Genomic DNA, 110,212 nt, shown 5'->3' on the forward strand with positions numbered 1-110,212 from the left:
ATGTGGAAGCCCAGTAATGGGTGGAGCTGACCGGTACTAATAGGCCGAGGGCTTGTCCTCAGTTGCTCGCGTCCACTGTGTTAGTTCTGAAGCAATGAACTCCCTTTGCCGGTCGAGTTCAACTTCATAGAGTTTCGGTGGTCATAGCGTTAGGGAAACGCCCGGTTACATTCCGAACCCGGAAGCTAAGCCTTTCAGCGCCGATGGTACTGCAGGGGGGACCCTGTGGGAGAGTAGGACGCCGCCGAACAATCTTTAGCCTCAACCCCCGGACCATGTCCGGGGGTTGAGGCATTTTTGCGTTCTAGGCTGTGGTCATGCGATACGACTTGGTCATCTTCGACAACGACGGTGTGCTCGTGGACAGCGAGCCGATTTCCAACACGCTGCTGGCCGGCTATCTGACGGAACTCGGGCACCCCACGACGTACGAGGAGTCGGTGCGGGACTACATGGGGTCGGCGATGCACCGGATCCATGAGCTGGTGGAGGAGCGGACCGGGCAGCGGCTGCCGGCGGAGTTCGACGAGACGTTCCACGGGCGGGTCTTCGCTGCCTTCCAGGCGGAGCTGGAAGCCGTGGCCGGAGCCGGGGACGTGCTGAAGGGACTCGCCGAGGCCGGGGTTCCTTACTGTGTGGCCTCCTCGGGGAGCCATGAGCGGATCCGCGTCGGACACCGGAAGACCGGGCTCGACGCGTGGTTCCGGGACGAGATCGTCTTCAGCGCGGAGGACGTCGGCCGGGGGAAGCCGGCGCCGGACCTGTTCCTGTACGCCGCGGAGCGGATGGGGGTGGCGCCCGAGCGGTGCGTGGTGATCGAGGACAGCGGGCTCGGGGTGCAGGCGGCCCTGGCGGCCGGGATGGACGTGTACGGGTACACCGCGATGACGCCGGAGGCGAAGCTCGCGGGGGCCAAGGGGTTCTTCGGGAGGATGGACGAGTTGCCCGCGATTTTGGGGACGTGATCCATCTACCCAGCGGTAGGTTCCGGCCATAGGCTGTGCCGCTATGACGGATGCGCGGTTGCGGCGTGGGCGGGGATCCCTGGCGGTCAGTTTCTTCGTGCAGGGGGTCACCTTCGCCCTGCTCGTGACACGGATACCGGCGATCCAGGACCAGTACGGGATATCGGACGGGCTGCTGCCCGCCTTCCTGGCCGCTGTGCCGATCCTGGCCGGGGTGTCGAGCGTGGCCACGGAGAAGCTCGTCGCCCGGCTGGGGCCGGCGGTGGTGCTGCGCTGGGCGCAGCCGTTCGTGCTGCTGGCGCTCCTGGCGGTGGGGGTCGGGTCGGAGCTGTGGCAGGCGGCGGTCGCCCTCGGGCTGTTCGGTCTCGCGGTGGGCGCCCTGGACGCCTCCATGAACATGCTGGGGGTGAGCCTCCAGCGGGCGTACGGGCGGAGCATCATGCTCGGCTTCCATGCCTCGTACAGCCTCGGGGGGATCGCGGGGGCGTCGCTGGCCTGGGTGGGGGCGCACTGGCACCTGTCGCTGTTCGTGTCGTACCTGCCGGTCGTCGTCGTGCTGCTGCCCGCCGCGTTCGTCGGCAGCCGGTGGTACGTGGCGGGTGGGCCCGGGCCGGTGGAGGAGGGGGAGAGCAAGGGGAGCGGGATCGCGTTCAAGCTGCTGCTGCCGCTGTGCCTGGTGATGACCTTCGCCTACATCGGGGACTCGACGGTCTCCAACTGGAGTGCCAAGTATCTCCAGGACGTGCTCGGCAGCTCGGAGGAGCTGGCGACCGTGCCGTACAACGCGTACATGGTGACGACGCTGCTCGGGCGGGCCGTGGGGGACCTGGGGGTGCGGAAGCTCGGGGCCGTGGCGGTCGTGCGGGGCGGGGCGGTGCTCGCGGCGCTCGGTTTCGCGGTGGTGGCGGTGGCGCCGGGGGCCTGGGCGGGGATCGCCGGGTTCACGGTGCTGGGGTTCGGGCTGAGCGTGATCGTGCCGCAGACGTTCGCCGCGGCCGGCAGGTTGTTCCCGGGGGCGAGCGACGCGGCCGTGGCGCGGCTGAACGTCTTCAACTACGTGGGGTTCCTGATCGGGTCGCCGCTGGTGGGGGCGCTGGGGGACGCGTGGAGCTATCGGGGGGCGATGCTCGTGCCGATGGTGCTGGTCCTGGTGACGGTGGTGTACGCCACGTCGTTCGGTTCGCGGGAGGCCCGATACGGTGGCGGGCATGAGCGGCCGCGCACTGTTGATGTGGGATGAAGCTGTCACGCAGTACGACTTCGGGTCCGAGCATCCGATGGATCCGGTACGGCTCGCGCTGACGATGTCGCTGGTGCGGGCGTTCGGGCTCGACCGGGCCGTGGACGTGGTGTCGGCGAAGCCGGCCGGTGATTCCACGCTGCGGCTCGTGCACCGTGAGGACTATGTGGCGGCGGTGCGGGCGGCGTCGGCGGATCCGCGTCACGCGGACCAGGCGTACGGGCTGGGCACCGTCGACGATCCGGCGTTCGCCGGGATGCACGAGGTGTCGGCGCTGATCGCCGGGCAGTCGGTGGGGGCGGCGGAGGCGGTGTGGCGCGGGGAGGCCGCGCACGCGGTGAACTTCGCGGGCGGTCTGCATCACGCGATGCCGGGGGCCGCGTCGGGATTCTGTATCTACAACGACGCCTCGCTGGCGATCGCCCGGCTGCTGGAGCTGGGGGCCGAGCGGGTCGCGTACGTGGATGTGGACGTCCATCACGGGGACGGCGTGCAGGCGGCGTTCTGGGACGACCCGCGGGTGCTGACGGTGTCGCTGCACGAGCATCCCCGGACGCTGTTCCCGCAGACGGGGTGGCCCGAGGAGACGGGCGCGGCGGGGGCCGGTGAGGGCGGGGCCGTGAACGTGGCGCTGCCGGCGGGGACGGGGGACGCGGGGTGGCTGCGGGCCTTCCACGCGGTGGTGCCGGAGCTGATCGCGGACTTCCGGCCGCAGGTCCTGGTGACGCAGCACGGGGCGGACACGCACTTCGAGGACCCGCTCGCGCATCTGGCGGTGTCGCTGGACGCGCAGCGGGCGGTGCAGGTGGCCTGTCACGAGCTGGCCCACGAGTACGCCGACGGGCGCTGGCTGGCGCTGGGCGGGGGCGGGTACGCGGTGGTGGACGTCGTTCCGCGGTCGTGGACGCATCTGGTGGGCATCGCGGCGCACGCCCCGGTGGATCCGGAGTCGGTGGTCCCGTCGTCGTGGCGGGACGAGGTGTACGCGCGGACCCGGCAGCTGGGGCCGGCGCGGATGACGGACGGGCGGTGGCCGGTGGGCTTCCGTGACTGGGCCGAGGGGTACGACCCGGCGGACCGGCTGGACCAGGCGGTCCTGGCGACCCGGAAGGCGGCCTTTCCGCTGCGGGGGCTGCTCGCCTAGATCACGCGTCCCCTCCCCGCGGGACGCTTCCGTCGCACACCCCCTGGAACGCACCGGTCGTGGTTACGCCGACCGTGCGGTGTCCGGGGGGTTTCGACTCGGCGGCGAGGGTGTTCCGGCAGCATCGGAGGGGTGTTGAGTACCGGGGCGCTGCGGGCGCATCTGTTGGCGGCGGGGTTGGCGGGGACGGTGGCGACGTCGCGGGAGGAGAACCTGCGGAGCTATCGCCTGTTCGCCGCGCGGGATCCGCGGGTGCTGCTGGGGCTGGATCCCGCGGGTGGGTGGGACGAGGCCGATCTGCTGCGGCTGATGGCCGACAAGTGCGGGGTGTCGGGGGATCCGGCGCACCGCTCGGGGGCCGACGTCATCGATCCGGAGCGGACGCTGAGGGGGCTCGACGCCTTCGCCGCGCGGTTGGCGGCGGCGGCGGTGCGGAGGGTTCCGGTGCTGTTCGGGACGGGGCATCCACACCGTCTGCTCGGTTTCTACGTCGCTCTCGCAGACGCTTTGTCGGCGGCGGGATGTCTTGTCCTCACACCGGCGCAGGGGAGATGTGTCGACATAACGACCCGGTTCGGCGTACGTACGTACCTCCTCGACTACGTACGGGGGGTCGCGCTGGTACGCGAGCCCGGGCCGCCGGGGGGAGGGCGTGAACCCGGGGCGCACTCCCACTCGCCGTTGCCGGTCAGGGCCGCGCTCGAGAGCGCGGCCGAGGGCGGCGGGCCGCTGCCGGAGCTCGTGGTCGGGGATCACGGATGGGTCTGCGGTGCTGGTCAGCTGGGTATCGAGGCCATCGGTCTTGCCGATACGGATGATCCGGCGCTGTTCGTCGGTGAGGCGGAGGGGCAGGTGTCGGTGGCCGTTCCGCTTGATGACGGCGTGCGCTCCGACTACTACCGTCCCCTTACACGCTATGTACTCAATCGAGCGTGTCTGTCACGGTAAACGGCCGATGGCAGCTCCTCTTCCCCACTCGTACCACCCGCCCCTAGTCTGGAGAGTGAGCGCTCGGCGACGAAGAGTCACCGGAGGGGAAGCCGGTGGGCGTCGCGGCGGAAGGTACAGGTGGGTCATGGCTGCTGGCGATCGACCTCTCAACGAGGTCAAGTTTCTGACCGTGGCGGAAGTCGCCTCGGTGATGCGCGTCTCGAAGATGACCGTGTACCGCTTGGTGCACAGCGGTCATCTGCCGGCGATTCGGGTGGGAAGGTCCTTCCGGGTGCCGGAACAGGCGGTTCACGAGTACCTGAGGGAGTCCTTCGTGGGGGTGGGGACCGCGTAGCGAGCGCGCGGCCGTCACACCGGAAGACCTCCGCACGGCCCTCGGATTACAAGCGAGGTGCTCGGGGCGGTAGGCTAGGCCGACGTAGGTCGTGTGGGCCCAGACGCCCCGCACCGATCCCCGCCGGGAGGCGGGGATGTTCCGAGAAGTGAGCGAGGGTAGTCGTGGGCTCTGTTATCAAGAAGCGGCGCAAGCGGATGGCGAAGAAGAAGCACCGCAAGCTGCTTAAGCGCACGCGCGTTCAGCGTCGCAACAAGAAGTAAGGCGACAGCTGCACCGCAGCATTTCGTGCGTCAGGCGTGGCCCTTCACCGTTCGCGGTGGAGGGCCACGTTTTTTATCGCGCGGAAATCCGGAGGCGCTACGGTGGCGACCAACGGAAGACGGACGGAAGGCGCTGATCTTGGGCAAGGTCGTGCTCGTCACCGGTGCCGCCCGGCATCTCGGCGGCCGCTTCGTGCGGCGGATCCAGCGGGACCCCGAGGTGGAACGGGTGATCGCCGTGGACGCGGTCGACCCGGCGCACCAGCTCGGCGCCGCCGAGTTCGTCCGGGCCGACATCCGCCGGCCGGAGATCGCGAAGGTCCTCGCCGAACACGACGTCGACACGGTGGTCCATCTCGACGTCACCGGAACCGCGCTCGGCGCCGGCGGCCGGACGTCGGTCAAGGAGACCAACGTCATCGGCACCATGCAGCTGCTCGGCGCCTGCCAGAAGGCGCCGCGGATCAGACGGCTGGTGATCAAGTCCAGTACGAGCGTCTACGGCTCCGCGCCCCGCGACCCGGCCGTCTTCACCGAGACGACCCCCGCCAAGTCGCTGCCGAGCGGGGGCTTCGCCAAGGACGCGGTCGAGGTCGAGGGGTACGTGCGGGGCTTCGCCCGGCGCCGGCCGGACGTGGCCGTGTGCGTGCTGCGGTTCGCGAACATCCTCGGCCCCCGGATCGACTCCCCGCTCGCCGAGTACCTGGCGCTGCCGGTCCTGCCCACCGTCCTCGGCTACGACCCCAGGCTCCAGTTCGTCCACGAGGACGACGTGGTCGACGTGCTGCGCCTGGTGGCCCACGAGCCGCGCAGGGGGACCCTGAACAGCGGCACGTTCAACGTGGCCGGGGACGGGGTGCTGCTGCTGTCCCAGTGCGCCCGGCGCCTCGGCCGGCCGACGGTGCCGGTGCTGCTGCCTGCGGTCACCTGGGTGGGCACGGCGCTGCGCACGGTCGGCATCACCGACTTCGCGCCCGAGCAGATCCGGCTGCTGACACACGGCCGGGTCGTCTCGACGGTCCAGACGCGCGAGGTCCTCGGCTTCTCGCCGCGGCACACGACGGCGGATGCCTTCGCGGACTTCGCGCGCAGCCGCGGGCCGGGGCTGCTGCCGCCGGAACTGCTGGCGGGGGCGGTGGACCGGCTCGCCGGCCGCCTGAGCCGGCCGGCGGGCGCTGGTCCGTCCGCGCCCCCCGTATCCCCCGTATCCCCCGTTCACGACGGCGCCTGAGGAGACCGGACAAGCGATGGCGGACGCCAAGGTCATTCCGTTCGACGACGACCGCTCGCGAGCCCGCCGTCGGCCCGGCCGGGCCGACGGCGAGGCCGCGCCCGTACGGGCCCTGCCGGGGCCTCAGCAGGACGCCGGGGAGCCGGAGGCGGCCGCGGCCCTGACGGGCCCGCACAGCGGCGAGGACGGGGCCGGAGAGGGTGCCGGGGCCGGCGCCGGGGCCGGCGGCTGGGAGCGGCGGCTCGCGGGCGGGCTCGCGTTCCTGCGGCGCCGGATCACCGGCGAGTACGAGGTCGACGAGTTCGGCTACGACGAGGAGCTCACCGACCAGGTCCTGATGTCGCTGCTGCGCCCGCTGTACGACAAGTACTTCCGGGTGGAGGTGAAGGGCGTCGAGAACATCCCGGCCGACGGCGGGGCGCTGATCGTCGCCAACCACTCGGGGACCCTGCCGCTGGACGGGCTGATGATGCAGGTCGCCGTCCACGACCACCACCCGGCCGGCCGGCACCTGCGGCTGCTCGCCGCGGACCTGGTCTTCATGCTGCCGGTCGTCAACGAGCTGGCCCGCAAGGCGGGGCACACGCTCGCCTGCTCGGAGGACGCGGAGCGGCTGCTGCGGGCCGGCGAGATCGTCGGCGTGATGCCGGAGGGCTTCAAGGGGATCGGGAAGCCGTTCGGGGAGCGGTACAAGCTCCAGCGGTTCGGGCGCGGCGGCTTCGTGTCGACGGCGCTGCGGGCCGGGGTGCCGATCGTGCCCTGCTCGATCGTGGGGGCGGAGGAGATATACCCGATGATCGGGAACGCCAAGACCCTGGCGCGGGTGCTCGGTTTCCCGTACTTCCCGCTGACCCCGACCTTCCCGTGGCTGGGGCCGCTCGGGGCGCTGCCGCTGCCGACGAAGTGGACGATCCAGTTCGGTGAGCCGATTCCGACGGACTCGTACGCGCCGGAGGCCGCGGAGGACCCGATGCTGATGTTCAACCTGACGGATCAGGTCCGGGAGCAGATCCAGCACACGCTGTACAAGCTGCTGGTGCAGCGGCGTTCGGTGTTCTTCTGATCGGTGTTCTTCCGGCCGGTGGGCGATGGCCGATGGCCGGTGGCCAGGTCTCACGGCAGGAAGAAGGGGCGCCCCCCGTCCGTGGGGGCGCCCCTTCTCCTTGCTAGCGAGCGTCCTCGCTGTCGATGCCGAGGCCCGGAAGCAGGCCCGGCAGGAGTGGCGGAAGGGTGACGTCCGGCACGTCGGGTGTGGCCTGGCCGCCCGTGGGGACGGTCGGTGTGCCGGTCGGGGAGGGCTTGAGCAGTCCGCCGGCGCTGCCGCCGAGCAGGCCGTCGTCCTCCGGCGAGGCCGTTCCGCCGCCCGCGCTCGGGCTGGTGCCCGTGCTCGGGCCGGACGGCCGCGGCGGTGCGGAGTGGCTGCCCGGGGAAGAGGCGTCGGCGGACGGCGGACGCTGGGCGTCCGTGCCCTGACTGCCGCTCGGGGTGCCGGGCCTGCCGCTCGGGCCCTCGGAGCCGATCGCGCCCCTCTCGGGGGTGCGGGGAAGCACCGACTGGAGCGGCTCGACGTCTTCGTCTATGGCGTCGAAGACATGCGTCACCTCGCTGCCGACGTCCGCCAGTTGGACGGGGAGCCGGTCGCGGAGGCCGTTCCAGGTGTCCCGGTGGGCCTGGGCGAAGGAGTTGAGCCGGGCCATCGGGGCGATCTCGCCGTCCCGCTGGTACGCCTGGCGGAGCAGGCGGTGGCCTTCGCTGGCATCGTGCTTCATACCGCCCAGAACGCGGCGGATCTCGGTCAGGGACTCGTGGTCGAGGTCGCCGGCGCGGCCGCGCTCCATGAGTCTGCGGGCCTCGCTGAGGCGGGTGGAAGCCTGGTCGAGGTAGATGCCGCCGCGGTCCGCGTCGTCGTCCGCCATGCCCAGCTTGATGTCCTCCATGCCCCGCTTGAGCCCGTAGAGCGAGTCACCCGGCAGGGCGTCGGAGCTGGCAGCGGCCACTCCGCCGAAGGCTCCCGCCGCCACACCGACGGTGAGACCGCCGGCGGCGAGGCCCTTGGTCCACCGGGAGCGCGGGCGCAGTTTCCTGAGCGGGGACGCCCGGTGGGTGCCCTTGCCGCTGGACGTCCGCTGCTCCGGCACCATGGGGCCCTCGGCCGCGCTGCCCTCCATGAGCATCGCTTCCATGGCTGCGACGAGCTGGGCTCGTTGCACCACTTTGACCTCGGGGTCGAACTGTGGTTTCGGTAGTTCGCCGAGACCGTTCGCCAAGGCCAAAAGCCGCCCCCGCTCGGCCGGTTCGGCCGGGGCTTCGGACTGCTCGGCCGCCGCGCCCTCGGACGCCCGGTCCTCCAGGGTCTGGGCGAAGGCGTTCGCCCGCCGGTGCGCCGATACGTTCGCGATCACTGGCGGCACCTCCTCTCGTCATGACGGTCGACTCCCCGGGGTGTCCGGAAGGTTGCACACCTTGAGCGCATCCACACGAAAGAGTGAGTGGCTGCGGACGTGGCGTGTCCACAGGGAGCCTGCATCCGGCACAACGAGCGGCGCGGCACTTGGGTTACGCGCGAAAGATGATCGGACCAGTGCGTCATCGAGCCGTCACCGAATGTGAGTGGGGCGGGAGTCGTGGGGGTGTGGGGGGACGTGTGGACAGGGGTGTGGGGGTGGTGCCGGACGGGGACCGCTGCCGCGTGTGGGGGGCGCGGAGCGGTCAGCGGGCGTCGTCCGGCAGGAGGCGGGCCAGGGTGCGGACGGCCCGGTACTGGAGGGTCTTGATCGCGCCCTCGTTCTTCCCCATGACCCGGGCCGTCTCGGCGACCGAGAGGCCCTGGAGGAAGCGCAGGGTCACGCACTCCTGCTGCTGGGGGTTGAGGCGGCGCACCGCGTCGAGGAGGGCGGCGTTGGAGAGTGACTCGAGGACCGAGTCCTCGGGGCTGCGCTCGACCTCGTTGGCGTCGAGCATCTCGCCGGTGGTGACCTCGAGGCGGAAGCGGCTGGACTTGAAGTGGTCCGCGACCAGGTTCCTGGCGATGGTGACGAGCCAGGCGCCGAAGTCGCGGCCCTGCCAGGTGAAGGTGGAGATCCGGCGCAGGGCGCGCAGGAAGGTCTCGCTGGTGAGGTCCTCCGCGGTCGCCTTCCCGCCGACGCGGTAGTAGATGTAGCGGTAGACCGTGTCGCTGTACTGGTCGTACAGGCGGCCGAACGCATCGGCCTCGCCGGCCTGGGCCCGCTCGACCAGGTCCATCATGCGGGCGCTGTCGCTGTCGGCGGAGGGTCGGCGGTGGGGGGTCGAGGTCGTTGAACGCGCGCCACGTCTGCCCACGGCGGCCCCGCCGTCGGCCAGGGCGTAGCAAGGGCCGGCGGGTGCCGGTGCGGCGAAGGCGAAGGCGGGGACAGGGCCGGCGTACGCGGTGGGGACGAAGCCGCGCAAGTGGTCGAGGACCGTTGCGCGCAGCGTAGCCAGGCCCGAGGTGTCAACCCCGACGTGTGGGTACACGGGACTCCCAGAGGCAGAGCTTCCATCACGTGCAGTGCGGGACCGTTCACCCGTCGTAGCGACGTGAGGGGTCCTTTGTGCGTCTGAGGAGAATAACGCTTCGTACAGGCAGCGCTACACCCAGTTGCTCAAATCACCGATTACGTCGTTTCGGTTACCGCTTGCAGTCGGAACAAGGCACAGTTCGTGACTAGTTGTTGATCACTTTGCTTCCGAGTGTGACTGCGTGCACGTTGCGTTGTGCTCAAGTGCGGGACGGGTGAGTGATCGTGGCCGCTGCTGGGTAAGGAGCCCGGAATGCCCGGGGGTCGACCTGTGCGGTGGTGTTCGACCACGGACGGGTGAGGGCGGCTGGTCCGGGGTTGTCGCAGATGATCGCAGCCGAAACGTATCGGCAGGTGGGCGGCGCGCCGGGAGGTGTGACCCCGGGGAGGGGTGCGCGGCCCGTCGCGGCGGCGGCCGCCGGTGTCAGTGGCGGCGGCGGTGCAGCGCGACCGCGGCGGCCGTGCCGCCGGCGAGGGCGCCCAGGCCCGCGGCCGCGGGGATGCCGACCTTGGCGGCCTTGCGGCCGGTCCGGTAGTCGCGCAGCCGCCACTCGCGGTCCCTGGCGTGCTTGCGGAGCTGGGTGTCGGGGTTGATCGCGTACGGGTGGCCGACGAGCGACAGCATCGGGATGTCGTTGTGCGAGTCGCTGTACGCGGCGCAGCGGCTCAGGTCGAGGCCCTCGGCGGCGGCCAGGGCCCGTACCGCCTCGGCCTTGGCCGGTCCGTGCAGGGGCTCGCCGACCAGCTTGCCGGTGTAGACGCCGTCGACGGACTCGGCGACCGTGCCCAGCGCGCCGGTCAGGCCGAGCCGCCGGGCGATGATCGTGGCCGTCTCCACCGGGGCCGCGGTGACCAGCCACACCTTCTGGCCCGCGTCCAGGTGCGCCTGGGCCAGGCCGCGGGTGCCGGGCCAGATGCGGTCGGCCATGTACTCGTCGTAGATCTCCTCGCCGATCGACATCAGTTCGGAGACGCGGTGGCCCTTGACGATGGACAGGGCGCTGTCGCGGGCGTCCTGCATGTGCTCGGGGTCCTCGACCCCGGCGAGCCGGAACCACGCCTGCTGCCAGGCGAAGCGGGCGAGCTCGCGGCGCTGGAAGAACTTCCGCTTGTACAGGCCGCGGCCGAAGTGGAAGATCGCGGCGCCCTGCATCACGGTGTTGTCGAGGTCGAAGAAGGCGGCCGCGCGTACGTCGCCGACGACGGGGAACTCGGGCTCGGCCGGCGCTTCGGCCTCGGCCGCGGCGGCCTCCTCCCGTTCCCGTTCCAGCTGGAGCGAGGACTTGCGCGCCGCCTCGGCAGCGGCCTCGCCTGCGAGGACGCTGCGCGCGGTGGCGGAGCGCCTACGGGGGGTGAGCCATCCCAGAGAGGCCATGTCGTGAGCATAGCCAGTCTGTTCGGTACTTCCCGACTTGTGACGATGCCAGGGCGTGAACAGTGTGGGACTCCCCTGTTAATCGGGTGCCGGTCGGTCGAGGCGGGGTCGCGCACGGTCGTCGTGGCGGGGTTCCGCACGGTCGTCGTGGCGAGGGTCCGCACGGCCGAGGGGACAGAATGGACGCCATGTTCGGACGGACGAAGAAGAAGGCCGACCCCGCGTCGCGCACCGTGACGCTGATCGGCAAGCCGGGGTGCCATCTCTGCGACGACGCACGCGCGGTGGTCGAGGCCGTGTGCGCGGAGACGGGTGCACGCTGGGAGGAGAAGGACATCTCCCGTGACGAGGAGCTCCACCGGGCCTACTGGGAGCAGATCCCGGTGGTCCTGGTCGACGGCGAGCAGCACACCTTCTGGCGCGTCGACGCGGAGCGGCTCCGGCGCGAACTGGGTGCGTGACCGAAAGACGGTTACCATCATGGACGTTTTGTTGGGTTTCGGGGGCGGGGTCGTGAGAGGTGTGAGCGGTTTTGCCCCCTTCGGGTTCTCAACGCGCTGACCTGCTCCGCGGTTCCGTGGCGATACGAACCGGCCGCGTGACCCCGGTCACTTTGGCCGGACAAAACGGACACCATCTTTGTGCACGCGTTCACAAAGACATAGCCTGCATTCGACGGGGCGGTCTTGGGACATATGGCCGCCTGCAGCCCCGCTCATCCCGCAGGAGCACCGTGGCAACTGGCCGAACTCACCGACCGGCGACCCGAAGCCGAGGAATTCCCGAGGCCACCGTCGCCCGCCTTCCGCTGTATCTGCGCGCACTGACCGCGCTCTCGGAACGCTCCGTACCCACGGTCTCCTCCGAGGAGCTCGCGGCCGCCGCGGGCGTCAACTCCGCGAAGCTGCGCAAGGACTTCAGCTACCTCGGCTCGTACGGCACCCGCGGGGTCGGCTACGACGTCGAGTACCTCGTCTACCAGATCTCCCGTGAGCTGGGCCTCACCCAGGACTGGCCCGTCGTCATCGTCGGCATCGGAAACCTCGGCGCCGCGCTCGCCGGCTACGGCGGCTTCGCCTCCCGCGGCTTCCGCGTCGCCGCGCTGATCGACGCCGACCCCGCGATGGCCGGCAAGCCGGTCGCCGGGATCCCCGTCCAGCACAGCGACGACCTCGAGAAGATCATCAACGAGGACGGCGTCTCCATCGGCGTCATCGCGACCCCGGCCGGCGTCGCCCAGCAGGTCTGCGACCGGCTCGTGGCCGCCGGAGTCACCTCCATCCTGAACTTCGCCCCGACCGTGCTCTCCGTGCCCGACGGCGTGGACGTGCGCAAGGTCGACCTCTCCATCGAGCTGCAGATCCTCGCCTTCCACGAGCAGCGCAAGGCCGGCGAGGAAGCGGGCAACGAGAACGCCCCGGAGACCGACGAGACCGCCGCCGTCGCCCCGCCCGCCCCGCGCGGCGCGGGCAGCGGCCGCAAGGGACCCGACGGGGACCTCCCCGCGGTGATGCCGGCATGAGTCTTCTCGTCGTCGGGCTGAGCCACCGCAGCGCCCCCGTCTCCATCCTGGAACGGGCCTCGCTGTCGGCGGACACCCAGGCCAAGCTGCTCCAGGACACCCTCGCCGCCGAACCGGCCGCCGAGGGCACCGTCCTGGCCACCTGCAACCGCATCGAGCTCTACGCCGACGTGGACAAGTTCCACGCCGGTGTCGCCGAGCTGTCCACGCTCCTCGCGCAGCACAGCGGCGTCGGTCTGGACGAGCTCACTCCTTATCTCTACGTGCACTACGAGGACCGCGCCGTCCACCACCTCTTCTCGGTGGCCTGCGGACTCGACTCCATGGTCGTCGGCGAGGGCCAGATCCTCGGCCAGATCAAGGACGCCCTCGCCCTCGGCCAGGACCTGCACACCGCCGGACGCCTCCTCAACGACCTGTTCCAGCAGGCCCTGAGGGTCGGCAAGCGCGCCCACAGCGAGACCGGCATCGACCGGGCCGGGCAGTCGCTCGTCACCTTCGGCCTGGAGCAGCTCGCCGACGGCACCGACACCGAGACCTGGGCCAAGGGCAAGAAGGCGCTCGTCATCGGCGCCGGCTCCATGTCCTCACTGGCCGCCGCCACGCTCGCGCGCTCCGGCGTCTCCGAGATCGTCGTCGCCAACCGCACCCTCGCCCGCGCCGAGCGGCTCGCGCAGATCCTGAGCGAGCCCGGTGGCACGGGGGTGGCCGCACACGCGGTCGAGATGGTTGCCGTCGGCGACGAACTGACACGTGCCGACGTCGTCGTCTCCTGCACCGGAGCCACCGGACTCGTCCTCACCGGCGAAGGCATCGAGACCGCCGTACGCGACCGCCGCGCCCCGCTCGCCCTGCTCGACCTCGCCATGCCCCGCGACATCGACGCCGCCGCGCACCGCATCCCCGGTGTCCGGCTCGTCGACATCGAATCGCTCGCCGAGGCATCCGCCGACGCGCCCATGGCCGCCGACGTCGACCAGGTGCGGGGCATCGTCTCCGACGAGGTGGCCGCCTTCGGCGCCGCCCAGCGCGCCGCCCACATCACCCCCACCGTCGTCGCCCTGCGCACCATGGCCGCCGACGTGGTGGCCAACGAGGTCGCCCGGCTCGAAGGCCGGCTCCCCGGCCTCGACGACAAGCAGCGCGCCGAGATCACCCAGACCGTGCGCCGGGTGGTCGACAAGCTCCTGCACGCGCCGACCGTGCGGGTCAAGCAGCTGGCCAGCGAGCCCGGCGGCGCCGGGTACGCGGACGCGCTGCGGACACTCTTCGACCTCGACCCGGAGACGGTGGCTTCTGTCAGCCGGGCCGACCTGAATGACGCCGACGTCAAGAACCGAGGGCGAGTATGACCGAGAGGGCACTGAGGCTCGGGACCAGGCGCAGCAAGCTCGCCATGGCCCAGTCCGGGCATGTGGCCGATGCCGTCCGGCAGCTGACCGGCCGGCCCGTGGAGCTCGTGGAGATCACGACGTACGGGGACACCTCCCGGGAGCACCTCGCGCAGATCGGCGGCACCGGCGTCTTCGTCGCCGCCCTGCGCGACGCGCTCCTCGCCGGTGAGGTGGACTTCGCCGTCCACTCCCTGAAGGACCTGCCGACCGCACAGCACCCCGAGCTCACGCTGGCCGCGATCCCGCGGCGCGAGGACCCGCGCGACGTGCTGATCGCGCGGGAAGGCATCACGCTGGACCGGCTGCCCAAGGGCGCGCGGGTCGGGACCGGTTCGCCGCGGCGGATGGCCCAGCTCCACGCCTACGCGCGCAACCACGGTCTGGAGTTCACCTGCGTCCCGATCCGGGGGAACATCGACACCCGGGTCGGCTATGTGCACAGCGGAGAGCTGGACGCGGTGGTTCTCGCCGCGGCCGGTCTCAACCGCATCGGCGGGACGGCGGAGCTCACCGGCTCCCTGTCGCTCGACCACCTGTCGGTCGACTCCGTCCTGCCCGCCCCCGGCCAGGGGGCACTGGCGATCGAGTGTCCGGCGTCCGACGCCGACCTCGTCGCCACGCTCGCCGCGCTCGACGACCCGCACACCCGGGCCGCCGTGACCGCCGAGCGATCCCTGCTCGCCGCCCTGGAGGCCGGCTGCTCCGCACCCGTGGGTGCGCTGGCCGACCTGCAGGCCGACGACCCCGGTCACGGGCAGGTTGTCACCGAAATGCGCCTGCGCGGCGTCGTCGGCACCACCGACGGCTCGACGCTGGTGCAGCTGTCCACCACCGGACCCGTACCCACCTCGCACGACGAGGCCATGGCGCTCGGACGCGAACTCGCGGACGAAATGCTCGCCAAGGGCGCGGCCGGTCTTATGGGGGAGCGAGCACTTTGAACCCCACCAGCCCGACCACCAGCCCGCTGTCCCCGGCCTTCACCGGCCATGGACACGTGACGTTCCTCGGCGCAGGCCCGGGTGACCCCGGACTGCTGACCCTCAGGGCCGTGGAAGCCCTGGCGGGAGCGGACGTCCTGATCGCCGAGCCCGAAGTGCTCGAGGTCGTCCGCGGCCACGCGCGCGCGGGGGTGAGCACGCCGGAGCTGACGGTTGTTGACGAGGCGTCAACAGCCGCCGGTGTCCCCGTGTTGAGGGATGCGGCCAATCTTGTCATGGAGGCCGCGAGGGGCGGCAGGCGGGTCGTCCGTGCGGTGACCGGCGACCCCGGCCTCGACGCGTACGCGGGCACGGAGATGCTCGCCTGCGCCGCCGAGGGCATCCCCTTCGAGGTCGTCCCCGGAGTCGCCACGGCCGTCGGCGTGCCCGCGTACGCCGGTGTGCCGCTGCGCGACGCGCAAGGCACGGACGTGCGCTTCGTTGACGCCCGCACCGCCGACGAGCGGTGCTGGGCCGAGGTCGGCGCCTCCGACGGCACCGTCGTCGTCTCCACCTCACTGGACTCGGTCGCCGCGGCCGCCGGCGAGCTGGTGTCCGCGGGCCGTAAGCCGGACACCCCGCTCACCGTGACGATCGCCGGCACCACGACCCGGCAGCGCACCTGGAACGCGACGCTCGGCACCATCGCCCAGGTCTTCAAGCAGGGCAAGGTCCTCCCCTCGCCCGAGGGCCACCGGCCGGTCATAGCCGTGGTCGGCGAGCGCAGCGCCGCGGCGCAGCGGGACCAGCTGTCGTGGTTCGAGTCGAAGCCGCTCTTCGGATGGCGGGTACTCGTGCCGCGCACCAAGGAGCAGGCCGCCTCGCTCTCCGACCAGCTGCGCTCCTACGGCGCGGTGCCCCACGAGGTGCCGACCATCGCCGTCGAGCCGCCGCGCACCCCGCAGCAGATGGAGCGGGCGGTCAAGGGGCTCGTCACCGGACGCTACGAATGGATCGCCTTCACCTCGGTGAACGCCGTCAAGGCGGTCCGCGAGAAGTTCGAGGAGTACGGGCTCGACGCCCGCGCCTTCGCCGGGATCAAGGTCGCCGCGGTGGGCGAGCAGACCGCCGCCGCGCTCGTCGACTTCGGCGTGAAGCCGGACCTGGTGCCCAGCGGGGAGCAGTCCGCCGCGGGTCTCCTGGAGGACTGGCCGCCGTACGACCCCGTCTTCGACCCGATCGACCGCGTCTTCCTGCCGCGGGCCGACATCGCCACCGAGACGCTCGTCGCGGGTCTCATCGAACTCGGGTGGGAGGTCGACGACGTCACCGCCTACCGGACCGTACGGGCGTCGCCGCCGCCGGCGGACACGCGCGAGGCGATCAAGGGCGGCGGGTTCGACGCGGTGCTCTTCACGTCCTCGTCGACCGTGCGGAACCTTGTCGGCATCGCCGGGAAGCCGCACAACGTGACCGTCATCGCCTGCATCGGGCCCGCGACCGCGAAGACCGCGGAGGAACACGGGCTGCGGGTCGACGTGCTCTCGCCCGAACCGTCCGTCCACAAGCTCGCCGAAGCGCTCGCCGACTTCGGGGTGCGGCGGCGGGAGGCGGCGCGGGAGGCGGGGGATCCGGTGACGCGGCCGAGTGAGCGGAGGCCGGGGGCTCGGCGTCGGCGGACGACGTAGCGGTTTCCCTGGGTGCGGGTCCCTTTTTTGGGGCCCGCACCCTTTGCGTTTTCCGGGGCGGGGTTGGGGGGTGCGGTGGGGCGGTGTCCTCTCGTTGTGGGCGACTGTTCCGCTGGGGCGGGACGGGTGGGCACAACGGGCGGTGCCCCTGCCGGGCCAAGGCTTCCGCGCCTAACCCGCACCGGGTGCGCGGTGTCCTCTGGGTGCGGGTCCAGGCGCAGGGGGCGGAGGCGCCCGCCAAGGGCGCCGTCCCGTGTGCCCACCCGTCCCGCCCCAGCGGGACGATTGCCCACACGGGGGGTGGCCCGGCCGGTTGGTGTGGGGTCGCACGGGGGCGGGGGCGGCGCGGGGGGCGCACCGAGGGGCCGGTTGGCGTGTGGGGACGCACGGGGGGTGGGCGGCCGGTTGGGGTGCGGGCGAGTCCGGAGGGGGTGCCGGTTGGTGTGGGGGCACGCGCTGGGGTGGGGGCGGCCCGAAGGGGTCGGTTGGTTTGTGGGGGGCGTAGGGGGGTGGGGCAGGTGGGGGCGTATGCCCACAAGGTGTTGGTAAGGGGAGGGGGGTGGCGGGCGTAGCCTCGGGGGATGAACTCGTACGGATCGTTTCCCGGGGCGCGGCCGCGGCGGCTGCGGACGACGCCTGCTATGCGGCGGATGGTGGCGGAGACGCGGCTGGATCCCGCTGACTTGATCCTGCCCGCGTTCGTGCGGGAGGGGATCGCGGAGCCGGTGCCGATCCAGGCGATGCCGGGGGTCGTGCAGCACACGCGGGAGACGCTGCGGAGGGCCGCGGTGGAGGCGGTCGAGGCCGGGGTCTCGGGGATCATGCTCTTCGGCGTCCCGGAGGACGCGAAGAAGGACGCGGCGGGGACGGCGGGAACGGACCCGGACGGCATCCTCCAGGTCGCCATCCGCGACGTGCGGGCCGAGGTCGGCGACGAGCTGGTCATCATGTCGGACCTGTGTCTCGACGAGTACACGGACCACGGGCACTGCGGCGTCCTGGACGCCGACGGCCGGGTCGACAACGACGCCACGCTGGAACGTTACGCCGAGATGGCCCAGGTCCAGGCGGACGCGGGCGTCCACGTGGTGGGCCCCTCCGGGATGATGGACGGCCAGGTCGGCGTGATCCGTGACGCGCTGGACACCATCGGCAAGGAGGACGTGTCGATCCTCGCGTACACCGCGAAGTACTCCTCCGCCTTCTACGGTCCCTTCCGCGAGGCCGTCGGCTCCTCCCTCAAGGGCGACCGCAAGACCTACCAGCAGGACCCGGCCAACCTCCGCGAGTCCCTGCGGGAGCTCGCCCTGGACCTGGAGGAGGGCGCCGACATGGTGATGGTGAAGCCGGCCGGTCCCTACCTCGACGTCCTCGCCAAGGTCGCCGAGTCGGTGGACGTGCCGGTCGCCGCGTACCAGATCAGCGGTGAGTACGCGATGGTCGAGGCCGCCGCGGAGAAGGGCTGGATCGACCGGGACAGGGCGATCCTGGAGACCCTGACCGGCATCCGGCGCGCCGGAGCGCAGATGATCCTCACCTACTGGGCGACCGAGGTCGCGCAGAACCTGTCCGCCGGACGGCGATAGCCGGTCCGCCGGACGGCGATAGCCGGGTCGGTCGGCGCACTCCCTGCCCGGTAGGGGGCCCGACGGCCCGACGGCCCGGGACCTCAGCCGCCGGGGGCTAGTCCCACCAGAAGGTCCAGATGGGGCTGTCGAGGAGTGCGGTGCGGGCGTAGGCGCGCAGGGAGTCGTGGTGGCCCTGGGTGATGTTGTCCGGGCAGAACGCGAAGTGCTCGGCCGCCACCGCCTCGGCCTCCTGCACCGTGCGGGGCGGGGCTGCCACCGAGACCACCAGCTGGTCGAAGGTGAGCGCGACGACGCGGGCGCCGAAACGGTCCTCCCAGGAGCGCAGCACGGCGCACAGGCGGGCCACGTCGTTCTCGTGGTTCAGGGGCCCGGACCAGCCGATGACCGCCGGTATGTCGGCGCTGCGCCGGGCCGGGACGAGGGCCGGGCGGGCTTCCGCGAGCCAGGCGTCCGGCTCGGTCAGCAGCTCGGCGACGGCCGCCGCGGCCCGGTCGGGATCCGTACGGAGGCCCGGGGCCGGCGCCAGGCCCGGCCAGCCGGCGCCGAACGGGGCGACGACCTCCTCGTATCCCGGCTGCTCGCCGAACAGGTCCTCGACGGCGGCCCTCACCCGCGGGTCACAGGCTTCGTCGGGCACCTCGGAGGCCGCGTAGCAGGCCCAGAGGTCGGCGAGGACCTCGTCGGCGTCGTGGCCGGCCGGGTCGCTCATCCGCTCCGGCATCAGCTCCCACCGGTCCAGGCCCCACTCGCCGCCCAGCAGGACCGGCAGCAGCCCCGCCGTACGGGCCGCCGGGCGCAGCGCCGCCCAGGCGGCGGGCCCCGCCGGACCGCGGCCGGACCAGAGGTACGGGTCGTCCGCCGGGCCCGTGAGGGCGCCGGGCGGCAGGTCGAGGCCGAGGGAACGGCCGGTCGGATCGGACGCGAGTCCGGGCAGCTGGTTCGGGATCATCGCCATGACGGGAGAACGTACGGGGAGCCACTGACAGCGGACCCCCGACCACCTCCGGCGGCGACGGCGAGGCGACGGCGAGGGGACGGCGAGTGGTGGGGCGGCACGGGGCGGCGCACCCTGGAGAGGTAGCCGACAGGTACCTCGGTGGAGGTGGTCCTCATGATGCACACGCTTGTCGGATGGCATGTGGAGATGGAGTTCAAGGAGGAGGGCGACCGGACGCAGGCCGCGGCGATGGTCCGGCTCACGGACGGGACGGAGTTCCGCGCCCATGGCACGGCCAACCGGCACCCCTCCGACCCGGACCAGCTCCGGGTGGGCGAGGAGATCGCCGGGGCGCGGGCGCTGATGGATCTCGCCTCGCAGCTGCTCCAGAAGGCCCATACGGAGATCGACGAGGTGTCGGGCCGGACCTCGCGCAGCATTCGCTGACGACGAAGCCCCCGGCGCGGTCGTCCGCACCGGGGGCCGCGCCTCGGGACCTCAGAGACGCTCGGGCGTCCGGATGCCCAGCAGGGCCATGCCCTGGTGCAGCGTGCGGGCGGTCAGGTCGCAGAGGAAGAGGCGGTTCTCCGCGACCTCCCGCGCCGGCTCGGGCTTGATGACCGGGCACTGGTCGTAGAACGTCGTGTACAGCGAGGCGAGCTGGTACAGGTACGCCGTCAGCTTGTGCGGGGCGTACTCCGTCGCCGCCTCGGCCACCGTCTCGGCGAACCGGTCCAGGTGAAGGCCGAGCGCGCGCTCCGCCGGCGCCAGCTCCAGCTCCCGGTGAGCGGCGGGCGTCCGGTCCCCGGCCTTGCCGAAGATGGACTTGATCCGCGCGTACGCGTACTGGAGGTACACCGACGTGTCGCCGTTCAGCGACACCATCTGGTCCAGGTCGAACTTGTAGTCCCGCGCCGCCGACGTCGACAGGTCGGCGTACTTCACGGCGCCGATGCCGACGTACTGGCCGTTCTCGACGATCTCCGTCTCGGTCAGGCCCACCTTCTCGGCCTTCTCGCGGACGACCGTCGTCGCCCGGTCGACCGCCTCGTCGAGCAGGTCGACCAGCCGGACGGTCTCGCCCTCACGGGTCTTGAACGGCTTGCCGTCCTTGCCGAGGACCGTGCCGAAGGCCAGCTGGACGGCCTTGACCTCGTCGTTCAGCCAGCCGGCCCGGCGGGCCGTCTCGAAGACCATCTTGAAGTGCAGCGACTGGCGGGCGTCCACCACGTACAGCAGGGACGTCGCCTTGAGGTTCTGCACCCGGTCGCGGATCGCGGACAGGTCCGTCGCCGCGTAGCCGAAGCCGCCGTCGGACTTCTGGACGATCAGCGGGGTCGGGTTGCCGTCCGGACCCTTCACGTCGTCGAAGAAGACGCACAGCGCACCCTCGGAGCGGACCGCGACGCCCGACTCCTCGAGGATGCGGCAGGTCTCCACCAGCATGTCGTTGTAGCCGGACTCGCCGACGACGTCGCCGTCCCGGATGTCCATGTCGAGCTTGTCGAAGACCGAGTAGAAGTAGATCTTCGACTCGTCGACGAACCGCTGCCACAGCGCGAGCGTCTGCTCGTCGCCGGCCTGGAGGTCCACGACGCGCGCACGGGCCCGCGTCTTGAAGTCCTCGTCGGAGTCGAAGAGGGCGCGCGATGCCTTGTACAGCCGGTTCAGGTTCGACATGGCCTCCTCACCGGAGACCTCGCCACCGCCCTCGGCCTTGTGGTCGAGCTCGTGCGGGTGCTCGATGAGGAACTGGATGAGCATGCCGAACTGGGTGCCCCAGTCGCCGATGTGGTGGCGCCGGACCACCGTCTCGCCGGTGAACTCCAGGATCTCGACCATCGCCGCGCCGATCACGGCGGAGCGCAGGTGGCCGACGTGCATCTCCTTGGCCACGTTCGGCTGGGCGTAGTCGATCACCGTCGTGCCGGCCGACTCGTTGAACGGCACGCCCAGGCGCGCGTCGGCGGCCCGGGCCGCGAGGGTGTCGACGATCGCCGCGTCCGTCACCGTGATGTTCAGGAAGCCGGGGCCGGAGACCTCGATCTCCTTCAGCACGTCGTTCGCCGGGATCGCCTCGACGACCTTCGTCGCCAGCTCACGCGGATTGCCCTTGAGCTGCTTGGCCAGCGCCAGGATGCCGTTGGCCTGGAAGTCGGCCCGGTCGCTTCGTCGCAGCAGCGGGTCGGCGGACGCGGCGTCCGGCAGGGCTGCCGAGAGGCCGTCCGCGAGGCGCTGCTGCACGGTCGAAGCGAGGGAAGGGACCGAGGCCATGAGCTTCCGTTCCTGTTGAGTCCGTCAGGTCTAATTCGCTTGTCAAGTGTCCCATGGGAGCGCAACGTGATTTCCCCGCCTGTGGACGACGGCGGGCCGCACGAGATCCCGGCTGTGGACAACCACGGAGTGCGCTCTTCCGTCTGGGAGAATGGCTCGCGTAGGGCTGTCAGGCAGCACCCCTCAGGAAGAAGGACGTACCGACCGTGGCTCAGAGCAGCACCGAGACCGACTGGGTCTCCCGTTTCGCGGACGAGGTCATCGCCGAGTCGGAGCGACGTGCGCCTGGCAAACCGGTCGTCGTCGCCTCCGGCCTCTCCCCGTCCGGCCCGATCCACCTGGGCAACCTCCGCGAGGTCATGACCCCGCACCTGGTCGCCGACGAGATCCGCCGCCGCGGGCACGAGGTCAGGCACCTCATCTCCTGGGACGACTACGACCGCTACCGCAAGGTGCCGAACGGCATCGAGGGCATCGACGCGTCCTGGGCCGAGCACATCGGCAAGCCGCTGACCTCCGTCCCGGCCCCCGCCGGCTCGCCCCACCCCAACTGGGCCGAGCACTTCAAGGCCGCGATGGTCGAGGCGCTGGCCGAGCTGGGCGTCGAGTACGACCCCATCAGCCAGACCGAGCAGTACACCGCGGGCATCTACCGCGAGCAGATCCTGCACGCGATGAAGCACCGCGGCGACATCGACGCCATCCTCGACCAGTACCGGACGAAGAAGGCGCCGAAGAAGCAGTCGCAGAAGCCGGTCGACGAGGCCGAGCTGGAGGCCGAGGAGGGCTCCGGCGCGGCGAGCGAGGACGACGGCTCCGGCGGCTCCTCCGGCTACTTCCCGTACAAGCCTTACTGCGGCCGGTGCGAGAAGGACCTGACCACGGTCACCTCGTACGACGACGAGACGACCGAGCTGGCCTACACCTGCGCGAACTGCGGCTTCTCCGAGACCGTGAAGCTGAGCGAGTTCAACCGCGGCAAGCTGGTCTGGAAGGTCGACTGGCCGATGCGCTGGGCGTACGAGGGCGTCATCTTCGAGCCCTCCGGCGTCGACCACTCCTCGCCCGGCTCGTCCTTCGTCGTCGGCGGCCAGATCGTCCGCGAGATCTTCGACGGCGTCCAGCCGATCGGCCCGATGTACGCCTTCGTCGGCATCAGCGGCATGGCCAAGATGTCCTCCTCGCGCGGCGGCGTGCCCACGGCGGCCGACGCGCTGAAGATCATGGAGGCTCCGCTGCTGCGCTGGCTGTACGCCCGCCGGAAGCCGAACCAGTCCTTCAAGATCGCCTTCGACCAGGAGATCCAGCGGCTCTACGACGAGTGGGACAAGCTGGAGGCCAAGGTCGCCGACGGCACTGTGCTGCCCGCCGACGCCGCCGCGTACTCCCGCGCCGCCCGCACGGCCGCCGGCGAGCTCCCGCGCACCCCGCGCCCGCTCCCGTACCGGACGCTCGCCTCGGTCATGGACATCACCGCCGGCCACGACGAGCAGACCCTGCGGATCCTGACCGAGCTCGACCCGGAGAACCCGGTCACCTCGCTGGTCGAGGTCCGGCCGCGCCTCGACCGCGCCGAGAACTGGATCACCAGCCAGGTCCCGGCCGACCAGCGCACCATCGTCCGCGACGAGCCCGACGCCGAGCTCCTCGGCTCCCTCGACGACGAGGGCCGCGAGTCGCTCCGGCTGCTCCTGGCCGGCCTCGACACCCACTGGTCGCTCGACGGGCTCACCACGCTCGTCTACGGCGTCCCGAAGGTCATGGCCGGGCTCGACCCCGAGGCCAAGCCGACGCCCGAGCTGAAGCTCGCCCAGCGCGCCTTCTTCGCCCTGCTCTACAAGCTCCTCGTGAGCCGGGAGACGGGACCGCGTCTGCCCACGCTGCTCCTGGCCGTGGGCGCGGACCGGGTGAGGAAGCTCCTCGCCGCGTGAGCGCCTGACCGGCACGCGTGAAGGGCCGCCACCCGATGCGGGTGGCGGCCCTTTCACGTGCGGCGCGGCGCGGGGCCGGCGGGCGTCAGGCGGTGTCGAGCTCGGCCATGGCGTCCGAGACCCGCTGCTGGGTCGCGGGGATGATCCGGTAGAGCAGGTCCGTGTCCGCGGCCGGGAACTCCTGGAGGCCGTAGTGGGCGGCCACCAGCTGCGCCAGCTCGGCGTCCGCCGGGAAGCGGTCGTTGTCCTGCACGTACGACCACATGATCTTGAAGACGTCCTCGTCGAACTCGTTCACCGGAGGCTGTGGCTCCTCGACGTACTCGGGGTACTCGACGAACTCCTCGGGACCCGGCGGAGGCACGTCCTCCGGCCCCTGCGGGACCGGAACCGGCATGGGCTCCAGGCCATCGACGATCTGCGGGTTGTACGTGCCCTCGTACGACTGCGGGGAGACCGTCTGGGCCGCGAACCACTGGCTCTCGTGATTCACCGGCATCCCGGGGACCTGGCCCTCGACGGGGAACTGGCCCTGCACGGGCATCTGACCCTGGCCCGGGATCTGCATCTGACCCTGGCCCGGAATCTGCGGCCGGCCCTGCCCGGGGAGCTGCGGCTGGCCCTGGGCCGGGAGCTGCGGCTGCGCGGGGACCTGGCCCGGGACCTGGACCTGGCCCGGGACCTGCGCGATCGGGACCTGGCCGGGCACGGGGGCCTGCCCCGGGACCGGGATCGGGGCCGGGCCCTGGAGCGCCGCCGGCTCGCCCTGCACCAGTGCCGCCGGCTGGGGCTGCTGCGGAGGCAGCACCGCCGGTTCGATGCCGGCCGCCGCCAGACCCGCCGCGGCCGTCTCGGCCAAGGGGACGCCGTAACGGGCCAGCCGCAGCGGCATCAGCGCCTCCACGGGGGCCTTGCGCCGCCACGCACGGCCGTACCGGGCCTGGAGGCGGGCCTGGTAGATCAGCCGCTCCTGCTCCAGCTTGATGACCTGCTCGTACGAGCGGAGCTCCCAGAGCTTCATCCGGCGCCACAGCCGGAACGTGGGGACCGGGGAGAGCAGCCAACGGGTGATCCGCACACCCTCCATGTGCTTGTCGGCCGTGATGTCCGCGATCCGGCCGACGGCGTGCCGCGCGGCCTCGACGGCCACCACGAACAGGACCGGGATCACCGCGTGCATCCCGACACCCAGCGGATCCGGCCAGGCGGCCGCGCCGTTGAACGCGATCGTCGCCGCCGTCAGCACCCAGGCGGTCTGGCGCAGCAGCGGGAACGGGATCCGCAGCCACGTCAGCAGCAGGTCGAGGGCGAGCAGGACACAGATGCCCGCGTCGATGCCGATGGGGAAGAAGTACGAGAAGGTGCCGAAGCCCTTCTGCAGGGCAAGCTCACGCACGGCGGCGTACGAGCCCGCGAAACCGATTCCCGCGATGACCAGCGCACCGGCGATGACGAGGCCGATGAGTATTCGGTGTGTGCGTGTCAGCTGCATCGCGGCCACCCGCGATCCCCTCCCGTCAAACGACATCCGGCGCGCACAGAGTGGCACATGCGCGAGGAGCCCGGCCCTCGGGGGAGGGACGGGCTCCGCATGAATGTGCCACCCTGTGCTGGTTTGTGACTACTTGTTCGCCGCGGCGACCGCTGCCACGGCTTCCTTCGCCGCCCTCACGGCGCCGTCCACGATGGTCTTGTCCGTGGGAGCGGCGGCACCCGAGTAACCGGTGCCGTTGTACGAGAGCAGCACCAGCACGTTGCCCGTCCGCGCCACGATCGACGCGTACACGAAGTCCGCATCCGTCTTGCGCACCTTGTAGGCGACGGCCTGCGCCTCGTCGCCGACACCCGGCGCCGCCAGCGTACGGATGTTCTTGGCGCCCGGCGTCTCCTGGACCTTGGCGAGCTCCTTCGCCAGGTTCTCCTGCGCGCGCTCCTGGCCGCTGCCGAGGGCGGCGTCCGACTCGTACCGGTAGAAGGACACGTCCAGCCAGCGGTAGTGCGAACCCTTCACGCCCTTGTCTTCCAGACCGTTCCACGAGCAGCCGCCACGGCTGGCCAGGTCGCTCGACACGGCGGGCGTGCCGTTCTTCGTCTTCGCCTTCGGCACCAGGGCGGCCGTCGTCTTCGCCGTGACCGACTTGCAGACGTCCGGCAGCTTCGCGAACCTCGCGGGCTCGACCGCCTTCGTCGACTGCGAGGGCGAGGGGGTCGCCGCGGAGGCGGACGCCTTGTCCTGCCCCTGCGTCTTGCCGGAGTCGCCGGAGCCACCCGAATCCGAGGAGCAGCCGGCGGCGACGAGCATCACCGGGACGGCTGCGCAGGCGAGTATGCGGGTGAGTCGCGAGGCAGATCGCTGCATGGTTCCTTCAGTCGCTTGTCGTACGGTCCGGCCGGCCGTCCGGGGGTGCCGGCCGTGGCCGTGGCCACGGGGCGGTCACGGGTACGCCGACACGTTACGTGGTCGCCGTCCGCTCACGGAGCGGACGCGAACGGCTACTCCTCCAGCCGTTCGGCGAGCAGCCGGGCCAGATTCCGGGCCTTTTCCTGCAGTTCCCCGCTGTCGGGGGCCTCGGCGGAACCGGTCGTCTGCTCCCGGTAGGACACCGTCACGATGACGTTCGATGTGCGGAACACCACGCTGACGGCACGCTGATGGACGTTCGCGCCGACCTTGCTGAGCACGTCGTCGAGGTACGCGATGTCGCCGAGGCCGTCGAGGATGCGCGGTTCGAGACCGGTGGAGGTGGGATCGGCCGAGCCCGAGCCGGTCGGGGCCGGGCCGGTCGTCGTGCCGCCGGCGGGCGCACCGGTGGTCGTGCCCGTGGTGGCGCCGGTCGCCGGTGCCCTGGTGGCCGGGGCCTTGCCCGGGACCGAGAACGGAGCTCCCGCCGCGGCCGTCGTCGTGGGAGCGGCCGGCGTGGTGGCGGTGGGCGTGGGCGGGGCGGTCGGAGGCAGCGGGATGCCCGCGCCGAGCTGCTTCCCGGTGAACACCTCCTGCGCACGGTCGGCGTCGCTCACGGTGGTGTCGTACGAGACCACCCGCTCGATGTCCAGCGTGAGCCGGTGCGAGGTGTCGGGGGTGTCGGCCCGCCAGGTGCAGCCCACGCGCCGGTCGGTGTCGTACGTGACGGCGGCGATGCCCCGGTACGCCCTGCCCCGCTCGACGTCCGGCAGCGCGGCCGCGCCGGGGAGCAGGTCCTTGAGGGCGGCCGCCGGGACCGAGCCGCACGGTTCGAACAGGGTGCGGTAGCGGCCGGGTGGCGCGACGGGGGCCGCGGGGCCGGCCTTGGCGTCGACGACGATGTCGTCGGCCGGAGCGCCGGCGGAGCAGCCCGTGAGCCCGAGCCCGAGGCCCAGCCCCAGGACGCTGGTGAGGACGACGGCGGTACGGGCCGTGGGCCCGGTGCGGCCGGGGGCGTACCTCTTTCGCTGCACGGTCCCAGGCTCCCTTCTCCCGAAGTCTTTCCCGAAAACTGTTTGCCGCGCGAACCCGGCCGGTGGACACAATGTCTATCGCACACGCAGCTGTTGATGCCGGTCCGCTGTCACCTGTACGGGCTTTGGCTCCGGTTTTTGCGTTATCTGACTTTTCGGGGGAATCGAGGAAGTATGTCGTACGTAGAGGTGCCCGGCGCGAAGGTCCCGATCAGGATGTGGGCCGACCCCGCCACTGTCGAGGGCGGTGCCATGCAGCAGCTGCAGAACGTGGCGACGCTGCCGTGGATCAAGGGTCTCGCCGTCATGCCGGACGTCCACTACGGCAAGGGCGCCACCGTCGGCTCCGTGATCGCCATGGAGGGTGCGGTCTGTCCGGCCGCCGTCGGTGTGGACATCGGCTGCGGCATGTCCGCGGTCAAGACGTCCCTGACGGCGAACGACCTGCCGGGAGATCTGTCGCGGCTCCGCTCGAAGATCGAGCAGGCGATTCCGGTCGGCCGGGGGCTGCACCGCACGGAGGTGGACCCCGGACGGCTCTACCAGTTCCCGACGGCGGGGTGGGACGACTTCTGGTCGCGGTTCGACGGGGTGGCGGACGTGGTGAAGTTCCGCCGTGAACGGGCGCGGCAGCAGATGGGAACGCTCGGAGGGGGAAACCACTTCATCGAGTTCTGCCTCGACGAGTCGGGTGCGGTCTGGCTCATGCTCCACTCCGGCTCCCGGAACATCGGCAAGGAGCTCGCCGAGTACCACATCGGCGAGGCGCAGAAGCTGCCGCACAACCAAGGGATCGTCGACCGCGACCTGGCGGTGTTCGTCGCGGACACCCCACAGATGGCGGCCTACCGGAACGACCTCTTCTGGGCGCAGGAGTACGCGAAGTACAACCGCGCGATCATGATGGCGCTGTTCCAGGAGGTCGTCCGCCGGGAGTTCCGCAAGGCGAAGGTGACTTTCGACCAGGTGATCTCCTGCCACCACAACTACGTGGCGGAGGAGCGGTACGAGGGCATGGACATGCTGGTCACGCGGAAGGGCGCGATCCGGGCCGGCTCCGGGGAGTTCGGGATCATTCCGGGCTCGATGGGCACGGGCTCGTACATCGTGAAGGGTCTGGGCAACGCGGCGTCCTTCAACTCCGCCTCGCACGGAGCGGGCCGGAAGATGAGCCGCAGCGAGGCCAAGCGGCGCTTCTCCACGCGGGACCTGGAGGAGCAGACGCGGGGCGTGGAGTGCCGTAAGGACTCCGGCGTCGTGGACGAGATCCCGGGTGCCTACAAGCCGATCGAGAAGGTGATCGACCAGCAGCGGGACCTGGTGGAGGTCGTCGCGAAGCTGAAGCAGGTCATCTGCGTGAAGGGCTGATCCCGGTGGGGGCGCGTCGTGCCTTCGTCGGAGAGGAGGGGCCGGTGCACCGCACCGGCCCCTCCCGTGTTCCTAGAGCTCGCGGTGGACCTTGGTGTTGGATGCCTGGGCGCGGGGGCGGACGACGAGGAGGTCGATGTTGACGTGCGGGGGGCGGGTGCAGGCCCAGGTGATGGTGTCGGCCACGTCGTCGGCGGTGAGGGGCTCGGCTACGCCGGCGTAGACCTTGGCGGCCTTGTCGGTGTCGCCGCGGAAGCGGGTGGTGGCGAACTCGTCGGTCTTGACCATGCCGGGGGCGATCTCGATGACGCGGACGGGGGTGCCGACGATCTCGAGGCGGAGGGTCTCGGCGAGGACGCGGGCGCCGTTCTTGGCGGCGACGTAGCCGGCGCCGCCTTCGTAGGTGGAGTGGCCGGCGGTGGAGGAGAGGACGACGACCGTGCCGTCGCCGCTCGCGGTGAGGGCGGGGAGCAGGGCCTGCGTCACGTTCAGCGTGCCGATGACGTTGACCTCGTACATCTGGCGCCAGTCCGCGGGGTCGCCGGTGGCGACGGGGTCGGCGCCGAGGGCGCCGCCGGCGTTGTTGACGAGGACCGCGAGGCTGCGGAAGGCGGTGGCGAACTCGTCGACGGCGGTGCGGTCGGTGACGTCGAGGGCGTAGGCGGCGGCCTGGTGGCCGGCGTCGTTGATCTCGGCGGCCAGGGCCTCGATGCGGTCCTTGCGTCGGGCGGTGAGGACCACGCGGTAGCCGGCGGCGGCGAGCTGCCTGGCCGTGGCGGCGCCGATTCCGCTGCTCGCTCCGGTGATGACGGCGATGGGGGTACCGGGGCCGGTCATGACGTGCTCCTCGCGCAGGTGGTCGATTACGTCGATCGCCCGGTCAGGATAGGTGGGGGCGGGGGCAGGCGGTCTCACGGGGCGGGTGCGGCCGGGGGCGAGCGGGGGGACACGCGGACTGATGGGTTGTCAGAAGATGTGATGGTAGGTGGGTATTTTGGTGCTATGCGTGGATTGCGGAAGGGTGTGCTCGGGGTCGCTCTCGCGGCCGCGGCGGTGATGGGCGCGGGCGGCACCGCCGGCGCCGTGGGGCCGGTGGTCGGGCCCGAGGCGGATCTGTCCCACCACGGGCATGTCTCCCTCTGGGACGGGAGGGTCGGGGTCTGGCTGGTCAGCGAGAACCACGGGCCCTCCGACCTGTCGCAGGCGACGGTCCGGCTGGCCTTCTCCGAGCCGATGGCGGGTGGCCATGAACTGCCGCCGGCGTGTCTGTGGAGCAGTGACCGGGTGGTGTCCTGCCGGACCGGTGAGCTGCGGGCCGTGGGGGGCGCCGGGGAGCTGGCGCTCGATCTGAGGACGGCGGGGCTGCCGGACGAGATGACGGTGGAGATCACGACGGCGTGGCGGGACGGGGTGGCCGACCGGAACCCGAGGAACGACCGGCACCGGGTTCTGGTGCTCGCCACCGGGGACCCGTACGTCTTCTGAGTCTTCCGAGGGTGGAGGAGTCGCCGGGCCGGCCGGTCAGAGGCCGGTCCGGAGGACGTATCCGTCGGGGCGGACGAGCACCGTGGCGCGCTGCGCCGGGTCCGTCCAGGTGGCGCGTACGAGGTGGTCCGGGGTGACGGGGGCGGTGGGCGGCAGCTTCGGGGAGGCGCCCTCCGGGGTGATCAGGACGAACTCGCCCGCGCGCAGGAGTTCGTAGAGCCGCCCTTCGCGCAGTCGGACGTCGGGCGCGCGGCGGCCCGAGGGGCGGCCGGCTCCCGGTTCCGGCGCGTACGCGATGCCGATGCCGCTGATCCCGCCCATGACCCGGGAGGTGGCGGGCCGGAAGGCGCTCAGGAGGCGGACGGCGAGGGAGCGGGCGGCGCGGGTGAGCGGGGTGTGGGCCATGGCGAGGCGCACGATGGCGCCGCTGCTGCGGAGGACGGCGGCGCCGACCGGGTGGCGTTCGGACTGGTAGCTGTCGAGGAGGGCCTCGGGGTCCGGCGCCTCGCCGCGGAGGGCGGCGACGAGCTTCCAGGAGAGGTTGGCGGCGTCCTGGAGGCCGGTGTTCATGCCCTGGCCGCCGGCGGGGGAGTGGACGTGGGCGGCGTCTCCGGCGAGGAAGACCCGGCCGACGCGATAGGCGGGGACCTGGCGCTCGTCGCTGTGGAAGCGGGAGATCCAGCGGGCGTCGTGCATGCCGTGGTCGGTGCCGAGGGCGGTGCGGGCGATCCCGCGGAGTTCGTCGAGGTCGACGGGCTCGCTGTCGGGGACCTGGCGGGTGCGGTCCCAGCCCATGGCCCGGTACCAGCCGTCGCCGAAGGGGGCGAGGAAGACGAAGGCGTCCCCGGAGCCGCTGACGGTGAACGACTCGGCGGGCTCCCGGGTGAGGCGGACGTCGGCGAGGACGATGGAGCGGATCACGGAACGGCCGGGGAAGGGCAGGCCGAGGGCGGAGCGGACGGCGCTGCGGACGCCGTCGGTGCCGACCAGGTGGCGGGCGCGGAGGGTGAGGGGGCCGTCGGGGCCGGTGAGGTCGGCGGTGACGGTGTCGGCGTCCTGGCGCAGTCCGCTCAGCGCGGTGTCGTACCGGAAGGTGACGCCGGCGGTCACCGCCCGGCGCTCCAGGAGGCGTTCCACCTCGTACTGCGGGGTGACGAGCAGGTGGTTGAAGCGGCTGGGCAGCCGGGTCAGGTCGAGGTCGAGGCGGCCGAAGAGCCGGGCGTGGGCCAGGGTCGTGCCGGTGGCGAGGAGCTCGTCCGCGAGGCCGCGGGCGTCGAGCTGTTCCAGGGTGCGGGCGTGGACGCCGAAGGCCCGGGTGAGGTTGCCGAGGCCGTGCGCGCGGCGCTCGACGAGGGTGACGCGGATGCCGGCGGCGGCGAGGTCGCCGGCGAGGAGCAGGCCGGTGGGTCCGGCGCCGACGACGAGTACGTCCGTGTCCGTGGTGGTGCTCATGGCTGCCTCCAGGGTGCCCACGCTCGTTGGCCAACGTTTGTTTGCCAACGCTTGTTGGCAACGGTAGGGGTGGTTCGAATGACATGTCAACACCCGTTGGCCTACAGTCGTTGGTATGACGACCGTCCGCCGCTCCGACGCCACCCGGGCCGCCATCCTGGAGGCCGCCCGTGAGCGCTTCGCCTCCGACGGGTACGAGCGGGCCACCATCCGGGCCATCGCCCGCGACGCCGGGATCGACCCGTCGATGGTCATGCGCTACTACGGCAACAAGGAGGGGCTCTTCGCGGCCGCCTCCGAGATCGAACTCGACCTCCCCGAGCTGGGACTCCTGCCGGAGCGACACATCGGGGCCGTCCTCGTGACCCACTTCCTGGAGCGCTGGGAGCGGGACGACGTCCTGACCGGGATGCTGCGGGTGGGGGTCACCAACGAGGCGGGGGCGGCCCGGATGCAGGCGGTCTTCGCCCGGCAGCTCGGCCCCGTCACGCGGGGTGTGTGCCCCGACCCGGAGGAGGCCCCGCGCCGGGCGGCGCTGGTGGCCTCCCAGATCCTCGGGATGGCGCTCACCCGCTACGTGCTGCGGCTGCCGCCGGCGGTCGAGATGACCACCGACGAGATCGTCGCCTGGCTGGGGCCGACCGTGCAGCGCTATCTGACGGCGGAAGCCCCCTGAGCGGGCGGTTCCTGGGTCGTACAATCTCTGCATGACGCAGAAGAGTTCCGCCCGGCGCGACACCCTGATGACCGAGCTGTACGGGGAGGCCCGCCGCTACATGGCCGCCTACGCCCTGTTCAACCAGGCCGTCGCCGACCACCTGGGGCTCCATCCGACCGACGTGCAGTGCCTGAACCTGCTCAGCCTGGAGGAGGGCCCGGTGACCACCGGGCGGATCGCCGAGCTGACCGGGCTCACCACGGGATCGGCGACCCGGCTCGTCGACCGCCTGGAGCGGTCCGGATACGTGACGCGGGAGCGGGACACCGAGGACCGGCGGCGGGTGCTCGTGGCGCTCGTGCCCGCGCGGACGGCGGAGCTCGGCGCCCTGTGGCGGAAGCTGAACGCGACCTGGGGCACGATGTTCGACGTCTACAGCGACACCGAACTCGCCCTGCTCATCGCCCATATGCGGCGCACCGTCGAGGTGAGTGCCGCGCAGATCGAGCGGCTGCGCGGCGGCGACCTCGACTGAGTCAGGCGGTCGTCGCGCCGCCGAACTCGCGTACCGCGTCGGAGACGATCGCCTCCAGGCGGGCGTGGTGGGCGCCGCGCCAGTAGACCCGGCCGCAGGCCGCGCACTGGGCGAACACGTCGTACGTCTTCTCGGTGCCCTGTTCGAGGCGCTCGCGGACCTCGTCCTTGTCGGTGTCGGTCAGCTCCCCGTTGCACGCCGTGCAGCGGGTCCAGGGCGCGAGCCGCGGCGCGAACCGCCCCAGCACGTCACGGAGCTGGTCCTCGGGCCGGTCGCTGTAGACGTAGGCGCCCGCCCACAGCTCGCGGCGACGCAGCAGGCCGCGGTCCCGCGACAGCATGACCCGCCGCTCCCGCGCGGACAGCGTGGCGAGCGCGGGGTCGCCGATGTCCTCGCTCTCGTACGCCGCGTCCACGCCGAGCAGCCGCAGCCGCCGGGCCAGCGTGCCCAGGTGCACGTCGAGCAGGAACCGCAGCGGTGCGCCGGGGACCGGCTGCGGGCGGGTGACGCCCTCCACCTCGACCGTGTCGCCCGGGGCCGGGACGTACGAGGTGTCGACCGGCCGCCCGTCGACCAGGAGCCGTCCGGCCTCGGTGAGCGGCACCCCCAGCGACTCCACGACATGGCCGAGCGAGGAGCTGCCGTCGGTGGTCACCGGGGTGCGGCCCGAGCGCCGCTCCGAGGCGACGAAGACCCGCAGGCCGGGGGCGAAACTGATCTGGATCTCCGGTCCGTTCACGGGGACAGGATGGCACCGGGGCGAGGGCGGTGGCCAGGGAATTCGCCGTGAGGGCGGGCGGGGCGCCGGGCCGGAGCCCGGTCAGGGGCGGAACGCCCCGGCGTGGTCGGCGACCCAGGCGGCGAAGGGGCGGGCCGGGTGGCCGGTGAGGTCCTCGACGGTACGGGTCAGGGGCACCGGGCGGCCGTCGTGCGCGGACCAGTAGGAGAGCAGGGCGTCCGCGAACGCCTCGGGGAGGAAGCCCGCGACCGACTCCTTCCACTGCTCCGGGGTGACGACGGTGTGGGGCGCGGGCCGGCCCGTCACCTCGGCGACGATCACCAGCTGCTCGGTGAAGGCCAGCGACTCGGGACCGGTCAGCACATACGAGGAACCGCGCAGCCGGGGCTCGGTGAGCACCGCGAACGCGGCCTCGGCGACATCGCGCTCATGGATCGGATCGCCGTGCGTCCCGGGATGGGGGAGGGCGGGTCCCCGGCCGCCCCGGAGCGCCGGCGCCCACTGCAGGGCGTTGGTGGCGAAGGCGCCCGGCCGGAGGTGGGTGGTGTCGAACGCCCCGGCCTCCGCCGCGGCGGACAGGGCGCGCTCGACCGCGAGGTGGGAGGCGGCGATCGGGTTCTCGGCGGCGTCCGGGGCGAGGACGGAACTGGAGGAGAGAAGGACGACGTGCTCGACGCCGGCGTCGCGGGCCCGGGCCGCGAACGCCTCGGCGTGCGTGGCCTCGGCATAGAGGAAGACGGAGTCGACGCCGGCCAGGGCGGCGCCGAAGGTGGCCGGATCGGCGAGGTCGCAGCGCACGGTGTCGACGCCGCGGGGTGGCGAGAGACCGGCCGGGTCCTTGGAGCCGGCCCTGGCCTTGACGCCCGCGGCGTCGAGCAGGCCGAGGAGGGTGGCGGCGACGCGGCCGCGGCTGCCGGTGACGAGAACGGTCATGAGGGGGTGTCCTTCCGGAGGGCCGCGCGGCGCGGGATTGCTGCGCAGCGAATAATCTGCGTTGTGCAGATAAATATCCGTGAGGGTGCCTCTCCCGTCAACCCCGAAAAAACCTGGGGTACCGTCCCGGCATGAAGATCACCGACCTCGAGCCCGGCGACCCGCGACTGGAGAGCGACCTCCTGCCGGTCCTCTCCGAACTCCGCCCGCACCTCACCCCGGAGCTCTTCCGCGAGGTGTACGAGGCCGGGCACCCCCAGGGACTGCGGTTCAGCGCCGCCTACACCGACGAAGGCCGCTGCGTCGGCGCGGCCGGCTGGCGGATCGTCAACAACACCAGCTCCCTGCGCAAGCTCTACGTCGACGACCTGGTGACCGCCGCCGCCCAGCGGTCCACCGGCGTCGGCCACGCGCTCGTCGCCCACCTGGAGGCCCACGCCCGCGCGGCCGGCTGCCACGAGCTCAACCTGGACTCCGGCACCCACCGCACCGGAGCCCACCGCTTCTACCTGCGCGAGCGCTTCGACATCGTGGCCTTCCACTTCACCCGGCCGCTGACCGGGCAGGAAGACGCCGCCTAGGCCGTCCGACCCAGGTCGAACCGCCAGTCGTTGCAGCGCATCGGACGCCCCGGCGGGTACTCGAAGCCCCGCTCGCCGAGCAGCTCGAACCCCGCCTTGCGGCACACCGCGTTCGACGCGGCGTTGTCCGTCGACGGGAACGCGTGCAGATGGCGGCGGCCGCCCGCGGCCCGGGCCCGCTCCGCCACCGCGCGCGTGGCGGACGTCGCCAGGCCGCGGCCCTGGAAGCCCGGCAGCACCGCCCACCCCGTCTCGTACACCGGCTCGCCGTCCCACGTCTGCGCCCAGTAGCCGATGCTGCCGGCCACGACCTCCTCGGGCAGCAGCACGATCCGAAACATCCGTCCCGCGCCCGTGTCGTCGGCGCTCAGGTCCACGTACCGGCGGTGGCGCCGGACGAGCTGCTCCTCGGTCTCGGGACCACCGAGGTGGTGCGTCAACTCCGGTGCGTTCAGGGCGCGCAGCAGGCCGGCGTCCTCCTCGGACCAGGGCTCCAGGCGTACGCGTGCGGTGTCGTCGTCCATCTCCGTACGGTAGGTCAGGGCACTGACAGGCCGCGGGCGTACGCCGTCGGCGGCACCCCGACCGTCGCCGTGAAGTCCCGTACGAGATGGGCCTGATCGCTGTAGCCCAGCTCGGCCGCGAGCCCCGCCCAGTCCGCCGCCTCCGCCTCCTCGGCCCGCTCCAGGGCCTCGTGGATGCGGTAGCGCAGGATCACCCACTTCGGGCCGACGCCGACGTGAGAGGCGAAGAGCCGCTGCAGGGAGCGCGCCGACAGGCCGGACACGGCGGCCAGCCCGGACACCGTCCGGACCGTGCGGTCCCCGCGTACCAGGTCCACCAGCTCCATCGCCTGCGCGGCGGCCGGGTCGGGTGCAGGCCCATGGGCCAGGAGAAAGGCGTCGAGCGCCGCCACGCGCGCGGGGTCGCCGTCCGGGGAGAGGACGGCGGTGAGAACGGAGGGGAGGGCGCCGGATACGACCCCGGGGCCTGGTCCGGCGTCTCCGCCGGAGCCCTCGGCCGGGCTTGCGGAGGCGTCCCCTGCCCCGGCCGGGCCAGCGGAGGCGTCCGCCGTGTCCGGGAACACCTCGGCGAGCGGCACCCGGCGGCCCGTCCAGGCCGACACCGGCCACGCGGGCGCGAAGGGACGGAAACCGCCGGGCCGGAACTGGACCCCGCAGACCCGGCCCGTGCCGGTGAGCTTCTGCGTGAAGAGGCCGAGCCCGATCCCGGAGACCTCGGCGGACGACTCGGCGGCCTCCGGCGGGCCGTCGAGCGGACCGTACTGCTGGAAGACGACGTTCACCGAGGGGTGCGGGACGACGTGGGACGCGTACGGCTCCGGCAGATCCCAGTCGATCAGCCAGTAGTGCTCCAGATAGGGCCGCAGCTCCGGCGCCGGGGTGTGCCGGCGGAAGCGGACGCGGGCGAGCAGCTCGGCGGGGTCGACGATGCCCCGGGTGTCCCGGCGGGGAGCGGAGGCGGTCATGGTCCGCATGCTAGGGCCGAGCAGACCCGGCTCGCGGGCGATCCGGCACGCCGCCTGGCGCGTTTCTTCAAGACGGGGGCGGGCAGGTTCCCCTAGCGTCGCCTCCATGACGAACCAGGCCCCGCCCCGCATCGCCGACCTGCTGCACACCGCCGCCGCGCAGGCCGCTCCCCTGGTCGAGGGGATCGACGACGCCTCGCTCGGTGCGCCCACGCCCTGCTCCGCCTACGACGTGCGCGCCCTGCTGAACCACCTCTTCGCCGTCGTCGTGAACTTCCAGGCCCTCGCGGCGAAGCAGGATGCGGACTTCTCCGAGACCCCCGACCGGGTGGGGGAGGACGGCTGGCGGGACCGCTTCGGGGCGGAGGCCGGGAAGCTGGTCGCGGCCTGGGCGGCGCCCGGCGCGGAGGAGGGGACCACCGGGGCGATGGGGCTGCCCGCGCGGACCGTCGGGTCCATGGTGCTGCTCGACCTGACCGTGCACGCCTGGGACCTGGCGCGGGCCACCGGACGGGCCTTCGAGCCGGATCCGGCCGTGGTGGCGGGGCTCGTGGACGAGGTGGAGCGCATGGCGCCGATGGCGCGGAAGATGAGCGTCTTCGCGGAGGCCGTCGAGCTGTCCGAGGGAGCCACCGCCTTCGAGCGTCTCCTCGCGACGACCGGCCGCGACCCGCGCGTGTAGGGGCTGTCCGGCCGATCAGGCCGGGCTCGCGGTGTGATCGACAGGGTCCCAGGGGTCCCGGAACGCAGCCGCCCGGCTCTCCGGGCAGACGGCGCCGCCGCCGGACGGGACCGGGGGCCCGAGGCCGGGGTGCTCAGCGCAGGCGGCCGGGTGAGCCGGGGGTGAGGCGGGAGACGACCTGGCCGAACGCGTGCTCCTCGGCCGGTGTCAGGGCCACGGACTCCTGAGGGTGCCAGACGCGCTCCAGCGGGATGCCCGCCCGGTCGCGGCGGTCGCGGGCGCGGGCCCGCAGGCCCGCCGTCAGCCAGACCACCGTCGTGACGGCGAGCAGGCCGAAGAGCGTGAGGACCCGGGGGTCGGAGAACTGGCCGGGCAAGGACATGGCTTACTCCAGGACGTGCGGGCCGCCCGTGCGCGGCGCGCCCCGGCAGGTGGCGCGCGTGCACGTCGGCACTGGTGATTCGTACTGCTTCCTCCCGACCTGTTCAGTTAACACCACCTTGGGGGACTTTCGGCAGGGGGCCCGGGACCAAAGTCCCGGCCCCGCGCCCCGGGGCGTCCGGCGGGGGACCGCAGGCCCTCTTGTGCGGGCCGGGGAACCGCTTCAAGGTGGCGAAGAGGGAGATTCCGGCCGGGGAGGGAGCAGCCGCATGTCCGGAGCGAAGGCATGGGGATTCACGGACGACAGGGGTACGGAGCTCGGTGCGGGCCGGGTTCCGCGGCGGGTGGTCGCGTATGTGCGGGCCGGTGCGGCCCTCCACGACCTGGGGGTCACGCCGGTCGCCGTCTACGGCTCCGGGCACGACGGCGAGGTCCTCGATCCGGCGAAGGCGGGCGGACTCGCGGCCGCCGGGGTCCCGTACGTCGGGCCGGGGCGGGCCCTGGACGAGGGGCTGCTGCGGGAGCTGCGGCCGGACGTGGTCGTGGACGTCACCTACGACGGGAAGAGCCCGTACGCGCTGGACGAGGCGCTCCCCGAAGCGGTCGGGGTGCCCCTCGCCGCGCTGTCCGTCGGCAACGAGCTCACCCTGTCGGCGATCCTCGGCCGCTTCGGCGCGCTGGCCGCCTCCCTGGGTGCCGCCCCGCCGGAGGCCGTCGGACTGGGCGCGGCCGAGGCCGCGCTGCGGGAGGCCGCCGGCCGGACCGGGCTGGGGGTGCTGGCCCTCTCCGGCGCCGGTCCCGACCAGGTCCATCTGGCCCGCCCGCAGGCGTGGCCCGAGCTGGCGCGGCTCGCGGAGCTCGGGGTCCGGCTGCTCGACCCCGGCCCGGGGCCGGGGGCGAACTGGCTCACCGCCGACTGGGAGCGCGCCGCCGAACTCCGTCCCGGCCTGGTCCTCTTCGACAGCCGGGAGCACGCCACGCCGCCGCACGGGGCCGCGGCCGGCGCCCGGCTCGCCCCGTGGAACCCCGAGACCCCGCCCAGCCCGGCCGCCTATGCCCGCTTCTTCCGCGAGCTCGCCGCAGCGCTGGCGGAGTGACGGAGGGCGGACCTGCGGAGTGACGGAGGGCCGGACGGCGGAGTGACCGAGGGCGGGCCGGCGGGGTCCGCGGGTCAGGCCGGGGCCGCGGTGAGGCGGGTGCGGAGGGAGTCGGCGAACTCCTCGGCGCGGGCGAGCTGGGCCCGGAGTTCGGCGACCCGCTCCGCGGCGGCCTGCTCGTACCGGCGGACGCGGGCGGTGAGGGCTGCGCGTTCCTCCGGTTCGAGCTCGGCGACCGTGTCCGGGCGGTCGGCGGCGAGGCGGTCCACGGCGGTGAGGAGCTCGCGGGTCTCGTCGAGGGTGAAGCCGAGCGGCTTCATGCGGCGGACCACCATCAGCCGGGAGACGTCCGCGTCCGTGTAGAGGGGGAAGCCGCCCGGGGAGGCGGCGGACGGTACGACCAGGCCGCTGTCCTCGTACTGGCGGATGGTCCGCAGGGACAGCTCGGTCCGTGCGGCGACCTCGCCGATCTGCATGGGTTCGCCGGCCATTCGTACTCCGCTCACGCGTCAGGTCCTTCCTCGTACGGGGCTCCCACAGGGCGCGGCATCCGCGCATTACATACCATTCGTCCTAACTTCAGCACTTATGAGAGCTGGAAGTGCGGCGAAACGCCTGCTGGTCGGTCGTCCGCTCGACAGCGGCCGGCTCGGCGAGACGCTGCTGCCGAAGCGCGTCGCCCTGCCGGTCTTCTGCAGCGATCCGCTCTCCTCGGTCGCCTACGCCACCGAGGAGATCCTGCTGATCCTCGCCCTCGGCGGCCTCGCCGTGCTCCATCTGGCCTGGTACGCGGCGGTCGGCATCGTGATCCTGCTGCTCGTCGTCGTCGCCTCCTACCGGCAGACCTGCTACGCCTACCCGGGCGGCGGCGGGGCCTATGTCGTCTCCGCCGAGAACCTCGGGCAGCGCGCGGCGCTCACCGCCGCCTCCGCGCTGCTCATCGACTACGTGATGACCGTCGCCGTCTCCGTCGTCTCCGGGGTCGCCGCCATCACCTCCGCCGTCCCGTCGCTCGACGGGCACGCCGTGGCCCTGTCGGTGTTCTTCGTCGTGGTGCTCGCCTGGATGAACCTGCGCGGGGTGCGCGAGTCGGGCCGCTGGTTCGCCGTCCCCACGTACGCCTTCATCGGCGTCGTCTTCCTGATGTTCGCCGTGGCGGCGGTGCGGACGGCGACGGGGGCGACGATCCGTGCCGAGTCCGCCGCGCTGCCGGTGAACGCGGTCTCCTCCTATTCGGGGATCGCGCTCGTCCTGCTCGGCCTGCGCGCCTTCGCCTCCGGCTGCACCGCGCTGACCGGTGTCGAGGCGGTCAGCAACGGCGTACCGGCGTTCGCGAAGCCCAAGAGCCGCAACGCGGCCATGACGCTCGCGATCATGGGTGCGCTCTCCGCGACCATGTTCTTCGGGATCACCGTGCTCGCCATGGCCTACGAGGTCCACGTCGCCGAGGACCCCACCGAGCTCGGGCTCGCCCCCGGCACCCCGATGTCCACCGCGCTCGCCCAGATCGGGCGGGCCACCTTCGGCGACTGGCACGTCCTCTTCTACGCGCTCCAGGCCGTGACCGCGGGCGTCCTGATCCTGGCGGCCAACACCGCCTTCAACGGCTTTCCGATGCTCGCGTCCGTCCTCGGCCGCGACAGCTACGCGCCGCGCCAGCTCGCCCACCGCGGCGACCGGCTCGTCCACTCGAACGGCATCGTCCTCCTCGCGCTCGCCGCGATCGTCCTCATCGTCGCCTTCGACGCACAGCTGACCCGCCTCATCCAGCTCTACATCCTGGGCGTCTTCGTCTCCTTCACCCTTTCCCAGGCCGGCATGGTCAAGCACTGGCGGCGAGAACTCGCCACTCCCGCCGGGGCGGCGGACCGCCACGGCATCCGGCGGCGGCTCGCGATCAACGCCTTCGGCGCCTGCCTCACGGCGGTCGTCCTCGTCATCGTCCTCGTCACCAAGTTCACCCACGGCGCCTGGCTCGTCGTCATCGCGATGCCGGTGCTCTACGCCGGGATGAAGGGGGTGCGCAGGCACTACGAGACGGTCGCCGCCGAGGTCGCCGTCGGCCCGAGGGCGCGGGCCCGCGCCCTCGCCGAGAACCACGTCCTCGTCCTGGTGGCCTCCGTCGACGCGCCGAGCCTGCGGGCGCTGTCGTACGCGAAGACCCTGCGGCCCGACTCCCTCACGGCCGTCACGGTCGCCGAGGACCCGGCGGAGGCGGAGGTGCTCCGCGCGGCCTGGGAGGCGCACGGCATCGACGTACCGCTGCGGGTGCTCAGCTCCCCGTACCGCGCGGTGGTCCAGCCGCTGCTGCGGCACGTCCGGGAGGCGCCCGAACGGAAGGGGGACGCGGTCGTCTCGGTGGTCATCCCCGAATACGTGGTGGGGCACTGGTGGGAGCAGCCGCTGCACAACCAGAGCGCGCTGCGCCTCAAGAGCCGGCTGCATTTCATGAAGAACGTCGTGGTCATCGACGTGCCGTACCGGATCGCCTCGGCCCGCGAGCTCGCCGCCGAGCGCGCGCGGCAGGCGCCGCCGGCCCCGCGGCGTTGACGGGGCGGGGGGTCAGGGCCAGACGAGACAGTACGGCTGGTGGCCCGCCTCGTGGAGGCGGACGGAGAAGTCCTGCCACTCGTGGAGCAGCCGGTAGACGTCGAAGGCGTCGCGGGGGCCGCCGCGGTCGGGGACGGTGGACCAGATGAAGGCGGCGGCGCCGACCGACTCCTCGCCGATGCCGCGCAGCGGGTCGACCACGGTCATCGGCAGTTTCACCACGGCGTAGTCGGGGTGGAGCACGACCAGTTCCAGCGGGGGCACCTTGTTCAGGGGCATGCCCTGTATGCCGGTGAGGACCATGGCCGCTATGGTCTCGGGCTTGATCTTGGTGAACATGCCGCCCATGCCGAGCTCGTCACCGCCGAGCTCCTCGGGGCGCATCGAGATCGGGACCTGGGCCGCCGTCGCGCTGTTGGGCGCGCCGAAGTACTTGTACGTCACCCCCAAGCTCCGGCCCCCGGAGACAGGGGGCGGTTCCGCAGCGGGTTCCGGGGTCGCCCGGCCCTCCGACGCGGTCGGATCCTCCGTCCGCCGGCGCCGGTGCCGCCCCCGCCGGGCAGACTCCGGACCCAGGTCGTCCGTCCCCTCGCCCGGTCCGCCACCGCGATGCATATCTCCACCCGACTGCTTTTTCTCGGCAACACGACCCCGCCGCGCAACCCGATCATCGTGTCAGTGACCTCCCCCGCGTTCGTACGGTGAAACACCTGTCCGCAAGAACGCCGTGGCCTCTGACACCATGGATTCCGTGAGTCATCCCTATGACGCCCCAGTTTCGCAGACGCGGAGGGCGGGCGCCCCGGCGTAATACCCAGGATGTCCACGCCGTCCCTCCGTCCCCGATGTCGTGCCCGAAGTCGTTCTCGCAGGTCAGGATCACAGTGCCGTATTCATACGAAGCCCCAGTCTCACAGACGCTTTTCGACCGCGCTTCCCTCGTGACGCCCGGCGGCGTGAACTCACCGGTGCGTGCCTTCCGGGCCGTGGGCGGAACGCCCCGGTTCATGGTGTCCGGTTCCGGTCCGTACCTCACCGACGCGGACGGTCGTGAGTACGTCGACCTGGTCTGCTCGTGGGGGCCGATGATTCTCGGCCACGCACACCCCGAGGTCACCGCCGCGGTGCAGGCCGCCGTGGCCCGCGGTACCTCCTTCGGTACGCCCGGCGAGGGCGAGGTCGCGCTCGGCGAGGAGATCGTCGCGCGGATCGAGCCGGTCGAGCAGGTGCGTCTGGTCTCCTCCGGTACGGAGGCCACGATGTCCGCGATCCGGCTCGCCCGCGGGTTCACCGGGCGCGCCAAGGTCGTCAAGTTCGCGGGCTGCTACCACGGCCACGTGGACGCGCTGCTGGCCGCCGCCGGTTCCGGTGTGGCCACCCTCGGCCTCCCGGACACGCCCGGAGTGACCGGCGCGCAGGCCGGCGACACCATCGTGCTGCCCTACAACGACCTGGCCGCGGTCCGGGAGGCGTTCGCGGCGCACCCGGGCGAGATCGCCTGCGTCATCACCGAGGCGTCGCCCGGCAACATGGGCGTCGTCCCGCCGGCGGAGGGCTTCAACCAGGGCCTGGCGGACGTGTGCCGGGAGAACGGCGCGCTGTACATCTCCGACGAGGTGATGACCGGTTTCCGCACGAGCCGGGCCGGCTGGTACGGCGTGGACGGCGTGAAGCCCGACCTGATGACCTTCGGCAAGGTCATGGGCGGCGGCTTCCCGGCCGCCGCGTTCGGCGGTCGCGCCGACGTCATGGGGCACCTGGCGCCGGCCGGGCCGGTCTACCAGGCGGGCACCCTCTCCGGTAACCCGGTCGCGACGGCCGCCGGGCTCGCGCAGCTGCGGCTGCTGGACGAGGCCGCGTACGAGAAGGTGAACGCGGTCTCGGCGGAGATCCAGGGCCTGGTCACGGGCGCGCTGGCGAAGGAGGGCGTGGCGCACCGGCTGCAGACCGCGTCCAACATGTTCTCGGTGTTCTTCACCGCCGACGAGGTGCGGAACTACGACGACGCGAAGAAGCAGGAGGCGTTCCGCTTCAACTCCTTCTTCCACTCGATGCTGGCCGACGGCGTGTACCTGCCGCCGTCCGCGTTCGAGTCGTGGTTCGTGTCGGCCGCGCACGACGAGCGGGCGATCGAGCGGATCGCCGCCGCCCTGCCGGCCGCCGCCCGCGCCGCCGCGGAGGCGACGGCATGAGCGACGCCACGAGCCTTCCGAAGAGCGACCAGGACATCACCGTCGTCCACCTGATGCGCCACGGCGAGGTGCACAACCCGGACGGTGTCCTCTACGGCCGCCGCGCCGGCTACCACCTCTCCGAGCTGGGCCGGCAGATGGCGGACCGGGTCGCCGAGCACCTGGCCGACCGGGACGTCACGTACGTGGTCGCCTCCCCGCTGGAGCGGGCGCAGGAGACGGCGACGCCGGTCGCCAAGGCGCACGGCCTCGACCTGGCCAGCGACGAGCGGCTCATCGAGGCGGCGAACGTCTTCGAGGGCAAGACCTTCGGCGTCGGTGACGGGGCCCTGCGCAAGCCGGCGAACTGGAAGCACCTCACCAACCCGTTCCAGCCGTCCTGGGGCGAGCCGTACGTCGAGCAGGTCGTGCGGATGATGGGCGCGCTCGACGCGGCGAAGGACGCGGCCCGTGGGCACGAGGCGGTCTGCGTCAGCCACCAGCTGCCGATCTGGATCGTCCGCAGCTTCGTGGAGAAGCGGCGGCTGTGGCACGACCCGCGGCGGCGGCAGTGCACGCTGGCCTCGCTGACCTCGTTCACGTACCGGGGCGACAAGATCGTCTCGGTCGGGTACAGCGAGCCGGCCCGGGACCTCGTCCCGGCGCATCTGCTGGCGGGCGCGAAGCCGGTCAAGGGGAAGTCGAAGGCGTTCGGGGCGTAGGTCCCGGAGAAAGCTCTCCGGTGGGACGTGCTCCCCCTGGACAGCGCGGTGGCGAAGGTCCACAGTTCAGGGCGGTCGGTGATGTTCATGTCATCCGACCGCCCTGAAATTTTTGTGCTATTTCCCGGAACCTCCGTGTTCCTCCCTGCATCTCACTCATTGTCGGTTTGGATGACGTTCAGGTCATACGTCAGCGCGAATGGGGATGTCATGCGCGGGATCAGCGGGATCAGTCGAAGGGGGCTGCTCGGGGCGGGCGTTGGAGCTGCGGCGGCGATCGGTATCGCCGGCTGCACCACCAATAACCAGGACAAGCCGGGACGTTCCGGGCCCGGTAAGGGGGGAGACGTCACGACGGACCCGACGGCACCCACCCCGACCAAGGACGACGCCCGGCTCATCGGCGACGGTTCCACCGCCGACACCGGCAAGCAGCCGCACCAGCCCGACGCCCCCGTCCCGCTCGAACCCGGCCAGACCCCGCCCCAGTTCGTGATCTTCTCCTGGGACGGCGCCGGCGAGGTCGGCAACGGCCTCTTCCCGCGCTTCCTGGAACTCGCCAAGAACCACGACGCGGCGATGACCTTCTTCCTCTCCGGGATCTACCTCCTCCCCGAGTCGAAGAAGGACCTCTACCGCCCGCCGAACAACCGCGTCGGCGCCTCCGACATCGGCTACCTCACCGACGCCCACATCAAGGAGACCCTGAAGTACGTCCGGCAGGCGTGGCTGGAGGGCCACGAGATCGGCACCCACTTCAACGGGCACTTCTGCGGCGGCTCCGGCTCCGTCGGAAACTGGACCCCGGCCCAGTGGCAGAGCGAGATCGACCAGGCGGCGAAGTTCGTCACCGAGTGGAAGACCAACAGCGGCTGGACCGACCTCGACCCGCTCCCCTTCGACTACGCGAAGGAGCTCGTCGGCGGCCGTACCCCCTGCCTCCTCGGCCAGGACAACCTGCTGCCCACCGCCAAGCGGCTCAACTGGCGCTACGACGCCAGCTCGCCCGGCGGCCGCCAGACCTGGCCCGACAAGCGCCAGGGCATCTGGGACCTTCCGCTGCAGGCCGTGCCCTTCCCCGGGCACAGCTTCGAAGTCCTCTCCATGGACTACAACATGCTCGCCAACCAGTCGAACAACACGACGAAGGGCATGCCCTCCCGCTACCCGGGCTGGCGCAAGCAGGCCACCGACGCCCTCCTGGGCGGCTTCACGCGCGCGTACGAGTCGAACCGCGCGCCCTTCTTCATCGGCAACCACTTCGAGCAGTGGAACGGCGGCATCTACATGGACGCCGTCGAGGACGCGCTCAAGGACATGGCCGGAAAGAAGGACGTCAGGCTCGTCTCCTTCCGGCAGTTCGTGGACTGGCTCGACGTCCAGGACCCGCTGATCCTCGACCGGCTGCGCACGCTGGACGTGGGACAGCGGCCCACCGGCGGCTGGAACACCTTCCTCCGGGCCGCGCCGACCGCCTCGTCCACCCCTCCCGCTTAGACGATCTTGACAAGGGGCTTTACGGGCACGTAGGGGGGTGCCCAAGATCCCCCAAACGCCCATGCGAAACTTTTCACATGAGCCTTAGCCGTGCCCCTCGACGCACCCTGCTCGCCGTCGGAGTGCTGACCGCCGCCCTCACGCTCTCGGCCTGCAGCGGCGACAGCAACGGCAAGTCCGGCGGTGGCGGCAACACCAACTTCGTGACCAACACGGGCGGCATCTCCACCGTCGCCAAGGGGGAGCGCACGGCCCCCAACGAGATCGCCGGCGAGACCCTCGACGGCAAGCGGCTCGACGTCGCCGATCTCAAGGGGAAGGTCGTCGTCCTCAACGCCTGGGGCTCCTGGTGCGGCCCCTGCCGCGCGGAGGCCCCGCACTTCGCGAAGGTCGCCGCCGACCTGGAGGACCAGGGCGTCGCGTTCGTCGGCCTCAACACCCGGGACCCCAACAAGCAGCCCGCGATCGCCTTCGAAGAGGACTACGGGGTGCCCTACCCCAGCCTCTACGACCCGCAGGGCAAGCTCATCCTCTTCGGCTTCCCCAAGGGCACGCTCAACCCGCAGGCCATCCCCTCCACGGTCGTCCTCGACAAGGAGGGCAGGATCGCCGCCCGCTCCCTCATGGCGCTCGACGAGAAGAAGCTCCGGTCGATGATCGAGCCCCTCCTCAAGGAGAAGTGAGCCGGTGAACGACACCGTCACCAGCGGAGCCCTCCTGCTCGCCGTCCCCGTCGCGCTCCTGGCCGGCCTGGTCTCCTTCTTCTCGCCCTGTGTCCTGCCGCTCGTCCCCGGCTACCTGTCGTACGTGACCGGGGTCTCCGGCACCGACCTCGCCGAGAGCCGCCGCGGCCGGATGACCGCGGGCGCCGTCCTCTTCGTCCTCGGGTTCACCGCCGTGTTCGTCTCCGGCGGCGCGCTCTTCGGCTACTTCGGGTCGACCCTCCAGGAGTACCGCGAGACGCTCACCACGGTCCTCGGCGTGCTCATGATCCTCATGGGCGTGTTCTTCATGGGGCTGATGCCCTGGCTCACCCAGCGCGAGTTCCGCTTCCACCGGAAGCCCGTGGCCGGGCTGATCGGCGCCCCGCTGCTCGGCGCGCTCTTCGGCATCGGCTGGACCCCGTGCATCGGCCCGACCCTCGCCTCGGTGAACGCCCTCGCCTTCGAGCAGGCCAGCGCCGGCCGCGGCGCGATACTCGCCTTCGCGTACTGCATCGGTCTCGGCGTACCGTTCGTGCTCGCCGCCATCGCCTTCCGCAAGGCGCTCGGCGCCTTCGGATGGGTCAAGAAGCACTACGCGTGGGTCATGCGGATCGGCGGCGTCATGATGATCGTGACCGGTGTCCTGCTCCTCACGGGCGCGTGGGACAGCATGGTCGCGACGATGCAGGGCTGGTCCAGCGGTTTCACGGTGGGGATCTGAGTTCCATGAGCAAGACCGATACGTCGGAGCAGCAGGAGAACCTCGGCGAGGCCGGGGCCCAGCTCTCCACCGCACCCGTCGAGGACCGGGCCGATACCGTCATCGGCGGCCCCACCCTCGGCCCTCTCGGCTGGGTCCGCTGGTTCTGGCGGCAGCTGACCTCGATGCGGGTCGCGCTGATCCTCCTCTTCATGCTCTCCCTGGGCGCCGTCCCCGGCTCCCTCGTCCCGCAGACCAGCGCGGACGAGCTGAAGGTCCAGGCGTTCAAGGACGCCCACGAGACCCTCACCCCGCTCTACGAGAAGCTCCAGTTCTTCGACGTCTACAGCTCGGTGTGGTTCTCCGCGATCTACATCCTGCTGTTCGTCTCCCTCATCGGCTGCATCGTGCCGCGCACCTGGCAGTTCGTCGGCCAGCTCCGCAGCCGCCCGCCGGGCGCCCCCCGGCGCCTCACCCGGCTCCCCGCCTACACCACCTGGCGCACCGGGGCCGAGCCCGAGCAGGTCCGCGAAGCGGCGCTCACCCTCCTCAAGGGCCGCCGCTTCCGCGCCCATACGGCGGGCGACGCGGTCGCCGCCGAGAAGGGCTATCTGCGCGAGACCGGGAACCTTGCCTTCCACGTCGCCCTCATCGTGATGCTCGTCGCCTTCGCCTGGGGCCAGCTCTTCAAGTCCGAGGGCGGCAAGCTGATCGTCGAGGGCGACGGCTTCTCCAACACGCTCACCCAGTACGACGACTTCAAGTCCGGCTCCCAGTTCGGCACCGACGAGCTGGAGCCGTTCAGCTTCACCCTGAACTCCTTCAACGGCACGTACGAGAAGACCGGCCCGCAGCGCGGCACCCCGCGCACCTTCGAGGCGGACGTCACCTACTCGCAGGGCGGCGCGGAGAAGAAGGCGGTCATCCGGGTCAACGAGCCGCTGAAGGTCGGCGACTCCAAGGTCTACCTGATCGCCCACGGCTACGCGCCCGTCGTCACCGTCAAGGACGGCCGCGGCAAGGTCGTCTTCCACGGCGCCGTGCCGATGCTGCCCATCGACAACAACATCACGTCGACCGGTGCGATCAAGGTCATGGACGGCTACCGCGACAAGAACGGCAAGAAGGAGCAGCTCGGCTTCACCTCGCTGTTCGTGCCGACCTTCGCGGGCGCCGGCAGCGGCACGATGTTCTCGCAGTTCCCGGCGCTCGACTTCCCGGTCATGGCGCTCAGCGGCTACCACGGCGACCTGCGCGTGAACTCCGGTCTGCCGCAGAACGTGTACCAGCTCAACACGACCAAGATGAAGCAGTTCAAGATCGACAAGGGGACCGGGGTCGCGCAGCGCATGCTGCCCGGCGAGACCATGACGCTCCCCGACGGCGCCGGCTCGATCACCTTCGAGAAGGACATCAAGGAGTGGGCGAGCTTCCAGATCTCGCAGCAGCCGGGGAACGGTCTCGCCCTCGCGGGCGCGATCGCCGCGATCGCCGGTCTGACCGGTTCGCTCTTCATCCAGCGGCGCCGGGTCTGGGTCCGGGCCGTACGCGGTGAGGACGGCGTCACCGTCGTCGAGATGGCCGGCCTCGGCCGGAGCGAGTCCGCGAAGCTGCCGGAGGAGCTGGCCGACCTGGCCGTCGCCCTGACGGCACAGGCGCCGCCCACGGCGGAAGCCGCACCGCAAGCCGATCCGGAAGCCGTACCGGAACCCGCGGAAGAACCCGCAGAAGACCCTGCCCCTTCTGGAGAGGCCGACAAGTGATCCTCGCCGCCACGACCAACGAGAGCCTGGCGCGGATGAGCGACCTGCTCATCTACTCCTCGATGGCCGTCTACACCCTCGCGTTCTTCGCCCACATCGCCGAGTGGGTGTTCGGCAGCCGCAGCAAGGTCGGCCGTACCGCCGCCGCCCTCACGCAGCAGAACACGGCCGAGGGCGCGGCCGTGACCGTCCGGGTCCAGCAGGCCGGCGGCACCGCCGTGCTCGACAAGCCGCAGGTCGTCACCCGCTCCGCGGCCGGCACCCGGGACGTCCCGGACGGCCCCGGCGCGGCCGGCGGCACGGTCAAGGGCGACCTGTACGGCCGGATCGCCGTCTCGCTCACCGTCCTCGCCTTCGCGGTCGAGGCAGCGGGCGTGGTCGTCCGCGCGCTGTCCGTGCAGCGGGCCCCCTGGGGCAACATGTACGAGTTCTCCACCACCTTCTCCACGGTGGCGGTCGGCGCGTACCTCGGCTTCCTCCTGGCCAAGAAGAACATCCGCTGGATGGGTCTGCCGCTGATCACGACGGTCCTGCTGGACCTGGGCATGGCCACCACCTGGCTGAAGACCCCCAGCGACCAGCTGGTGCCGGCGCTCGACTCGTACTGGCTGTGGATCCACGTCTCCACCGCGATCTTCTGCGGCGCCGTCTTCTACATCGGCGCGGTCGGGACCCTGCTCTACCTCTTCCGCGACTCGTACGAGAACAAGCTCGCGACCGGCGGGAACCCGGGTGCCTTCGCCCGCTCGGTCATGGAGCGGCTGCCGTCCGCGGCCTCGCTCGACAAGTTCTCGTACCGGGTGAACGCGGCCGTCTTCCCGCTGTGGACGTTCACGATCATCGCGGGCGCGATCTGGGCCGGCGACGCGTGGGGCCGCTACTGGGGCTGGGACGCCAAGGAGGTCTGGTCCTTCATCACCTGGGTCGGCTACGCGGCGTACCTGCACGCGCGCGCGACGGCCGGCTGGAAGGGGCGGAAGGCCGCGTACATCGCGCTCATCGCCTTCGCCTGCTTCCTCTTCAACTACTACGGCGTCAACATCTTCGTCAGCAGCAAGCACTCCTACGCGGGCGTCTGAGCCGCTGCGCTAGCGGGTGACGGGCCCCGGGGCCACGCTTGAGGTATGAGCGAGATAACCCGGGGCAGGTGCGAGACCCATGACGGCGACACCCAGCTGCTGCGGTTCGTGGTCGACCTCCCGCACCCGGTGCCGGTGGTCTGGGCGGCGGTCGCCTCGCCCGAGGGCCTGCCGGGGTGGCTCTGCGAGGCGGACCCGCTGGAGCCCCGGCTCGGCGGGCGGGTCACCCTCCGCTGGCTCAACGGCGACACCGAGGTCTCGGGGCGGGTGACCGCCTGGGACCCCGACTTCGTGGCCGAGTACACGGTCGATCCGACGCACGGCCGGATCCGGTTCCATCTGGAGCCGGGATCCGGGGGCGACGGGTCGACCGTGCTGCGTTTCACCAACGAGTTCCAGGGCACGCGCGCGTACCGCCTCGACTGTCTGGCGGGGTGGCACGACCACCTGGAGCGGCTCGGCGCCGCGCTGGACGGGCGCCCGACCGACTGGCGGGACTGGACGCCCGAGCGGTGGCAGCACCTGCGGGAGCTGTACGCCCGGGACGACGAGCCCTGGCCCAAGTGGGTGCCGTAGGGGCGGGGAGCGGCGGGCTCAGCCCCGCTTCGGCGGCAGGCACTCCGCCGTCGGGGGCCTGCCCTCCGGCCAGGCCGTCTGGACGAAGCGCTGGGTGCCGTCCTGGGCGAGTTCCACGATGGGGACCGCCTTGTTGTACGGGTTGCCGTGGTTGTCGAGGCAGATCCAGCCGCTCGCGCCCTGCACCCGCAGAGAGCCCTTGACCTGCGGCCACTGCGTCCCCACGTCCTCCTTCGCGGGGTAGGCCGAGCCCTCGGGGGTGGCCTGGCGGATCGCGTGGACCGCCGTCGCCATCGCGTCGTAGGCGATGATCGCCTGGCCGTCCGCGAGCGCCACCGGCGCGTCCTTCGGGGCCGCGTGGGCGATGTCCTTCACGAAGTCCGCGTAGGCCCGCGCGGAACCGCCCGTCGCGGGGATCTTCCGTCCCGGTGCCGGCTGCCAGGCGTCGGGGTGGGCGAGGGCCGCGTACCGCACGGTCAGCCTCGTCTTCAGGGCGTTCCGGTCGAGCTTCTTGTCCGCGCCCAGGTACGAGCCCTCGTCGCCGGTCAGGACCGTGAAGGCGCGGTCGACGCAGCCGCGGTCGCCGAGCGCGTTGATGAACTGGCGCAGCTGGGTGTGGCGCCCGGCGAAGAAGACGGTCTCGGTGCGGGTGTCGCAGATCAGGTGGGTGATGTTGCGGAAGGTGTTGGCCGTGGTGCCCTCCTGGGTGGGGTCGGCGGAGGAGGTGAACTCCTGGGGCTCCAGGGGCGCCTTCTTGAGGGACGCGGCGAAGGCGGCCTTCAGGGTGTCGACGTAGTGGTCGCCGCCGCGGGTGTCCTGGACGAGGAGCGCCTTGGCGGCGTCGACCCGGCCGAAGTTCGCCAGCGCCCTGGCCTCGTCGCTGTTGGTGGGGGAGACGCGGGCGAGGCCGGGGAAGGGCTTGCGGCCGGGGCCGTTGGCGATGTCGTCGGCGGTGATCGTGGTGCCGACGACGGCGATTTTGGCCTTCGTCAGGGCGGTGACCGCCTCGCGCATCTCGGTGGAGGAGGTCGCGATGCCGGAGACGGCCCGCAGCCGCTCGGGTCCGTCGGCCATCGCGACGAGCCGGTCGACGGTGGTGCGCCAGTGGGCGTTGCCCTGGCCGGTGTTGGCGAGCACGAGCCGGATGGTGGGCCGCTGCCCGTTGGACTCCTGGTTGGCGCGGTACTGGTAGGCGTACGCGCCCTGCACCTCGTGCACGACCTTGGCCCGCATGCCGCCGTCGCCCGAGGTCAGCGGCAGGAGCACGGCGACCGTCACGTACTCGCCGGCCTTGAGCGTGCTGTTCTCCCGGCCGATGGCCTGCGCTATGCCGGTGAGTTCGGCGATGCCGAAGTCATGGCCGTCGCCGTTGACGCCGACGCACTCGGCGCTGCCGGCCGGGCGGTCGACGCCCGGCGCGCAGGAACGGTCCTCCGGGGCGGTGAGGCGGGCGATGCCGTAGCCGCCGAGGCCCAGGACGACGGCGGCCGTGACGAGCGAGGCGACGAGCTTCTGGCGGGGGGTGCGGACGCGGCGGCGCAGCCGGTCGGTCAGACGGTCGGGCATGGCGTCAGACTCCGTCCTCGCGGCCCGGCGGCAGCGACGGCTCCCGCCAGGCACGGATGTCGCGCGGCCAGTGGGTGGCCGCGTCCCAGAGCGAACCGCTGCCTGTCAGGTGGCGGCCGGAGAGCCGGCGCAGCTCGTGCGCCAGCCGGTCGGCCACCTCGTCGTCGGGCAGTGCGAGCGGATCGGTGAGCAGCCATACGGCGTGCAGCAACCGCCGTACGGAAAGGTGAAGTTCGACGGCGTCGGCGTCGAGTCCGGTCGGCAGGCTGTCGACCAGGTCCTGGCCGAGGGCGACGGCCCGGCGCGGGTCGTCTCCCGGCCGGTTCCGCTCGCGCGGATACGGGGCGGAGGCGATGAACCGCAGCCGGCCCAGCCAGCCGAGGACGTCCTGTTCGGGGAAGGTGTCCCGCAGGTGCGCGACGGCCTCCCCGGTGCGGCCGAGGGCGAGGTCGTGGTGGAGGCGGTACGGGCCGGGATCGGGCCCGTAGTGCCGGTGCAGGGTCTCGTGGACGGCGTGCCAGGCGGCGTAGCGCGGGTGGTCGCCGTCCTCGAAGCGCAGCCGGTGCAGGAGCAGGGCGCGCAGCAGGGGGTCGGCGACGAAGTGGCCGGGACCCTCGGGCCAGTCCTCGGCGCGCAGCCGGTCGCGGACGCGCAGCGCCACGTCCCCGTCGAGGGACTCGCCCTGGAGCCGGGCGTGGGACAGCATCCGGGCGGACTCCTCGTCGTGGGTGGCGGCGAGTACGGCGTACGGGCCGGGGCTGCGCACCGGGAGGAGTTCGGCGAGGAGGGCGGGGGCCACCGGCACCGGCGGGGTGTCCTCGCGGAGTTCCACCGTCAGGTCGAGCAGCCCGCCGGGGGTGAGGCGGGCCCGGACCGCCGCGGGCGCCTCGCCGGCGGCCCGGCCGAGGAGGGCCACGCCGAGGGGGCGGCCGCCGGTCAGCCGGTGGACGGCGCGGGCGAGTTCGGCGGGGGTGCGGCCGGCCGGGTCCTGGCGGTCGAAGGCGGTGCGGGTCTGGGCGGGGGAGAGCGGGGTGAGCGCGACGGCGAGGATGCCGGAGCCGACGCTCGTGCCGCGCGGGCAGGGCGCCCGGTGGGCGGTCTCCGGCAGCCGGGTCCTGGTGGCCTGGCGCAGCCCTTCGTGGTCGTGGACGCGGGAGGTGGCGAGGACGACGACCTTGTCGCGGCGGCCCTCGGCGGCGCGGGCGCGCAGGATCGGCTCGACGAGCTGTCGGCCGAGCGGTTCGTGGGCGTTGTCGAGGAGGAGCAGCGGTCTGCCGAGGCGGCTGCCGCGCCGGAGTCCGGTGTAGGCGTGCACCAGGTCCTCGGTGAGGGCGCCGACGAGGAAGTCCTCGGCCTCGCGGCGGCGCCGGCCGCCCTGCTCGAAGTCGATCGCGAGCTGCTGGAGTCCGGCCTTGCCGCGCCCGCCCGCGTTGCGGTAGCTGCCGTACCAGCTCTCGGAGGCGCGCTGGAGTCGGCCGAAGACCTCCTCCAGGACGGTTTCCACGGTCGCCTCGGCGAGCAGCCCGGCGAGCGGGACGGTGGCCTCGGCGAAGGTCGCGGCGAGTTTGGCGAGGACCTTGCCGACCCAGTTCGTGGCGGCGCCGCGGGTCGCGTCGACGGTCGCGAGCAGCGGCCCGAGCCGGTGGAGGTCGCGGCGGGCCCGCTCGTCGTCCTCCCGGGACCAGGCCAGCGAGGCGACGGCCACCAGGCCGAGCGACAGCCGGGGGAACCGCACGGGCCGGGCGCCGAGCACCTTCGGGGACAGCTGGACGGCGAGCTCGGCGAGCGCGCCGGTGACCGGGGTCCAGCCGGGGCCGTGGTCGGCGGGCGGCTCGACGTGGGCGCAGTCGAGCAGGGCGAGCGGCGTGTACCCCTTGTAGCGGTTGCGGACCTCTTTGAGCAGGGCGGTCTTCCCCATGCCGCGCCCGCCGGTGAAGACGGCGACCGGCGGGTCGTCGTCGTGTTCGTACGCCACCCGGGCGGCCCCGTACCGGGTGACCCCGCAGAGCCGGGCGACCAGCCCGCCGTCGTCCAGGACCGCCTCGCGGCCGTACAGTTCCCTGTCCACGCCCCGTCACCCCCGTCACAGTCAACTCAAGGATATCGACGGGGTGTTGGGAAAGCGGCCGGCTTTCGCCACTGCTTTCGACTCTGTTTCCGGTTTGTCGCGGGGACGTTGTCACTCCGTGGCGATGGCGTCGAGCTGGGCCCGCAGATACCCGTGCGACTCGATGCCGTGGATCGTCGTCCCCGGGGTGCACTCGTAGAAGTACACCAGCGACATCAGCTCCTCCGCGGGTGCGTCGGCCGGCGGCGGCAGCACCCGGTGGCGCCCCGAACGCCACCGTCCGCCGGTCCAGCCCGCCATCAGGTCACCGATGTTGACGGTGAAGGCGGCCGGGTCGTACGGCGCGTCCTGCCAGCCTCCGGCGTCCGTGTGCACCTGGAGCCCGCCCCTGCCCGCCTCCCGGTCCAGGAGGGTGACCGTGCCGAAGTCCGTGTGCGGGCCGATCCGGAACTGGCCGGGCTGCGGCTCGCCCGTCCGCTCCCGCCCCGGGTACCAGTTGACGTTGAAGCCGAACGTCGGGTGCCCGGTGTGCCGGGTGAAGAAGTCCCGCTCCTCGCCGAGCGCCACCCCGAGCAGGTCGAGGACCCGGTCCGACAGCGCCTTCATCTCCGCCAGGTACGCCTCCACCAGCGGCCGCAGCCCGGGGACCTCGGCGGGCCAGGTGTTCGGCAGGAACCACTCGGCGTCGACGGCCGGGTCCCCGGTCGGCTCCTCCGCCGCGAACGACAGCGACTCCTTCAGGTCGGGCGGGGTCGCCGTGCCCTCCGCGTACCCGTTCGCCTCCGCGCCCGGCCCCAGCCACCCCCGCCCGCCGACCCGCACCGCGTACGGCTCCTTGACGGCGGCCGGAAGGTGGAAGAAACGGCGGGCGGTCGCCCGGATCTCCGCCCGCAGCCCGGGGTCGACCCCGTGCCCGCGGACCAGCAGGAACCCGGCCTCGCGCAGGGCGCGGTCGACGGCGGGCAGCTGCGGGGCGGGATCGTGGGCCAGGTCGATCGTCGGGAGGGCCGCCTCAGTCGTCACCGATGTCCTCGTTCCACAGGGCCGGGTTCCGTGCGATGAACTCCCGCATCAGGGCGACGCAGGCGGGGTCGTCGAGCACCACGACCTCCACCCCGTGCTCCGCCAGCCAGTCGTGGCCGCCGTGGAACGTCTCCGCCTCCCCGACGACCACACGCGAGATCCCGAACTGCCGCACGAGCCCGGAGCAGTACCAGCACGGCGACAGCGTCGTCACCATCGTCGTCCCCCGGTACGAGCGCTGCCGCCCCGCCGCCCGGAACGCGGCCGTCTCCGCGTGCGTGGACGGGTCCCCGTCCTGCACCCGCCGGTTGTGCCCGCGCCCGAGCAGCGTCCCGTCCGCGCCGTACAGCGCCGCCCCGATCGGAATCCCGCCCTCGGCGAGCCCTGCGCGGGCCTCGTCGAGGGCGGTGGCGAGCCACCGCCTGGCTGTCTGGTCGTCCATGGGGGAACTCTTCCCCGGCGAGGCGCCGGCCTCACCCCTGGGAGGGCGGACGGGCTACTCCTCCGTCGAGGGGGCGCTCTTTCCGGCGTCGGGTGTGACGTAGGAGCCCTTGCCGGACACGGTGTAGATCAGTCCGCGCTCACGGAGTTCACGCATGGCCCGTCGGCCGGTCAGCACGGCGATGCCGTACTCCTCGGCGAACCGGCCGGGCGTGGGGATCACCCGGTCAGGGGCGTACTCGCCGGTCGCGATCTTCGCTGCGATCACGTCGGCGAGCTGCATGTACAGCGGGCGTCCCGACTTCGGGTCAAGGCTCATGACTCAACGCTAGATAGTCATACTAAGGCACGTATGGGTGGCTCTAGCTACATCGTGATGCATCACGGTGCATCACGCACTACGGTGTGGGCACGAACGAAGACCCCGGCGAGGTGGCTAGACCTCCCGGGGCATGGCCACCAACTACCAACGGAGTTGATGACGTGCGGAACCCTATCGCGCGCGTACTGGGCAGGGCACTGATCCCCGTACTCCTGGGCCTGCTCATGCTGGCCCTGCCACCCAGCGGCAGGCACCGCCCCCGCCCGGTCACGCACCCGCGCCCGGCATCCCCGACCCCGGCCCCCGCACCCCGCCATCGCGCCCCCACCCGGCGGTCCCCCTACGCCCGGGAACAGACCGCGCCCCTCGACGGCTCCCGGTCCCCGCTGGCACGCCCCTACCTGTCCGGGCCCGGCACGCGGGCGGTGCAGCGGAAACGCCGACGGGCGCTCTGGCTCGCCACGGTCGGTCTTGACGTCGACCACCGCGACATCCACGCCGTCGGGAGCGCCCGATGAGCCGCTGCGGGGTGCGACGGTCCGTGCTCTCCGTGGCGGAGACGGTCCGTCCGGTGTGGGGCGGCTCGGTCTGCGTGCTCGCCGTGGGGCACGACGGCGCGCACCGCGACCGCGCGGGAGACGGCTGGTGGGTGACGCCGGAGATCGCCGACGCGGTGACCGTGTCCCTGCTGGCCCACGCCCTCACGGCCACTCCCGAGCCGGAGTTCCGGTCGCCGCGCTGCATCGTCGGCCGCCATGACCGCTGCCGGGACCACGCGCCCCGCGACAGCGGCGTACCGGGGGTCCGGCATCTCGTGTGCGGGTGCCTGTGCCATGCCCCGGCGCCGCACCGGAACCCGTCCGCGACGGGCTAGCGGGGTCTCACGCGGCGGCGCCGGCCTCCTGCTCGTAGGGGAAGCGGGCGAGCGGGGCCTCGCGCAGGAAGAAGGTCTCGGCGGAGGCCATCGCCCGCTCGTCGGCGCGTACCCGGCCGGGGCGGGAGCCCGTCCCGGTCAGGACGCCGCCGAAGCGCATCCGCAGGTAGGCCGCCGAGTGGCTCAGGCCGGTCGTCAGGCCGTCGGCGACGACGTGGTCGTCGTCCGCCATGGCGGTCACCCCCCACAGGGTGCCGCCGGCCATGCGCTCCTTGAAGTCCGAGCCGGGCACGTTCAGCCAGCCCGACCAGTAGTCGAGGTAGCGCTTGGTCTGCGCGGAGAGGCTGTACCAGTAGAGGGGCGAGACGATGACGATGTCGGTGGCCTCGACCGTGGCCTGGCGCAGCAGTTCCTCGGTCTCCCCGGCCCGGTGGCCGGCGGCCTCGTGGCGGCCGTCCTGGAAGTCGGGCAGGGAGAGCCGGTTGAGGTCCACCCAGTGCCGCGGGACGTCGGCGGGCAGATGCGCGGCGGCGGCGCGGGCCAAGGTCTCGGAGTTGCCGTCGGAGCGGGAGCTGCCGAGGACGAAGAGGAACGAACGGTCCGGGCGGTGCGGGCCGGACGCGGCGTCGGGGGTCATGTCTGCTCCGGTCTGGTCGGGTACCGGTTGCCAACTACCCGTCCACCGAAGGTATTCCGCGCACGCGTCCATCCGCGGCCGGGCGCCCATCGGCCCGGCCGATCGCCCATCGGCTCCGCCGATCGCCCCCATCGGCAGGACTCCCCACTGGCCCGTGGACCGGCCGGGGCCCCGCTCGTAGCGTCAAAGCCATGAGAAACGAGACCAGGGGAACCGTCGAACTCACCCTCGCCATGGTGCTCTCCGGCACGCTGGGCGTCTTCGTCGTCGAGTCGGGGGCGTCACCCTTCGAGGTGGTGTTCTTCCGGTGCCTGTTCGGGGCCGCCGCGCTCGGGGCGTACAGCCTGGCCCGGGGCTTCTTCACCGGTCACGGGTTCACCGCGCGGAAGCTGGGGCTCGCCGCGCTCGGCGGGGTGTTCATCGTCTTCAACTGGGTGTTCCTGTTCGAGGCGTACGAGGCGAGCTCGATCTCCCTGGCGACGGTCGTCTACCACACGCAGCCGTTCTTCCTGGTGCTGCTGGGGGCGGTGTTCGCGAGGGAGCGGATCTCCGCCGGGAAGCCGGCATGGCTGGCCGTCGCGTTCGCCGGGCTCGTGCTCGTGTCCGGGGTGCGGCCGGGGGACACCGCGTCGCTCAAGGGGCTCGGGTTCGCGCTCGCCGCGGCCGTGCTCTACGCCCTGTCGACCTTCCTCACCAAGCGGATCACCGGCGTACGGCCCCATCTGATCGCGCTCGTGCAGGTCCTCGTCGGCATCCCGCTGCTGCTGCCCTTCACCGACCTGGGGGCGACGGCGGGGCTCGGCGCCGGGTGGGCCTGGCTCGTCGGGCTCGGGCTGATCCACACCGGGCTGATGTACGTGCTGATGTACGCGGCCTACGCCAAGCTGCCGACCGCCAAGATCGCGGTGCTCGCCTTCACCTACCCGGCGGTCGCCATGGGGGTCGACTGGGCGGTGTACGGGCACCACATCGGGCTCGTGCAGGCGCTCGGGGTCCCGCTGATCGTCCTGGCGAGCCTCAAGGTCACCCTCGCTGCTCGGACACGAGACGCCGCGCCTGCTCCACGAACAGCCGGACGTGCGCCGGAAGCCGCTTCCCCCGCCGCCACGCGAGCTGCGTGAAGAGGGTGAAGGGCGTCTCCCAGTCCAGCGCGACCAGCGCCCCGGACGCCAGCTCCCCGGAGACGGCGACCCGGGGCAGCAGGGCGACCCCGAGGCCCGAGGCCACGCCGCGCTTGGTCGCCTCGATCGTGCCGAACTCCATGAACGGCGGGGCCCACTCCCGCAGCTCCCGCTCGAAGAGGTCGCGGTACGGGCAGCCGGGCTCGGTGCCCACCAGCTGGGCCCCGGCGAGGTCGGCGCCGGTCAGCCCCGTACGGCCGGCCAGCGGGTGCCCGGGGCCGGCGACCAGGACCAGGGGCTCGGGGGCGAGGACCTCCGACTCCAGGCCCTCGTGCTCCGTGTCCGGCTCCATGAGGAAGCCCACGTCGTACGTGCCCTGCCGCAGGGCCTGGCGGGTCTCGTCGCCGAGGGTGGGCCGCAGGGTCAGCCGGACCTTCGGGTAGCGGTGGTGGAAGTACTCCAGGAGCGGCGGCAGCCGGTAGGAGGTGAGCGACTCCATGGTGCCGACGGCTATCGGACCCGAGGGCTCCGCGGTGACCGCGACGGCCGTACGGGCCTCCTCCGCCAGGTCGGCCATGCGGCGGGCGTACGGCAGGAGGCGTTCCCCGGCCTCGGTGAGCCGGATACGGCTGCCGAGCCGCTCGAAGAGCTCCACGCCGAGCGAGGACTCCAGGGTGCGGATCTGGCCGGTGACGCTGGACTGGGCATAGCCCAGGTCGGCGGCGGCCCGGGTGAAGGAGAGGACGTCGGCCACCTTCTCGAAGGTGGCGAGGAGCCGCAGCTCCATCAGCTCTCGGTCTCCTCGCCGCGGGCCTTCCCGCGGTCCGTGTCGTCGCCGTCCTCGCGCTTCCTCAGCTCCTCCTCGCGGCGGCGCAGGTCCGCCTCCCAGTCCCGGAGGGCCGCGTCGTCGCGTCCGCCCTCCGCGGACCGGTCCGCGTCGTCGCCGTCCTCGGAACCGTCCTTGGAGCCGCTCTTGAGGGACTTCAGGAACTCGGGGTTGTCGTCGGGGGCCACCCAGCCGCCCGCGGCGCCCCGGTCGCGCGGCCGCCGTTCCTTGCCCGCGACGATCCAGCCGATCGCGCCGACCACGGAGAACAGCAGGACGACGATCGCCCAGACCGGCTTCGGGAGGTGCCTGACCTCTTCCTCCTGGGTGTTCAGGCAGTCGATGAAGGCGTAGATCATCAGCGCCAGCGGCAGGATGAACAGCAGCGCCCTGAGCATGTGGGACAGCCCCCTGGAAGCGGTGGCGGGGGCGCGTTTCGGCGGCCCCGGTGACAGGTCCAGGGTAGCCGGTGACCGATACTGGCCCTTATGGCTTACGACGATCTCCGCTCGCTGCTCAGGGCCCTGGAGCGCGAAGGCGACCTCAAGCGCATCAAGGCCGAAGTCGACCCGTACCTGGAGGTCGGGGAGATCGTCGACCGGGTGAACAAGGCGGGAGGCCCGGCGCTCCTCTTCGAGAACGTCAAGGGCTCCGCCATGCCGCTCGCGATGAACGTCTTCGGGACGGACCGCCGGCTGCTCAAGGCGCTGGGCCTGAAGTCGTACGGCGAGATCAGCGAGAAGATCGGCGGGCTGCTCAAGCCCGAGCTCCCGCACGGTTTCGTCGGTGTCCGGGAAGCCTTCGGGAAGCTCGGCTCGATGGTCCACGTGCCGCCGAAGAAGGTGAAGTCCGACGGGGCGCCGGTGCACGAGGTCGTGCTCACCGGCGACGACGTCGACCTGGACATGCTCCCGGCGCTGTTCACCTGGCCGAAGGACGGCGGCTCCTTCTTCAACCTGGGGCTCACCCACACCAAGCACCCCGAGACCGGTGTGCGGAACCTGGGCCTCTACCGGCTCCAGCGGCACGACAAGCGCACCATCGGCATGCACTGGCAGATCCACAAGGACAGCCGCAACCACTATGCGGTGGCCGCCGCGAAGGGCGAGCGGCTGCCGGTCGCGATCGCCTTCGGCTGCCCGCCGGCCGTCACGTACGCCTCGACGGCCCCGCTGCCGGGCGACATCGACGAGTACCTCTTCGCCGGATTCGTGCAGGGCAAGCGGATCGAGATGGTCGACTGCAAGACCGTCCCGCTCCAGGTCCCCGCGCAGGCCGAGGTCGTCGTCGAGGGCTGGCTGGAGCCGGGCGAGATGCTCCCGGAGGGTCCCTTCGGCGACCACACCGGCTTCTACACGCCCCAGGAGCCGTTCCCGGCGCTGAAGATCGACTGCGTGACGATGCGGAAGCGCCCGCTGCTCCAGTCGATCGTCGTCGGCCGGCCGCCGACCGAGGACGGGCCGCTGGGCCGCGCGACGGAGCGGTTCTTCCTGCCGCTACTCAAGATCATCGTGCCGGACATCGTCGACTACCACCTGCCGGAGTCCGGCGGCTTCCACAACTGCGCGATCGTCTCGATCGACAAGAAGTACCCGAAGCACGCGCAGAAGGTCATGCACGCCATCTGGGGCGCGCACATGATGTCGCTGACCAAGCTGATCATCGTGGTCGACAAGGACTGCGACGTGCACGACCTGCACGAGGTCTCCTGGCGGGCCCTCGGCAACACCGACTACGCCCGCGACCTCACGGTCGTCGAGGGCCCCGTCGACCACCTCGACCACGCCTCCTACCAGCAGTTCTGGGGCGGCAAGGCGGGCATCGACGCCACGAAGAAGCTGCCCGAGGAGGGCTACACCCGGGACGGCGGCTGGCCGGACATGGTGGAGTCGGACCCGGCGACGGCGGCCCTGGTGGACCGCCGCTGGAAGGAGTACGGGCTGTGACCACGGCCGCCGTACCGGGCGCCACACCGGGGCGTACCAAGTCGTTCCTGCGCCTCGTGATGATCGAGCACTCGGTCTTCGCGCTGCCCTTCGCGTACATCGCCACCCTCACCGCGATGTTCCGGCTCGACCGGAACGTCCACTGGTGGACGCTCTTCCTCGTCACCGTCTGCATGGTGGGGCTTCGCACCTTCGCCATGGCCTGCAACCGGATCATCGACCGCGAGATCGACGCCCGCAATCCGCGCACCGCCCACCGCGAGCTGGTGACGGGCGCGGTGTCCGTGCGGTCCGCGTGGACCGGGGCCGGGATCGCCGTCGTCGTCTTCCTCGGCGCCGCCGCCCTGCTCAACCCGCTGTGCCTGGCGCTCGCGCCGCTCGCCGTGATCCCGATGGTCGTCTACCCGTACGGCAAGCGGTTCACGAACTTCCCGCACGCCATCCTGGGGCTCGCCCAGGCCATCGGACCCGTCGGGGCCTGGCTCGCGGTGACCGGGGAGTGGTCCTGGGACGCGGTCATCCTGGGTCTCGCGGTCGGCGTCTGGATCGGCGGCTTCGACCTGATCTTCGCCTGCCAGGACGTGCAGGCGGACCGGGCGCACGGCGTGATGTCCGTACCGGCCCGCTTCGGCGTGCCGGCCGCGCTGTGGGGCGCCCGCGCCTCCGCGGTCGTCACCACGGGGCTCCTCGTCTGGTACGCGCTGGCGACGGACGCCGGGCTCTTCTTCTGGATCGGCCTGGTGGTCGTGGTGGCCGCCTTCGGCTACGAGCACACGATCGTGAAGCCGCACGACCTGTCCCGGCTGAACCGGGCGTTCTTCACGACGAACGGCTTCATCGGCATCAGCCTCTTCGGGTGCGCCCTGCTGGACCTGCTGGTCCGAGGGCTGTCGCTCTGACGGACGGCACCCGGGGCCGGCAGGCTCCGCCGGCCCGGGCGGCCGTCAGGCTCCGCCGGTGAACCTGTCCAGGAGCGCGTCCAGGCCGGCGGCCAGGCCCTCGGGGCCGCCGTGCCGGGCGAGCGTGGGAGCGGCCGCGCGCAGCCGGGGCAGCTCGCCGGCCGGCATGCGGTGCAGGCCGAGACGGAAGGCGGGTTCCGGCTCGTCCGGGTTGTCGACCATGGCCCGCAGGTCCCCGAGGACATAGCCGAGGACCCAGCCGCTCACGGCCCGGAAGGCCATCACGGTGGCGTCCTCGTCCAGCCCCGCCCGGCCCAGCAGGGCCAGGACGCGTTCCTGCGCCCGGAGGACGGGCAGCGGGCGGCGGGCGAGCGGCACCGCCAGCATGCGGGTGGCCAGGAGCGGGGCCACCTGGGGGTGGGCGAGGGCGACCCGGTAGGTCGCGAGGGCGGTCCGGTGGAGCTCGTCCCGCCATCCGGGTGCCTCGGCGGAGGCGGCGAGCCGTTCCTCCAGTTCCGTGTAGAGGGCCTCGACCAGACCGTCGAGCAGGGCGTCCTTCCCGGCGGCGTACCGGTACAGCGCCATGGCCTCCACCCCGAGCTCGGCGCCGGTCCGGCGCATGCTCAGCGCGGACAGCCCCTCGCGGTCGACCAGCTCCAGGGCCGTGGCGAGCACCCGCTCGCGGCTCAGGCGGCCGTAGCGCCCGTGGTCGCCGGCGCGCCGACCCGGTGCCCGGCGCCCCTGCGGGGGGTCCTTCTCGGTCGGCATGCGCCCGCCTTCGTCGTGCGGTCCCGTGCGGTTCCGCGTCGCCTCGCGGCCCCGCACCGGCGGCCGGGAACGAGCTCGTCTTGACCGCTGAACATCCAGGGATAAAGTGTACATATACGTCGTAAACGTACGGTGCAGGCAGCAGGTGAACACGCCGCGCACCACGTTCCGGCGGACGGCCTCCGCAGCACGGAAACCACCGTGCACCGATTCGATCCGGAGCCATCATGACCACTCACCAGACCGTGCCGCAGAGCACCGGCTCCCGGCCCGCCGACCACCACCCCGTCAGCCGCTCCACCGACCCACCGCCGCACCCGATGCGGCGCGCCGAGGACAAAGTGCCGACCCGGCCCGCCGTGAGTCTGGTGGTCCCGGCCCTCAACGAGGCCCGCAACATCCCCTGGGTCTTCGAACAGATCCCGGACTGCGTCGGCGAGGTCCTCCTGGTCGACGGCGACTCCCACGACGCCACCGTCCGCGTGGCGACCCAGATCCTGCCCACGGTCCGCAGCATCAAGCAGCGCGGCAAGGGCAAGGGGAACGCCCTGCGCACCGGCTTCCTCGAAGCGCGCGGCGACTACATCGTCATGATCGACGCCGACGGCAGCATGTCCCCCGCGGAGATCCCGCACTTCGTGCACTTCCTCGAGAACGGGTACGACTTCGTCAAGGGCTCCCGCTTCGTCGAGGGCGGCGGCTCCCTCGACATCACCCGCTTCCGCAAGCTCGGCAACCACGCCCTGCTCGCCCTGGTGAACCGGCTCTACGACGCCTCGCTGACCGACCTGTGCTACGGCTTCTGCGCGTTCCGGCGCACCTTCCTCGACCAACTGGACCTGCACGCCACCGGGTTCGAGATCGAGGCCGAGATGATCGTGCACGCCCTGCGCTCCGGACTCCGGATCGCCGAGGTCCCCAGCCTCGAACTGCCCCGGCGCAACGGCCGCTCCAACCTGCACGCGATCTCCGACGGCCGACGGGTGCTCCGGACGCTGCTGTCCGAGCGGCCCGGCGCGATGGCGGCGTCCGTCCCCCGGGAGGGGAGCACACCGTGACCCCGGTGCCGTCCGGGCCGGCCGCGCCCATGCCCGTGGTGGACATCGACCTCGCCGAGCCCGGTGCCTTCCGGCGCCCCGGCGGCCGGACACGGAACGCGCCCTCCGGCCGCGCGCTCGGTCTCGTACGGCTCCACGGGCGCCCGCTGGGCATGACCGAGGCGTCCGGACGCGGGCCCGGTGAACTCTGGCAGGCGTTCGCGGCCGCGGCGCTCCGCGAGTTCCCGGGCGCCGCGGCGGTCGCGGGACCCGGCCCCGGCGAGGGGCGCCCGACACCCGGCGCGGCGCCGGAGATCAGCGTGATCGTGGCGACGAGGAACCGCGCCGGAATGCTGCGCGACTGCCTGGACTCGCTCCTGGCCCTGGAGTACCCGCGCTTCGAGGTCATCGTCGTGGACAACGCCCCGGCGGACGCCTCCACACGGGACCTGATCCGGCGCGAGTACGCCGGCGCCCGGCCCGGCGGCCCCGCGGTCCGCTACCTGCGCGAGCCCGTGCCCGGCCTGGCCCGCGCCCACAACCACGGCCTCGCCGCCGCCCGCGGCCGTATCGTCGCCTTCACCGACGACGACACGCTCGTCGACCCGCGGTGGCTGACCGCGCTCGCCACGCCCTTCCTCGCCGACCCCAGGACCGGCTGCGTCACCGGCCTCATCGTCCCCGCCGAACTGGACACCGAGGCACAGGTCGCGCTGGAGCGGCACGGCGCGTTCGCGAAGGGATACACCCCGCGGACCTGGTCGTTGCGGGCCCCGCCCGCGGACCCGCTGTTCCCGTTCACCGCGGGCCGGTTCGGCTCCGGCGCGAACATGGCCTTCCGCACGGAACTGCTGCGCGAGCTCGGCGGCTTCGACCCCGCCACCGGCGTCGGCACCCCCGCGCGCGGCGGCGACGACCTGCTGTCGTTCTTCCGGGTGCTGGCCCGCGGCCGCTCCCTCGCCTACGAACCGGGCGCGATCGTCTGGCACCGCCACCGGCGGACCCGGGAGGCACTCGAAGCGCAGGCGTTCGGCTACGGCGCGGGCTTTGGCGCCTACCTGGCCGGCGCGCTCGTCCACGAACCGCGCATGCTGCCGGCGCTGCTGCGACGGCTGCCCGGCGGCGTGCGGTACGCCCTCGCCAGAAGCCGGGAACGCGCCGGACCGGGCACCGGGACCGGCGGCACGCCGACCAGGATCGCCCGGCTGGAGCTGCGCGGCCTGCTCTACGGCCCGTTCGGCTACCTGCGCAGCCGCCACGAGGAGCGGCTGCTGCGCCGGCGGTCCGCACCCCGCCCCGGCGTCCGCACCCACCCCGACACCCGGAGGCGGGGCGGAGCACGATGACCGAGCGGCCACCGCGGCACGGGCCCGCCGGGCCCGCCTTCCGCGTCACCCAGGCCACCCGTCCCGCCCACGCCGCCCGTCCCGCCGGTCCCGCCGGTCCCGCCCGCAGCGCCCCCGTCGAGCGGCGGGCCGGGACTCCGCCGACCGCCGGGGAGGACCGGCCTCCCCCCGCCGCGCGGCGCTCCCTCGGCACGATCGTCAGGTCCGGCGCCCGCACCGTGTTCTCCCGCGACCCGCTGCTGCGCAACGGGCACCTCCTCGCGATCAGCTCCGTCGTCAACGCCGGTCTCGGATCGGTCTTCTGGGTCCTCGCCACCCACTGGTACGACGACGAGGTGGTCGGCGTCAGCTTCTCCGCCCTCTCCATGGCCCTGCTGCTCGCGGGCATCGGCCAGCTCAACCTCTCCGACTTCCTCGTCCGGTTCGTGCCGACCGCCGGCCACCACACCCGCCGGCTGATCCTGATCTGCTACGCCGTGAGCGCCGGCGTCAGCACCCTGGCGGCCCTCGGGTTCCTGCTGCTCGTGCCCGTCGCCGCACCCGACCTCGACTTCCTGCTGGACCCGGTGGCCGCCGTGCTGTTCGTCGCCGCCACCGCCGGATACGCCGTCTTCGTGCTGCAGGACGGCGCGCTGACCGCGGTGCGCCGGCCCGGCTGGGTGGTGGCCGAGAACACGGTCTTCGCCTGCGTCAAGATCGGGCTGCTCGGCATGGGGGCGGCGCTGGCCCTCTCCTCCGGCATCCTGCTCTCCTGGGCGGGGGCGCTCGCGGTCTCCCTCGTCGTCACCAACTACGTGCTGCTGCGCCGGGCCGTGCCCCGCCACGTGCGGGCGTCGACGACGGGGCAGCGCCCCGACCGGGCACTGCGGTACGCGGCCGCCGACTACCTCGGCTCCCTGTTCCGGATGGCGGCGTACGCGCTGGTCCCGCTGATCGTCCTGAACGACCTGGGCGCAAAGCAGAGCGCGTACTTCTCCCTCGCCTGGATCGTCGGCTACGTGCTCTTCCTGGTGGTCCGCAACCTGGGCAGCTCCCTGGTGGTGGAGGCCGTGCGCAGCCCCTCGCAGCTGGTCGAGCACGCCCAGCGGGTCATGCGCCACGCGGTGCTCCTCCTCGGGGCGGCGGTCGTCGTCGTCGTGGCACTGGCGCCGCAGATCCTCTCCTTCTTCGGGCCCGAGTACGCCGCGGAAGGCACCACGCTGCTGCGGCTCCTGGCCCTGTCCGCGCTGCCGAACATCGTCGTCGGCGTCGCCATCGACGTGTCGCGGGCCCGCCGCCGGCTGCGCTGGGCCGTCGGTCTGCAGCTCGCGGAGTGCGTGCTGGTCCTCGGGCTGACCAAGCTGCTGCTGCCGGTCATCGGGATCGCCGGGGCCGGCGTCGCCTGGCTTGCGGCCATGTCCCTGCTCGCCGCCGTCCTGCTGATCCGGCGTACGCGCTGGCTCACGACCACCGAACCCGGGAGGTCCTCGTGAACACCCTGCCGAGCGTGACCGTCGTCGTCTGCGCCTACACCCTGGACCGCTGGGACGACCTCCGGGCGGCGATCGGCTCCCTGCGCGCACAGCGGCACCCCGTGGACGAGATCGTCCTCGTCGTCGACCACTGCCCCGAGCTGCACGCGCGGTCGTCCACCGCCTTCCCCGGGGTGCGGGTGCTCGCGAACACCGGGCGCCGCGGCCTTTCGGGAGCCCGCAACACCGGGGTCGGGGCCGCCCGCAGCGAGGTCGTGGCCTTCCTCGACGACGACGCGGCCGCCGAACCCGACTGGTCCGAGGGACTGCTCGCCCGCTACACCGGCCCCGACGTCGCCGGAGTCGGCGGCCTGGTCCGGCCGCGGTGGGCCACCGGCCGACCGGCGTGGTTCCCGCCCGAGTTCGACTGGGTGGTCGGCTGCTCGTACCACGGCCTGCCCGAACACCTCGCGCCCGTACGGAACTTCATCGGCGCCAACATGTCCTTCCGGCGCGCCGAGGTGCTCGCCGCCGGAGGCTTCCGCGCCGACCTGGGGCGGGTCGGCACCCGCCCGCTCGGCTGCGAGGAGACCGAGCTCTGTCTGCGCATCGCGGCCCGCCGCCCGGACGCCGTCCTGCTCCACGAACCCGCCGCGGCGGTCCGCCACCACGTCCCCGCCCCCCGCGCCACCTGGGCCTACTTCGTCTCCCGGTGCTACGCCGAGGGACTGTCCAAAGCGCAGGTCGCCCGGCTCGGCGGCACCCACGCGGCCCTGGCCAGCGAGCGCGCCTACCTGAGGTCCACCGTGCCCCGCGCGTTCGCCCGGGCACTGCGGCCCGGCCGCCCGGCCGGCCTGCGCACGGCCGGCGCGCTCGCGGGCGGCGTCGGTGTGACGGTCGCGGGCTACGCGATGGGCCGCGCCCGGCGCCTCGCCCCCGGCACGGGGACCACCACCGGTGCGGAAGGACCGGCGGTGCGCCGGCCGGCCGTGGCGGGCGGGGGACGGCCATGAGCGCGAACACGGCGACGGAGGCCCGGAGGAGTCCCGTGCCCGTCTTCCTCTACCACTCGGTGTCGGTCGACCCGCCGTCGTGGATCGCGCCGTTCACGGTGAGCCCCCGCACCTTCGCCGAGCACCTGGGCCTGATCGCCGACAGCGGTCTGCGGGTCGTGCCCCTGCGGCGCCTCGTGGCGGCGCAGCGCGGGGGAGCGCCGCTGCCGGACCGGTCGGCCGTCCTGACCTTCGACGACGGCTTCGCCGACTTCTCCGCGACCGTGCTGCCGCTGCTGGCGCGGTGGGGACTGCCCGCCACGCTGTACGTGACCACGGGCGTGCTCGGCGGTCCGGCCGGCGGGCCCTTCCCGCCGGGTTCGCGGATGCTCAGCCGGGCCCAGCTCGGTGAAGTGGACGCGCTCGGCGTCGAGATCGGCGGCCACACCCTGACGCATCCGCAGCTCGACGTCCTCCCGGCCGACCGGGTGCGGGACGAAGTGGCGGGCTGCGGACGTCATCTGGAGGACGTGCTGGGACACCCGGTGGACTCGTTCGCCTACCCGCACGGGTACTCGAGCCGCGCGGTGCGCGCCCAGGTGCGCGAGGCGGGGTGGGCGTCGGCCGCCGCGGTCCGCGACGCGTTCAGCTCGGCGGGCGACGATCCGCTGCGGTTCGCCCGGCTGATGGTGCGCGCCGACACGGACCGGGACCGGTTCCGGCAGTGGACCCTGGGGGCCTCGGCGCCGGTCGCGCCGTTCCCCGAGGGGGCCCGGACCCGGGGCTGGCGTGCCTACCGGCGGATGAGGGAACGGCTGAACGTGCCCTACCGGGCGCTCTCCTGACGGCCACTGCCGGCGGACCCCCGAGGGGCACCGCTGCCCGCCAGCTGCCGCAGGTCAGTGCTGCCAGACCCGAACCCAGTCCACCTGCATCCGGGCCTCGTCGACCGCCGCGGGCGGTGCCTTGGGCACGCCGACCGCCAGGTTGAGCAGCACCTCCATGGGCACGTCCGGGATCCGCTCCGGATCCGTCACCCGGAGCCGCTCGACCCCGTCGACGTACCAGACCAGCGCGTCGGGCTCCCACAGCAGTCCGAAGACGTGGAACCGCCCGGAGAAGTCGGCGGGGCCGAACGTGCCGCGCTGCCGGGCCCGTTCGCCGTCGGGCTCGGTCCAGTGCACGTACATGTGGACCACGCTCGTGGAGCCGAGGAACTCCATGACGTCGATCTCCGGCGGGGTGAAGCGGGACGCCGGCATCATCCAGAACGCCGGGAACATGCCCGCCTCGGCCGGGATGCGGACCGACGCCTCGACGTACCCGTACGTGAAGGTCCGGCGGGGCTCGCCGTACCACTGGTCCCGCCCGGTGGAGATCATGCCGGACCGCCAGGGGTAGGTCTTGCCGTCGCTCCCGCGCGTCTCGTGGCGCTGGGCGGTGAGCGTGAGCTCGCCGTCCCGTACGGAGACCTGCCCCGGCAGGTACCACTGGAGCTCGTTGTTGGCGCTGTTGGTGCAGCCCTCCCGGTTCCAGTCGTAGCAGGTGGCCCACCGCGCGGTGTCCAGGGCCGTGCCGTCGAACTCCTCGTCCAGCACGAGCCGCCAGGGCCCCGGGGGCACCGGATCGAACGCGGCGGGCAGGGGCGTGGCGGGGTCCCCGCCGGATCCGGCCGGGCCGCCGCAGGCGCTGAGCGCCAGCAGGGCGGAGGCCAGGGCCAGCGCCGCCGTCCGCCGGCGGGACCGGGTCGTGTGGCTCCGGGTCACCGCGCCCTGCCCGCGACGGACCCGGCGACCCGGCGGGCCGCGAAGTCCGTACCGCAGACGAAGCGCATGATGGGGCCGAAGGTGGGGGCCGCGGCCAGGCTGGTGAAGTACAGGCCGGGTACGGACGACTCGAACCCCGCCGACAGCACCGGCGCGCCGCCGGGCAGGGTGCGCACCGACCGCCGCAGGGACGGCTCCAGGAGGGCGAGCCGGTCCACGTCCACGCGGTAGCCCGTGGCCGCCAGGACGTGGTCGGCGTCCACGACCTCCGTCCGGCCCGCGCGGTCCGCCAGCTCCAGCCGGACCGTCCCGTCGTCCTCCCGCCCCTGGGCCGAGACCACCCGGTGGCCGCACATCACCGGGAAGCGCCCGTCCACCCGGTCCCGCAGCCACCAGGCGCCCGACGGTCCGAGAACGGTCCGCAGGAAGTGGTTGCGCAGGGGGAGCGGCAGCCGGCGGTAGGGGCCCGCGCCGCGGCTGACGACGGCGTGGGACCAGCCGGGGCCCAGCGGGGAGGCCGGTTTCAGCAGCCGGGTCGACCGGGGGCGGGACGACGGCAGGTCCGTCTCCGGGGGCACGCCGAACAGGAGGGACCCGGTACGCGCGATCACCGTGGGCCGGGCACCGGCCTCGTACAGCAGCGCCGCGCTCTCCAGCGCGGACTGGCCCGCCCCGACGACCGCGACCCGGCGGCCGGCGAACCGGGTGAGGTCGCCGTGCTCGCACGGATGGGACGCGAGGCCCGCGGGGAAGAGCGGGGCGAGCCCGGCGGGCCGGTGGGCGAACGGCACGAGACCGCTGGCCACCACCACGGAGCCCGCGGTGATCTCCTCACCGGAGTCCAGGGTGACGGCGAACGTGCCGTCCTCGGCCCGCACGTCGCGGACCGTCGTCCGCTCCACCGCCGGCACCCGGCACTCCTGGAACCAGCGGCCGTACGCGATGAACTCGTCGACCGGGATCGGGTACGTGTCGCCCACCGGCGGTCTGCCGTGGACGGCGCGGAAGTCGGCGAACCGGTGGTTCCTCTCGGGGGCGGAGATCGACGAGGCCGTCGGGACGGACTTGAGGTACATGCCGTCGGGCATGTGCGCTTCCCAGCTCTTCATCGGCTCGCCGAAGACACGGGTGGGGACGCCGGCCGTTCCCAGCCAGGCGGCCGTGGCCAGTCCGTACGGACCGGCTCCGACGACGACTGCGGGCAGCGGCCCGCGGCCGGTGCTGCCAGGCTCCGGGGCCATCACAGAACTCCTTTCGCCCCCCGCATCCCCCTCAACCAGATTGCACCCCGCCGTCCCGTTCCCGCGCGCGGTGGCGCAGGGGCAGCAGCGCCAGTACGGAGGTCAGCGCGGCGAGCACGAGCAGGGCCCGGGTGGCGGTGAAGAACCCCGCGAGGAACAGCCCCACGGCCACGAGGGTGGCCAGGGCGAGGCCGAGCGTCAGGGTGAGCAGGGCGCCCTCCAGGACCGCGTACCGGTGCGCGTCGCGCCCCGCGGCGGCCGGGCGCAGCACGAGGACGGCCGCCAGGCCGGGGCAGACGAGCAGGAACGCGGCCACGGCCGTCACCCGCGCCGGTGACGCCTCCGGCAGCAGGGTGGCGAGCAGGGCGAGCCACCCCGAGGCGGCCAGCCCCAGCCGGGGGAGCTCCCCGGCCGCGGGGAGCCTCGGGCGGGGGAGTGTCCCGGTCACCGCGCGCCTCCGGATCGCGGGGTCACATAGCGGTAGACCACGGCGTCCTCGTCGGCGTAGACCCGCGTGAAGCCCGGCGCGTCCGCCAGCGCGGACCGCAGCCGCTCCGAGGTGTCGGCCGGCAACGAGCCGGTGAGGTAGCCGTTCATGTCCTGGGCCCGGCTGAGCACGAGGTACGCGGGCCGCTCCTCGGTGGCGCCGTAGGCGAAGGCGGTCACCCCGGCCACCGGGTGGTCCACCAGCCTCCGGGTGTCGTGGGGGTCCTGGTAGGCCAGCTCGATCCTGGGGTGCTGGTCGTAGTCCATGTCGATGCCGGGGACGTCCGAGGTGAGCATGATGATCGTCGAGTCCGGCGGGGCGTGTTCGGTCACGTAGCGGGCGGCGGCCACCTCGCCGGGGGTGAAGCGGTTCACGGCCTCCTTGCCGTAGTAGCCGAAGACCAGGCCGCCCAGCAGGGCCAGGAACACGGGGTAGACGACGAGCGCGCGCGGGGCGTACCGCCGGGCGTCCGAGGGCAGCAGGAGGGCGGCCACCAGGAACGCGGCGGCGGGCAGCGCGAACAGGTAGGCCCGGAAGAGCATCTCGCCGCCGTAGGCGTTGACGGCGAGCAGCGGGATCGGGGCGACGGCCAGCAGCGGCAGGCCGGTGCGCCGGGTCCACCGGCGGACCAGGAATCCGGCCATGGCCAGGACGACGACCGTCGCGGACAGCCCGCGGTCGACCCAGGACAGCAGGATCTGCCCCGACGCGGCGTCCCCCAGCGGGGCCAGCCCGGCCGTGACGTTCCGGTCGGGCTGGACGAGGGACTGCGTCAGGTTGCCGATGTGGACGGAGATGTACGAGCGGGCCACGGTGGTGTCCCAGACGGCGGTGAGGGCGACCGTGGCGGCGAGCAGGGGCAGGACCACCGGGCGGTTCCTGCGCGGCAGCGACAGCGCCACCAGGGCGCTGATCAGCATCAGCGGGGTGAGCGGATGGGAGACCACGACCGCGGCCACGAGCACCACGACGGCCGCGAGCAGCGCCGGCGGCCAGCCGCCCCGGCGGCGCGGATCGGGCCGCGGCAGCGCCGACGACGGCAGCTGCCGGAAGACCAGGGCCGTCACGGCCATGAAGAGCAGGAAGGCGAAGGTCTGCGGCGCGAAGTAGTCCTGGCCCACCCAGGAGCAGCTGTAGAAGATCCAGACCGCGCCCCACACGAGCCGCCGGTCGCGGGTCACGCACCGGTACAGCAGGAGCAGCGGGACGAGCAGCAGGGCGTTGGCGAACGCGGGCGTCCAGGCGGCGTAGCCGACGGCCGATTCCAGGCCGGTGGCCCGCAGGAACAACGCGTTGAGCTGGAAGAAGCCCGGCCAGTCGTTGTAGACGGAGAACTTGTTCGCGTTCGGCACCTCGCCGCCGTGGCGCACCATCGCGTCGACGACCGCCAGGTGTTTCCAGGCCCAGGAATAGCGCAGCGTCGGGTACAGCAGCGTGGGGGTGGCGTGGATCAGGGCGATCAGACCGAGCACGTAGCCGGTCAGCCAGGCGCCGTGCGTGCGGCGGTCGCTCAGCGCGAGGCAGAAGCCCAGGGTGAGCAGGACGGCCGCGGCCCAGAAGAGCGGGGGCAGTACCTGGAGCAGTCCGAGGTCGCGCATCTCGTCGAGCGGGACCGAGCGCAGGGACAGCAGCCACAGGACGAGGGAGAGGGGGAGCAGTCCGCGCACGGCCCACTGGGCGGCACGGGAGCGGGGGCCGGGCCGTTCCCCGGCGGGCGCCCCGGTGCGAGCGCGCGGTCCGTCCGGCGCGGCGGCCACCCGGGCGTCGTCGCGCTCCCGGTCCCGGCCGGCGGCCACTCCGGTGCTGTCGCGCGGTCCGTCCCGCATGCCCGTCATGGCGCGCCCGGACGCCGGGCGGTCGCGCGCGGGGCGGGCGCGACGGTGACGTCCGGCCGACGGAGGGTCCGGCCGAACTGCCGTGTGCCGCGCGGGATTCCCGGCACGTGGCGCGGCCGGGAAGGGCTGTGGGGGGCCCGGTGCTTCGCAGGACGCACGGCGCTCGCGGCCTGCTGGGCGCGAGCGTACCGATCGGCGATCCACAAGACGGACATAGCGGTATCAACTTTAGAACACCCCCTATTTCCCCGCCTTATGGGACAATAAGTGTGGCGAAGGGGAGTCGTCGGCCCGCTGCCTCCCCCGTGGACGCGGGCGAAGGGAGAACCGTGAGGCGCGTGTCGGACGGACCGCCTCTCGACCCGGCGGTACCCGCGCTGCTCGCCAAGGTCGGAAGGTACCCGCAGCACCACGGCGGGCTGGGTGTCGTACGCACCCTCGGCCGGTCGGGCGTCACCGTGCACGCCGTCGTCGAGGACCGCCTCACCCCGGTCGCGCTCTCCCGCCACCTGTCCCGCGCGTTCGTCCGGCCGACCACCGGCCTGGAGGAACCGGACGCGCTCGTCGCCGTCCTGCTCGCCATCGGCCGGTCCGTCGCCGCACCCTGCGTCCCGGTACCCACCGACGACGAGGCCGCGATCCTGTTCGCCGAACACGCCGACGTCCTCTCCGAATGCTTCCTGCTGCCCCCGGTGCCCCCCGGGCTGCCGCGGCTCCTGGCCGGAAAGGCGACCCTGCACGCGATCTGCGAGGAACTGGGTGTCGGCTCGCCCCGCAGCCGGGCGCCCGCCGACCGCGACGAACTCGTGGACGCGGGCCGGGAACTGGGCTTCCCCGTCGTCCTCAAGAACCGCGACGCGTGGACCAGGCTGCGCACCCCCGCCGTGGGCAGCACCACCGCGATCCGCGACGAGCACACCCTCCTGGCCCGGTTCCCGCCGGGCGCGCTGCCCCCCGTCCTGGTCCAGGAGTACATCCCCCGGGAGGACGCCGAGGACTGGATCACCCACCTGTACTGCGGCGCCGGCGGCGCGCCCCGGGTCGTGTTCACCGGCCTGAAGCTGCGGTCCTGGCCGCCGCACGCCGGGGTCACGACCCGGGCCGTGGCCATGGACAACCCCGCCCTCGGGACGCTGGCGGCGGACCTGTGCCGCCGGATCGGCTACTGCGGTGTGGCGGACCTCGACTGGCGTTACGACGGCCGCGACCGGCGCTACAAGCTGGTGGACTTCAACCCGCGGACCGGCGCCCAGTTCCGGCTGTTCGAGAACGTGCACGCGGTGGACGTCGTCCAGGCCCTGCACCTCGACCTGACGGGCCGTGACGTGCCGGCGGGCCCCCAGGCCGACGGGCGGGTGTTCGTGGCCGGCCAGCTCGACCTGCCGTCGGCGGTGGCCTCCCTGCGCGAGGAGCACCGGGTGCCGGCGGGCCTGCTGCCGGCGGCGGGGACCGAGCGCGCCTGGCTCAGCGGCGACGACCCGCTGCCGGCCGTGGCCGAGGCGGTCCGCTTCCTCGGCACGGTCGCCCGCCGGGTCGGCCGTGACGTGCGGGCCAAGGCCGTGGGCGGCCGCGTCTGACGGCGCGGACGGGCTCCGGGGGAGCCGGCTGTCCGCCCTTGCCCCGGCCTGGCTTTTCGCGGCCGGATAGGCTCACCATCGTGGAGTCGCAGGAGATGAAGAGTCGTCGGCCCTGGGTGGTGGGGGTTTCGGGGGCGTCGGGTACGCCGTACGCCGCCGCCGTGCTGAGGGGGCTGCTCGACGCGGGGGAGAGCGTCGACCTCGTCGTGTCACGGGCCTCGCGGCTCACGCTGCTCGACGAGACGGGGATCTCCTTCCGGGACGCCCACTGGCGCGAGGACCTGGCGGCCTGGCTGGCGCGGGGCGCCGACGGGAAGCCGGACACCTTCGTCGTCTCCGGCGCGCTGGACGACGTGCGGTACTGGGCGGCCGGGGACCTGGCCGCGGGGCCGTCCTCCGGTTCGTACCCGGCGAAGGGGATGCTGGTGGTCCCGGCCTCGACCGCCGCGGTGGCGGGAATGGCGCTCGGACTCTCGAAGGACCTGCTCCAGCGGGTCGCGAGCGTGACGCTGAAGGAACGGCGGCCGCTGGTGGTCGCCGTGCGGGAGACCCCGCTGAACGGCCAGACGCTGCGGCACATGGTGACGCTGGACGAGGCGGGCGCCGTGGTGCTGCCCGCCTCTCCGGCGTTCTATGCGGGGGCGACGCACATCCAGGATCTGGTGGACTTCGTCGCCGGGCGGGTGCTGGACGCGGCAGGGGTGCCGCACCGGCTGTACCGCCGTTGGGAGGGAGAACTCGGTCGTGGGAGTGCTTCCCAGCGGAACGAGGGGGACTCCCGTTCTGATTAGCGCTTCTTGGCGTGCTTCTTCGCGGCGCGCTTCGAGGCGGCGGACGGCTGGTGGGCACGCGAGCGGTTGGCCAGGTCCTGAAGCTCGCGCATGCGTGCGTAGGCCATCTCGATCGTGTACACGGTGAACACCACTCCTGAAAGATCGTCTTTGATCTGCTGAAAGATTCACAGGGCGTCTCCCCTGTGTACCTTAGATTCTATACCTAAACTCGCGGTATCGCTGGACAATGGAAGGTTCTTCTCTATGGACGCCGTGGACAGGCAGCTCATCCAGGCCCTGCGTGAGAACGGCCGTGCCTCGTACGCCGAGCTCGGCCGGCTCGTCGGGCTCTCCGGCCCCTCGGTCACCGACCGCATCAACCGCCTCGAGGCGGCGGGGGTCATCACCGGCTACCGCGCCACCGTCGACGCCGCCTCGCTCGGCCTCGGCGTCACCGCCCTGATCGGCATCTCCCTCTCCGACGCCGCCGACCACGAGGACGTGGCCCGCCGGCTCAAGGACCTCGCCGAGATCGAGGACTGCTGGTTCATCGCCGGCGACGACTCGTTCATGCTCAAGGTGCGCGTCAACGACGTCGACGGCCTGGAGAAGACGATCCGCCGGCTCTCCGGCACCAAGGGCGTCTCCCGCACCCGTACGACGATCGTGCTCTCCACCAAGTGGGAGAACCGGGTCGGAGAGCTCCCCGAGGAGGACTGACGCGCAGCGGCGATGGGGGTACCTCCCGCCCTGAAGACAGGGGAGTACGGTGGTCAAGCTTGAATGACGGAGACAAAGGGAGGCGGCCGTATGGACGCGGGGCTCAAGCGTGAGCTGGAGCAGAAGGTCCGGGACGGTGAGCGGCTGAGCCGTGAGGACGGCATCGCCCTGTACGAGTCCGACGACCTCGCCTGGCTCGGCGGTCTGGCCCACGAGGTCCGGACCCGCAAGAACGGCGACGTGGTCCATTTCAATGTCAACCGGCATCTGAACATGACCAACGTCTGCACCGCCTCCTGCGCCTACTGCTCCTTCCAGCGCAAGCCGGGTGAGAAGGACGCGTACACCATGCGCATCGAAGAGGCCGTGCGCCTCGCGAAGGCGATGGAGAACGAGAACCTCACCGAGCTCCACATCGTCAACGGGCTCCACCCCAACCTGCCCTGGCGCTACTACCCGCGCTCCCTCTCCGAGCTCAAGAAGGCCCTGCCGAACGTCTCCCTCAAGGCGTTCACGGCCACCGAGATCCACCACTTCGAGACGATCTCCGGGATGTCCGCCTCCGACATCCTCGACGAGCTCATCGAGGCCGGTCTGGAGTCGCTGACCGGCGGCGGCGCCGAGATCTTCGACTGGGAGGTCCGCCAGCACATCGTGGACCACCGCACCCACTGGGAAGACTGGTCCCGGATCCACCGGCTCGCCCACTCGAAGGGCCTCAAGACCCCCTCGACCATGCTGTACGGGCACATCGAGGAGCCGCGCCACCGCGTGGACCACGTGCTGCGGCTGCGCGAGCTCCAGGACGAGACCGGCGGCTTCCAGGTCTTCATCCCGCTGCGCTACCAGCACGACTTCGTGGACATGCAGGACGGCAAGGTCCGCAACAGGCTCCAGGCGCGCACCACGATGGCCACCGGCGCCGAGGCGCTGAAGACCTTCGCGGTCTCCCGGCTGCTCTTCGACAACGTCCCGCACGTCAAGGTCTTCTGGGTCATGCACGGCGTCCAGACGGCGCAGCTCGCGCTCCAGCACGGCGCCGACGACATGGACGGCTCGGTCGTCGAGTACAAGATCACGCACGACGCCGACAACTACGGCACCCCGAACAAGCTGGGCCGCGAGGACCTGCTCGAACTGATCCGGGACGCCGGCTTCCGCCCCGTCGAGCGGAACACCCGCTACGAGATCATCCGCGAGTACCCGGGCCCCGACCCGGACCGCCGGGAGACGCCGCAGGCGATGCGGTTCTGACGCAGGACGAGGAGGGGCCGGCGGGAACACCCGCCGGCCCCTCTTCTCACGCCCTGCTCAGGCCCTGATCAGCGCGATGGCGCCCCGCCCGTGCCCCGCTCACGCCTCCGAGTGCTCCACCGGGATCCACAGCTCCGCGCGAGCCGTCGTCCAGTCCTCCGAGGGACGGACGCTCAGCAGCTCGGGGCCGGGCCGGCTCGCGTACGGGTTGGACGGGAACCACTGGGTGAAGACGTCCCGCCACAGGTACTGGAGCGCCTCCGGATACGGGCCGTCGTTCTCGAAGACCGCCCAGGTGCCGGCGGGCACGTCGAGCGCCTCGAACTCCTCCGGGACCGCGCCGCCGCCGACCACCCCGTGCCAGTAGTCCAGCTCGGCGCCCTCCTCCCGGCTGTCGCTCAGGTGCGTGACCGCCGAGACGACGCCCTCCGGCCGCCCGTCCGACAGGCGGGCGAGCCGGTCCAGGGCCTCCTGCCCGATGGACCTGATGTGCGCGGCGATCGCCGGGTTCTCCCCCTCGTGGACCAGGGGGACCCGGGCCCCCCGTCCGATGATCCGGAAGGCGTCCTTCTCCACGATCCTGTACCGCATGGTGCTGTTCCCTTCGACGACGAGGCGGAAGGACATCCGCGGCTGGGAGCGCAGCGCCGCGCCGCTCCGGCGGGCCTCCCCGGGGCCGACGCCGTGCACCGCGCGGAACGCGCGGGCGAACGCCTCCCCGGAGCCGTAGCCGTAGCGGACCGCGACCTCCAGCAGCGTCCGCTCCCCGGCGAGCACCTCGGCGCCCGCGACGGTGAGCCGCCGGCGCCGTACGTACTCCGACAGGGGCATCCCCGCCAGCGCCGAGAAAAGCCGCCGGAAGTGGTACTCCGAGGTCGTCGCGATCCGGGCGAGCTCGGCCGGGTCGAGGTCGCCGCGGAGGCGCTCCTCGATGTGGTCGAGTGCCTGGTTCAGCCGCTCCAGCACGTGGTCCGTCCTTCCTTTTCCGTGTCCTCACCGTAGGAAGGGCGGGCCGTCGGGGACCCGGCAATCCGTGCCCGTTCCGGTCGGGTCACCTCAGGGGCAGCAGCATGATGATGTCGTCGCGGTCGTCGCCGGGGGCGACACGGATGGCGTCGGGGACGCGGCCGACCTCCTTGTAGCCGCACTTGGCGTAGAAGGCGTCGACACCGATGCCGCCGCGGCAGGTGAGGCGGATGGCCTCGACCTGCGAGAAGCCGTCCGCGGTGCGGGCGGTGTGCTCGACGGCGGCCATGAGGTCGGCGCCGTAGCCCTTGCCCTGGTGGGCGGGGTGGACCATGACGGTGTAGACCCACACCCAGTGCGTCATGAGGCGGTGGGTGTTGAAGGTGAAGAACGCGGTGGCGGCGACCCTGCCGTCCTCGTCACGGCCGACGAGCAGGCGGGTGCCGCCGCGCTCCATCGCGACGAGGTGCTGGAGCAGCGCGGGGCGGATCTCGTCGGGGGTCACGGGAGGGACGAAGCCGACCGCTCCGCCGGCGTTGGAGACATCGGCCCACAGGGCGAGGACGCCGTCGCGCAGAGCGGCGTCGACGGCCGGGTCCACCTCGAAGGTAAGGGTCATAGCTCAAGCTTATCTATTACGAAGTGGGACGCTCAAGGGCTCACGGCCCCCTGGATCGCGCCCCGGTCCCCGCATCCCGGCCCCCGCGCCCCGGTGGCCCCGGCGGCATGGGGGTCCAACCCCGCTCCCGGCGGACACCCCTCCCCGTGCTTCACTGGGGGGACGCTCGTCCCGTATGGGATCTTTTTGGAACGGAAGAGTGGACTGACATGTTCCGCTACACCCTGATGCGGCTCGGGATCTTCGCCGGGTGCTTCCTCGCCCTGTGGGGCCTCGTCTACGTCGGCGTGCTGCCGCGCGGCCTCGGCGACTCGAACCTGTTCTGGGTCCTCGTCCTCTCCATCGTCATCTCCGCCCCCCTCAGCTTCGTCCTCCTGCGCAAGGTGCGGGACGAGGCGAGCGCCGAGGTCGTGGCGCGGGTCGACCGGGCCAAGGACCGCCTCGCCGCGAACCGCTCCCAGGAGGACGCGCTCTAGCGCTCCAGTGCCGTAGCGCCGCAGTGCCGCTCTGGTGCCGCGGCGCCCGCGTAAAGGCTGCGTAAGCTTCATCACAGACCCGTACCAACCCGGACACCCCAGCCGGAGCTTCCAAGGCTCCCGCCTGGGGTGTTCTGCGTTTCAGAGGCGGCGAGCGGCTTTCACGACCCAAAGAATGGCTTTGAGGTTCTCAAAGTTCAAGTGTTAACGTGTTCGACATGACGACAGCAGTGCGCCCCTCTCATGCCGCGAGCACCCCGCTCGTGGCGCGCCTGCACGTCGATCTCTGCCGCTGTATGTCCGCGGTCTGTTGCCGCGAGCTCTGACCTCCCCGGCATCATGCAGCGGCCCGCGCCCGAGCGCGTGCGAGCCGCACCCCCGTCCCCGTATTGCCCCGATACGCACCTGTGGAGTGTGTCTGTGTCCGCGTCCGCGACGCCCGAGACGAAGTCCCCGGCTTCCTCCCGCATACCGAAGGTCCCGTTCTGGGCCCAGATCATCGCCGGTCTCGCCCTCGGCGCCCTGCTCGGCTGGATCGCCCGCAGCCAGGACGTCTCCTGGCTCAAGGAGACCCTCGGCCAGATCGGCGACATCTTCGTCCAGCTGCTCAAGCTGGCCGTCGCTCCGCTCGTGTTCTTCGCGATCCTGGTCTCGATCACCAACCTGCGGAAGGTGAACAACGCCGCCCGGCTCGCCACCCGCACCCTGCTCTGGTTCATGATCACCTCGCTGATCGCGGTCGGCATCGGCCTCGCGATCGGCCTGATCACCAACCCGGGCTCCGGCACCGGCCTCACCCCGCAGGACGGCAAGCTGCCGAAGCGCGAGGGCTCCTGGATCGACTTCCTCACCGGCATCATCCCGACGGACGTCATCACGCCCTTCACCGAGCTGAACGTCCTCCAGATCGTCTTCATGGCCGCCGTCGCCGGCATCGCCGCCCTCAAGCTCGGCGACCGCGCCAAGCCGATCCTCACCCTCTCCGAGTCGATCCTGGAGCTGCTCCAGAAGGCCCTGTGGTGGGTCATCCGCCTCGCCCCGCTCGGCACCGTCGGCCTCATCGGCTTCGCCATCGCCGACTACGGCTGGGACCTGATCGGCAAGTACGCGACCTTCACCGCCGACATCTACGTCGGCTGCGCCCTGGTCCTCTTCGGCGTCTACCCGCTGCTGCTCGCCACGGTCGCCAAGGTCAACCCGCTCCACTTCTTCAAGGGCGCCTGGCCGGCCATCCAGCTGGCCTTCGTCTCCCGCTCCTCGGTCGGCACCATGCCGGTCACCCAGAAGGTCACCGAGCGCCTCGGCGTCCCGAAGGAGTACGCCTCCTTCGCCGTCCCGTTCGGCGCCACCACCAAGATGGACGGCTGCGCCGCGATCTACCCGGCGCTCGCCGCGATCTTCATCGCGCAGATCTTCGACGTGCAGCTCGGCATCGGCGACTACCTGCTCATCGCCTTCGTCTCCGTCATCGGCTCGGCGGCCACCGCCGGCCTCACCGGCGCGACGGTCATGCTCACCCTCACCCTCTCCACCCTCGGCCTCCCCCTGGAAGGCGTCGGCCTCCTCATGGCGATCGACCCCATCCTCGACATGATGCGCACCGCCACCAACGTCGCAGGCCAAGCGCTGATCCCGGTGATCGTCTCCGCCCGCGAGAAGATCCTCGACCACACCGCGTACGAGAACGCCTCGGCCTCCCCGATCGACGACCTCGTCGAGATCGGCGAGACCGACCAGAAGGTCGCGGTCACGGCAGCCGCCTGACCCGTCCGACGCGTACGGCCCCGTACGCCCGCGTGCCCTCTGCCCCTCGTCCGGGCAGGGGGCACGTACGCTTTCGCGGGGCATCCGGTGGATCTTGGGACAGGGGTGGTCGCCATGGCCGAGGGGGCGAGGGCGCGGCGGTTGCCGCGGGCCGTGCGGGAGCGGCAGATGGTGGACGCGGCGGTGCGGTGCTTCGCGCGGCACGGGTACCAGACGGCGTCGATGGACGAGATCGCCGAGTTGGCGGGGGTGTCGAAGCCGCTGGTGTACCTGTATCTGAACTCGAAGGAGGAGCTGTTCACCGCGTGCATCCGGCGGGAGGCGGGGGCGCTGCTGGCGGCGGTGGCCGCGGGGGTCGAGGACCGGAGCGTGCCGGTGGACGTGCGGCTGTGGGCGGGGCTGCTCGCGTTCTTCACGTACGCGGCGGAGAACCCGGACTCGTGGGTGGTGCTGAGCCGGCAGGCGCGGACGCAGGGGGAGCCGTTCGCGACGGAGGCGGCGCGGATGCGGGACGAGATCGCGGACTTCGTGGCCGGGCTGATCGGGGAGGCGGCCCGGGAGGCGGAGGGCGGCGCGGAGATCACCGGGCGGGACGTGGACGCGCTGGCGCAGGCGCTGGTCGGGTCCGCCGAGTCGCTGGCGAGCTGGGCGAACGAGACGCCGGGGGTGTCGGCGCGGGAGGCCGCCGCGACGCTGATGAACTTCGCCTGGGCCGGGCTGGGAAACCTCATGAAAAGCGAGCGCTGGTCTCCCCGTTGAGCCTTACCGCACAGTAAGGTTACCGGCTAGTCAGGGCATCGCAGGGCGCAACGTACCGACGCACGACCTCAGTTCATCGCGATAACCGAGGAGCCGCACGTGTCCGTCGTCACCGCCGCATCCGGGACCGAACCCGTCGAGCCGCACAAGACGCTGGTGGACGGGCGGGTGCGGGAGGTGTCCCTCCCCGCGCTCGTCCCCCTCGTGCGGCGCGGCTCCCTCGCCGACCTGCCGTACGACAACGCCCGCCAGGAGCCCGGGGCCCCGCTCTTCTCCCGCAAGGGGCCCGATGGGGAGTGGTGCGACGTGACGGCCTCCGCCTTCGCCGCCGAGGTCCACTCCGTCGCGAAGGGGCTCATCGCCCACGGCCTGCGGCCCGGCGACCGGCTCGCCCTCATGGCCAGGACCACCTACGAGTGGACCCTGCTCGACTTCGCCGCCTGGGCCGCCGGACTCGTCACCGTCCCCGTCTACCCGACCTCCTCCGCCTTCCAGACCCGCTGGATCCTCCAGGACTCCGGCGCCGCCGCCTGTGTCGTCGAGGATCCCGCGCAGGCCCGGCTCGTCTCCGCCGAGCGGCGGCAGCTCCCCGGCCTCGCCCACCTGTGGGTGCTGGACTCCGGGGCCGTCGACCAGCTGCGCGCGGCCGGGGCGCGGGTCGCCGACGAGGCCGTCACCGCCCGCCGGGGCCTGCTCACCCCGGAGACCCTCGCCACCCTCATCTACACCTCCGGCACCACCGGCCGGCCCAAGGGCTGCGCCCTCACCCACGCCAACTTCTTCGCCGAGGTCGACAACGCCGTCCGGCTGCTGCACCCCGTCTTCGTCTCGGAGAGCAAGGAGCCCGCCGCCACCCTGCTCTTCCTGCCGCTCTCCCACGTCTTCGGGCGGATGGTGTCCGTCGGCTGCGTGCGCGCCCGGGTCCGGGTCGGGCACGCCCCCTCGGTCGAGGGCGAGGAGCTCCTCGCCGACCTGGCGGGCTTCCGGCCGACGTTCCTCCTGGCCATCCCGTACGTCCTGGAGAAGGTCTTCAACACCGCCCGCGCCACGGCCGAACGCGGCGGGAAGGCCGCCGCCTTCGACCGCGCCGCGCGGGTCGCCCGCCGGTACGGGCAGGCGGCGTCGCCCTCGCTCGGCCTGCGGGCCGCCCGGGCGCTGTACGACCCGCTGGTCTACCGCCGGATCCGGAACGCGCTCGGCGGCCGGGTGAAGTACGTGATCTGCGGCGGCTCCCCGCTCGGCGCCCGGCTGGCCGAGTTCTTCGCGGGCGCCGGCGTCGAGGTCTTCGAGGGGTACGGCCTGACGGAGACCACGGCCGCCTCCACGGTCACCCCGCCGCAGCGGCCGCGCACCGGCACCGTCGGCTGGCCGCTGCCCGGGACGGCCGTCCGGATCGCCGACGACGGCGAGGTGTGGCTGAAGGGCGGTCATGTCTTCGCCGGGTACTGGGACGCCCAGCGCGGGGTGGCCCTGCCGTACACCGACGACGGCTGGTTCCCCACCGGGGACCTCGGCTCGCTCGACGACGACGGCTATCTGCGGATCACCGGCCGCAAGAAGGACATCGTCATCACCTCGGCGGGGAAGAACGTGGCTCCGGCCCCGCTGGAGGACTGGCTGCGCGCCCATCCGCTGGTGGCCCAGTGCATCGTCCTCGGTGACAACCGGCCGTACGTCTCGGCCCTCGTCACCCTGGACCACGAGGGTCTGGCGCACTGGCGGCGGATGCGCCGCAAGGACCATCTGGCGCTCTGGGAGCTGACCCGGGACGAGGAGCTGCTCGGCGCGCTCCAGCGGGCGGTCGACGACGCCAACCGGCTGGTGTCGCGGGCCGAGTCCATCCGCGCCTTCCGGGTCCTGTCCACCGAGTTCTCCGAGTCCTCCGGCCATCTGACGCCGTCCTTGAAGCTCAAACGGCGGGCGGTGCTGCGGGACTTCGCCCGCGAGATCGAGGAGATGTACGGCGCCGGTGCCGAATAGGCGTCAGGGCCAGAGGAGTTCGCTGGTCCAGCCGTCGGTCGTGCGGCGGTAGCGGAGGCGGAGGTGGCGGCGGCGGGCGTCGCCCTGGAAGAACTCGACCTCGGCGGGTTCGAGGACGTACAGCGTCCAGGTGGGGGCGGTGGCGTCCGGTTCGGCCTCGGCGCGGCGCCAGGCCGCCTCGCTCGCCGCGGCGAGGGTCCCGGGGGAGTCGAGGACCTCGCTCTGGCGGCCGACGAGGGCCGAGGCGAGGGCGCCGGTGGTGCGGGCGTGGAGGTCCTCGTACGCCTCTTCGGGGGTGCCGGTGGTGACGTGGCCGCGGACGCGGACCTGGCGGCCCCGGACCGGCCAGTAGAAGCCGAGCGCGGCCTCGGGTCGGGCGGCGAGCTGGCGGCCCTTGGCGCTGGTGGCGTGGGAGGCGAAGTGCCAGCCGCGCTCGTCGGCGTCGTGCAGCATCACCGTGCGGACGTCGGGCCTGCCGTCCTCGTCCACGGTGGCCAGGGAGAGGGTGTGCGGCTCGGTCTGGCCGGCCGCGACCGCCTCCGTGAACCACTCGTGGAAGAGGGCGAGGGGCTCGGGCGGGGCGCCCGCCGGGTCGAAGGAGGGGAGTTCGGTGTCCCAGACCCGCAGGGAGCGGAGGGCGGCGTGGAAGTCGGTCATGCCGCAACGGTAGGGCGCGGGGCGGCGGCGCCGGCGGTGGGCACGGTGTAGTCCTCGATCGGGACGGCGTTCGCGGCCGCCTGGATGCCGTCGCGGATCTTCTTGGCGATGAGGTTCTTCCACGGGGTCTTCGGCAGGGTCCGCACCATGAACATGCGCAGGGCGATCTTCCACTTGGAGCCGACGGTCATCTCCTTGACGAAGCCCTCGGCCATCCGCTGGTTCTGCTCGACGCCGGGCCGCATCCGCTCCTCGTAGCGGGCGAAGGCCACCGTGTGGTCGCCGTGGGCCCTGGCCAGTTCGCCGGCGAGGACGTACGCGCCGGTGAGGGCGAGTCCGGTGCCCTGGCCGGAGGCGGGGGAGGAGCAGTGGGCGGCGTCGCCGAGCAGGACGACGCGACCCTTCGACCAGCGGTCCATCTCGACGAGGGACATGGAGTCGAGGTAGAAGTCGTCGGCGTCGGCCGCGTGCCCGAGGAGGCGGGGGATCTCCCAGCCGTCGCCGGTGAACCGGTCGGTGAGGGCGCGCTTCTGGGCGGTGACGTCGCGGGGGTCGTGGGGGAGTTCCTGGGGCGAGGAGAAGATGAAGAGGTTCTTGGCGTCGCTCTCGCCGGCGGAGCTGTAGACGCAGACGAGCTTTCCGGGGAGTGCGTGGTACGTCTCCCAGCGGTCCAGGCCCAGGTGGTTGGGGGCCGTGAAGATGGAGATGTACGCGCCGAGGTGGCGCTTGAACCGCTCCTCGGGGCCGAAGGCGATCTTCCGGGTGTGGGAGTGGAGTCCGTCGGCGCCGACGACCAGGTCGAAGCGGCGGACGGTGCCGCTGTCGAAGGTGACGGTGACGCCGTCGGCGTCCTCCGCGAGGGCGGCGATCGAGTCGTCGAAGAGGTATTCGACGTCGTCGCGGGTCCGGTCGTGGAGGATGCGGGCGAGTTCGCCGCGCATGATCTCGTCGTCCTCCTCGACGCGTCCGCCGAAGATGTCGGCGGGCAGTTCGCCGATGGTGCGGCCGCTGGAGTCGACGTACGAACCGCCGCGCATGTCGGTGGACTCGGCCCGGATCTCGTCGAGGATGCCCATCCGGCGGCAGACCTCGATGGCGGTGCCGCGGATGTCGACCTTGTAGCCGCCGGTGCGGAGTTCGGGGGCGCGCTCGACGACGGTGGGGACGAAGCCGTAGCGGTGGAGCCAGAGGGCGAGGGCGGGGCCGGCGATCGAGGCGCCGGAGATCAGGACGGTCTTGGCGGCGGTCGGCGCGGTGCGGTTCTCGGTGCTGTTCACGGCGGGACTCCTTGTCGGGTGTCTGCGGGCTGTCTCCCTGCCCGCAGACATGACTATACGGATGTCCTACACGGTTGTCTATGACGCTTGTATAGATTCTTCGGAGGGAGCGGGCGTGCTCAGCCGCGCCCCAGCACCACCGTCCCCGAGGAGCAGAACCAGCCCCCCGTCCCCGAGGCCACCGCCAGCTCCGGCAGCGAGCCGTCCGGGCGTCGCACCTGAAGTCCCGGTGCCTCCCCGCGCAGCTGCCGGACCGCCTCCACCAGCAGGAACAGCCCGCGCATCCCCGGGTGGCAGGCCGAGAGCCCGCCGCCGTCCGTGTTCACCGGCAGCCGGTCCTTCTCCGCGAAGAAGGCGCCGCCCTCGCCCTTCGCGCAGAACCCCAGGTCCTCCAGGGTCACCAGGGTCATGTAGGTGAAGGCGTCGTAGACCTCGGCGACGTCGATGTCCGCCGGGGTCACCCCGGCCCGCTCGAACGCCAGCCGGCCGCTCACCGCCGCCGGGGAGACGGTGAAGTCCTCCCACTCCGACATCGTGGTGTGCGAGGCGTGCTCGCCCGTGCCCAGCACCCAGACCGGGGCCGTACGGCAGTCCTGGACGTACTCCTCGGCGACCAGCAGCACCGCGCAGCCGCCGTCGCTGCGCAGGCAGCAGTGCAGCTTGGTGAACGGGTCCGCGATCATCGGCCCGTCGAGCACCTCGTCCACGGTGACCGGGTCCCGGAACATCGCCTCCGGGTTGAGCGCCGCGTTCGCGCGCGCCTGGACGGCCACCTCGGCGAGCTGCTCCAGGGTGGTCCCGTACTGGTGCATGTGGCGGCGGGCCGCCATCGCGTACTTGGCGATCAGGGTGTGCCCGTACGGGACCTCGAACTGGAGCGGGCCGCGTGCGCCGAACGAGAGGTTCGCGGTGCGGCGCCGGGCCCGGATGTCGGCGCGGGCGGTGGAGCCGTAGACGAGCAGGACCGCGTTCGCGTGGCCCGCGGCGATCGCGTCGGCGGCGTGCGCCGCCATCACCTCCCAGGTGGCGCCGCCGACGGCGGTCGAGTCCACCCAGCGGGGGCGCAGGCCCAGGTACTCGGCGACCTCCACCGGGGCGAGGGTGCCGAGCCCCGCCGAGGCCAGGCCGTCGATCAGCGAGCGGTCGAGGCCGCTGTCCGCGAGGGCGCGGCGGGCGGCCTGGGCGTGCAGGGCGTAGGGGGTGGCCTCGTCGACGCGGCCGCAGTCGGAGAGGGCGACCCCGGCGACGGCGACGCGGCGCGGGCCGCAGGGGGTGCTGGAGGCGGTGGACATGAATCTGACGGTACATCAGATTCTGTGAATCCGGACCGGCGCTTCTCTGGGCAACCCACCCCGCACACGCCTAGCATGACGCACCGTCAGATACGGAGGGAGCCCCATGGACGCGCCCGACAGCACCTCGCCCGACAGCAGCCCGCCCGCCGCCAAGGCCGCCGCCCCGCTCTCGGCCCCGCTCACCGAGGAGCAGCAGGAGATCCGCCGCACCCTGCGGGACCTCCTCGCCGAACGGGCCGGGCCGCACGAGAACCGCGCGGCCACCGCCACCCCCGAGGGGTACGACACCGCGCTCTGGGCCCGGATGTCCGGCACCCTCGGCCTCGCCGGCCTCGCCCTCCCCGAGGAGTACGGAGGCGTCGGCTGCGGCCCCGCCGAACTCGCCCTCGCCTGCGAGGAGACCGGCCGCGCCCTCGCCCCCTCCCCGCTCCTCGCCACCACCGTCCTCGCCGCCCCGCTCCTCGCCGCCCTCGGCACCCCCGCCCAGCGCGCCGCACTCCTCCCGTCCCTCGCCGACGGCAGCCTGACCTGCGCCCTCGCCGTCCCCGGCGGCTCCCTCGCCCTCGCCCTCGGCCTGACCGGCGACAACACCGCGGACGACTGGTCCGGCGGCGGCCGGGCCGGCGGCATCCAGGCCCGCCCCGCCGACGACGGCTGGCGGCTGTACGGCGAGGCCGCCCAGGTCGTCGACGGCCACAGTGCCGGACTGCTCCTCGTCGCCGCCCACACCGGCGGCTTCGCCCGCAGCCGCACCCTGCTCTTCCTCGTCCGGGCCGAGCCCGGCACCCCCGGACTCGTCCGCACCCGGCAGCCCACCCTGGACCTCACCCGCACGCAGGCCACCGTCCAGTTCCGGGACACCGCCGCCGAACTCCTCGGCGAGGAACCCGCCGACGTCCTCGGCGCCCTCGCCGCCGCGGGCCGGGCCGCCGCCGTGATGCTGGCCGCCGAGGCCGTCGGCGCGGCCCGGGAGGCCCTGGACCGCACGGTCGCCCACGTCGGCTCCCGCGAGCAGTTCGGCCGGCCCGTCGGCTCCTTCCAGGCGGTCAAGCACCGGCTCGCCGACCTCTACGTCCAGGTCGAGGCGGCCCGCTCGCTGACCCACTGCGCGGCGCGCGAACCGGGCCCCGGGCCGGAGAGCGGGCCCCTCGCCCTCGCCCACGCCCTGGAGGCGCTGCGCGCCACCGCCGGGGAGAGCCTCCAGCTGCACGGCGGCATCGGCTTCACCTGGGAACACGAGGCGCACCTCTACTTCAAGCGGGCCGCCTCCGACGAACTGCTCTTCGGGCCGGTCCGGCGGCTGCGCGCCCGGGCCGCGGAACGGACCGGACTCTTCGGAGAGGTGGCGGCGTAGATGCCCGTCGGAGTGAGACTGATGCAGAAGGTGTCCTCGACCAGGGCCTTCGCCAAGGTCGCCCCGCACGTCATCCCGGCGATGGACCGGACCGTGCACCGGCTGACGCGGGGCAAGGTGCTCCTCAGCGCGCGGATGCTGCCCGGGGTGATCCTGACCGCCCGCGGCGCCAGGACCGGACAGCCCCGGGTGACCCCGCTGGCCTGCATGCCGGAGCCGGCCGGCGGCTGGCTCCTGATCGGCTCCAACTTCGGCCGCCCCGGCCACCCGGCGTGGACCGCGAACCTGCTCGCCCATCCGGAGGCGGAGGTGAACTGGCGGGGCGAGGACGTGCCCGTCCGGGCGGAGCTGCTCACCGGGGCGGAGCGGGCGGCCGCCTGGCGGTCGGCGCTGGAGTTCTGGCCGCCGTACGCCACGTACCAGGCGCGGGTGGAGCGCGAGATCCGGCTCTTCCGGCTCACCCGGAGGTGAGGCCCGGCGGGTCCTCGCCGGCTCCGGACGGCTCCGCGGCCCGCTCGGGGGCTGCTCCGGACGGGGCTCCGGGACGGCTCTGCGGCCCTGCTCCGCACCCGCTCCGGACACGGCGACGCCGACGGCGGTCCGTGGGGGCGGGCCGCCGTCGGCGTCGACGACAGGACGGGTGAAGGGGTGGGTGGGGCTATCTGGTCGGCTTCTTGCCGGTGATGCCCAGATGGACCAACAGGGCGAGGTTCGGCTTGAGTTCGGCCTGCTTGACGCCCCAGGTCTGGAAGCCCTTCTGGTGGCCGGCGACCGCGGCCAGCATCGCCACCAGGGAGCCGGCCATGGCGGCGGGGCTGACGTCCTTGTCGACCTTGCCCTTGGCCTGGAGCTCCTTCACCGCGTCCGTGAGGGAGTTGGTGACCGAGTTCAGGATCTTCATGCGGATCTTGTAGAACCGCTTGTCCCCCTCGGCGGCGCCGAGGTCCACGACCCGCAGGATCGCGTCGTGCTTGCGCCAGAAGTCGAGGAAGCCTTCGACGAGTTCCTCGGAGGTCTGCCAGCCGGCCTTGCCGACCCAGGAGCGGCCGGAGACCAGTTCGGTCAACCCGGCGCCCTCCTTGGCCATTTCCTCTGCGATCTCGAGGACCGCTCCCTCGACGTCCGGGAAGTACTGATAGAACGTCGCGGGTGAAGTACCCGCCTTCCGGGCCACATCGATGACCTTGACGTCCCGGTAGGGCGAGGAGCTGAGCATCTCACCGAGGCAGTCGAGCAGCTTCTGCCGCGTCGCCTGGCCGCGTCGTCCGGCCACGCGGCCGTCGACGGTGCGTACTTGTCCTGTCATGCCGTCAGCTTACCGAGGGGCGATCGGCGCGCGATTCGGCCGAGTGCAAATGGGGTGCGGGCCTGTTCCGGCAGCGTTCTGCGAGGTCGGCACGGGTGTGCGGGCCGGGGCGGAGGGGCGGGTTCAAGCCAGCTTGCGGGCGTTCTCGAGCGGGCCGGGGGAGTCCCGCACCCGAATAGGCTTATGAACAGCCTGTGGACAACTTCGGTGGACAACCCAGGTATCCCAAGGGCCGCGGGGCCGTAAAGAGCCGATAAATCGCCACTCTGTTCGCATTTCGATGCGTGCGGGCCGTGCGGGGGTGCCCCCGCCGTCCTAGCGTGGAGGCATGGCCGTACGCACTGAGGGCACCCCCTGCTGGGTGGACGCACAGCTCCCCGACCTGGAAGCGGGCAAGCGCTTCTACGGCGAGCTCTTCGGCTGGACCTTCGACCCCGACCGCGACGAGGCCCTCCTCGACGGGCGCCGGGCCGCCGGACTCGTCCCGAAGCGGGACGGCCGCATGCCCACCACCTGGACCCTCTACCTCGCCACCCAGAACGCCGGCACCCTCTCCAGCCGGATCAAGGCCGCCGGCGGGCAGATGGTCATGGAGCCCTACCCCGTGGGTCCCTTCGGCGTCCTGGCCCTCGCCGCCGACCCCGGCGGCGCCGTCTTCGGCCTCCGCCAGGCCGGCGACGACGACGGCTTCGCCGTCACGAACGAACCGGGCGCCTTCTGCTGGATGGAGGTGTACACCCGCAGGCCGGACGCCGTCGACACCTTCTACGCCACCGTCTTCGGCTACCTCGGCCGCCAGGCCGACGCCGCCGAGGAAGGCAGGGACGCCTCCTTCGACTACCGCGTCTGGTCGCCCCCCGGCTCCCGCCCCGGCGACGACAGCGCCTTCGGCGGCCGCGCCGTCATCACCGACGACTTCCCCGCCGAGATGCCCGGTCACGTCCTCGTCTACTTCGCCGTCCACGACTGCGACGAGGCGTGCGCCGTCACCGAACGCCTCGGCGGCCGGGTCGCCACCCCGCCCTTCGACACCCCCCACGGCCGCATCGCCGTCCTCCACGACAACCAGGGCGCCCGTTTCGCGGTTCTCGCCGAGCCGAGAACCCCCGCGGAACCCGCTCACGAGAGCTGACCGTTCGCCGCCGAAATGACCTGTGACACCCCGATCCGCCCCCGGGTTCGCAACCGGGGCCCCGGACAGGAAGAATCAGGGCCACGGGGCCGTACCCTCATGGCCCGTACGGGGAGGTGGCAGGCAAGTGGAACAGCTGACGCAGCACGACCCGAGACGTATCGGGCCCTTCGAGGTGCTGGGCCGGCTCGGCGCGGGTGGCATGGGCCTGGTCTATCTGGCGCGGTCGGCCTCGGGTCGGCGCGTGGCGATCAAGACCGTGCGCACGGAGCTCGCGGAGGACCAGCTGTTCCGGGTCCGCTTCACCCGGGAGGTGGAGGCCGCCCGGGCGGTCTCCGGCTTCTATACGGCGGCGGTCGTCGACGCCGACCCGCGTGCGGCGGTGCCCTGGCTGGCGACGGCGTACGTGCCGGCGCCCTCCCTCGAAGAGATAGTGAACGAGTGCGGGCCGCTGCCGGCCCAGGCCGTCCGCTGGCTGGCCGCCGGTGTGGCCGAGGCCCTGCAGTCCATCCACGGCGCGGGTCTGGTCCACCGCGACCTGAAGCCCTCCAACGTCCTCGTCGTCGAGGACGGCCCCCGGGTGATCGACTTCGGCATCGCGTCGGGCGTCTCCAACACGCGCCTGACCATGACCAATGTCGCCGTCGGCACCCCGGCCTACATGTCGCCCGAGCAGGCCAGGGACTCGCGCAGCGTCACCGGCGCCAGCGACGTCTTCTCGCTGGGCTCGATGCTGGTGTTCGCCGCCACCGGCCACGCGCCGTTCCACGGCGCCAACCCGGTCGAGACGGTGTTCATGCTGCTCCGCGAGGGCCCCGACCTGGAGGGCCTGCCCGACGAGCTGCGGCCGCTCATCGACTCCTGCATGCAGACGGACGTCACCCGCCGGCCCACCCCGGCGGACCTCCAGGCGCAGCTGGCCCCGCACCTCTTCGGCCCCGGCAGCGACGACAGCGGTACGGCCTCGGCGTGGCTGCCGCACAGCGCCACCGCCATGATCGAGCGGCGCCGGGGCGGCGGCCGTACGCCGCTGCCGCCGGTTCCCGCGGACCCGCCGGACGGGTTCGCCGACCCGCGCTTCCCGGACCGGTCGCCGGGCGGCGCCCGTCCGCCGGCTCCCGTCGGCGGCGGCCGTCACCCCGAGCCGGTCGGCGGCCCGGGCGGCCGGCACGCGGGTCCCGCCGAGAGCGCGGGCGGTCCCGTGCGGCTCGGCGGCGCGACGGTGCCCATCGGCCCCGGCCCCCGGGTCGCCGACACCCGTGCCGCGCTCGCCCTCGGCCGGGGTGCCGACGCGGGCCCGGCGACCGGCTGGATCCGTCCGCCCGGCGGCGGCCCGCACGGCGCCGAGCCCGGCCCGGCGCCCGGCTCCCGTCCGCTGAACGTCCCCGCGCAGGGCACCGACCAGGCCGCCGCCCCGCAGCCGCCGCCGGAGCCGGGCCACTGGCGGCCGTGGCGCTTCCGCATGTCGAACGACGTGTGGGGCACGCCGGTCGTCGACGGCGACCTGCTGTACGTGACCTCCTTCGAGGTGCACGCCCTGGACACGGGCAGCGGCCGGCGTCAGTTCAAGACGCGGGACGTGGCCTGGTCGATGGCGGTGTCCTCGGGCCGTATCCACGCCTCCGACGGCCCCACGCTGTACGCGCTGGACGCCACCGACGGCGGCGAGCGGTGGCGGCTGCACACGGACGCCTGGGTGTACTCGCTCCAGGTCGACCGGGGCACGGTCGTCACCGGTACCCGCGGCGGCGGCGTGCAGGGCTGGGAGGCGTCCAACGGCGCCAAGCTGTGGGAGATCACCGGCGCGCAGACCGACTTCGAGACCCCGGAGGCGGGGCCCGCCGTGCACGGCGACACCGTGTACGTGTGGCGGGAGGCCCGGCTCCAGGCGCTCGACGCCCGGACGGGCGTGGAGCGCTGGTCGTACCCGATCGGCGACGCGGCCTCCTGCGCCAACGTGCCGGTCCGGGTGGCTCCGGCCGAGGACGGCTGCGTGTACGTCTCCGCGGGCACCCGGGTGCTGTCGATCGACATCGCCGCCGGGCACGTCCGCTGGCACTTCGAGGCGCCCGCCGTCTTCCTCTCGCCGCCGGCGTTCGCGCCGGGACCCGCGGTCACGGGCGGCGGGGTGTACCTCTCGGACCACCTCGGCACGGTGTACGCGCTCGACGCGACCACCGGGCAGGACCGCTGGCGGATCGCGACCGAGCCGCGCCAGTCGGCGGAGCCGGTGCTGGTCGCCGACGGCAACGTCCACGTCGGCAGCGGCAGCGCGCTGTACACGCTCGACGCGGTCACCGGCACCCCCCGGTGGCGGTTCGCGGCGGGCGGGGAGCTCGTGGGCTCGCCGGTCGTCGCCGACGGCCGGATCCACTTCGGATCGGCCGACCACGTCCTCTACACGCTGGACGCGAACGGCGGACAGCTCCGCTGGAAGCTCGCCACCGGCGGCGAGATCACCGGCTCGCCGGTGGCGAAGGGCGGGGTCGTGTACGCGTGCAGCAAGGACCGCTGTGTGTACGCGCTCGACGCGGTGAAGGGCACGGCCACGGGCCGGGGATCCGCCGGGCGCTAGGGCGGGAGGAACGGACCGGGGGAACCCGTCGCCCGTGGGGTCTAGCCCCGCGGCGGCGGGTTCTCGCGTTCGGGGTCCGGCGTCGGCACGTCGAAGGTGCGGGTCTCCGCGTAGGGGGTCGACGCCTGCGGAGGGCGGCTCGGCGCGTCCGGGTCGCCGCCGGCCACGGGCGGCGGGCCGTCGAGCGTGGGGTGGGTGGGCCGGTACTCCTGGTCCACCCGGTGCGGAGGGGCCCGGCGGCCCGACATGACGAGCGCGCCGAGGAGCAGCAGGATCCCGCCGCCGAAGGCGTTCGCGACGCCGTCGCCGAGTCCCCTGCCGTCACCGGCGATCACGAGGCTGCCCTCGGCCTGCCCGACCCGCACCATCCAGAAGACCGTGAAGCCGAGGACGACGAGTCCGGCGAGGGCGACCAGGAGCCGGGAGCGGAACACCACGCCGACGAGCGTGAGGAGGGCGGCGAAGGCGAACGGCAGCAGGATCGAACCGAGCACGTCGGACTTCGTGCCGGTGATGCCGGTGAAGAGCTCGTCGATGGCGTAGTCGCGTCCGTGACGGCCGTCGTACCAGGCACGGAAGGGGCTCCAGACGGCGGCCGTCGCTCCGGCGAGAGCCAGGACCGAGCCGATGACGTTGCGGATCATCGATGCGGCCTCCCGTCCGTTCGGCTCTCGTTCCCGACGCTACGCCCGGTGCGGGGGGCCCGCCACGCGGCACCGGGGCATCCCCTAGGGTGGCGCGGACACGACAGAAAGACGGGGCGGCGATGGTACGGACACGCCTGAAGCTCGCGGCGACACTGACGGTGGTGGTGCTCGCGCTGACCGGCTTCCACACCGGGAAGGGCGGCCACGGCAGCGGCGGTGGCAGCGGGAAGAGCAAGAGCGGCAAGAGCCGGAGCCACTCGGGCTCCGACGACGACTCGGGCGGCGGCTGCTCCAGCGACGAGAAGAGCAACGACGACTACGACGGCTCGGGCGGCTCCACGGCCACGGCGAGTCCGTCGCCGTCGCGAGCCGGGGCGGAGGTCGTGGTCGTCGACTGCGTGAAGCCGGGCCGGCGGAAGGGCAAGGGCAAGCCGGCCCGTGCCGCCGACACCACGGCGACCCTGCGCATCACCTCGAAGGGCGCGTACACGGGGACGTACCGGGTCACCCTGGAGTTCAAGGGCGCCACGGGTTCGGCGGTGGACTCGGCCGAGACCGTCGTCACCGTCGGCGGCGGGGAGACGAAGACCTTCGAGATCGCGATGAAGACCCCGAAGGCCGTCGACAAGGTCCGGAACTGCTGGGTGTACGACGTCCGCGAGCAGGACGCCACCGCGACCCCTACCGCGTCCGGTGGCCCTTCGTCCGCGCCGTGAACAGGCCGGCCTGCCGGTCCGCCGGCAGGTTCCCGAGCGTCACCAGGTGCGGGGCGTGCGCGAGGGCCTGGGCGCGGGCCGCCTCCCTGGTGGACCACAGCGCCCGGACCGTCCCCTGTACGGCCTCCGTCGGATGGGAGGCGATGACGGCGGCCGCCCGGCGGGCCGCGGCCAGCGCCCCACCGGCCGCGGTGACCTCGCTGACCAGGCCCGTCTCGTACGCCCGCCGGGCCGAGATCCGTTCCGCGCTGCCCATCAGGGCCATCCGGGCGACCTCCCCGAACGGCATCCGCTGCGCCATGTGGACGGTCTCGAAGGCGCTGACCATCCCGTAGGTGGTGTGCGGGTCGAAGAACTCGGCCCCCTCGCCGGCGATCAGGAACTCGGCCTCGCCGAGGAGGTAGAAGGCCCCGCCGCAGGCCATGCCCTCGACGGCGGCGATCACCGGTTTCCAGAGGTCGTTCGCCTTGGGGCCGATCGTGAGGAGCGGGTCGTCGATCGTGTACGGCGACGAGGGCTGCGGCACGTTCCCGGCGTCCGCCCGGTCGATCCCGGTGCAGAAGGCCCGCCCGCCGGCGCCGGTGACGACGATCGCGCGGACGTCGTCCTCGTAGCGGAATCCGCGCCAGACGGAGCCGAGTCCGCGGGCCATGTCCAGCGTGAGGGCGTTGTGCTTCGCGGCCCGGTCGAGGGTGACGACCGCGACCCCGGACTCCTTGTCGTGCTCGACCCGGATGCTCACCCGCGCTCCAGGAGCCAGCGCGGGACGGTGACGCCGTCGATCTCGGTGAAGGCCACCCGTACCGGGGCGCCGATGCGCAGCCGGGCGGGGTCGACCGAGTTCAGGGGCGCGTCCGGGTCCGCCACGACGTTGCCGACGAGGCGGATGTGCGGGGCGTCGGCGAGTTCGACGAGCACCGCGTTGTACGGGGCCTGGGCGGCGTACTCGGGCAGCAGGGGCGGGTGGGGCAGCACGTACGACCAGATCCGGCCCCTGCCGGACATCAGCCGCCACTCGCTGTCGAAGGAGCGGCAGTGCGGGCAGCAGGGGCGGGGCGGGAAGCGCAGCGCGCCGCAGTCGGGGGCCGCGCAGCCCTGGACGCGGAGCTCGCCCCGGGCGGTGTACTCCCAGAAGGGAGCGCCGTCCTCGTCGGTGACCGGTGTCAGCATCTGGAGTCAGCTCCTCAGCAGGATGGCCGATGTGGGGACGCCCTCGCCCGCCGTGACCAGGCAGGTGGCGGCGTCGGGTACCTGGGCGGTGGAGGTGCCGCGGAGCTGCTTCACGCCCTCGGTGATGAGGTTGAAGCCGTGGACGTACGCCTCCGAGAGGCCGCCGCCGCCGGTGTTGAGGGGCAGCCGGCCGCCGATCTCCAGGGCCCCGCCCTCGGTGAAGGCGGCTCCCTCGCCGCGTCCGCAGAAGCCGTAGCCCTCCAGGGAGAGCGGTACGAGCGGGGTGAAGGCGTCGTAGATCTGGGCGACGTCGACGTCCTGGGGGCCGAAGTCGGCCTGCTTCCACAGGTGCCGGGCGGCGGTCCAGGCGGGTCCGGAGAGCGGGTCGTCGTTCCAGTAGTTGACCATGCCGTGGTGCTGGGCGGGCAGGCCCTGGGCGGCGGAGTGGACGTACACGGGCTTCTGCCGGCAGTCGCGGGCCCGCTCGGCGGAGACGACGACGCAGGCCAGTGCCCCGTCGGTCTCCAGGCAGTTGTCGAAGAGGCAGAGGGGTTCGCTGATCCAGCGGGCGGTCATGTACATCTCGCGGGTCAGCGGGCGGTCGTACATGATCGCCGCGGGGTTCTGGTTGGCGCGGTTGCGGCAGGCGAGGGCGACGTTGAAGAGGTGGTCGCGGGTGGCGCCGTACTCGTGCATGTAGCGGCGGGCGAGCATGCCGATCTCGTCGGCGGGGCGGAGCAGCCCGTAGGGGCGGGTCCACTGGCCGGGGGTGGGCAGCTGGACGGCGGTGTTCTTCCAGGGGCGGGGGCCCGAGCCCCGTTTCCTGGACCGCCAGGCGACGCCGACGCTCGCCTGTCCGGTGGCGACGGCCGCGGCGAGGTGGCCGACGGTGGCGCAGGAGCCGCCTCCGCCGTAGCCGATCTTGGAGAAGAAGGTGACGTCGCCGGCGCCGATGGACTTGGCGACCTCGACCTCGTCGGTCTCCTCCATCGTGTAGGAGGCGAAGGCGTCGACCTCGTCAGGGGCGATCCCGGCGTCGTCGAGGGCGGCGAGGATCGCCCGGCAGGCGAGGGTCTTCTCGGTCTCGGGCAGGTGTTTGGCGAAGGCGGTCTGTCCGATTCCGACGATCGCTGTGGCGTCCTTGAGCACGTCGACCTCCGCGTACGACAGCAACGACAGGCAGGGGCAGTACTACTGACAGCGCGTCAGGCTACCTCTAATCTGACGGATAGTCAGCTAAAGGGAGGGTGCTATGCGCGGCGACCTGGAGTGGGGCACGATCCCCGGTCTCGTACGGGCGGCGGCCGAGCGGTACGGAGCTCGGGAGGCCGTCGTCGACGGCCGTGTCCGCGTCGGATACGCCGAACTCGGCGAGCGCGTCGAACGCGCCGCCGCGGCCTGTCTCGCCACCGGCATCAGGGCCGGCGACCGGGTCGCGATCTGGGCCCCCAACACCCTCGACTGGATCGTCGCGGCCCTCGGCGCCGTCACCGCCGGCGCCGTCCTCGTCCCCCTGAACACCCGCTTCAAGGGCACCGAGGCGGCCTACGTCCTCCAGCGCTCCCGGGCCCGCCTGCTCTTCGTCACCGGCACCTTCCTCGGCACCTCCTACGTGGCCTCCCTGCGCCGCTCCGGCGTCGACCTCCCGCACCTGGAGAAGGCCGTCGTCCTCGGCGACACCGCGCCCGACGAGCCGGAGTGGACGACCTGGAAGGCGTTCCTCGCCGAGGGCGACCGGGTCCCGGCCGCCCGGGTCCGCGCCCGCGCCGACGCCGTCGACCCCGAGGCCCCCTCCGACATCATCTACACGTCGGGCACCACCGGCCGCCCCAAGGGCGCCGTCATCAGCCACGCCCAGAGCCTGCGCTGCTACGCGGTCTGGTCCGAGCTCGCCGGCCTCCGGGAGGGCGACCGCTATCTGGTGGTCAACCCCTTCTTCCACACCTTCGGCTACAAGGCGGGCATCCTCGCCTGCCTGATGCGCGGCGCGGTGATCGTCCCCCAGCCCGTCTTCACCGTCGACACCGTCCTCGCCAACATCGCCGCCGAGCGGATCACCGTCCTGCCCGGCCCGCCCACCCTGCACCAGTCCCTCCTCGACCACCCCGCCCGCCCGGCCCACGACCTCTCCTCGCTCCGGCTGGTCGTCACCGGCGCCGCCGTGGTCCCGCTCCGGCTCGTCGAACGCCTCCGCGCCGACCTCGGCGTCGGCACGGTCCTCACGGCGTACGGCCTCTCCGAGGCGAGCGGCATCGTCACCATGTGCCGCCGCGACGACCCGGACGGGACCGTCGCCACCACCTCCGGCCGCCCCATCCCCGACACCGAACTCCGGCTCTCCCCGGGCGGGGAGGTCCTCGTCCGCGGCCACCACGTGATGAGCGGCTACTTCGAGGACGACGAGGCGACGGCCGCCGCGATCGACGCGGACGGCTGGCTCCACACCGGCGACGTCGGCGTCCTCGACGAGGCCGGGAACCTGCGCATCACCGACCGGCTCAAGGACATGTTCATCGTCGGCGGCTTCAACGCCTACCCGGCCGAGATCGAGCAGCTCCTCGGCCTCCACCCCGACATCGCGGACGTCGCCGTCATAGGGATCCCCGATCCGCGGCTCGGCGAGGTCGGCAAGGCGTTCGCCGTCCGGCGGCCGGGGGCCCGGGTGACGGCGGACGACCTGATCGCCTGGTCGCGGCGCGAGATGGCGAACTACAAGGTCCCCAGGGAGGTCGAGTTCGTCGCGGAACTCCCGAGGAACGCCGGCGGGAAGGTGGTGAAGGGGGAGCTGCGGGCCCGGACGGCCCGCTGACGGGCGCCCGCCGGGCGAACGGGAGGAGGGGCCGGGCAGATGCCCGGCCCCTCCTCGTGCGGTGGTCCGACCGCGTCGCGCACGGGCCCTGCCCGGACGGATCCCCCCTGGTTCCGCCGGGCGTCCCCCGAGCCCGTGTGCTCCCCCGTCGGCCGGACCTCCCCGGTCGGCCCCGGCGGCTCCCCCGATGGCGCCGCCGCGACCTCTCCCCGTCGGGAATGGCTCAGTTGGCCGGCTCGGACGTGGCGTGCAGGTCGTCGGTCGTGGCGACCGGCGGCTTCTCCCGGGCGAGGACCTTGTCCGCGATCGCGTTCGCGGGCTCGGACGTGGCGTGCAGGTCCTTGCTGACGATCTGCTCGCTTCCGCTGCCCGTGGCGTGCAGGTCCTGCGGCGTGTTGATCGGGTCCGTGGCGTTGATGTCGCCCATGGCGATCCCCTCCTGATCGTGGTGTCGCGTGCTGGTGGGTGGAGCCCGCCCGGCTGTTCCCCCGTGGACGGTCGGGCGGGCTCCGCTGGGCCGCTCACCCTAATGCCCCTGGGTGTGGACCTCACCGGCGACCCGCCTGCCCCCCGACGCGACGGATCGATGAGGAGAAGTCTGCCGGGAGGCGATAAACGAATGATGAACGCCCTCCGGACGGGCCCGGGTTCAGGCCGCCGCCCGGGCGGCCAGCAGCGCCCTGACCTCGGACGCCTCCGGCACCGACAGCTCCTCGTAGATGTCCAGCGCCTCCTGCCAGCAGACCTGGGCGCGGCCCGACTGGCCGATTCCCGCGAGGGCCCGGCCGAGCACCGTGAGGACCTGGCCCCTGCGCCAGTCGCCGCCGATGCCCCGGAGCACGGTCAGCGCCTTCTCCGCGCACGCCGCCGCGGCCCCGTAGCGCCGGGCCGCGATGTCGACCTCGGCGATACGGAAGAGGCTCATGCCCTCCCACAGCCTCTGGCGGCAGTCCATGAAGACGGCGAGCGCCTCGCGCAGCCGCTCGCCCGCCGCCGCGAGCTGCCCGCTCTGGGTGAGCGCGAGGCCCAGCGCGTAGCGCCCGTTCGCGCCTCGCAGGGCGTGGCCCATCTCGTCGTACATGTCGACGCCCTGCTGGGCCATGCGGGCGGCGTCCTCCTGCCGGCCCGTCGCCAGCCGGATGCGGGACAGGTTGCAGAGGGCCGCGGCCTCGCCGGCGCGGTCCCCGGCCCTGCGGAACTCCGCTATGGCCAGGGTGAGATGCCGGTCGCCGTCCTCGTAGCGCGTCTGGTAGAGCGCGATGGCACCGCGGGCGTTCGAGGCCCAGCAGGTGGGCAGCGGGTCGTCGACGGACCGGGCCATGCGGACGACGTCCTCCGCCTCCCGCTCGGCCTGGTCGAAGCGGCCCTGGTGGTGGTGGACGTAGGCCAGGGTCAGCGCCGCGCGGCCCTCCGCGCGGACGTCCCCGGCGCCGGCCGCGGCCTCCCGCAGCGCCGTGGCCACCGCCTCGTACTCCCGTGAGTTGGCGCCCGACTCCGCCAGGTCGAGGGAGGCCCACAGCAGGTCGACCCCGCGGCGCAGGGTGGCCGGGGTGGACGCGGACTGGCGGACGGCGGCCAGGAGGCAGTTGGCCTCGGCATAGAGCCAGTCCTCGGCGGCGTGGCGGTCGGTGAGGGCGAGGCCCTGGTGCGCGGTGGGTTCGAGGTGGTCGACGAGCCGGTCGCCGGGGCGCTCGATGGCGTACACGCGGGCGGCCGTCGAGAGGTAGAAGTCGAGGAGGCGGGAGAGCGCGGCCTCCTTCTCCGAGGGGGGCTGTTCGTCGCGGTCGGCGCACGCACGCGCGTAGAGGCGGACCAGGTCGTGGTAGCGGTAGCGGCCCGGGGCGGCGGATTCGACGAGGGAGGTGTCGACGAGGGCCTCCAGGAGGTCCTCGGTGTCCCAGAGGGGGAGGTCGAGGACGGCGGCCGCGGCGGCGAGGGAGATGTCGGGCCCGTCGGCGAGGCCGAGGAGGCGGAAGGCGCGGGCCTGGGCCGGTTCGAGCTGGCCGTAGCCGAGCTCGAAGGTGGCCTTGACGGCGAGGTCGCCCGCCTGGAGTTCGTCCAGGCGGCGGCGCTCGTCGGCGAGCTTGGCGGCGAGGACGGATACCGTCCAGGTGCGGCGGGCCGCCAGTCGGGACGCGGCGATGCGGATCGCGAGGGGGAGGAAGCCGCAGGCGGCGACGACGTCGAGGGCGGCCTCCCGCTCGGAGTGGACCCGCTCCTCGCCGACGATCCTGGTGAAGAGCTGGAGTGCCTCCTCGGGGGACATCACGTCGAGGTCCACCAGGTGGGCGCCCGCCAGGTCGACCATCCGGATCCGGCTGGTGACCAGGGCGGCGCAGCCCGCCGTGCCGGGGAGCAGCGGGCGGATCTGGGCGGCGTCGCGGGCGTTGTCCAGGAGGACCAGGACGCGGCGCCCGTCGAGGGTGGAGCGGTAGAGCGCGGCCCGGTCGTCGAGGGAGTCGGGGATGGCCGAGTCCGGTGTGCCGAGGGCGCGGAGGAAGGAGCCGAGGACCGTCTCGGGGGCGGCGGCGCGGTTGCCGGCGCCCTGGAGGTCCACGTAGAGCTGGCCGTCCGGGAAGTGCGGCCGGGCCTCGTGGGCGACGTGCACGGCGAGCGTGGTCTTGCCGACGCCGCCGATGCCGGCGAGGGCCGAGACCGCCATGACGTGGCCCTCCGCCGTGGCGAGCCGGCCGCCGAGCTCTCGTACGAAGGCGGCGCGGCCGGTGAAGTCGGGCACGGTCGCGGGCAGTTGGGCGGGGCGGGCGACGGGTGCGGCGGCCGGGGCGGCCTCCTCGACGGGGCGGGCGAGTTCGGCGTCGGCCTGGAGGATGCGCTGCTGGAGCCGGGAGAGTTCGGGGGTGGGGTCGACGCCGAGTTCGTCGGCGAGGAGCCGGCGCGTGTCCGCGTACACGGCGAGCGCCTCGGCCTGCCGGCCGCTGCGGTAGAGGGCGAGCATGAGCAGCTCGCGGAGCCGTTCGCGCAGCGGGTGCGCGGCGGTGAGCGCGGTCAGTTCGGCGACGGCCTCGGCGTGGGCGCCGACCTCCAGGTCGATGTCGAGGCGGGTTTCGAGGAGGGTGAGCCGCCATTCCTCCAGGCGGGTGCGCTGCGTCTCGGCGTACGGGCCCGGCACGGAGGCCAGCACCTCGCCGTCCCACAGGTCCAGCGCCTCGGCCAGCCGGGCCCGGGCGCCGGTCCGGTCGCCGCCGGCCCGGAGCTTCTCGGCCTCGGCGGCGAGCTCCTGGGCGGTGGTGACGTCGAGCGCGCCGGCGGGGGTGCGCAGGGCGTATCCGCCGGACTCGCTGACCAGGACGTCGGGGTCCAGCGCCTTGCGGAGGCGCGAGGCGTAGGTGCGGACCGCCGCGAGCGCCTGCGAGGGGGGTTCCTCTCCCCAGAGCGCGTCGATGAGTTCGTGGGCGGTGGCGGTCCGGCCGCCGCGCAGGAGGAGGGCCGCGAGCAGGGCGCGCTGCTGGGGTGATCCGGTGGGTACGGGCTTGCCGTCCCGCCATGCCCGTACGGGCCCGAGCACGCCGAAGCGGAGTGGTCCGGGCGCGGCCGCGGGGGCCGCGTGCGGGGCTGTCGTGGTGGTGGCCGCCGTCGTCCCGGCGGCAGGTGTGGTCGTACCCGGGGACGCTTCCGCGTCCGCGGTGGCCGCGTCCGTGGCGTCCGGGCCCGTCTTCGGAGCCCGCTGCACCGGAACTCGCGGCCCGTTCTCACGGTCCATCGCTCCCCCTGCCCGTACCGCTGGTTTCGCCCAGGACAGTCTGCCTTGTCCGGAGGGAGTCCGTCAGCATCGGGTCGGCCGCAGTCCGGCCGCCGGGGAAGCCGAGGGCGCCCCGATAGCTGACGGGCCGTCAGATCAACGCTACCGTGAAGGCCATGGAGACCTTCCCGAAGATCATCTCGGTGGACGACCACACCGTGGAGCCCCCGCACGTCTGGCGGGACCGCCTCCCGTCCCGGTACCACGACACCGGCCCCCGGATCGTCCGCGCCCCGCTGAAGGAAATGACCTTCCTCGGCGGCAAGTTCGCCCCGGTCATGGGGGCCAAGGGCGACGACGGGCCCATCGGCGACTGGTGGGTGTACGAGAACCTGCACCGGCCCCTCACCCGGCTCGACACCGCCGTCGGCTACGACCGCGACGAGATACGGCTCGAAGTCATCACGTACGAGCAGATGCGGCCCGGCTCCCACTCCGTGCCCGACCGGCTCGCCGACATGGACGTCAACCACGTCCAGTCCGCGCTCTGCTTCCCCACCTTCCCCCGCTTCTGCGGGCAGACCTTCACCGAGGCGTCCGACCGGGAACTCGGGCTGCTCTGCGTCCGCGCCTACAACGACTGGATGGTCGAGGAGTGGTGCGGGCCCGAGGCGCACGGCCGGCTGATCCCGCTCACCCTCATCCCGCTTTGGGACCCCGAGCTGGCCGCCGCCGAGGTCCGCCGCAACGCCGCGCGCGGGGTCCGGGCCGTCGCCTTCTCGGAGATCCCGCCGCACCTCGGGCTTCCCTCGGTCCACACGGACCACTGGGACCCGTTCTTCCGTGCCTGCGACGAGACCGGCACGGTCATCGCCATGCACATCGGCTCCTCCAGCCGGATGCCGTCCACCTCCGCCGACGCCCCGCCCGCGGTCGGCTCCACCATCACCTTCGCCAACTGCTGCTTCTCGATGGTCGACTGGCTGATGAGCGGCAAGTTCGAGCGCTTCCCGAACCTCCGGATCATGTACGCGGAGGGCCAGATCGGCTGGATCCCGTACATCCTGGAGCGCGCCGACGTCGTCTGGGAGGAGAACCGCGGCTGGGGCGGCGTCGCCGACAAGGTGCTGCGCCCGCCGTCCGAGCTGTTCGCCGGCCACGTCTTCGGCTGCTTCTTCGACGACGCCTTCGGGCTGCGCAACCTCGACGCGATCGGGGCGGCGAACGTCCTGTACGAGACGGACTACCCGCACTCGGACTCGACCTGGCCGAAGTCCCGGGAGGTGGGCGAGGCGCAGATGGGCCATCTGCCGGCGGACGTCGTCGAGCGGATCGTGCGCGGCAACGCGATCGAACTGCTCGGTCTGACGGAGGACGGTCTCTGGCGGCCGTGACCGGTGGCACGGCCCGTGTCCCGTCCCGGCGGATCAGGTCCTCCGTTCCTGATCCGCCGGTCGCACGTCAGCCCCTGGCCCGGACCGTCCACATCTGGTTGGTGCCCCCGGTGCAGTCCCACTGCTGCGCCCGGGCGCCGTTGGCCGTGCTCCAGCCGCTGATCTCCAGGCACTTACCGCTGTGCTTGTTGATCAGGTAGAAGACATCGTCGTTGATGAAGTGCTCGTCCCACATCTGGTTGGCGCCTCCGTGGCAGTCCCACTGGCGGACGGTCGCGCCGTTGGCCGTGCTCCAGTCGGCGACCTCCAGGCACTTGCCGCTGTTGGCGTTCCTCTCGGTGCCCCACCAGCGGCCGTTCACCCAGCTGCCGGTGGAGGCCCAGCCCTGGTTCGAGCCGCCGTGGTAGTCCCACTGGTTCACGAGGGCGCCGTTGGCGGTGGACCAGCCGCCGACCTCCAGGTACCGCTGGCTGTTGAGGTTCTTGTAGGCGAGGCCGCCCAGGTCCTGTGCGCCGGCGGGCGACGCCTGGACGCCGGCCACCAGGCCGAGGGCCGCGACGACCGTCCCGAGTGCGCGCAGCGCGGTGATCTTCCTGCTCGTGTGCATGGGTTCCCCTGTGAGTGCTGTCCGATCGGCACCGCGGCCGGGTGCGGCGCCGGTGTCCGGCCGTGAGCGTAGAGCCGGGTCTCCGCCGCGCCGCGCGGAAAAGGGGGGATCCGCGTCCCGGGACGGCCGCGAGCCTGTCCCGGGACGGCCGGGACGGGCGGGGCATCCGGCAGCCCGCGACGCGCGAGCCTTGCCTGATGGACCGTCAGGTACGAGCATGGGCCCCGCTCACTCAAATGACGGATCGTCAAATCCGGGTCGCACGGGCCAGAACTCAAGGGGGTTCCTCATGGTGGTCTACGGGATGCAGCTGCCGATCCAGTCGCAGAGCGCGATCTACGCCGAGCCCTGGGAGGCCACCGCCGGGCCCGCCGATCTCCTCACGATCGCCCGCGCCGCCGAATCGCACGGCTTCGACTACCTCGCGAGCTGCGACCACGTCGCCATCCCCCGGCGCCTCGCCGGGGCGATGAGCACCGTCTGGTACGACCCGGTCGCCACGCTCTCCTTCCTGGCCGCCGCCACCGAGCGGATCCGGCTCCTCTCGCACGTCGCCGTCGTCGGGCTGCGCCATCCGCTCGTCACGGCCAAGGCGTACGCGACGCTCGACCACCTCTCGGGCGGGCGGCTGGTGCTCGGGGTCGGGGCGGGGCACGTCCAGGAGGAGTTCGAGGTGCTGGGGGTGGACTTCGCGCGCCGGGGCGCCGTGCTCGACGAGACCGTCGACGCGCTGCGGGCGGCGCTCGGGCCGGAGGAGTACCCCGAGCACCTGGGGGAGCGGTTCGCGTTCAAGGAGCTGGGCCAGCTGCCCCGGCCCGCGCAGGAGCGCGTCCCGCTCTGGGTCGGCGGCTCCTCCCCGGCCGCCGTGCGCCGCGCCGCGCTCAAGGGCGACGGCTGGCTCCCGCAGGGCGACCCGCGCGCGCAGCTCGCCGTACAGATCCAGAAGCTGCTGCGGCTGCGCGCCGAGGCCGGGATCGGCGCGCCGATCACCGTCGGCGCGATCGCCGAGCCGCTGTACGTCGGCACGCCCGGCTGGTCCGTCGGCCGCCGCACCCTGAGCGGCCCGGCGGAGGAGATCGCGGCCTCCCTGCGGGCGTACGGGGAGATGGGCGTGCACCAGATCCAGGTGCGGTTCCGGTCCCGGAGCCGCACCGAACTCATCGACCAGATGGCGGCCTTCGGCACGGAGGTCGCACCCCACCTGAACTGAGGAGCGTGGCAGGCATGGGCAAGCTGGACGGGCGGGTCGTCCTCGTCACCGGCGCGGCGCGCGGGCAGGGCGAGCAGGAGGCGCGGCTCTTCGCCGCCGAGGGGGCGAAGGTGGTCCTCGGGGACGTCCTCGACGACGCCGGCGAGGCGCTGGCCAAGGAGCTGGGGGAGGAGCGGGCGGCCTTCGTCCACCTGGACGTGACCCGCCAGGAGGAGTGGGAGGCGGCGGTGGCCGTCGCCACGGAGCGGTTCGGGAAGATCGACGGGCTGGTGAACAACGCCGGCATCCTCCGCTTCAACGAGCTGCTCTCCACCCCGCTGGAGGAGTTCCAGGCGATCGTGTCGGTGAACCAGACCGGCTGCTTCCTCGGCATCCGCACGGTCGCCCCGGAGATCGCGGCGGCCGGGGGCGGGACCATCGTCAACACCGCCTCGTACACGGGGCTCACCGGCATGGCCGGGGTCGGCGCGTACGCGGCCTCCAAGCACGCCGTCCTCGGGCTCACCCGGGTCGCGGCGCTGGAGCTGGCGGCGCGGAACATCCGGGTGAACGCGGTCTGCCCGGGGGCGATCGACACGGCGATGAGCAATCCGGAGGGCGTGGACCCGGCGGCCACGGCGGAGCTGTACCGCAAACTCGTGCCGCTCGGGCGGATCGGGCGCCCGGAGGAGGTGGCGGCCCTGGCGCTCTTCCTGACCGGGGAGGAGTCGGCGTACATCACCGGGCAGCCGTTCGTGATCGACGGCGGCTGGCTCGCCGGCGTGAGTCTGTTCTGAGAAGCGAACCTGACGAGTCGTCAGGTATTGACGCACCCACCCCGTGGTGCGACAGTCGGGCACATCAAAGATCTGACGGATCGTCAGAAACGATGAGGACGGTGAACCCCCTTGGAATTCGGGATCTTCGTGCAGGGATACGTCGGCAAGCGCGCCGAGACCGATCCCGAAGCCGAGCACAAGGCACTCATGGAGGAGACCGAGTACGTCATCCAGTCGGACAAGTCCGGGTTCAAGTACGCCTGGGCCTCCGAGCACCACTTCCTGGAGGAGTACTCGCACCTCTCGGCCAACGACGTCTACCTCGGCTACCTCGCCCACGCCACCGAGCGCATCCACCTCGGCTCCGGCATCTTCAACCCGCTCGCCCCGGTCAACCACCCGGTGAAGGTCGCCGAGAAGGTCGCCATGCTCGACCACCTCTCCGCCGGACGCTTCGAGTTCGGCTCCGGACGCGGCGCGGGCTCCCACGAGATCCTCGGGTTCATGCCGGGCATCACCGACATGAACCACACCAAGGAGCTGTGGGAGGAGACGATCGCCGAGTTCCCCAAGATGTGGCTCCAGGACGAGTACGTCGGCTTCCAGGGCAAGCACTGGTCGCTGCCGCCCCGCAAGGTGCTCCCCAAGCCGTACGGGAAGTCCCACCCCGCCATGTGGTACGCGGCCGGGTCCCCCTCCTCGTACGCCATGGCCGGGAAGAAGGGCCTCGGCGTCCTCGGCTTCAGCGTGCAGAAGGTCTCCGACATGGAGTGGGTCGTCGAGTCGTACAAGACGGCCATCAAGGAGGCGAAGGCCATCGGCGACTTCGTCAACGACAACGTCATGGTCACCTCCACGGCGATCTGCGCCGAGACCCACGACAAGGCCGTCGAGATCGCCGTCGGCGGCGGCCTCAACTACCTCCAGTCGCTGCTCTTCCGCTACCACGACACCTTCCCCCGGCCGGAGGGCGTCCCCGAGTGGCCCGAGCTCCTCCCCGAGTACTCGGCCGAGATCATCGAACTCCTCATCCAGGAGGAGCTGATGATCTGCGGCGACCCCTCGGAGGTCCTCGCCCAGTGCAAGCGCTGGGAGCAGGCCGGAGCCGACCAGCTCTCCTTCGGACTCCCGATCGGGATCTCGTACGAGGACACGATGAACTCGATCAGGCTGATCGGCGAGCACGTCATCCCCAAGATCGACACGGACCCCGTCCACCGCACGACCCGCTTCCGCCAGGCCGCGGGCCAGTAGCCGACGGAGCCGGCCCACACGTGGGCGGCGTCTTCCCGGACCGCCGCCCGCAACGCCCCGACCGCGGCGGCCCGCGGCCGGGGCAGGGCCACGTCCAGGAGCAGAAGCAGAGAGGGACCGTCATGCTCGACCACCTGATCACGGGCGCCACCGTCGTGGACGGCACCGGCGCCCCCGCCTTCACCGCCGACGTCGGGATACGCGACGGACGCATCGCCGTCGTCGCCGAGCCCGGCACCGTCCGCGAGGAGGCCCGCACCCGCGAGGACGCCACCGGCCTCGTCCTCGCCCCCGGCTTCGTCGACCCCCACACCCACTACGACGCCCAGCTCTTCTGGGACCCCTACGCCACCCCCTCCATGAACCACGGCGTCACCACCGTCGCCGGCGGCAACTGCGGCTTCACCCTCGCCCCGCTCCACCCGGACCGGCCCGAGGACGCCGACTACACCCGCCGCATGATGTCGAAGGTCGAGGGCATGGCCCTGGCCGCCCTGGAGGACGGCGTCGACTGGAGCTGGTCGTCCTTCGCCGAGTACCTCGACGCCCTCGACGGACGGATCGCCGTCAACGCCGGCTTCATGGTCGGCCACTGCGCCCTGCGCCGGTACGTGATGGGCGCCGACGCCGTCGGCGGCCGGCCCACCCCCGAGCAGCTCGACCGGATGGTCGCCCTCCTCAAGGAGGCCATGGAGGCCGGGGCCTGGGGGCTGTCCACCACCCAGTCGTCCACCCACTCCGACGGCGACGGCGCCCCCGTCCCCTCACGGCACGCCACACCCGCCGAGCTCGTCGCCCTCGCCACGGCCGTCGGCGAACACGAGGGCACCCAGCTGGAGGCCATCCTCGCGGGCTGCCTCGACCAGTTCTCCGACGCCGAGATCGACCTCTTCGTCGAGATGACCGCCGCCGCCGGCCGGCCCCTCAACTGGAACGTCCTCACCATCGACGCCGCCGTCCCCGAACGCGTCCCGCGCCAGCTCACCGCCTCCGAACGGGCCCGCAAGTCCGGCGGCCGGATCGTCGCCCTCACCATGCCGATCCTCACCCCCATGAACATGTCCCTCGGCACCTTCTGCGCGCTCAACCTCATCCCCGGCTGGGGCGAGGTCCTCGCCCTCCCCGTCCCCGAGCGGATCGCGAAGCTCCGCGACCCCGAGGTACGGGCCGCGATGCTGCTGCGCGCCGACTCCAGGGAGGCCGGGGTCTTCCGGCGGCTCGCCCACTTCGGCCGGTACGTCATCGGCGACACCTACAGTCGCGAGAACCAGGGCCTCACCGGCCGGGTCGTGAAGGACATCGCCGCCGAACGCGGCCAGGACCCCTTCCAGTGCCTCGTCGAGATCTGCGCCAACGACGACCTCAGGACCGTCCTGTGGCCGATGCCCAGCGACAACGACCCGGACTCCTGGGCGCTGCGCCGGGAGACCTGGGACCACGAGGACGTCCTGCTCGGCGGCTCGGACGCCGGCGCGCACCTGGACCGGATGTGCGGCGCCCCCTACACCACCCGCTTCCTCGGCGACTGCCTGCGCGGCCGGAAGCTGGTGCCGCTGGAGCGCGCCGTGAAGATGCTCAGCGACGACCCGGCCCGCCTCTTCGGCCTGCGCGAGCGCGGCCGGGTGGAGGAGGGCTTCCACGCCGACCTCGTCCTCTTCGACCCGGAGCGGATCGACGCGGGCCCGGCGACCCTCGTGCACGACCTGCCGGGGGACAGCCCGCGGCTCGACTCGCGCGCGATCGGGATCGTGTCGGTCCGGGTCAACGGCGTGGAGACGGTACGGGACGACGAGGTGACCGGCGCGATCCCCGGGAAGGTGCTGCGCTCCGGCCGTGACACGAGGACGGTGGCCACACGATGACACGCACGGAGAAGCTCTTCATCGGCGGCGAGTGGGTCGAGCCCGACGGCGGCCACTACGAGGTGATCGACCCGGCCACCGAGGAGGTCGTCGGCCTCGCCCCCGAGGCGTCCCGCGCCCAGGTGCACGAGGCCGCCGCCGCGGCCCGCGACGCCTTCGCCGGCTGGTCGCGCACCAGGCCCGAGGAGCGGGCCGCGATCCTCGACCGGGCCGCGGACCTCATGGCCCGCGACGCCGAGGCGAACACGCTCCTCGCCCGCGCCGAGACCGGCGCCACCACCGGCACCGCCCGCGGCATGCAGGTCGCGGTCGGCGCCTCCCGCTTCCGGCGGTACGCGCGGGGCGCGCTCGAACCGGTCGAGCAGGCACTGCCCCCGCAGATCAACGAGGCCGGGCCGATGGGGAAGGCCGGGGTGTTCGGCGCGGTGGCGGTCCGCCGCCCGGTCGGCGTGGTCACCTGCATCACCTCGTACAACAACCCCTGGGCCAACCCGGCCGGCAAGATCGCCCCGGCGCTCGCCATGGGCAACACGGTCCTGGTGAAGCCGGCCCCGCAGGACCCGCTCTCCGTGTACGCGATGACCCGGGCGCTGGCGGAGGCCGGGGTCCCGGCGGGCGTGGTGAACGTCGTCACGGGCTCCGCGCAGGCGGTCGGCGAGGCGGCCGTGGACTCCCCGGACGTCGACATGGTCTCGTTCACCGGCTCCACGGCCGTCGGGCAGGCGATCGGCGAGGTCTGCGGCCGCTCGCTCAAGCGGCAGCTGATGGAGTTGGGCGGGAAGGGGGCCGCGCTCGTCTTCGACGACGCGGACCTGGACTCGGCGGTGACGGGCATCGGGACGACGTTCGCCTTCTACAGCGGACAGATCTGCACGGCCCCCACCCGGGTGCTCGTGCAGCGCGGGGTCCACGACCTGCTGATCGAGAAGCTGACCGGCTACCTGGCCTTCATGAAGGTGGGGGACCCGGCGGAGCGGGGCACGGTCGTCGGCCCGGTGATCTCGGCGGCCCACCGCGACCGGGTGGAGTCGTACGTCGAGCTGGGGCGGAAGGAAGGGGCC

Annotated in this window: 105 protein-coding genes, 1 rRNA gene and 1 pseudogene (1 of these 107 cut by a window edge); 63 read left to right on the forward strand and 44 right to left on the reverse strand. The window is 72.5% G+C overall.

Annotated elements, in window-relative coordinates; all coding sequences use genetic code 11:
• Positions 1-133: 133 nt before the first annotated feature.
• The 9 genes from rrf (at position 134) to ACFVZH_RS26900 (ending at position 7,191) form a co-directional block, all read left to right on the forward strand.
• Positions 134-250 (forward strand): 5S ribosomal RNA (gene rrf, locus ACFVZH_RS26860).
• A gap of 67 nt (positions 251-317) precedes the next feature.
• Positions 318-965, forward strand: a complete 648-nt coding sequence (locus tag ACFVZH_RS26865; RefSeq protein WP_384901062.1) for an HAD family hydrolase — start codon at positions 318-320, stop codon at positions 963-965.
• A gap of 43 nt (positions 966-1,008) precedes the next feature.
• The gene (locus tag ACFVZH_RS26870; protein WP_384901064.1) at positions 1,009-2,205 is read left to right on the forward strand and encodes an MFS transporter; all 1,197 of its coding nucleotides are present in this window, start codon (positions 1,009-1,011) and stop codon (positions 2,203-2,205) included.
• Entirely contained in the window at positions 2,174-3,349 is a 1,176-nt protein-coding gene (locus ACFVZH_RS26875; protein ID WP_384901066.1) for an acetoin utilization protein AcuC, read from the forward strand. Before ACFVZH_RS26870 ends, ACFVZH_RS26875 begins: the two co-directional genes overlap by 32 nt.
• A gap of 132 nt (positions 3,350-3,481) precedes the next feature.
• Positions 3,482-4,297: a phosphatase gene (locus tag ACFVZH_RS26880; RefSeq protein ID WP_384901068.1), complete on the forward strand. Its 816-nt coding sequence runs from the start codon at positions 3,482-3,484 to the stop codon at positions 4,295-4,297.
• 127 nt (positions 4,298-4,424) lie between these two features.
• Positions 4,425-4,634, forward strand: coding sequence for a helix-turn-helix domain-containing protein (locus ACFVZH_RS26885; protein WP_030223786.1), 210 nt, complete (start codon positions 4,425-4,427; stop codon positions 4,632-4,634).
• Between the two features lie 164 nt (positions 4,635-4,798).
• Positions 4,799-4,897, forward strand: a complete 99-nt coding sequence (locus ACFVZH_RS26890; protein ID WP_003948845.1) for a 30S ribosomal protein bS22 — start codon at positions 4,799-4,801, stop codon at positions 4,895-4,897.
• Positions 4,898-5,036: 139 nt separating this feature from the next.
• Complete coding sequence (locus tag ACFVZH_RS26895) at positions 5,037-6,128, forward strand: NAD-dependent epimerase/dehydratase family protein (RefSeq protein WP_384901069.1); 1,092 nt, start codon at positions 5,037-5,039, stop codon at positions 6,126-6,128.
• Between the two features lie 16 nt (positions 6,129-6,144).
• A complete protein-coding gene (locus ACFVZH_RS26900; RefSeq protein ID WP_384901071.1) occupies positions 6,145-7,191 on the forward strand; it encodes a lysophospholipid acyltransferase family protein in 1,047 nt (348 codons plus the stop codon).
• 103 nt (positions 7,192-7,294) lie between these two features.
• Here ACFVZH_RS26900 and ACFVZH_RS26905 read toward each other — a convergent pair whose 3' ends face one another.
• From ACFVZH_RS26905 to ACFVZH_RS26915, 3 genes are all read right to left on the reverse strand, one after another.
• Complete coding sequence (locus ACFVZH_RS26905; RefSeq protein ID WP_384901073.1) at positions 7,295-8,530, reverse strand: DUF5667 domain-containing protein; 1,236 nt, start codon at positions 8,528-8,530, stop codon at positions 7,295-7,297.
• Positions 8,531-8,837: 307 nt separating this feature from the next.
• On the reverse strand, positions 8,838-9,623 hold the full coding sequence (locus ACFVZH_RS26910; RefSeq protein ID WP_384901074.1) for an ECF subfamily RNA polymerase sigma factor, BldN family: 786 nt from the start codon (positions 9,621-9,623) through the stop codon (positions 8,838-8,840).
• Positions 9,624-10,091: 468 nt separating this feature from the next.
• Positions 10,092-11,042: an HAD family hydrolase gene (locus ACFVZH_RS26915; RefSeq protein WP_384901076.1), complete on the reverse strand. Its 951-nt coding sequence runs from the start codon at positions 11,040-11,042 to the stop codon at positions 10,092-10,094.
• Positions 11,043-11,221: 179 nt separating this feature from the next.
• Between ACFVZH_RS26915 and ACFVZH_RS26920 the strand changes: the two genes are divergently transcribed.
• The 6 genes from ACFVZH_RS26920 to hemB all read left to right on the forward strand — a co-directional run bounded on the left by ACFVZH_RS26920 (position 11,222) and on the right by hemB (position 18,152).
• Positions 11,222-11,503, forward strand: coding sequence for a glutaredoxin family protein (locus ACFVZH_RS26920; protein WP_366310125.1), 282 nt, complete (start codon positions 11,222-11,224; stop codon positions 11,501-11,503).
• 272 nt (positions 11,504-11,775) lie between these two features.
• Positions 11,776-12,564 (forward strand): redox-sensing transcriptional repressor Rex, encoded by a 789-nt coding sequence (locus ACFVZH_RS26925; RefSeq protein ID WP_384901078.1) that lies wholly within the window; start codon positions 11,776-11,778, stop codon positions 12,562-12,564.
• Positions 12,561-13,916 (forward strand): glutamyl-tRNA reductase, encoded by a 1,356-nt coding sequence (locus tag ACFVZH_RS26930; protein WP_384901080.1) that lies wholly within the window; start codon positions 12,561-12,563, stop codon positions 13,914-13,916. Before ACFVZH_RS26925 ends, ACFVZH_RS26930 begins: the two co-directional genes overlap by 4 nt.
• The gene (hemC, locus tag ACFVZH_RS26935) at positions 13,913-14,899 is read left to right on the forward strand and encodes a hydroxymethylbilane synthase (protein ID WP_384901082.1); all 987 of its coding nucleotides are present in this window, start codon (positions 13,913-13,915) and stop codon (positions 14,897-14,899) included. The genes ACFVZH_RS26930 and hemC overlap by 4 nt, the downstream gene beginning before the upstream one ends.
• A complete protein-coding gene (locus ACFVZH_RS26940; protein WP_384901084.1) occupies positions 14,896-16,566 on the forward strand; it encodes a uroporphyrinogen-III synthase in 1,671 nt (556 codons plus the stop codon). The genes hemC and ACFVZH_RS26940 overlap by 4 nt, the downstream gene beginning before the upstream one ends.
• 581 nt (positions 16,567-17,147) lie before the next feature.
• Positions 17,148-18,152, forward strand: a complete 1,005-nt coding sequence (hemB, locus tag ACFVZH_RS26945) for a porphobilinogen synthase (protein ID WP_384901086.1) — start codon at positions 17,148-17,150, stop codon at positions 18,150-18,152.
• Between the two features lie 97 nt (positions 18,153-18,249).
• Here hemB and ACFVZH_RS26950 read toward each other — a convergent pair whose 3' ends face one another.
• On the reverse strand, positions 18,250-19,110 hold the full coding sequence (locus tag ACFVZH_RS26950) for a DUF4253 domain-containing protein (protein ID WP_384901088.1): 861 nt from the start codon (positions 19,108-19,110) through the stop codon (positions 18,250-18,252).
• 159 nt (positions 19,111-19,269) lie between these two features.
• Between ACFVZH_RS26950 and ACFVZH_RS26955 the strand changes: the two genes are divergently transcribed.
• Positions 19,270-19,539 carry a DUF1876 domain-containing protein gene (locus ACFVZH_RS26955; RefSeq protein ID WP_384901302.1) on the forward strand — a complete coding sequence of 90 codons (270 nt, stop codon included), beginning with the start codon at positions 19,270-19,272 and terminating at the stop codon, positions 19,537-19,539.
• Between the two features lie 51 nt (positions 19,540-19,590).
• On the opposite strand, the gene argS is transcribed toward ACFVZH_RS26955, so the two are convergent.
• Positions 19,591-21,366, reverse strand: coding sequence for an arginine--tRNA ligase (argS, locus tag ACFVZH_RS26960; RefSeq protein WP_384901090.1), 1,776 nt, complete (start codon positions 21,364-21,366; stop codon positions 19,591-19,593).
• Positions 21,367-21,572: 206 nt separating this feature from the next.
• On the opposite strand from argS, the gene lysS reads away from it, so the two are divergent.
• Entirely contained in the window at positions 21,573-23,297 is a 1,725-nt protein-coding gene (lysS, locus tag ACFVZH_RS26965; protein ID WP_384901091.1) for a lysine--tRNA ligase, read from the forward strand.
• Between the two features lie 85 nt (positions 23,298-23,382).
• Here the strand turns inward: lysS and ACFVZH_RS26970 are convergent, their stop codons facing one another.
• From ACFVZH_RS26970 to ACFVZH_RS26980, 3 genes are all read right to left on the reverse strand, one after another.
• A complete protein-coding gene (locus tag ACFVZH_RS26970; RefSeq protein WP_384901093.1) occupies positions 23,383-24,798 on the reverse strand; it encodes a DUF2637 domain-containing protein in 1,416 nt (471 codons plus the stop codon).
• Positions 24,799-24,918: 120 nt separating this feature from the next.
• Positions 24,919-25,656 (reverse strand): DUF3558 domain-containing protein, encoded by a 738-nt coding sequence (locus ACFVZH_RS26975; RefSeq protein ID WP_384901095.1) that lies wholly within the window; start codon positions 25,654-25,656, stop codon positions 24,919-24,921.
• 134 nt (positions 25,657-25,790) lie between these two features.
• On the reverse strand, positions 25,791-26,732 hold the full coding sequence (locus ACFVZH_RS26980) for a DUF3558 domain-containing protein (RefSeq protein WP_384901097.1): 942 nt from the start codon (positions 26,730-26,732) through the stop codon (positions 25,791-25,793).
• Between the two features lie 174 nt (positions 26,733-26,906).
• Between ACFVZH_RS26980 and ACFVZH_RS26985 the strand changes: the two genes are divergently transcribed.
• Positions 26,907-28,100 carry an RtcB family protein gene (locus ACFVZH_RS26985; RefSeq protein WP_384901099.1) on the forward strand — a complete coding sequence of 398 codons (1,194 nt, stop codon included), beginning with the start codon at positions 26,907-26,909 and terminating at the stop codon, positions 28,098-28,100.
• Between the two features lie 72 nt (positions 28,101-28,172).
• Here ACFVZH_RS26985 and ACFVZH_RS26990 read toward each other — a convergent pair whose 3' ends face one another.
• Entirely contained in the window at positions 28,173-28,937 is a 765-nt protein-coding gene (locus ACFVZH_RS26990) for an SDR family NAD(P)-dependent oxidoreductase (RefSeq protein WP_384901101.1), read from the reverse strand.
• Positions 28,938-29,102: 165 nt separating this feature from the next.
• On the opposite strand from ACFVZH_RS26990, the gene ACFVZH_RS26995 reads away from it, so the two are divergent.
• Positions 29,103-29,585 (forward strand): hypothetical protein, encoded by a 483-nt coding sequence (locus ACFVZH_RS26995; RefSeq protein ID WP_384901103.1) that lies wholly within the window; start codon positions 29,103-29,105, stop codon positions 29,583-29,585.
• Positions 29,586-29,621: 36 nt separating this feature from the next.
• Here the strand turns inward: ACFVZH_RS26995 and ACFVZH_RS27000 are convergent, their stop codons facing one another.
• Positions 29,622-31,037, reverse strand: coding sequence for an FAD-dependent monooxygenase (locus ACFVZH_RS27000; RefSeq protein WP_384901105.1), 1,416 nt, complete (start codon positions 31,035-31,037; stop codon positions 29,622-29,624).
• Between the two features lie 115 nt (positions 31,038-31,152).
• On the opposite strand from ACFVZH_RS27000, the gene ACFVZH_RS27005 reads away from it, so the two are divergent.
• On the forward strand, positions 31,153-31,713 hold the full coding sequence (locus tag ACFVZH_RS27005) for a TetR family transcriptional regulator (protein WP_384901107.1): 561 nt from the start codon (positions 31,153-31,155) through the stop codon (positions 31,711-31,713).
• 31 nt (positions 31,714-31,744) lie between these two features.
• A complete protein-coding gene (locus ACFVZH_RS27010) occupies positions 31,745-32,230 on the forward strand; it encodes a MarR family winged helix-turn-helix transcriptional regulator (RefSeq protein WP_384901109.1) in 486 nt (161 codons plus the stop codon).
• 1 nt (position 32,231) lies between these two features.
• On the opposite strand, the gene ACFVZH_RS27015 is transcribed toward ACFVZH_RS27010, so the two are convergent.
• Together ACFVZH_RS27015 and ACFVZH_RS27020 are read right to left on the reverse strand one after the other, a co-directional pair.
• A complete protein-coding gene (locus tag ACFVZH_RS27015; protein WP_384901111.1) occupies positions 32,232-32,969 on the reverse strand; it encodes a Mut7-C RNAse domain-containing protein in 738 nt (245 codons plus the stop codon).
• A gap of 81 nt (positions 32,970-33,050) precedes the next feature.
• Positions 33,051-33,902, reverse strand: a complete 852-nt coding sequence (locus tag ACFVZH_RS27020) for an NAD(P)H-binding protein (RefSeq protein ID WP_384901113.1) — start codon at positions 33,900-33,902, stop codon at positions 33,051-33,053.
• Between the two features lie 131 nt (positions 33,903-34,033).
• Between ACFVZH_RS27020 and ACFVZH_RS27025 the strand changes: the two genes are divergently transcribed.
• The gene (locus tag ACFVZH_RS27025; protein ID WP_384901115.1) at positions 34,034-34,483 is read left to right on the forward strand and encodes a GNAT family N-acetyltransferase; all 450 of its coding nucleotides are present in this window, start codon (positions 34,034-34,036) and stop codon (positions 34,481-34,483) included.
• Here ACFVZH_RS27025 and ACFVZH_RS27030 read toward each other — a convergent pair.
• A complete protein-coding gene (locus ACFVZH_RS27030) occupies positions 34,480-35,007 on the reverse strand; it encodes a GNAT family N-acetyltransferase (protein ID WP_384901117.1) in 528 nt (175 codons plus the stop codon). The two genes, ACFVZH_RS27025 and ACFVZH_RS27030, sit on opposite strands and share 4 nt — an antisense overlap.
• Before the next feature lie 14 nt (positions 35,008-35,021).
• Positions 35,022-35,972: a DUF6597 domain-containing transcriptional factor gene (locus ACFVZH_RS27035; protein WP_384901118.1), complete on the reverse strand. Its 951-nt coding sequence runs from the start codon at positions 35,970-35,972 to the stop codon at positions 35,022-35,024.
• Positions 35,973-36,078: 106 nt separating this feature from the next.
• On the opposite strand from ACFVZH_RS27035, the gene ACFVZH_RS27040 reads away from it, so the two are divergent.
• Positions 36,079-36,654, forward strand: coding sequence for a TIGR03086 family metal-binding protein (locus ACFVZH_RS27040; protein ID WP_384901120.1), 576 nt, complete (start codon positions 36,079-36,081; stop codon positions 36,652-36,654).
• Between the two features lie 133 nt (positions 36,655-36,787).
• On the opposite strand, the gene ACFVZH_RS27045 is transcribed toward ACFVZH_RS27040, so the two are convergent.
• Positions 36,788-37,036 (reverse strand): hypothetical protein, encoded by a 249-nt coding sequence (locus ACFVZH_RS27045; RefSeq protein ID WP_384901122.1) that lies wholly within the window; start codon positions 37,034-37,036, stop codon positions 36,788-36,790.
• A 268-nt stretch (positions 37,037-37,304) separates the two neighbouring features.
• On the opposite strand from ACFVZH_RS27045, the gene ACFVZH_RS27050 reads away from it, so the two are divergent.
• Positions 37,305-38,132, forward strand: a complete 828-nt coding sequence (locus tag ACFVZH_RS27050; protein WP_384901124.1) for an ABC transporter substrate-binding protein — start codon at positions 37,305-37,307, stop codon at positions 38,130-38,132.
• Positions 38,133-38,206: 74 nt separating this feature from the next.
• Here ACFVZH_RS27050 and ACFVZH_RS27055 read toward each other — a convergent pair whose 3' ends face one another.
• On the reverse strand, positions 38,207-38,623 hold the full coding sequence (locus ACFVZH_RS27055; RefSeq protein ID WP_384901304.1) for a MerR family transcriptional regulator: 417 nt from the start codon (positions 38,621-38,623) through the stop codon (positions 38,207-38,209).
• A 97-nt stretch (positions 38,624-38,720) separates the two neighbouring features.
• Here ACFVZH_RS27055 and ACFVZH_RS27060 point away from each other — a divergent pair, with 97 nt between their 5' ends.
• A complete protein-coding gene (locus ACFVZH_RS27060) occupies positions 38,721-40,682 on the forward strand; it encodes an APC family permease (protein WP_384901126.1) in 1,962 nt (653 codons plus the stop codon).
• Between the two features lie 12 nt (positions 40,683-40,694).
• Here the strand turns inward: ACFVZH_RS27060 and ACFVZH_RS27065 are convergent.
• Positions 40,695-41,147 (reverse strand): annotated as a pseudogene (locus ACFVZH_RS27065) (hypothetical protein); the annotation flags it as partial.
• 380 nt (positions 41,148-41,527) lie between these two features.
• Between ACFVZH_RS27065 and hemL the strand changes: the two are divergent.
• The 8 genes from hemL to ACFVZH_RS27105 all read left to right on the forward strand — a co-directional run bounded on the left by hemL (position 41,528) and on the right by ACFVZH_RS27105 (position 49,894).
• A complete protein-coding gene (hemL, locus tag ACFVZH_RS27070) occupies positions 41,528-42,874 on the forward strand; it encodes a glutamate-1-semialdehyde 2,1-aminomutase (protein WP_384901127.1) in 1,347 nt (448 codons plus the stop codon).
• Entirely contained in the window at positions 42,871-43,575 is a 705-nt protein-coding gene (locus ACFVZH_RS27075; RefSeq protein WP_384901129.1) for a histidine phosphatase family protein, read from the forward strand. Before hemL ends, ACFVZH_RS27075 begins: the two co-directional genes overlap by 4 nt.
• Before the next feature lie 219 nt (positions 43,576-43,794).
• Positions 43,795-45,072: a hypothetical protein gene (locus tag ACFVZH_RS27080; RefSeq protein ID WP_384901306.1), complete on the forward strand. Its 1,278-nt coding sequence runs from the start codon at positions 43,795-43,797 to the stop codon at positions 45,070-45,072.
• Positions 45,073-45,149: 77 nt separating this feature from the next.
• Positions 45,150-45,755 (forward strand): TlpA family protein disulfide reductase, encoded by a 606-nt coding sequence (locus tag ACFVZH_RS27085; protein ID WP_384901131.1) that lies wholly within the window; start codon positions 45,150-45,152, stop codon positions 45,753-45,755.
• A gap of 4 nt (positions 45,756-45,759) precedes the next feature.
• A complete protein-coding gene (locus tag ACFVZH_RS27090; RefSeq protein WP_384901133.1) occupies positions 45,760-46,497 on the forward strand; it encodes a cytochrome c biogenesis CcdA family protein in 738 nt (245 codons plus the stop codon).
• A gap of 5 nt (positions 46,498-46,502) precedes the next feature.
• Positions 46,503-48,239 (forward strand): cytochrome c biogenesis protein ResB, encoded by a 1,737-nt coding sequence (locus ACFVZH_RS27095; protein WP_384901135.1) that lies wholly within the window; start codon positions 46,503-46,505, stop codon positions 48,237-48,239.
• A complete protein-coding gene (gene ccsB, locus ACFVZH_RS27100) occupies positions 48,236-49,318 on the forward strand; it encodes a c-type cytochrome biogenesis protein CcsB (RefSeq protein WP_384901137.1) in 1,083 nt (360 codons plus the stop codon). Before ACFVZH_RS27095 ends, ccsB begins: the two co-directional genes overlap by 4 nt.
• Positions 49,319-49,363: 45 nt before the next feature.
• Positions 49,364-49,894 (forward strand): SRPBCC domain-containing protein, encoded by a 531-nt coding sequence (locus ACFVZH_RS27105; protein WP_384901139.1) that lies wholly within the window; start codon positions 49,364-49,366, stop codon positions 49,892-49,894.
• Between the two features lie 18 nt (positions 49,895-49,912).
• On the opposite strand, the gene ACFVZH_RS27110 is transcribed toward ACFVZH_RS27105, so the two are convergent.
• The 5 genes from ACFVZH_RS27110 to ACFVZH_RS27130 all read right to left on the reverse strand — a co-directional run bounded on the left by ACFVZH_RS27110 (position 49,913) and on the right by ACFVZH_RS27130 (position 55,311).
• On the reverse strand, positions 49,913-51,460 hold the full coding sequence (locus ACFVZH_RS27110) for an ABC transporter substrate-binding protein (protein ID WP_384901140.1): 1,548 nt from the start codon (positions 51,458-51,460) through the stop codon (positions 49,913-49,915).
• Positions 51,461-51,464: 4 nt separating this feature from the next.
• A complete protein-coding gene (locus tag ACFVZH_RS27115) occupies positions 51,465-53,528 on the reverse strand; it encodes a hypothetical protein (protein ID WP_384901142.1) in 2,064 nt (687 codons plus the stop codon).
• A 111-nt stretch (positions 53,529-53,639) separates the two neighbouring features.
• Positions 53,640-54,551 (reverse strand): isopenicillin N synthase family dioxygenase, encoded by a 912-nt coding sequence (locus ACFVZH_RS27120; protein ID WP_384901144.1) that lies wholly within the window; start codon positions 54,549-54,551, stop codon positions 53,640-53,642.
• A complete protein-coding gene (locus ACFVZH_RS27125; protein WP_384901146.1) occupies positions 54,541-54,993 on the reverse strand; it encodes a nucleoside deaminase in 453 nt (150 codons plus the stop codon). Before ACFVZH_RS27125 ends, ACFVZH_RS27120 begins: the two co-directional genes overlap by 11 nt.
• A 54-nt stretch (positions 54,994-55,047) precedes the next feature.
• Positions 55,048-55,311 (reverse strand): GntR family transcriptional regulator, encoded by a 264-nt coding sequence (locus ACFVZH_RS27130; protein WP_384901147.1) that lies wholly within the window; start codon positions 55,309-55,311, stop codon positions 55,048-55,050.
• A gap of 164 nt (positions 55,312-55,475) precedes the next feature.
• On the opposite strand from ACFVZH_RS27130, the gene ACFVZH_RS27135 reads away from it, so the two are divergent.
• Entirely contained in the window at positions 55,476-55,832 is a 357-nt protein-coding gene (locus tag ACFVZH_RS27135; RefSeq protein WP_384901148.1) for a hypothetical protein, read from the forward strand.
• Positions 55,829-56,188, forward strand: a complete 360-nt coding sequence (locus tag ACFVZH_RS27140; RefSeq protein ID WP_384901150.1) for a hypothetical protein — start codon at positions 55,829-55,831, stop codon at positions 56,186-56,188. The genes ACFVZH_RS27135 and ACFVZH_RS27140 overlap by 4 nt, the downstream gene beginning before the upstream one ends.
• Positions 56,189-56,195: 7 nt before the next feature.
• On the opposite strand, the gene ACFVZH_RS27145 is transcribed toward ACFVZH_RS27140, so the two are convergent.
• Entirely contained in the window at positions 56,196-56,825 is a 630-nt protein-coding gene (locus ACFVZH_RS27145) for an NAD(P)H-dependent oxidoreductase (protein ID WP_384901152.1), read from the reverse strand.
• A 191-nt stretch (positions 56,826-57,016) separates the two neighbouring features.
• On the opposite strand from ACFVZH_RS27145, the gene ACFVZH_RS27150 reads away from it, so the two are divergent.
• Positions 57,017-57,946, forward strand: coding sequence for a DMT family transporter (locus ACFVZH_RS27150; RefSeq protein ID WP_384901154.1), 930 nt, complete (start codon positions 57,017-57,019; stop codon positions 57,944-57,946).
• Here ACFVZH_RS27150 and ACFVZH_RS27155 read toward each other — a convergent pair.
• Both ACFVZH_RS27155 and ACFVZH_RS27160 read right to left on the reverse strand, forming a co-directional pair.
• Entirely contained in the window at positions 57,849-58,733 is an 885-nt protein-coding gene (locus ACFVZH_RS27155; RefSeq protein WP_384901156.1) for a LysR family transcriptional regulator, read from the reverse strand. The two genes, ACFVZH_RS27150 and ACFVZH_RS27155, sit on opposite strands and share 98 nt — an antisense overlap.
• Positions 58,733-59,170, reverse strand: a complete 438-nt coding sequence (locus ACFVZH_RS27160; RefSeq protein ID WP_384901158.1) for a PLD nuclease N-terminal domain-containing protein — start codon at positions 59,168-59,170, stop codon at positions 58,733-58,735. Before ACFVZH_RS27160 ends, ACFVZH_RS27155 begins: the two co-directional genes overlap by 1 nt.
• A 90-nt stretch (positions 59,171-59,260) precedes the next feature.
• On the opposite strand from ACFVZH_RS27160, the gene ACFVZH_RS27165 reads away from it, so the two are divergent.
• Both ACFVZH_RS27165 and mqnP read left to right on the forward strand, forming a co-directional pair.
• On the forward strand, positions 59,261-60,718 hold the full coding sequence (locus ACFVZH_RS27165; protein WP_384901160.1) for a menaquinone biosynthesis decarboxylase: 1,458 nt from the start codon (positions 59,261-59,263) through the stop codon (positions 60,716-60,718).
• On the forward strand, positions 60,715-61,617 hold the full coding sequence (gene mqnP, locus ACFVZH_RS27170) for a menaquinone biosynthesis prenyltransferase MqnP (protein ID WP_384901162.1): 903 nt from the start codon (positions 60,715-60,717) through the stop codon (positions 61,615-61,617). Before ACFVZH_RS27165 ends, mqnP begins: the two co-directional genes overlap by 4 nt.
• 45 nt (positions 61,618-61,662) lie before the next feature.
• On the opposite strand, the gene ACFVZH_RS27175 is transcribed toward mqnP, so the two are convergent.
• The gene (locus tag ACFVZH_RS27175) at positions 61,663-62,385 is read right to left on the reverse strand and encodes a TetR/AcrR family transcriptional regulator (RefSeq protein WP_384901164.1); all 723 of its coding nucleotides are present in this window, start codon (positions 62,383-62,385) and stop codon (positions 61,663-61,665) included.
• 227 nt (positions 62,386-62,612) lie between these two features.
• Between ACFVZH_RS27175 and ACFVZH_RS27180 the strand changes: the two genes are divergently transcribed.
• Genes ACFVZH_RS27180 through ACFVZH_RS27200 form a run of 5 tightly spaced genes read left to right on the forward strand, consistent with a single transcriptional unit; the run spans position 62,613 to position 68,056 of the window.
• Complete coding sequence (locus ACFVZH_RS27180; protein ID WP_384901166.1) at positions 62,613-63,443, forward strand: glycosyltransferase family 2 protein; 831 nt, start codon at positions 62,613-62,615, stop codon at positions 63,441-63,443.
• Positions 63,440-64,768, forward strand: coding sequence for a glycosyltransferase (locus tag ACFVZH_RS27185; RefSeq protein ID WP_384901168.1), 1,329 nt, complete (start codon positions 63,440-63,442; stop codon positions 64,766-64,768). The genes ACFVZH_RS27180 and ACFVZH_RS27185 overlap by 4 nt, the downstream gene beginning before the upstream one ends.
• On the forward strand, positions 64,765-66,240 hold the full coding sequence (locus tag ACFVZH_RS27190) for a lipopolysaccharide biosynthesis protein (RefSeq protein WP_384901170.1): 1,476 nt from the start codon (positions 64,765-64,767) through the stop codon (positions 66,238-66,240). The genes ACFVZH_RS27185 and ACFVZH_RS27190 overlap by 4 nt, the downstream gene beginning before the upstream one ends.
• Positions 66,237-67,232 (forward strand): glycosyltransferase family 2 protein, encoded by a 996-nt coding sequence (locus ACFVZH_RS27195; RefSeq protein WP_384901172.1) that lies wholly within the window; start codon positions 66,237-66,239, stop codon positions 67,230-67,232. Before ACFVZH_RS27190 ends, ACFVZH_RS27195 begins: the two co-directional genes overlap by 4 nt.
• On the forward strand, positions 67,229-68,056 hold the full coding sequence (locus ACFVZH_RS27200) for a polysaccharide deacetylase family protein (protein WP_384901173.1): 828 nt from the start codon (positions 67,229-67,231) through the stop codon (positions 68,054-68,056). Before ACFVZH_RS27195 ends, ACFVZH_RS27200 begins: the two co-directional genes overlap by 4 nt.
• 54 nt (positions 68,057-68,110) lie before the next feature.
• Here the strand turns inward: ACFVZH_RS27200 and ACFVZH_RS27205 are convergent, their stop codons facing one another.
• The 4 genes from ACFVZH_RS27205 to ACFVZH_RS27220 are packed head-to-tail and all read right to left on the reverse strand — an operon-like array spanning position 68,111 to position 72,531.
• The gene (locus ACFVZH_RS27205) at positions 68,111-68,977 is read right to left on the reverse strand and encodes a family 16 glycosylhydrolase (protein WP_384901174.1); all 867 of its coding nucleotides are present in this window, start codon (positions 68,975-68,977) and stop codon (positions 68,111-68,113) included.
• The gene (locus tag ACFVZH_RS27210; RefSeq protein ID WP_384901176.1) at positions 68,974-70,218 is read right to left on the reverse strand and encodes an FAD-dependent oxidoreductase; all 1,245 of its coding nucleotides are present in this window, start codon (positions 70,216-70,218) and stop codon (positions 68,974-68,976) included. The genes ACFVZH_RS27205 and ACFVZH_RS27210 overlap by 4 nt, the downstream gene beginning before the upstream one ends.
• Before the next feature lie 31 nt (positions 70,219-70,249).
• Entirely contained in the window at positions 70,250-70,666 is a 417-nt protein-coding gene (locus tag ACFVZH_RS27215; protein ID WP_384901178.1) for a hypothetical protein, read from the reverse strand.
• Positions 70,663-72,531: a glycosyltransferase gene (locus ACFVZH_RS27220; protein WP_384901180.1), complete on the reverse strand. Its 1,869-nt coding sequence runs from the start codon at positions 72,529-72,531 to the stop codon at positions 70,663-70,665. The genes ACFVZH_RS27215 and ACFVZH_RS27220 overlap by 4 nt, the downstream gene beginning before the upstream one ends.
• 347 nt (positions 72,532-72,878) lie before the next feature.
• Here ACFVZH_RS27220 and ACFVZH_RS27225 point away from each other — a divergent pair, with 347 nt between their 5' ends.
• Both ACFVZH_RS27225 and ACFVZH_RS27230 read left to right on the forward strand, forming a co-directional pair.
• The gene (locus ACFVZH_RS27225) at positions 72,879-74,117 is read left to right on the forward strand and encodes an ATP-grasp domain-containing protein (RefSeq protein ID WP_384901181.1); all 1,239 of its coding nucleotides are present in this window, start codon (positions 72,879-72,881) and stop codon (positions 74,115-74,117) included.
• A 95-nt stretch (positions 74,118-74,212) separates the two neighbouring features.
• Positions 74,213-74,908, forward strand: coding sequence for a UbiX family flavin prenyltransferase (locus ACFVZH_RS27230; protein WP_384901308.1), 696 nt, complete (start codon positions 74,213-74,215; stop codon positions 74,906-74,908).
• On the opposite strand, the gene ACFVZH_RS27235 is transcribed toward ACFVZH_RS27230, so the two are convergent.
• Positions 74,905-75,042: a hypothetical protein gene (locus tag ACFVZH_RS27235; RefSeq protein WP_384901183.1), complete on the reverse strand. Its 138-nt coding sequence runs from the start codon at positions 75,040-75,042 to the stop codon at positions 74,905-74,907. The two genes, ACFVZH_RS27230 and ACFVZH_RS27235, sit on opposite strands and share 4 nt — an antisense overlap.
• A gap of 112 nt (positions 75,043-75,154) precedes the next feature.
• Here ACFVZH_RS27235 and ACFVZH_RS27240 point away from each other — a divergent pair, with 112 nt between their 5' ends.
• A complete protein-coding gene (locus ACFVZH_RS27240; protein ID WP_384901184.1) occupies positions 75,155-75,610 on the forward strand; it encodes an Lrp/AsnC family transcriptional regulator in 456 nt (151 codons plus the stop codon).
• 90 nt (positions 75,611-75,700) lie between these two features.
• A complete protein-coding gene (gene mqnE, locus ACFVZH_RS27245) occupies positions 75,701-76,864 on the forward strand; it encodes an aminofutalosine synthase MqnE (protein ID WP_384901185.1) in 1,164 nt (387 codons plus the stop codon).
• A 99-nt stretch (positions 76,865-76,963) separates the two neighbouring features.
• Here the strand turns inward: mqnE and ACFVZH_RS27250 are convergent, their stop codons facing one another.
• Both ACFVZH_RS27250 and ACFVZH_RS27255 read right to left on the reverse strand, forming a co-directional pair.
• Positions 76,964-77,830: a GyrI-like domain-containing protein gene (locus ACFVZH_RS27250; protein WP_384901187.1), complete on the reverse strand. Its 867-nt coding sequence runs from the start codon at positions 77,828-77,830 to the stop codon at positions 76,964-76,966.
• Between the two features lie 85 nt (positions 77,831-77,915).
• Entirely contained in the window at positions 77,916-78,449 is a 534-nt protein-coding gene (locus tag ACFVZH_RS27255; protein ID WP_384901189.1) for a GNAT family N-acetyltransferase, read from the reverse strand.
• A gap of 209 nt (positions 78,450-78,658) precedes the next feature.
• Here ACFVZH_RS27255 and ACFVZH_RS27260 point away from each other — a divergent pair, with 209 nt between their 5' ends.
• The 4 genes from ACFVZH_RS27260 to ACFVZH_RS27275 all read left to right on the forward strand — a co-directional run bounded on the left by ACFVZH_RS27260 (position 78,659) and on the right by ACFVZH_RS27275 (position 83,428).
• Positions 78,659-78,925 carry a DUF4229 domain-containing protein gene (locus ACFVZH_RS27260; RefSeq protein WP_384901191.1) on the forward strand — a complete coding sequence of 89 codons (267 nt, stop codon included), beginning with the start codon at positions 78,659-78,661 and terminating at the stop codon, positions 78,923-78,925.
• 420 nt (positions 78,926-79,345) lie between these two features.
• Positions 79,346-80,689, forward strand: a complete 1,344-nt coding sequence (locus tag ACFVZH_RS27265) for a dicarboxylate/amino acid:cation symporter (RefSeq protein ID WP_384901192.1) — start codon at positions 79,346-79,348, stop codon at positions 80,687-80,689.
• Positions 80,690-80,803: 114 nt separating this feature from the next.
• Positions 80,804-81,448: a TetR/AcrR family transcriptional regulator gene (locus ACFVZH_RS27270; RefSeq protein ID WP_384901194.1), complete on the forward strand. Its 645-nt coding sequence runs from the start codon at positions 80,804-80,806 to the stop codon at positions 81,446-81,448.
• A gap of 99 nt (positions 81,449-81,547) precedes the next feature.
• Complete coding sequence (locus tag ACFVZH_RS27275) at positions 81,548-83,428, forward strand: AMP-dependent synthetase/ligase (protein WP_384901195.1); 1,881 nt, start codon at positions 81,548-81,550, stop codon at positions 83,426-83,428.
• Positions 83,429-83,431: 3 nt separating this feature from the next.
• Here ACFVZH_RS27275 and ACFVZH_RS27280 read toward each other — a convergent pair whose 3' ends face one another.
• The 3 genes from ACFVZH_RS27280 to ACFVZH_RS27290 all read right to left on the reverse strand — a co-directional run bounded on the left by ACFVZH_RS27280 (position 83,432) and on the right by ACFVZH_RS27290 (position 86,654).
• Positions 83,432-84,085 carry a pyridoxal 5'-phosphate synthase gene (locus tag ACFVZH_RS27280; RefSeq protein WP_384901197.1) on the reverse strand — a complete coding sequence of 218 codons (654 nt, stop codon included), beginning with the start codon at positions 84,083-84,085 and terminating at the stop codon, positions 83,432-83,434.
• The gene (locus ACFVZH_RS27285; RefSeq protein WP_384901199.1) at positions 84,082-85,362 is read right to left on the reverse strand and encodes an FAD-dependent monooxygenase; all 1,281 of its coding nucleotides are present in this window, start codon (positions 85,360-85,362) and stop codon (positions 84,082-84,084) included. Before ACFVZH_RS27285 ends, ACFVZH_RS27280 begins: the two co-directional genes overlap by 4 nt.
• 119 nt (positions 85,363-85,481) lie before the next feature.
• A complete protein-coding gene (locus tag ACFVZH_RS27290) occupies positions 85,482-86,654 on the reverse strand; it encodes an acetyl-CoA acetyltransferase (RefSeq protein WP_384901201.1) in 1,173 nt (390 codons plus the stop codon).
• Between the two features lie 106 nt (positions 86,655-86,760).
• Here ACFVZH_RS27290 and ACFVZH_RS27295 point away from each other — a divergent pair, with 106 nt between their 5' ends.
• Both ACFVZH_RS27295 and ACFVZH_RS27300 read left to right on the forward strand, forming a co-directional pair.
• Positions 86,761-88,011, forward strand: coding sequence for an acyl-CoA dehydrogenase family protein (locus ACFVZH_RS27295; protein WP_384901203.1), 1,251 nt, complete (start codon positions 86,761-86,763; stop codon positions 88,009-88,011).
• Entirely contained in the window at positions 88,012-88,482 is a 471-nt protein-coding gene (locus ACFVZH_RS27300) for a nitroreductase family deazaflavin-dependent oxidoreductase (protein WP_384901204.1), read from the forward strand.
• A 187-nt stretch (positions 88,483-88,669) separates the two neighbouring features.
• On the opposite strand, the gene ACFVZH_RS27305 is transcribed toward ACFVZH_RS27300, so the two are convergent.
• The gene (locus ACFVZH_RS27305; RefSeq protein ID WP_384901205.1) at positions 88,670-89,317 is read right to left on the reverse strand and encodes a TetR family transcriptional regulator; all 648 of its coding nucleotides are present in this window, start codon (positions 89,315-89,317) and stop codon (positions 88,670-88,672) included.
• A 328-nt stretch (positions 89,318-89,645) separates the two neighbouring features.
• Between ACFVZH_RS27305 and ACFVZH_RS27310 the strand changes: the two genes are divergently transcribed.
• Both ACFVZH_RS27310 and ACFVZH_RS27315 read left to right on the forward strand, forming a co-directional pair.
• Complete coding sequence (locus ACFVZH_RS27310; RefSeq protein ID WP_384901207.1) at positions 89,646-90,449, forward strand: VOC family protein; 804 nt, start codon at positions 89,646-89,648, stop codon at positions 90,447-90,449.
• Positions 90,450-90,576: 127 nt separating this feature from the next.
• The gene (locus ACFVZH_RS27315) at positions 90,577-93,024 is read left to right on the forward strand and encodes a PQQ-binding-like beta-propeller repeat protein (protein WP_384901209.1); all 2,448 of its coding nucleotides are present in this window, start codon (positions 90,577-90,579) and stop codon (positions 93,022-93,024) included.
• A gap of 41 nt (positions 93,025-93,065) precedes the next feature.
• On the opposite strand, the gene ACFVZH_RS27320 is transcribed toward ACFVZH_RS27315, so the two are convergent.
• Positions 93,066-93,668 (reverse strand): hypothetical protein, encoded by a 603-nt coding sequence (locus ACFVZH_RS27320; RefSeq protein ID WP_384901210.1) that lies wholly within the window; start codon positions 93,666-93,668, stop codon positions 93,066-93,068.
• A 122-nt stretch (positions 93,669-93,790) separates the two neighbouring features.
• Here ACFVZH_RS27320 and ACFVZH_RS27325 point away from each other — a divergent pair, with 122 nt between their 5' ends.
• Positions 93,791-94,387: a hypothetical protein gene (locus ACFVZH_RS27325; protein WP_384901213.1), complete on the forward strand. Its 597-nt coding sequence runs from the start codon at positions 93,791-93,793 to the stop codon at positions 94,385-94,387.
• On the opposite strand, the gene ACFVZH_RS27330 is transcribed toward ACFVZH_RS27325, so the two are convergent.
• Genes ACFVZH_RS27330 through ACFVZH_RS27340 form a run of 3 tightly spaced genes read right to left on the reverse strand, consistent with a single transcriptional unit; the run spans position 94,353 to position 96,706 of the window.
• Positions 94,353-95,129: an enoyl-CoA hydratase/isomerase family protein gene (locus tag ACFVZH_RS27330; protein WP_384901215.1), complete on the reverse strand. Its 777-nt coding sequence runs from the start codon at positions 95,127-95,129 to the stop codon at positions 94,353-94,355. The two genes, ACFVZH_RS27325 and ACFVZH_RS27330, sit on opposite strands and share 35 nt — an antisense overlap.
• Entirely contained in the window at positions 95,126-95,557 is a 432-nt protein-coding gene (locus ACFVZH_RS27335) for a Zn-ribbon domain-containing OB-fold protein (protein WP_384901217.1), read from the reverse strand. Before ACFVZH_RS27335 ends, ACFVZH_RS27330 begins: the two co-directional genes overlap by 4 nt.
• Positions 95,558-95,563: 6 nt before the next feature.
• Entirely contained in the window at positions 95,564-96,706 is a 1,143-nt protein-coding gene (locus ACFVZH_RS27340) for a lipid-transfer protein (protein ID WP_384901309.1), read from the reverse strand.
• 103 nt (positions 96,707-96,809) lie between these two features.
• On the opposite strand from ACFVZH_RS27340, the gene ACFVZH_RS27345 reads away from it, so the two are divergent.
• Positions 96,810-98,366: a FadD3 family acyl-CoA ligase gene (locus ACFVZH_RS27345; RefSeq protein WP_384901218.1), complete on the forward strand. Its 1,557-nt coding sequence runs from the start codon at positions 96,810-96,812 to the stop codon at positions 98,364-98,366.
• Positions 98,367-98,589: 223 nt separating this feature from the next.
• On the opposite strand, the gene ACFVZH_RS27350 is transcribed toward ACFVZH_RS27345, so the two are convergent.
• On the reverse strand, positions 98,590-98,793 hold the full coding sequence (locus tag ACFVZH_RS27350; protein ID WP_384901220.1) for a hypothetical protein: 204 nt from the start codon (positions 98,791-98,793) through the stop codon (positions 98,590-98,592).
• A gap of 222 nt (positions 98,794-99,015) precedes the next feature.
• Entirely contained in the window at positions 99,016-102,087 is a 3,072-nt protein-coding gene (locus ACFVZH_RS27355; protein WP_384901222.1) for a BTAD domain-containing putative transcriptional regulator, read from the reverse strand.
• A 155-nt stretch (positions 102,088-102,242) separates the two neighbouring features.
• Here ACFVZH_RS27355 and ACFVZH_RS27360 point away from each other — a divergent pair, with 155 nt between their 5' ends.
• Positions 102,243-103,460 carry an amidohydrolase family protein gene (locus tag ACFVZH_RS27360; RefSeq protein WP_384901224.1) on the forward strand — a complete coding sequence of 406 codons (1,218 nt, stop codon included), beginning with the start codon at positions 102,243-102,245 and terminating at the stop codon, positions 103,458-103,460.
• A 67-nt stretch (positions 103,461-103,527) separates the two neighbouring features.
• Here ACFVZH_RS27360 and ACFVZH_RS27365 read toward each other — a convergent pair whose 3' ends face one another.
• The gene (locus tag ACFVZH_RS27365) at positions 103,528-104,067 is read right to left on the reverse strand and encodes an RICIN domain-containing protein (RefSeq protein ID WP_384901226.1); all 540 of its coding nucleotides are present in this window, start codon (positions 104,065-104,067) and stop codon (positions 103,528-103,530) included.
• A 289-nt stretch (positions 104,068-104,356) separates the two neighbouring features.
• Between ACFVZH_RS27365 and ACFVZH_RS27370 the strand changes: the two genes are divergently transcribed.
• From ACFVZH_RS27370 to ACFVZH_RS27390, 5 genes are all read left to right on the forward strand, one after another.
• Positions 104,357-105,277, forward strand: a complete 921-nt coding sequence (locus ACFVZH_RS27370; protein ID WP_384901228.1) for an LLM class F420-dependent oxidoreductase — start codon at positions 104,357-104,359, stop codon at positions 105,275-105,277.
• Positions 105,278-105,291: 14 nt separating this feature from the next.
• Positions 105,292-106,053 carry an SDR family NAD(P)-dependent oxidoreductase gene (locus ACFVZH_RS27375; RefSeq protein ID WP_384901230.1) on the forward strand — a complete coding sequence of 254 codons (762 nt, stop codon included), beginning with the start codon at positions 105,292-105,294 and terminating at the stop codon, positions 106,051-106,053.
• 111 nt (positions 106,054-106,164) lie between these two features.
• Positions 106,165-107,289 carry an LLM class flavin-dependent oxidoreductase gene (locus tag ACFVZH_RS27380; RefSeq protein WP_384901232.1) on the forward strand — a complete coding sequence of 375 codons (1,125 nt, stop codon included), beginning with the start codon at positions 106,165-106,167 and terminating at the stop codon, positions 107,287-107,289.
• A gap of 20 nt (positions 107,290-107,309) precedes the next feature.
• Positions 107,310-109,151: an amidohydrolase family protein gene (locus ACFVZH_RS27385; RefSeq protein WP_384901233.1), complete on the forward strand. Its 1,842-nt coding sequence runs from the start codon at positions 107,310-107,312 to the stop codon at positions 109,149-109,151.
• Positions 109,148-110,212, forward strand: the 5' portion of a protein-coding gene (locus ACFVZH_RS27390; RefSeq protein WP_384901235.1) for an aldehyde dehydrogenase family protein. Its footprint extends 393 nt past the window's final position; the window shows 1,065 of its 1,458 coding nt (coding positions 1-1,065); its start codon is at positions 109,148-109,150; its stop codon lies off the right edge, out of view. Before ACFVZH_RS27385 ends, ACFVZH_RS27390 begins: the two co-directional genes overlap by 4 nt.

The sequence above is a fragment of the Streptomyces sp. NPDC059534 genome (genome assembly GCF_042743475.1).
GTDB lineage: Bacteria > Actinomycetota > Actinomycetes > Streptomycetales > Streptomycetaceae > Streptomyces.

What these genes read in the sequence shown, in the direction of transcription:
- ACFVZH_RS26865 (WP_384901062.1), top strand. Translation starts at nt 318, where the DNA reads ATGCGATACGACTTGGTCATCTTCGACAACGACGGTGTGCTCGTGGAC.
- ACFVZH_RS26870 (WP_384901064.1), top strand. Translation starts at nt 1,009, where the DNA reads ATGACGGATGCGCGGTTGCGGCGTGGGCGGGGATCCCTGGCGGTCAGT.
- ACFVZH_RS26875 (WP_384901066.1), top strand. Translation starts at nt 2,174, where the DNA reads ATGAGCGGCCGCGCACTGTTGATGTGGGATGAAGCTGTCACGCAGTAC.
- ACFVZH_RS26885 (WP_030223786.1), top strand. Translation starts at nt 4,425, where the DNA reads ATGGCTGCTGGCGATCGACCTCTCAACGAGGTCAAGTTTCTGACCGTG.
- ACFVZH_RS26900 (WP_384901071.1), top strand. Translation starts at nt 6,145, where the DNA reads ATGGCGGACGCCAAGGTCATTCCGTTCGACGACGACCGCTCGCGAGCC.
- ACFVZH_RS26915 (WP_384901076.1), bottom strand. Translation starts at nt 11,042, where the DNA reads ATGGCCTCTCTGGGATGGCTCACCCCCCGTAGGCGCTCCGCCACCGCG.
- ACFVZH_RS26920 (WP_366310125.1), top strand. Translation starts at nt 11,222, where the DNA reads ATGGACGCCATGTTCGGACGGACGAAGAAGAAGGCCGACCCCGCGTCG.
- ACFVZH_RS26930 (WP_384901080.1), top strand. Translation starts at nt 12,561, where the DNA reads ATGAGTCTTCTCGTCGTCGGGCTGAGCCACCGCAGCGCCCCCGTCTCC.
- hemC (WP_384901082.1), top strand. Translation starts at nt 13,913, where the DNA reads ATGACCGAGAGGGCACTGAGGCTCGGGACCAGGCGCAGCAAGCTCGCC.
- hemB (WP_384901086.1), top strand. Translation starts at nt 17,148, where the DNA reads ATGAACTCGTACGGATCGTTTCCCGGGGCGCGGCCGCGGCGGCTGCGG.
- ACFVZH_RS26950 (WP_384901088.1), bottom strand. Translation starts at nt 19,110, where the DNA reads ATGGCGATGATCCCGAACCAGCTGCCCGGACTCGCGTCCGATCCGACC.
- ACFVZH_RS26955 (WP_384901302.1), top strand. Translation starts at nt 19,270, where the DNA reads ATGCACACGCTTGTCGGATGGCATGTGGAGATGGAGTTCAAGGAGGAG.
- argS (WP_384901090.1), bottom strand. Translation starts at nt 21,366, where the DNA reads ATGGCCTCGGTCCCTTCCCTCGCTTCGACCGTGCAGCAGCGCCTCGCG.
- ACFVZH_RS26975 (WP_384901095.1), bottom strand. Translation starts at nt 25,656, where the DNA reads ATGCAGCGATCTGCCTCGCGACTCACCCGCATACTCGCCTGCGCAGCC.
- ACFVZH_RS26985 (WP_384901099.1), top strand. Translation starts at nt 26,907, where the DNA reads ATGTCGTACGTAGAGGTGCCCGGCGCGAAGGTCCCGATCAGGATGTGG.
- ACFVZH_RS26990 (WP_384901101.1), bottom strand. Translation starts at nt 28,937, where the DNA reads ATGACCGGCCCCGGTACCCCCATCGCCGTCATCACCGGAGCGAGCAGC.
- ACFVZH_RS26995 (WP_384901103.1), top strand. Translation starts at nt 29,103, where the DNA reads ATGCGTGGATTGCGGAAGGGTGTGCTCGGGGTCGCTCTCGCGGCCGCG.
- ACFVZH_RS27000 (WP_384901105.1), bottom strand. Translation starts at nt 31,037, where the DNA reads ATGAGCACCACCACGGACACGGACGTACTCGTCGTCGGCGCCGGACCC.
- ACFVZH_RS27005 (WP_384901107.1), top strand. Translation starts at nt 31,153, where the DNA reads ATGACGACCGTCCGCCGCTCCGACGCCACCCGGGCCGCCATCCTGGAG.
- ACFVZH_RS27010 (WP_384901109.1), top strand. Translation starts at nt 31,745, where the DNA reads ATGACGCAGAAGAGTTCCGCCCGGCGCGACACCCTGATGACCGAGCTG.
- ACFVZH_RS27020 (WP_384901113.1), bottom strand. Translation starts at nt 33,902, where the DNA reads ATGACCGTTCTCGTCACCGGCAGCCGCGGCCGCGTCGCCGCCACCCTC.
- ACFVZH_RS27025 (WP_384901115.1), top strand. Translation starts at nt 34,034, where the DNA reads ATGAAGATCACCGACCTCGAGCCCGGCGACCCGCGACTGGAGAGCGAC.
- ACFVZH_RS27030 (WP_384901117.1), bottom strand. Translation starts at nt 35,007, where the DNA reads ATGGACGACGACACCGCACGCGTACGCCTGGAGCCCTGGTCCGAGGAG.
- ACFVZH_RS27035 (WP_384901118.1), bottom strand. Translation starts at nt 35,972, where the DNA reads ATGACCGCCTCCGCTCCCCGCCGGGACACCCGGGGCATCGTCGACCCC.
- ACFVZH_RS27040 (WP_384901120.1), top strand. Translation starts at nt 36,079, where the DNA reads ATGACGAACCAGGCCCCGCCCCGCATCGCCGACCTGCTGCACACCGCC.
- ACFVZH_RS27045 (WP_384901122.1), bottom strand. Translation starts at nt 37,036, where the DNA reads ATGTCCTTGCCCGGCCAGTTCTCCGACCCCCGGGTCCTCACGCTCTTC.
- ACFVZH_RS27050 (WP_384901124.1), top strand. Translation starts at nt 37,305, where the DNA reads ATGTCCGGAGCGAAGGCATGGGGATTCACGGACGACAGGGGTACGGAG.
- ACFVZH_RS27055 (WP_384901304.1), bottom strand. Translation starts at nt 38,623, where the DNA reads ATGGCCGGCGAACCCATGCAGATCGGCGAGGTCGCCGCACGGACCGAG.
- ACFVZH_RS27060 (WP_384901126.1), top strand. Translation starts at nt 38,721, where the DNA reads ATGAGAGCTGGAAGTGCGGCGAAACGCCTGCTGGTCGGTCGTCCGCTC.
- hemL (WP_384901127.1), top strand. Translation starts at nt 41,528, where the DNA reads ATGTCGTGCCCGAAGTCGTTCTCGCAGGTCAGGATCACAGTGCCGTAT.
- ACFVZH_RS27075 (WP_384901129.1), top strand. Translation starts at nt 42,871, where the DNA reads ATGAGCGACGCCACGAGCCTTCCGAAGAGCGACCAGGACATCACCGTC.
- ACFVZH_RS27085 (WP_384901131.1), top strand. Translation starts at nt 45,150, where the DNA reads ATGAGCCTTAGCCGTGCCCCTCGACGCACCCTGCTCGCCGTCGGAGTG.
- ACFVZH_RS27095 (WP_384901135.1), top strand. Translation starts at nt 46,503, where the DNA reads ATGAGCAAGACCGATACGTCGGAGCAGCAGGAGAACCTCGGCGAGGCC.
- ACFVZH_RS27105 (WP_384901139.1), top strand. Translation starts at nt 49,364, where the DNA reads ATGAGCGAGATAACCCGGGGCAGGTGCGAGACCCATGACGGCGACACC.
- ACFVZH_RS27110 (WP_384901140.1), bottom strand. Translation starts at nt 51,460, where the DNA reads ATGCCCGACCGTCTGACCGACCGGCTGCGCCGCCGCGTCCGCACCCCC.
- ACFVZH_RS27125 (WP_384901146.1), bottom strand. Translation starts at nt 54,993, where the DNA reads ATGGACGACCAGACAGCCAGGCGGTGGCTCGCCACCGCCCTCGACGAG.
- ACFVZH_RS27130 (WP_384901147.1), bottom strand. Translation starts at nt 55,311, where the DNA reads ATGAGCCTTGACCCGAAGTCGGGACGCCCGCTGTACATGCAGCTCGCC.
- ACFVZH_RS27140 (WP_384901150.1), top strand. Translation starts at nt 55,829, where the DNA reads ATGAGCCGCTGCGGGGTGCGACGGTCCGTGCTCTCCGTGGCGGAGACG.
- ACFVZH_RS27145 (WP_384901152.1), bottom strand. Translation starts at nt 56,825, where the DNA reads ATGACCCCCGACGCCGCGTCCGGCCCGCACCGCCCGGACCGTTCGTTC.
- ACFVZH_RS27150 (WP_384901154.1), top strand. Translation starts at nt 57,017, where the DNA reads ATGAGAAACGAGACCAGGGGAACCGTCGAACTCACCCTCGCCATGGTG.
- ACFVZH_RS27155 (WP_384901156.1), bottom strand. Translation starts at nt 58,733, where the DNA reads ATGGAGCTGCGGCTCCTCGCCACCTTCGAGAAGGTGGCCGACGTCCTC.
- ACFVZH_RS27160 (WP_384901158.1), bottom strand. Translation starts at nt 59,170, where the DNA reads ATGCTCAGGGCGCTGCTGTTCATCCTGCCGCTGGCGCTGATGATCTAC.
- ACFVZH_RS27165 (WP_384901160.1), top strand. Translation starts at nt 59,261, where the DNA reads ATGGCTTACGACGATCTCCGCTCGCTGCTCAGGGCCCTGGAGCGCGAA.
- ACFVZH_RS27175 (WP_384901164.1), bottom strand. Translation starts at nt 62,385, where the DNA reads ATGCCGACCGAGAAGGACCCCCCGCAGGGGCGCCGGGCACCGGGTCGG.
- ACFVZH_RS27180 (WP_384901166.1), top strand. Translation starts at nt 62,613, where the DNA reads ATGACCACTCACCAGACCGTGCCGCAGAGCACCGGCTCCCGGCCCGCC.
- ACFVZH_RS27190 (WP_384901170.1), top strand. Translation starts at nt 64,765, where the DNA reads ATGACCGAGCGGCCACCGCGGCACGGGCCCGCCGGGCCCGCCTTCCGC.
- ACFVZH_RS27200 (WP_384901173.1), top strand. Translation starts at nt 67,229, where the DNA reads ATGAGCGCGAACACGGCGACGGAGGCCCGGAGGAGTCCCGTGCCCGTC.
- ACFVZH_RS27210 (WP_384901176.1), bottom strand. Translation starts at nt 70,218, where the DNA reads ATGGCCCCGGAGCCTGGCAGCACCGGCCGCGGGCCGCTGCCCGCAGTC.
- ACFVZH_RS27220 (WP_384901180.1), bottom strand. Translation starts at nt 72,531, where the DNA reads ATGCGGGACGGACCGCGCGACAGCACCGGAGTGGCCGCCGGCCGGGAC.
- ACFVZH_RS27230 (WP_384901308.1), top strand. Translation starts at nt 74,213, where the DNA reads ATGAAGAGTCGTCGGCCCTGGGTGGTGGGGGTTTCGGGGGCGTCGGGT.
- ACFVZH_RS27240 (WP_384901184.1), top strand. Translation starts at nt 75,155, where the DNA reads ATGGACGCCGTGGACAGGCAGCTCATCCAGGCCCTGCGTGAGAACGGC.
- mqnE (WP_384901185.1), top strand. Translation starts at nt 75,701, where the DNA reads ATGGACGCGGGGCTCAAGCGTGAGCTGGAGCAGAAGGTCCGGGACGGT.
- ACFVZH_RS27255 (WP_384901189.1), bottom strand. Translation starts at nt 78,449, where the DNA reads ATGACCCTTACCTTCGAGGTGGACCCGGCCGTCGACGCCGCTCTGCGC.
- ACFVZH_RS27260 (WP_384901191.1), top strand. Translation starts at nt 78,659, where the DNA reads ATGTTCCGCTACACCCTGATGCGGCTCGGGATCTTCGCCGGGTGCTTC.
- ACFVZH_RS27270 (WP_384901194.1), top strand. Translation starts at nt 80,804, where the DNA reads ATGGCCGAGGGGGCGAGGGCGCGGCGGTTGCCGCGGGCCGTGCGGGAG.
- ACFVZH_RS27280 (WP_384901197.1), bottom strand. Translation starts at nt 84,085, where the DNA reads ATGACCGACTTCCACGCCGCCCTCCGCTCCCTGCGGGTCTGGGACACC.
- ACFVZH_RS27290 (WP_384901201.1), bottom strand. Translation starts at nt 86,654, where the DNA reads ATGTCCACCGCCTCCAGCACCCCCTGCGGCCCGCGCCGCGTCGCCGTC.
- ACFVZH_RS27295 (WP_384901203.1), top strand. Translation starts at nt 86,761, where the DNA reads ATGGACGCGCCCGACAGCACCTCGCCCGACAGCAGCCCGCCCGCCGCC.
- ACFVZH_RS27300 (WP_384901204.1), top strand. Translation starts at nt 88,012, where the DNA reads ATGCCCGTCGGAGTGAGACTGATGCAGAAGGTGTCCTCGACCAGGGCC.
- ACFVZH_RS27305 (WP_384901205.1), bottom strand. Translation starts at nt 89,317, where the DNA reads ATGACAGGACAAGTACGCACCGTCGACGGCCGCGTGGCCGGACGACGC.
- ACFVZH_RS27310 (WP_384901207.1), top strand. Translation starts at nt 89,646, where the DNA reads ATGGCCGTACGCACTGAGGGCACCCCCTGCTGGGTGGACGCACAGCTC.
- ACFVZH_RS27320 (WP_384901210.1), bottom strand. Translation starts at nt 93,668, where the DNA reads ATGATCCGCAACGTCATCGGCTCGGTCCTGGCTCTCGCCGGAGCGACG.
- ACFVZH_RS27325 (WP_384901213.1), top strand. Translation starts at nt 93,791, where the DNA reads ATGGTACGGACACGCCTGAAGCTCGCGGCGACACTGACGGTGGTGGTG.
- ACFVZH_RS27335 (WP_384901217.1), bottom strand. Translation starts at nt 95,557, where the DNA reads ATGCTGACACCGGTCACCGACGAGGACGGCGCTCCCTTCTGGGAGTAC.
- ACFVZH_RS27345 (WP_384901218.1), top strand. Translation starts at nt 96,810, where the DNA reads ATGCGCGGCGACCTGGAGTGGGGCACGATCCCCGGTCTCGTACGGGCG.
- ACFVZH_RS27350 (WP_384901220.1), bottom strand. Translation starts at nt 98,793, where the DNA reads ATGGGCGACATCAACGCCACGGACCCGATCAACACGCCGCAGGACCTG.
- ACFVZH_RS27355 (WP_384901222.1), bottom strand. Translation starts at nt 102,087, where the DNA reads ATGGACCGTGAGAACGGGCCGCGAGTTCCGGTGCAGCGGGCTCCGAAG.
- ACFVZH_RS27360 (WP_384901224.1), top strand. Translation starts at nt 102,243, where the DNA reads ATGGAGACCTTCCCGAAGATCATCTCGGTGGACGACCACACCGTGGAG.
- ACFVZH_RS27365 (WP_384901226.1), bottom strand. Translation starts at nt 104,067, where the DNA reads ATGCACACGAGCAGGAAGATCACCGCGCTGCGCGCACTCGGGACGGTC.
- ACFVZH_RS27370 (WP_384901228.1), top strand. Translation starts at nt 104,357, where the DNA reads ATGGTGGTCTACGGGATGCAGCTGCCGATCCAGTCGCAGAGCGCGATC.
- ACFVZH_RS27375 (WP_384901230.1), top strand. Translation starts at nt 105,292, where the DNA reads ATGGGCAAGCTGGACGGGCGGGTCGTCCTCGTCACCGGCGCGGCGCGC.